We start from the raw sequence: 115,343 nt of genomic DNA on the forward strand, positions 1-115,343 counted from the left end.
CCACGGCAGCGCGCCTGTCCGTCTCCGTCATCCTGAGGAGCGCGCTCTTGCGCGCGTCTCGAAGGATGGACGGCCCGGCTGGTGGCCGTCGATCCTTCGAGGCTCGCAAGAGCTCGCACCTCAGGATGACGGGGATAGGGTCGATATGCGCCGCTACTTCACCTCGGTCCGAACCGGCGAGTCCTTCAGCCCGTTATTGTCATAGGCCTTGCGCAGCGTGCCGTTGGCGATTGCCTCCGTCATGAACTTGGTGGCGAACGCCGCGGCGAGCGGATGGTTGAGCGGCACCGCGACCGCGGTGACGGTCTGCTTGAAGGTTTCGTCCAGCACGCACGTGCCCGGAATCTTCTTCGCCATCGCGATCAGCTGATCGCGCGATAGCGCGAAGGCGTCGACGTCACCATTCTCCAGGAGATGGAAGATCTCGTCATAGGTCTGATAACCCGTGACCCTGGCGTGCTTGAGATGCGCGATCGCACCACGCATGGTCGTGGTGTTGTTGACGGCGGCGACCTTGACGCCGTCCTGGTCGAGCGTTGCGAAATTCGTGATCTTGGAACCCGGCCTGACGATATAGGTGGCGTCGGCGACCTCGTAGATCGGCCCGAACGTCATCTTGGTTTCGCGATCGGGATCCTTGGGCAGGAAGGTGACGTCCCAGCTGTTGTTCGACGCCGCGTCGGTGATCTGGCCGGAATTCTGATGCACGACGTATTCGACTGATACCCCGAGCTGTGCCGCCATCTCCTTGCCGAGATCGACGGGAACGCCGGCATAGCCGTTCTCGGTCTTGGTCGACCAGAACGCGCCGCCGGCCGGGCTGATCGCAATCGCGACCCGGAGCTTTCCGCTCGGCGCGATCTGATCCTTCAAGGCGTCGGCATTGGCAGATGTGGCCATCATCATCGCTCCCAGAACGAGGCCAGCCAGACGCTGCAATCGAGACGACATCGGTGCCCTCCACGCCGAATCTTGCTTGTCCGGCAGGCGCGCAACAAACCGCACGGCATGGCCCGGCGCAAGCGCCGGTCCCGCAGGGGAGCTATCCGTATCGGCCTATCTGACCCGGATGGTGATTTTCTCGGAAACGACGGGCGGGCTGAATGGATAGTGCTTGGCGTCGCCCAGCACCAGCTGCAAGGTATGCTTGCCCCGCGGCAGGTCGAGCTGCGTCTCGGTCTGTCCTGCACCGAAGTGCAGATGAGACTTGTCCGACGGGATCGGCTCATTCGGATTCAACGGCTCGTTCACGTCGATCAGAAGATGGTGGTGGCCGCTGTTCGGATAGTCGTCGCCGGCATGGGTGACGCCCATATTGCGCAGCCCGAAGCGACACCAGAATGGGCTCTTCACCGTCACCCCGTTGTGCGGCCAGAGGAAATACAGCTTGGTGTCCTTCCCTGCCGGCTTGTTCTGCGCATTGGCCGGAGCCGCGAACAACGTCAGTGCTGCAGCGAGCATGATCAAGCCTGTACTTTTCATATCCCCTCCATGAAACCCCGCGATTGCAGACGATCGCTCAGGGAGACAGCGCGACCCGGAAACCGTGGGTCGGGTAACGGACATTGGCGTCGTAATTGTCGCGATTGGCCGGACGCACATAGCGGGCGTCGTTCTTCCAGGAGCCGGAGCGAAGGACATGGGAGGCGCAGTCGCCGCCGGACCAGACCGCACCGTCGGCCGACGCGCCCTGGTAGTTCCTGTGCCAGCAATCCTCCACCCATTGATCGACCCCGCCGCCCATGTCGTAGAGACCGAACGGATTCGGCTTGAAGCTGCCGACCTTGACCGGTTGTTCGGTCGCAGCACTACCGCCGCAATCCTTGCAACCTGCGTTGCCCGATTGCATCTGGTCGCCCCACCAGTATTTCGACTGCGTTCCACCACGCGCCGCATACTCCCATTCGGCCTCGCTCGGCAGCCGATAGGCCTTTTTGGTGCGCTCGGCGAGCCACGCCACATATTGCTTCGCGTCATTCCAGCTCACATTGGTAACCGGAACGTCGTCCTTGCCGGTGACCGTGAAGCCGCAAGCCTTGGCCTCCGCGCAGGCATTCCATTCGCGCACGGTGACCGGATATTTTCCCATGGCGAACGGCTTGACCGTCACCTTGCGGACCGGCCGCTCCGAAGGGTCGTCATTGCTTCCCATCGAGAAGCTGCCGCCCTGCAGCGAGACCATTTCGGGCTCCGGCACCGACACGGCGGGACTGGCGGACGGTGCAGCCTGAGGCAACGCCTGCTGTGTTGGCGCTGCGCTTGGGATCTGACTTGGGCTCTGACTTGGGCTCTGGCTTGGGAGCGGACTTGCAGATTGAGTTGGAGCCGGGCTCGGTGCCGGCTGCTGAACGGTCGGCGAAGCCGGCGATACCGGCGGCGCCTGCGCCACCTCAGCCTGCTTGCCGCGCGGTTGCGCGAGCATGTACCAGAGCACACCGCCGGCGATGATTGCGACCGCCAATCCGAGCAGCGTGAGCAGGATGGACTCACGGCGCCGGCGCGTCCTTTGGTACGCGGCGGCGTCCGGCAACACGCGATAAACCCGGACCGGATCGGTGATGTTCTTGACCTTGCGGTCGCCGAGCGATTCGTATCCGCAGACCATCTTGTGCTTGATCTGCTCGTAGATGCCACCGGAGATGAAGACGTCACCCGGCGCCGCAATCCCTTCCAGACGCGAGGCGACGTTGACGCCGTCGCCATAGATATCGTCGGGTTCGATGATGACGTCGCCGAGGTTGACGCCGATCCGGTACTCGATCCAGTGATCTCTCGCGATCGCCGCGTTGCGGCCGATCATGTTCTGCTGGATCACGATGCTGCAACGGACGGCCTCGACCGGGCTGTCGAATATCGCGATAAAGCCATCGCCGGTGGTCTTAACCAGCTTGCCGTGGTGCTCGGCAATGGTCGGCTCGACGAGATCGCGCTCGATCCGCTTGACGCGGGTATGCGTGCCCTCTTCGTCAAGTTGCATCAACCGGCTGTAGCCGGCGATATCGCCGGCAACGATCGCTGCGAGGCGCCGCGGCATCGAATTGCCGGGAGTCTCGCCGGGAGGCTGAGACCGGCCTGACTTGAAGTCGCGAATTTCTCCCATGGGGCTCCGGCTGCTCCAAAAAATTTGTGCTCGAGGCGCAACCGGCGCCTTCGTCCCCGAGGCTCGGTTAAACCTACCACACCTTCGGATTGGAACAAAGTTTCGCGAAGCGTGACCAAGCTCACGGATTGCCGCCCGCGCATGAGCCGCGCACCCGCCGGGCGAGCGGGCGGGTACTATCTCAACGGCAAACCGGGTGGCAAGACACTATTGCGTCAGCCCGCCTGGGCGGCCGGCGCCCGGATCTCGCGCGGCAGGATGATCGCGGCCGCAATCGCCAGCAGGCAGAGTGCCGCGAAGGCGCGCAGCATCATGGCGAAGCCGCCCTGGTCGTACAGCCAGGCCACCAGGCCGACCGAGGCGCCGGCCGCGGTGAAGCCGACGAAATAGCGCACCGCATAGGCGCGCGAGCGCCATTCCTCGGTGGTGTACTTGCCGACCATGGCATCGTTCACCGTCACCTGGCCGAACGCACCCATCACGATGCCGATCGAGACCACGATCAGCGGCAGGTTGGACAGGTTCGCGGCGAGATAAAGGAACGGCGCCAGCATGAACGACAGCGGCAGCGCCACCGTCTTCAGCGAATGCCTGTCGAGCAGCTTGCCGATCGTGTACTGCGTCATCGCGCCGAACACATAGACCCCGGCCGCGATCACGCCGAGCAGCGCCGGGCTCCCGGTCAAGTCGGCGAGCCGTTCGGCGAACAGTTTTGGCAGCGCCACCGTCACCGCGTTGAAGGTGGTCGAGATCGCAATCACCACGATCAGAGCGACAGCACCACGCGCCACATGTCCTGCTTGGCGACGCGCGCCTGGGCTGCGGCCTGTTTGGAGCCCTTGCGGTCCTCATGCACCACCGTCATCGCAAAGGCGATGCCGATCAGCACGGTGACGGTGCCGGGCACGATGAACGCCCAGCGCCAGCCGAGATACTGGCCGATCACGCCGGTGACCAGCGCCGACGAGGCGACGCCGAGATTGCCCCAGACGCCATTGATTCCCATCTCGGCGCCGAGCTTCTCGGCATAGGACACGATCATCGCGGTGCCGACCGGATGGTAGATCGAGGCGAAGATGCCGATCGCCAGCAACGCCGCGCCGAGCTGCAGCGGGCTCGAGACGAAGCCGACCGAGATCATCGACAGGCCGATGCCGACGAAGAAGATCAGCATCATGTGGCGGCGGCTCCAGCGGTCGCCGAGCCAGCCCGTGATCAGCGAGCCGGCACCGAAGGCGATGAAGCCCGGCGTCGCATAGGGCAGCAGTTCCGAATAGGCCATGCCGAGCGCCGGGCCCATGATGATGACGGCGGCGGCGAAGATCAGCATCGCGTAGTGATCGATGAAATGGGCGGCGTTGACGAAGGTGATCACCCGGCTCGGACTGTTGCTTGGGCTATTCATGGGCACGTCTCTCACGCGATTCTTCAATTGCTCGAAAAATAGGTTATAGGTGCTTGTCCTGACGGGATGTCGCCAATGACTATCGCTGAACCGCCAATCAGAGCGCTCCACAAGGACCGGCGCATCACCGGCGATGGCGTGCATCTGGTCGCGCGCAACTATCCCAAGGGCGTCCGGCTCGACCCGCACATGCACCGCGAGGCCCAGCTGGTCTATGCCGCCTCGGGCACCATGCAGGTGACCACGCCGAAGGGCCGCTGGCTGGTGCCGCCGGACCGCGCGGTGTGGGTCCCTGCCCTGCTGCCGCATGCGATCGATGTGCTCGCCGACATCGAGATGCGCACGCTGTATTTCGACCAGGCCTGGCTCGCACGCGAGGAGCGCAGCGACAGCCTCGACCACGAATTCGTGGTGCGGGTCTCGCCCCTTGTGCACCAGGCGATCCTTGCGCTGTTCGACACATCATGCGGACGCGAGCGCACCGACCTCTTGATCCGCCTCGTGATGCTGGAGCTGCACCAGGCCGAGGATTCCGCGACCTTCATCCCGCTGCCGCAGGAGCCGCGCTGCCGCCGCGCCGCCGATATCGTGCTCGCCGATCCGACGGGGGATCACGAGATCGACGCGTTGGCGCGCATGGTCGGCACCTCGGCGCGGACGCTATCGCGGTTGTTCTCGGTGGAGACGCAGCTCTCCTTCAAGAGCTGGTGCCAGCGCGCCCGCATCGCGGCCGCGATCGAGCGGCTGTCGACCAACGCGAATGTTTCGGTCAAGCAGGTCGCCGCCGACCTCGGCTATGCCAGCGTGCCGGCATTCTCCCACGCGTTCCGCCAGGTCACCGGCAAGACACCGACCGCGTTCGCGGAGAAAACGTGCGAGAAAACGTGAACGGGATTCGTCATCGGGAGTAGTCATGACGAATTATACCGCTGTCGGGCTGCGACATATTTCCGTACGATCCCTGCGCTTGATTGCAGTCCTCCCGACCTTAAATCCCGTGTAAGGTCCGGCTTCACTGGATGCGACCCGCTGGATACGACCTGCTCATGGCCAACGCCTTTTTCTCCGACCTGCTCTCCACGATCTCCGAACGCGGCCGCGTGCTGCTCGGCCGCGCCAGCCCGGCCGACGACAAGCAGGATCCGTCCGAGCTGCTGGAATTGTGCGAGGCGCTATTGTCCGGCCGCGGCGAAGCCTCCGGTACCGCGATGGCGCGCGAAGTGCTCGACCGCTACCACCATCTCGATACCCCCGGGCAGCTGTCGTTCTTCCAGACGCTGGCGCGCGACTTCGGGCCCGATCACGCCAGGCTGGCGCAGGCGATCGAAAGCTGGCGCGCCAAGGTGAACGACAAGGCCAATGGCGACGACGCCAGCGACTTGCATTTCGCCTCCGAACCGCGCCGCCAGGAATTGATCCGCCGGCTCAATCGCGCGCCGGGCGGCACCGGCGAGCTGGTGTCGATGCGATCCGATCTGCTTTCATTGATGAAGGGCAACAAGGACCTCGCCGCGCTCGATCGCGACGTGGTGCATCTGCTCTCATCCTGGTTCAACAGGGGATTTCTGGTGCTGCGCAGGATAGACTGGTCATCGCCGGCCAATATTCTGGAGAAGATCATCCGCTATGAGGCCGTGCACGAGATCCGCGACTGGGACGATCTGCGCCGCCGCATCGATCCGGTGGATCGCCGCTGCTACGCGTTCTTCCACCCGGCGCTGACCGATGAGCCGCTGATCTTCGTCGAGGTCGCGCTGACCGAAACCATCCCGGGCGCGATCGCGCCGCTGCTCGCCGAAGAGCGCGAGCCGGTGGCGGTCGAGCGGGCCCGCACCGCGGTGTTCTATTCGATCTCCAACACCCAGCGCGGACTTGGCGGCATCTCCTTCGGCAGCTTCCTGATCAAGCAGGTGGTCGAGGAGCTGCGCCGCGAATTGCCGAAACTCGACACCTTCGTGACGCTGTCGCCGGTGCCGGGCTTCATGCAGTGGGTCAAGCAGGCCGACGACGTGCCGCTCACCGATGAGGACCGCCAGCTCTTGGAAAGCCTCGGCAAGCCCGGCTGGTCCGAGAACCCCGAGTTCGCCGCGCAGCTGCGTACCGTGCTGGAGCCGCTCGCCGCCTACTACTTCCTGAAGGCGCGCACGCCGAAGGGACGGCTGATCGATTCGGTCGCGCGCTTCCATCTCGGCAACGGCGCACGGCTGGAGCGGATCAACTGGCTCGGCGACCTCTCGCCCAAGGGCCTGCGCGAATCCGCCGGCGTCATGGTCAACTACCTCTACCGCCTCGACGACATCGAGAAGAACCACGAGGCCTACGCCAACAATGGCGAGGTGATCGCCTCGAGCGCGGTGAAGAAGCTGTTGAAGGGCGAAGGCCGGCGGCTGCTGGACATGCGGTTGGGGTAATGAGACCCAGCTCCATCCGCGTCATGGCAACGACGACAGAGAGCGCATTCCAACACCGTCATCCTGAGGTGCGAGCGGAGCGAGCCTCGAAGGATGCACGGCCCGGCCGGTGGCCGTCGATCCTTCGAGACGCCGCTTCGCGGCTCCTCCAGCGACAAAGGCGAAGCCGCCTTTGCGCGGGGATGACGGGGCCGTGAACATCGACAGCAATGACGGCACGTAGTCGAGGCCCTCGCCGCCTAAAACCTCGCCCGCGCCATCAGCCGCACCGTGCGGCCCTGTCCCGGCGAGATGTTGTTGTTGCCGTCGGCGGAGGCCCAATAGCCCTTGTCGAAAATGTTCTCGACATTGAGCTGGGCGCTCCAGGTCTCGTCGATCTTGGCATAGACCGCCGCGTCGAAGCGGACGAAGCTCGGCAGCCGCACGGTGTCGTCGGACGAGGCGAAGGAATCGCCGAAATAGATCACGCCGAGCGCGGCCGCCCACATCGGCGTGAACTGATATTTGTTCCACCAGGCGAACTGATTATACGGCACGAGCTGGACGCGGTTGCCGGGCACGACGGTCGCCGACGTCGCGCCGGTGATCTTCGCATCGGTATAGGCATAGGCCAGCGACGACTGCCACTGCTCGGTGACGTAACCGGTCAGGCTCGCCTCGACGCCGCGGGTCAGCGTGCTGCCGGAGGGGAAGAAGAAGCCGGGATTGTTGCCGTCGGCGATCGGCTGGTTGGTGCGGTTCAGATTGTAGACCGCGGTCGAGAACAGCAGCTTCGGATTGATGTTCCATTTCATGCCGAGCTCGACATTCTCGAAGCGCTGCGGCTGCAGGATCAGCGTGCCGTCGGTCAGCGCGCTGAACTGGTCGCCCGAGGCCGGCAGATAGGAGATGCTGTAGGCGGTGTAGACCGACATCTGCTCGATCGGCTTGATGATCAGGGCGCCCTGCGGCGACACCAGATTGTCGACGCGGCCGCGGTTGATGTTGGTGTTCATGTCGGTGGCCGACATGTCGAAGCGGTCGAACCGCGCGCCGGCGATGATCTGCACGGCGCGCGAGATCTCGATGGTGTCCCTGACATAGCCGGACTGGATGTTCAGCGCGTAGCGGCTGTTCGAGTCGGGCGTGGTGACGCCGTCGGTGTTGGTGCCGGTGAAATGGTGGATGAAGGTCACCGGGCCGAAATAGGTCGGCGCGAACGGGTTCTGCACGATGGTGTTGGTGCCGTTCGGAAACACGCCGGTGTTGCGGATGTCGACGCCGGTCTGGCGGCCGAATTCGGTGCCGAAGCCCACGGTGTGGAACAGCGGTCCGGTCCAGGTCTTGTAGGTGAAATCGGTCTGGTTGAAGACGTTGTCGCGGTTGGTGGTGTGCTGATAGGCGCCGAGATTGACCGCGGTGTCGGCCGGATTGACCGCTCCGGCGAGCGCACCGCCCGTCGGATAGACGTTCTGGTAGAACTTCTGATAGTCGGCGGCGATGGTGCCGTTGCGCACCGTCAGCCCGTTCTCGAAATCGTGCTCCATGATTGCCATGCCGGTCTGCACCGTCGCCTGCGCGGTGTTCAGCGCTGGACTGCCGAAGAAGGTCGAGAAATCGCCGTTCGGCGCAAACGGCGTGGTCGGATTGAAGCGGGTCGCGCCGCCCGGCAGTCCCTGCGAGGGATTGCCGCGATCGGCGGTACGCTCGTCGTGGAAATACTCGTAGCTCAGCTTGATCTTGGTGTTGTCGTCGGGCTTCAGCGTCACGGTCGGATTGATGCCGTAGCGTTCCAGATGATTGAAATCGCGGAACGCGTCGGCGCCCTCGTAGAACACGTTGAGCCGCGCCGCCACGTTCTCGTTGATCGCCTGCCCGGCATCGAGGGTGACGCGGCGATCGCCCCATGAGCCGGTCTGCGCGGTTGCCTCGTAGACGCGGTTGCCGTCGGCCTCCTTGAGCGTGCGGTTGAGCAGGCCGCCGCCGGCGCCGCGGCCGAAGGTCAGCGCGCTCGGCCCCTTCAGCACCTCGATGCTCTGGGCGTTGTACATGTCGCGGAAATACTGGACGTCGTCGCGGAAGCCGTTGACGAAGAAATTGGCGCTGGAATCGACGCCGCGGATCACCAGCTCGTCGCGATTGCCCTCGCCCTGATGCACGGCGACGCTGGGGACGTAGCGGGTGACGTCGGTGAGGCCCTGGTAGTTCTGGTCGCGGATCTGCTCCCGCGTGATGACGTTGAGCGATTGCGGGATGTTGACGATCGCGGTGTTGGTCCTGGTCGCAACGGAGGTGCTGTTGGCGAAATAGCCTGACGTGCCGGTGCGCGCGTCCTGCGATTCCGCAAACGGCTTTGCCGTAGCCGCGGGCTCGATCCGCCGCGCGGTCTGGGTGCGGCGGCCGCGCGTGGCGGCGGTGTTGCGCGCAGTCTTCGGCGCGCTGCGGCGGCGTTGCGCCGCCGACAGGGTGACGGTGACCGGCGGCAACGTCGAGACGCCTTGCGCCGGCGCCGACTGCGCCCGCGCAACTGAGGTTGCGAGCGGTACGCTCAGCGCGAGATAGCTCGCCGTAAGCAGCGAAAGCTTCGCCAGCAACACAGTGCGGCGGTTGGTTTGTGATCTCGATGCCATGACGTCGTCCCCAAGCAATTCTCGAAGCAACTCTCGCCTTGCACGAAGGCGATGCGCCGTCCTCTAGAGACGTGGGGCGCTGTGCGTCCAGACGACGGACTTAAGAAAATTTTTGCGCGAGAACGGAATAAAATCGCGACGAAAGCGCGCAAGTACGCCTCGCGGCGCGCACAGCGTTGGAAAAGTCAAGGATGCAAATGGTTTCTGTCGGCTTCCGGATTTGCGCCGGGAAACGAAGAACGGCGCTTGCGCGCCGCCCTTCTTGTAGGGATTCCAGATTGTATCGGTTCTAAAGCGACGAAGAGCGGCCTCACGCGATCGCGGATCGCGGCCGCAGCCCCGCCGGCAGATGCGCATCGATCCAGCCGGCGATCGCGCGCTCATTGCGATGGTAGAGCAGGCCGGCGGCGATCACGGCAATTCCGATCAGCGACAGCGCGAACGGAAACCACAGCGAGTCCTTGAACACGACGTCGGCCAGATGTCCGAGATAGATGCAGATGCCGAACGCGCCGAACACCGCATAGGCGCGCCGCATCAGGATCACGGCGAGCGCGATCAGGCCGACATTGAGCAGGCAGTAGACCGCCTTGCCCAGTTCGGTCGAGCCTTCGGACGCGGTAATTCCGCCCCAGAACGCCATCAGGCCGAACAGATGCAGCCAGAACGCAAAGTCGCCGTTGCGGCTGCGATAGTCGACGATCCACGCCACCGCGAGCACGGCCAATCCGAACCAGATCGACACGCGGCGCCGCGTCTCGAAGTCGGCATAATCCATGCCGCTGAACCACGGCGCCAGATCCATCGACATGAACCACAGCGCGAACGCGATGATCGCGACGATGAAGGCGAAGCGGAAGTAGCGCAGCGCGACGATGCCGGCCGCAACAGTTGCGATCTCCATGAAGATCCAACTGCCCTTCACCCAGACGTAGAAGTCGTGCACGGTTCCGGGCTTGCCGAACTTGCCCCACCAGCCAAGCTCATCCTGGACGCCATAGACCGCGAGCGGCGCCATCGAGACCGCGATCGCGATCAACAGGCCGCCGGGAACCCGCAGATTCTTGCCGTACCAGAGGTGGTGACCGGCGACAGTGAAAGCGGTGGCGTAGGCGATCGCGCAGGCCGTCAGCGCCCGGCCGCCCATCTGGGTGAACGCCAGGGTCGAGAACAGGCCCATGGCACCGATCACGATCAGCGCGCCGGCGTACCAGAGCACATGCGCGGCATCGAATTTCGCCGCCGGGCTGGCGCCACTGTCTGCGCCCTGCCCGTCGCTGCTCGCCAGGAAGGTGAGCAAGCGTTCCAGATCAGCCGTGCTGATCACCCCGGCATCGGCGGCGTCCCGGAGATTCTTCGCTGAATATGGCATGCGGCTATCCTCACGGCCGGTTCCGCGCCTCACCCGGTGACCCGGAAAGAGGCGTCTCTCCTGCATGAGTATACCGGAACGTGAGCAACGTTCAACATTTTCTTGAGCGCCGCTCACATTATTTTGCAAGCAGACTCAAGGATGCCTGGCCGGCCGGATTGGGCACGGACTACGCGGCCAGCGCCTTCATCTCCTTGTAGAGATCAGACTTGCCCTCAAAACCGATGCCCGGAAGGTCGGGCATCACGATGTGGCCACCCTCGACGCGCACGCCGTCGGCGAAACCGCCATAGGGCTGGAACAGGTCGGGATAGCTCTCATTGCCGCCGAGGCCGAGGCCGGCCGCGATGTTGAGCGACATCTGGTGGCCGCCATGCGGGATGCAGCGGCTCGGCGACCAGCCGTGGGTCTTCAGCACCGCAAGCGTGCGCTGATATTCGCAGAGACCGTAGGACAGCGCGCAGTCGAACTGCAGCCAGTCGCGATCCGGCCGCATGCCGCCGTAGCGGATCAGGTTGCGCGCATCCTGGTGGCTGAACAGGTTCTCGCCGGTCGCCATCGGGCCGGGATAGAACTCGGCCAGTGCTGCCTGCAGCGCGTAGTCGAGCGGATCGCCGGCCTCCTCGTACCAGAACAGCGGATACTCGCGCAGCATCTTGGCGTAGGCGATCGCGGTCTCCAGATCGAAGCGGCCATTGGCGTCGACCGCAAGCTGCGCGTTACTGCCGATCTCCTTCAGCACCGCCTCGATCCGCTCGCGGTCCTCGGCGAGCGGCGCGCCGCCGATCTTCATCTTCACGACGTTGTAGCCGCGGTCGAGATAGCCGCGCATTTCCTTGCGCAGCGCGCCGAGGTCCTTGCCCGGATAGTAGTAGCCGCCGGCGGCATAGACGAAGACGCGCGGATTGGCGGTCACGCCGTGGCGCTCGGCGAGCAGCCGGAACAGCGGCTTGCCGGCAATCTTCGCCACCGCGTCCCACACCGCCATATCGATGGTGCCGACCGCGACCGAGCGCTCGCCATGGCCGCCCGGCTTCTCGTTCGACATCAGCGTCGACCAGACCTTGTCCGGATCGAGATTGCTGCCGTCGGCATCGAGCAGTGATTTCGGATCGGCCTCAAGCAGGCGGGGCGCAAAGCGCTCGCGGATCAGACCGCCCTGCCCGTAGCGGCCGTTGGAATTGAAGCCATAGCCGACCACCCGCTTGCCGTCGCGCATCACATCGGTGACCACGGCGACCAGGCTCGAGGTCATCTTGCTGAAATCGATATAGGCGTTGCGGATCGGCGAGGAGATCGGTTTGGTGACCTCGCGGACGTCGACGATGCGGACGGACATGGTGTTGCCTTCGGAGTTGTTAGGCATGTCATTCCGGGATGGTGCGCAAGCACCAGACCCGGAATCTCGAGATTCCGGGGTCGATGCTTTGCATCGCCCCGGAATGACGGCGGCTACTTCTTGTCCCGGAAATACGGCTCGACCGGCCCGTGCACCTTGATGGTCAGCGGATTGCCGTAACGGTCCTTGGCGTTGCCGGCGGTGACCCGCACCCAGCCTTCGCTGATGCAGTACTCCTCGACATTGGTCTTCTCGGCACCCTTGAAGCGGATGCCGACGTCACGCGACAGGATCGCCTCGTTGTAATAGGGGCTCTTCGGATCGATCGAGAGACGGTCCGGAAATTGCTCGTTGGTGGTATCGTCGTTGTTGTCGCTCATAGCAGCGCCTCGATCTCCCTCTTCAATCCTTCGGGCCGGGCGGTCGGCGCGTGCCGCGCCACGACCTTGCCGGAGCGATCGACCAGGAACTTGGTGAAGTTCCACTTGATCGAGGGTCCGAGCAGGCCCGACTTCTCACGTTTCAGGTGCTCATACAATGGATGCGCACCGGCGCCATTGACGTCGATCTTGGCGAACATCGGAAACGTCACGGAATAGTTGGTCTCGCAGAACGAGGCGATCTGCGCTGCGTCGCCCGGCTCCTGCGCGCCGAACTGGTTGCACGGAAAGCCGAGCACGGCAAAGCCGCGCGGCGACAGGTCGGCGTGCAGCTCCTGCAGGCCCTTGTATTGTGGCGTGAACCCGCAGGCGCTCGCGGTGTTGACGATCAGCAACACCTGCCCCTCGAAGCGCTGCAGCGGCACGTCGTCGCCGGACAGCGACTTGGCGGTGAAATCATAGACGCGTGACATCGTCATTGCCGTTACCCCGCTGGATCGATCGGCGACGACGGCGTGCCGCCCGCCTCGACCGCCTCGCCCGCGGCAAGGCAGAGGTCCTCGCGGTAGCGGCCGGCCACCAGCTGCACGCCGACCGGAATCCGCCCCACGAGGCCGGTGGAGACGACGAGCCCGGGAAGCCCCATGAACGGGATCGCGATCTGCGGCAGCTGCGCGTGCCACACCCGCGCGAACGAGGCCTCGTCCTTGCGGTCGAGATGATCGGGGAACGGCAGCTCACCGGACACCGGCATCAACAGCACCGGATATTTGTCGAAGAAGGCAAACCATTCGCGGGTCAAGGTCGCGCGGCGGGTCAGCGCCTGCGACAGGTCGAACGGATGCACCCTGGCGCGGACGCCGCGCAGGCAGGCCAGCGCACCGGGATCGCCCTCGCGTTCGGCGAATGCGAGCTGGGCCTCGTAACCGTCGCCGAGCCAGAGCCGGGTCTGGATCTCGGCCGCCTCACGCAGGGACGGTGTGTCGGCGATCTCCTCGACGATCCAACCGGCCTTCTGCAGTCGCCTGCCGGCATCGGCCACCGCGGCGACCACTTCCGGCACCGGATTGAGACCATCGGGATTGAGGCACATCGCAACGCGTTTTTCCCGCGGCGGGCCCTCGAGCGGCACCGGCGCGTACCAGGGATCGCGATAGTCAGGCGCCGACATCGCGGCAAGCGAGATGCGCAGATCGTTGACGGTGCGCGCCAGCGGACCCGACACCGCGCTGATCTGCGGGCCGATCGGCCGCTCCGGCAGCGCCGAATTGAAGGCCGGGATACGGCCCATGCTCGGCCGCAGGCCGTGCACGCCGCAGGCATAGGCCGGATAGCGGACCGAGCCAGCGATATCGGTGCCGTGCGCGATATGGCCGATGCCGGCCGCAACCGCCGAGCCCGCGCCGCCCGACGAGCCACCCGGGGTGATGCCGGGATCGCGCGGGTTCTTGGTGTCGCCGTGAATGAGATTGGTGGTGAACCAGCGATAGGAGACCGCGGGACAATTGGTGCGGCCGAGCAGCACCGCGCCGGCCTTGCGCAGATTGGCGACCACCGGGTTGTCGACCTTGGCGATGAGGTCGCGCTGCGCCTTCAGCCCGTTGGTGGTGGCATAGCCTTCCTGGTCGACATTGACCTTGATGGTGATGGGCACGCCGGCGAGCGGACCGACCGCCTCGCCGCGCGCAATTGCCGCATCGATCGAAGCGGCCTGCGCCAGCACGTCGTCCGGCCGGTGATCGACCACCGCGTTGATCTTCGGGTTGACCGCGTCGAGCCGGGCAAGCCCGGCCTCGGCGGCCTCTTTCGCCGATACCTTCTTTGATTTGATGAGGCCGGCGAGTTCAGCCGCCGACAGACGCCAAAGATCCTGCATGTGCAACTCCGTGTGACGCAGGCGTTTTAGCGCCGCACGGAGAACAAGGCCAGCGGCCCGCCGCCCGTTGTTTCAGCGGACATGCGCGATGTAATAGGCAAGGTCGGCGATCTGCTCCTTGGCGACCGGCTGCATCACGTCGGCCATGGTCGCGTCGTAGCCGTGGCGGCTATTGTCCTTGTATTCGGCCATGGTCTTGGCGAGGTAGTCCTCGCGCTGGTTGGCGATGCGGGGGACGTTCTCCTTGCCGGAGAAATCGGTGTTATGGCAGGCGTTGCAGCGGTTCTGCTGCACCAGCGCCTGGCCGCGCGCCATCCGCGCCGGATCGCCGGCCTCCGTGGGCGGCGTGGGCTTCGGCAGGGTGGCGATGAAATCGGAGAAGGCGCGCAAATCGTCGTCGGTCATCGACTTCGCCATCTCGTTCATCGGCTCGAAGGTGCGCAGCTTCTCGCGGAACATGAAGAGCTGGATCAGCGCATAGGGCGCCTGCTGGCCCCCGAGCGAGGGCGTGTTCTCGGTTTCCGAGGTGCCATGCTCGCCGTGGCAGGCAAAGCACGCAGCAGTGCGCTCCTGGATGGTCTCGGCATTTGCGGAGAAGCTGAGAGTGGCGAGCGCCGCAGCGATTGCGAGCTTACGCATCGGTCCATCCTTGCATGCACTTCAAAAAAGAAAATCGGGGGCAGCGGACGCTGCCCCCGATCCCTGGTTTCAACTTACTGGTTGGCGACCTTCGCCTTGCCGTAGCTGATGCGATAGACCGCGCCGTTCCAGTCGTCGGAGACCAGCAGCGAACCGTCCTTCAACAGCATCACGTCGACCGGGCGGCCGACATACTTGTTGTCCTCGAGGAAGCCGGTCAGGAACGGCTCGACCGACTTCACGGTGCCGTCCTTGTTCAGCTTGACGACGACGATGTCACCGCCCTGCTTCTGCGACTTGTTCCAGGAGCCGTGGCGCGCGACGAAGATCGCGTCCTTGTAGGCCTTCGGGAACATGCTGCCGGTGTAGAAGCGCATGCCGAGTGAAGCGGTATGCGGGCCCATCAGGCCGACCGGCGCCGTGTAGTCCTTGCAGTTCTTGCCCCAGCCGAGCTCCTGGTCGATGATGTTGCCCTGCCAGCAATACGGCGCGCCGAAATCCTCGCCGGCCTTGGTGACGCGGTTGAGCTCGTCTTCCGGCACCGTCTCCGACAGCCAGTCGCGGCCGTTGTCGGTGAAGTACATCTGCTTGTTCTCGGGATTCCAGTCGAAGCCGACCGAGTTGCGCACGCCGAGCGCGTAGACCTCGGCGCCGGAGCCGTCGAGATTCATGCGGCGGATCTGGCCGTGGTCGGCGTCATGCAGCACGTTGTTGCCGGGCTGCCCGACCGGGACATAGAGCTTGTTGTCGGGACCGATCGCAATGAACTTCCAGCCATGCGCCTCGTCCTTCGGCAGCTTGTCGTAGATGACGGTCGGCTTCGGCGGGTTGTCCAGATTGTCCTCGATCTTGTCGATCTTGGAGACCTTCGAGAGCTCGGCGATGTAGAGCGTGCCGTCCTTGAAGGCGACGCCGTTCGGACGATAGAGGCCGGAGGCGACCACCTTGACCGAGCGTTTGCCGTCCTTGTTGACGATCGCATAGACCTTGTCGACGAGCCGGCTGCCGACGAACACGGTGCCCTTGTCGCCGAGCGCCAGCGAACGCGCATTGGCCATGCCCGCAGCATAGACCTCGACATTGAAGCCGGCCGGCACTTTGAGCTTGGCGAGCGGCAGCTTGTCGGGCGCGGACGGCAGCGGCGGCGGCGCCACCGGCGCGAGCTTGGCGGCGGCCTCATTGTCCGGACGCCCGATCATCGGTGAGCCGGGCGGAAGCGGCTGCGCGGCAGGGGCCGCGCCTGCCGCCGGCGGGGTCGCCGGCTGCTGCGCCGCAGCAGAGAGCGTGAATGCCCCCAACATCGCCCCGGCAAGCAGCAGGCTGCGCGGTGCGAACGAGTGTTTTTTCATGATTGTTCTCCCCTGGGTGGAAGCCGTTGTTGATTGCGCCATTAAGGTCGATCGGCGCGGTTCGGCTTTCCGTTCATAGCCTTGCGAGTTTGTCCGGACAATTGCAATCGGATACATGCTGGCATCGGCCAACGCATGGTTGTGACCACGCGGCCCCGTCGGCGTGCGTCAATGCCTTATCTCAGTGCCTTGTCAGGGAGCGGTCCGGGCGATCGAGAATCGCCTCGGTGAAGGGAAACTCCAGCACGATCTCGCCCTCGTCGTCGGTCACCTCGATCACCGCGCTGAGCAGTGCGCCGTCGGCGCCCTCGGTCTTGAGCAATTCGCGAATCATCGCCCGCGCCATTTCCCATGCGCGATCCGGGTCGCGCAGGATTTCGCCGTCGGGGTCGGAGATCAGCTCGTCGCCGATACGGGTATTGAAGAAATAGCGTGGCATCGGCTGAACTCGGCTCGTTAGTCGCTCCCGTCGCCGGAAGCTGTAGAATCGTCATCAGGACCTTCGGAGGACCGCGCGGCCCTGTTTGTTAGCCCAACATCACCATTCACCGTGTGGCGAACAACAGGAAAAAGGTCTGATGGCACGGGCTTTTGACGGGAAATGCGCGCACAAATTTGTGACCGGGCCAGTTCCGTTTGCCGCAGTGCAGCATGCCTTTGAGCAGGGCACGTTGCAAAAAATTTAAGTGGCGAACTTTTCCAACCGCAGTAGTTTAACTGCAGGGCGGAAAGTTCGTCCGGTTGCAACATGGAGAGCCAAATGGCCTGGAAAGCACCGAAGATCGTGGAAGTGTCGGTCGGCATGGAAATCAACATGTATATGTGCGCCACCCGCAAGTAAGCGGCAGCGCCCTATACACGTTTAGCGTTTTAGCGCAGGTGGACATCCGGGCGTAACACGCTCCCGAACATGGGGGTGTGTTTCAAATCCGGGGTCCACCTCGTAACGTTTCTGGCCCAAATCAAGCCTCGTTAGGGCCAAACTTCTCCAGGGGACGGATCATGCTTCGTGTCGTCGTCCTGGGTGCCGCGGCAGGTGGCGGCGTTCCGCAGTGGAACTGCGGCTGTGCCGTCTGCAGGACGGCGCGAAGCGATCATCCGGAATTGCAGAGCACGCAAGCCTCGATTGCCGTCAGCGGCGACGGCGCGCACTGGTTCCTGGTCAACGCTTCCCCCGATCTCCGTCAGCAGCTGATCGCCACGCCGCAGCTGCATCCGAAACCCGGCGCCTTGCGCCACAGCCCGATCGCCGGCGTCATCCTCACCAATGGCGAGATCGATGCGGTCGCGGGGCTGCTGTCGATGCGCGAGGGTTCGCCATTTGCGATCTACGCCCATGAGCGGGTGCTCGCGATCCTGCGCTCGAACAGCATCTTCAACGTGCTCAGTGAAAAGAACGTCGCGCGCCGGCCGATCGCGGTCGATCAGGGCTTCGAACCGGCTTTGCCCGACGGATCGCCGTCGGGGCTCGAGGTGCTGCCGTTCGAGGTTCCCGGCAAGGGCGCCTGGTATCTCGAGGGCAAGGCGCACCCTGCGGGCGCCGACGGCGTCGGCGATACGCTCGGCCTGCGCATTGCGGACAAGCGCAGCGGCCAATATCTCTACTTCCTGGCCGCCTGCGCGCGGGTCACGGACGACCTGAAATCGCGGCTCAGGGGCGCGCCCCTCGTGTTCTTCGACGGCACGGTGTGGCGCGACGACGAACTGATCGCGGCGGGGCTTGGCAACAAGACCGGCCAGGGCATGGGACATATCGCGATGTCGGGCGATCAGGGTGCGATCGCGAGCCTCGCCGGGCTCGACATCGGACGAAAAGTGTTTTTGCATATCAACAACTCCAACCCGGCGCTGCTTGGGACCTCGGCCGAGCGCAAGGCGGCCGAACAGGCGGGCTGGCAGATTCCTTCCGACGGAACGGAGATCGTGCTGTGAATGTCGTGCTGACCTCTGGAATGACCGCGCTCTCGATCGGCAAGGGCATCACGCTCGACAGCGCCGAGGCGATGGAGGCGACGCTGCGCCAGATCGGCGCGACGCGCTATCACAGCCTGCACCCGTTCCACCGCCTGCTGCACGGCGGCAAGCTCAACAAGGGCCAGGTCCAGGCCTGGGCGCTCAACCGCTATTATTACCAGAGCACTATCCCGCTGAAGGACGCGATGGTGATCTCGCGCTTCCGCGACCGCAACACACGGGTCGAGTGGCGTCACCGCATCGAGGATCATGACGGCGATCTCGGCACTGAGGGCGGCATCGAGCGCTGGCTGAAGCTGACCGAAGGCCTCGGCCTCGCCACGGCTTACGTGGAGTCCACCGAAGGCATTCTGCCGGCGACGCGTTTTGCCGTCGAAGCCTATGTGCATTTCTGCCGCGACCGCACGCCGCTGGAGGCGATCGCCTCCTCGCTCACCGAATTGTTCGCGCCAAACCTGCACGAGGAGCGCATCTCGGGGATGCTGAAGCATTACGACTTCGTCAACCCCGATATCATGAGCTATTTCAGCCGCCGCCTGACCCAGGCGCCGCGCGACGCAGGCTTTGCGCTCGAATACGTCAAGCAGCATGCGAAGACGCCGGCCGAGCGCGAAGCGGCGTGCAACGCGCTGATCTTCAAGACCAACGTGCTGTGGGTGCAGCTCGACGCGCTGTATCACGCCTATGTCGACGGCCACATTCCGCCCGGCGCCTTCGTGCCGAAGACGAGCTAGGGGCACATAATGGCCAGCCGCAACATCAGTGTCAGCGAGACCAGCCGGCCGAAACTGCCGCGCCACACCAAGCTGAAATTCGACGAGACGCGGCAGGTCTGGGTGATCCTGGCGCCGGAGCGCGTGCTGGCGCCGGACGAGATCGCGGTCGAGGTGCTGCATCTCTGCGACGGCGTGCGCAATGTCGCCGAGATGGTGGACCAGCTCGCGGAAAAATACGCAGCGCCGCGCGAGGCGATCGCGACCGACGTGATCGCGATGCTGCAGGATCTGGCCGACAAGGGCTTTCTCACCGAAGCGCGCGAGAGCACAGCATGAGTGACACGCTCGCCGACAACAAGACGACACCATCAGGCCCGAGCGACGGGCTCGCGGTGCTGGAAGGCGCCCGCTCGGCGGCCGAAACCTACGGCATCCCGCTTGCGGTGCTGCTCGAGGTCACCCACCGCTGCCCGCTGCAATGCCCCTATTGCTCGAATCCGGTCGAGCTCGACCGCGGCTCTACCGAGCTCACCACCGACGAATGGAAGAAGGTGCTGAGCGAGCTTGCCGAACTCGGCGTGCTGCAGATCCATTTCTCCGGCGGCGAGCCGACCGCGCGCAAGGACATCGTCGAGCTGGTGCAGCATGCGACCGATGTCGGGCTCTATTCCAACCTGATCACCTCGGCCGTGCTGCTGACCAGGGACAAGCTCGCGGCGCTGGCCGATGCCGGCCTCAGCCATGTGCAGATCAGTTTCCAAGGCAACGAGCCCATCGTCGCCGATCGCGTGGCCGGGCTGAAGGACGCGCACAAAAAGAAGCTCGAGGTCGCGAAATGGACGCGCGAGCTCGAACTGCCGCTCACGGTGAATGCCGTGATGCACCGGCAGAACCTGCATCAGCTCCCCGACATCATCCAGATGGCCGTCGACCTCGACGCCGACCGGCTCGAAGTCGCCAACGTGCAGTATTACGGCTGGGCGCTGAAGAACCGCGCCGCGCTGATGCCGACGCTACAGCAGATCGAGGAGACCAGCCGCATCGTCGAGGAAGCCCAGGCGCGCCTGAAGGGCACGCTCGCGATCGACTATGTGGTGCCGGATTACTACGCGCTGCGGCCGAAGAAATGCATGGGTGGCTGGGGCCGCCAGTTCTTCAACATCTCGCCGGCCGGCAAGGTGCTGCCGTGCCACGCCGCCGAAAGCATCACCGGGCTCGAATTCGAATCGGTGCGCTCGAACCATTCAATCGCCTGGATCTGGCAGAACTCGGAGGCCTTCAACCGCTATCGCGGCACCGGCTGGATGCCGGAGCCGTGCAAGTCTTGCGAATTCCGCGAGGTCGACTACGGCGGCTGCCGCTGCCAGGCCTTTGCCCTGACCGGCGACGCGGGCAACACCGATCCGGCCTGTGCGCTGTCGCCGCGGCACGAGGAGATCTTCAAGCAGGCCGAGCAGGAATCCGCCGGCAGGCAGAACCGTTTCCTCTATCGCAACTTCGCCGGCGGCACGCTGGAGGCGGATGAACGCCAGGACAAACGTGATGGCGCCTGACGCCGACGCCGGCAAGGCCGCGAGGCGCGCCGATCCGTTTGCGCCCCTGACATCGGAATGGCTCGATGTCGGCAGTGGCCACAACCTCCATGTCGAGAGCGTCGGGCGCGAAGGCGGCGTTCCCGCGGTCTACCTGCATGGTGGTCCCGGCAGCGGTTGCCAGCCCGATCATCGCCGGCTGTTCGATCCCGAGCGCTTTCACGCCGTGCTGTTCGACCAGCGCGGCTGCGGCCGTAGCCGGCCGAAGGGCAGCCGCGACCACAACACGACGCAGCATTTGATTGCGGACATGGAGAAGATCCGCGAGCGGTTCGGCTTCGCGCGCTGGATGGTGGTCGGCGGCTCCTGGGGCGCGACGCTGGCGCTGGCCTATGCTCAAGCCCATCCCGAGCGCGTCAGCGGCCTGGTGCTGCGCGCGACTTTTCTCGGCACCGCCGAGGAGCTGGAGGATGTCTTCCTGCGGACCTTGCCGCGCTTCTATCCTTCGCTCTCCGAGGATTTCCTCAACTTCCTGCCCGAGGAGGAGCGTGCCGCGCCGCTTGCGGCCTATTACCGCCGCATCCTCGGTCCCGACGCCGCCGTGCATGCGCCGGCCGCGCGCGCCTGGCACGACACCGAACGCACGCTGTCGGAGCATACGCCGAAGCAGACGCGGCTCGATCTCAAGTCATCGGGCACCCTGCCCTCGACGCCGTTCATGGAGGCGCACTACTTCGCCAATGATTGCTTCATGCGGCCGAACCAGCTGATGGACGACGCCGGCAAGCTCGCCGGCATTCCCGGCATCCTGGTGCAGGGCCGCTACGATCTGCTGTGCCCGCCTGCAACCTCGCACGCGCTCGCCGCGCGCTGGCCGGGCAGCGAGGTCCGCATCATCGATGGCGCCGGCCACATCCTCTACGACCCCGGCATCCGCAACGCCGTGATGAAGGCGATCGCCGATCTGGCGTCAAAAGTGTGATCGACGCCTGGAGCCGTAGCTTGGAACCGCAATGACCGGTCAAAATCTTCACAGTCTGAGAAAGCCTGTTGCAGTGTTTGACGCGGGCATCGGCAGTTATGCGGCCGTGGCCGCGTTGCAGCGCGCTTTGCCCAAGCAGGACATCCTCTATTTCGCTGACAGAGCGAGCTTTCCTTACGGCAGCAAGAGCAGAGAACAGCTTCTGGGGATTCTGAACCGAACCCTTCGTTTCCTTTGCGGCTTCGATCCCGCCGCCATCCTCGTCGCGTCCAATGCCCCGTAGATAACCGTCCTGGACGACCTGAAGGATATGGTTTCGGTGCCGGTGTTCGGGGTGCACCCACCGGTGCGGGAAGCCTTGCAGCGCGCGAAGGAGCGAGACGTCGCGGTCCTCGGCGTTCAATCCCTTGTCGAAAGTGCGGAAATGCGGACGTTCGCTGCCGCCGAGGCCGGCGAACAGGTTGACCGCGTTCATCTCGTCAACGCTTCGCCGCTCGTGGAGCTGGTGGAGAGCGGAGCGTTCCTGTTCGACCACATCGGGGTGCAGGAGAAGGTCGACGCATTTGTCTCGGCGCTGGACGCACGACATCCGGGCATCGGAGCGATGACGCTGTCCAGCACGCATCTGCCCTGGCTGCGGAGCTTTCTGGAGATTTCAGCACCGGAACGGCCCCTCCTCGATCCGTTGGACAGCGTGCTCGGCGCCGTTGTGCCTTTGGCAGTTGAAGGCCAAGGGCAGATCCTGGGCCTGGTTACCGAGAACGACCGCTACACGGCAAACGACTTCCAGCGCATGCTCGAAAAGCTCGGGATCACTCTCCCGCTGCATGTCGTCTCGCGCCTGACCGAGGATTGATCGGGCCCGCCTCCGCCACCCGCACTATTTCTGAATAATAGAAGAATACCGTTGATTTGCCCGACGTGTCAAGTTGCCGTGTCGAACACCGGCAACCGACGGCTACTTTGCATGGGGTTGTTTTCGATATTTTGGCAGCGCGCCCCTTCAAACCAAATTCAGATCCTTCGGCTTGATGCCGGAGAAGATGCGCTCGAGGCTCGGCTGCTGCAGGCCGTAGACGCGCTGGAGCAGGCCGGCGAAGAACGCCCTGTAATCGGTCAGCACCGGATAGTCGCGGTTCTGGAACAGCGTCGCCTCCGCGACCTTGACCTGCTCGCCGGCCATGCGCCCGCCATTGATGCCGCCGCCCATCACCCAATAGACGCTGCCATGGCCGTGATCGGTGCCGTGATTGCCGTTCTCGCGGAAGGCGCGGCCGAACTCGGAGATCACGACCACGACGGTGTCGCGCCACATCGCCGGCCCGATCTCCTCGGCGAAACCGGCAAGGCCGCGGCCGAGCTCACCGAGGCGGCTGGCGAGATAGCCGGTCGCCGCTCCCTGGTTGACATGGGTGTCCCAGCCGCCGACATCGACAAAGCCGAGGTTGAACTGCTCGCGCATCAAATGCCCGATCCGCCGCGCCGACAGCTCGAAGCCGCGTGGCGAGACCGCGCCGCGGTTCGCCGTCGTCATCTCCTCGGAGACGGATTTGTAAACGTCGTCGCGGACGCGAAAGCCTTCCGACACCGAGTTTGCCAAGCTGCCCTGCGTGTACATCTGCTTGATCAATTGCGCCTGGCGGTCGTCGACCCCGGGCTTGCTGACGCTCGCGATGCTGGTGTTCGGGACCTGGGCGCGGCCGCGGAAGATCAGCGGCAGTTGATCGGTGAAGGAGATCGGCTTCACCCGCGTCAGTTCGCTCGCCAGCCGGCTCATGAAGCCGGAGCGGTAGTCACGGCTGCCGCCGGCCGTCTGGCCGAGCTCGATCGTGTCCTGGGTCTCGAAATGACTGCGCGAGAGGTCGTCGGTACAGCCGGCGAACGGGACGAAAGCGATCTCGCGTTTGGCCCAGAGTGGATAGATCGAGTCGCGGAGCGCGGGATGCAGACCCCATCCGGCATCGAGCGCCAGCGCCGCATTCGGATTGCCGGCATCCGGCCGCGCGATCGCAAGCGTCGGGCGCGTGGCGTAGTAGAACTCGCTGCCGACCGGCACGATCACATTGGCGGCGTCATAGGCGCCGCGCAGGAACACGACGAGCAGCCGCGCGTCGGTCGCGGGCGCCGCCCAGACCCGGCCGGCGACGGTGAGAGACGCGGAAGCAGCGAAGGCCTTGATCAGTTCGCGGCGGTTCATTGGCGAACCTCCCTTTCAGTGCATGAACTCCGGTGACGACAGGAACAGCGTGTTCCAGTCCTGCGGCGAGACCGCCTGGTCGAGGGCTGCGAGCGTGGTCGGGCTCAGCGTCTGCCTGATGGTGCTGAAGTAGAGTGCGTTCATGACCTGCGGAAACGCCGGCTGGTCGACGGCATTGGGCTCGTTCGGCTTGAACAGCCCGGCCGAGCCCGAGCCGATCGCGCGTGCAATCTCGAAGCGCAGCATCATCTGCCCCGGCCCGTTCCAGGCCGTCGACAGCATCGAATAACCGTCGGGCGTCTCGTGATTGAACAGGCCTTCCGACAGCCGATTGAGCCGGCCCTGGATCGGCATCGTGTTGAGGATGATCTTGGTGTCGTAGGCGAGCCGCACGGCCGAGAGCACATAGAGCACCGGGTCCTTGAACTTGGCGCCGTCCTTCAGCGTCGCGCTGAACTCGGGCGCATGCACCAGCGTCGACATCACGGCCGCGATGTCGCCGTCGGTCTTCTGGAAGGTCTGCGCCATGCGCTGCACCAGCGCGTCGGGCGGATTGTCCGAGACGAAATAGGTCGCGAGCTGCCTTGCGATATACGTGGCGGTGGCCGGGTGACGGCAGAGGATGTCGAGGGCTTCGTCGACCTCGGCAAGGCCGCGGCCCTTGATCTGATGGCCGAGGAAGGTCTTGTCGCCATAGTCGTGGCGCGCCGGATTGAACTCGAAACCGCCTTCACGGACCAGCTGTGACTGCAGCTCCGGCTTCAGCTTCGGATCCTCCGACGCGAAGTCGACGCCGACGCCGGTGAGGATGCGCGCCAGCGCCTCGACGTCGGCCTGGGTATAGCCGGAGCCGACGCCCATGGTGTGCAGTTCCATGATCTCGCGGGCGTAGTTCTCGTTGAGGTGGCCGGCCACGTTGTCGGCATTGTCGAGATAGCGCAGCATCACCGGATGATGCAGCGTCGCGGCGAGCAGGTCGCGGAATTTGCCGAGCGCATGGTCGCGGATCGCGTGATCCTCGTAGTCGCCCAGCAGCACGCGGATCATGGCCTTGTACTGGAACACGTTGAAGTGGTTGAACCAGAACCAGGTCATGCGCTCGCGCAGCTGATCCGGCGCATAGAGCGCGCGCAGGATGGTGCGGGCCGCGGCCTGCTTGACGCGATCGTTCATGCCCTGCTGGAACACCGTCTGCGCCGCCCGGCGCTGGTCGGGGTCGGCGACCTGGTTGGCCGATTTGGCCTGCAGGTCGAAAGCGACCGCGATATCGAACGGAAAGCGATGCACGTCGGGCATCGCCTCGATCTGCGCACGAACGGCGGCCGGCAACACGGCGTTGGACGGATGCAGCTGTTCCTGCAGCCAGCGTTCGACGCCGACCTCGCGCAGATGCGCCGCGCTCGAGGCGTTGACGCCCCAGCTCAGGCGATCGAGCAGCGCGACGTCCTGCGCTGCGAGTTCGGCCGCCTGTGCGGGCTGGCGGCACGCCACCAGCCCGACGATTGCACCGATCAGGAATTTCGCGACGCTCCGCGACCCCAGCGAGGCCGTGATGTTCATGGATACTGACCTGCTCCGCGCATGACGTCACGCCCTCAGTGTTTGCACTTGCCGGGAGGACATGCCGGCGCTGCCGCACGTGGTGCGGGCGCGGGCCTCGGCGGCGGCGCCATCCGCGGCGGCGGCGCTGCGCGTTGCGCCTGCACCGCAGGCCGCGGCGGCGGCGGTGCAGCGCGCGGAGCCGGTGCCGGCGCCGGACGCGGCGCAACGGCTGCGGCGCGAGGCGGCGGAGCTGCGGCACGCTGCGGCGCGGGCCGCGAGACCGGTGGCGGCGACACCGCGGCACGCGCGGGTGCCGTCCGCGCGGCCGGCGTCGGCCGTGCCGGTGTCGCGCGGCTCGCCGGCGACGACGCCGTCGCGGGCTTCACATTGCCGGTTGGCGCCGTCGCGGCATGCGAGAGCGGCTGCCTGCCCGGTTTGCCAGCGGTCGCAGGCGACGCCGGCGCGTTTGCCGCCGGGGCAGCCGTGGGCTTGGCCGGAGGCGCAGGTTGCGCATTGGCAGGCGCCATCGCGGTCGCCGGCTTGCCCGGTGTGAGCGCATTCGGCTTTGCGCCCGGTTGCGATGTGCCAGGTTGCGCGGCGCCCGGTTGCACGGCGCCATGCGGCGTGGCGTTGGCCGGCGCGGTCGCCGACTGCGGCAGCGGCGGGCCGTTCTTCGCGCCCGGCAGAGTGTGCGCACCCTGCGCGCCCGGTGCGGTTGGCGCACCCATCGCATTCGGCGCAGCCGCCGCGTTCGGCGCAGCCGCCGCGTTCGGCGCGGCGCCAGGGGCTCCCATCGCCGCGCCCTGTGCCGGCGTCACGCCTTGCGGCGCGCCCGGCCGCGTCAGATTGGCGCGCTGCATCGCCGCCGCCGGCAGTTGCGGCGCCGCCGTCACCGGCGCGCTGCCCATCGCCGCGGTCACCCCGGCCGCATGGAGCTGCGCCGGCGTGGGGTTGGGATTGTTGATCACCGTGTTGATGACGGTCGTGTTGTGGATGTTGTTGAACACGATGTTGTTCTGCGGCGGCGCGACATAGGCCGGCGCAGCGACATAGGCCGGGATCGCCACGAAGAACGGCGTCGGCAGCACGAACAGGCCGATCGGCGGCGGTGGTGGCGGCAGCACGACGAAGTCCGGCGGCGGCGGCGGCAGGAAGAACACTGGCGGCGGCGGTGGCGGCGCGAAGGCGAACACCGGATCGCTGTAATAGAGCACCGGGCGGTCGACATAGACGATCTCGTCGGGCGGCGGCGGCGGCACGTCATAGTCCAGCACCGTGAACTGCGGCGGTGGCTCCAGCGCGGCCGACAGATAGGCGAGCCGGCGCCGGGCGTCGTAGGCATGCGGCCCGCGCGGATAACGCCGCAGGTACGACCAATAGGCATCCGGCGTATCGGCGTTGTAGGTGCGCCGCCACGTGATGGCCTCGCGCCGCGCCGCCACGATCACACGCACCCGCTTGGCCAGCGGATCGGTCGGATAGGCCTGCAGATAATCCTCGTAGCCCTGCAGCGTGTCGCGCTCCAGCGCCGCGGCATAGGCATCCTGCGCCGGGAAATCGCGGATCGGCTTGGTACGCAGACCGGCATCGACCTGCTGCGGCGGCGCATCCGGCTTGCGCTCGAAGAACATGAAGGGCGCGTCGACCTTCTGTGCATTCCAGGGGATCTCGGCGCCCTTGGTCATCTCGTTGACGCGCAGGCGAACGCGGTCGAACACCTCGGGCAGGGTCAGGCCGCCGGCGCGGATCATTTCCGCCAACGCTTGCGCGTAGGGCCCGTAAGGCGGCGCCCCGTCAGGCGCGACGGTGCCTGGCGCCGAGTTGAAGGCGATCAGCATCTTCGGATCGGGATCGACCAGCGCAAGGCCACCGGCCAGCGGCTGGCCTTCCTTGGCGAACGGATTGCTGCGCGCGGCATCGAGCACGATCACGCCCGCCTTGATCGGCAGCGCCGACAGCTGATGGCTGTAATCCGAGATGCGGATCGCCTCGACCGGCACGTCGGTGTCGCGGGCGATCTTGGCATCAACAGGCACGAAGTAATTCTCGCCGGTCAGTTGCACGCCGTAGCCGGCGAGATAGACGAAGGCGACGGTGTTCGGTCCGGCGTCCTGCACTTTCTGGATGAAATCGCGGAACGATTTGCGCAGCGTCTCGCCGTCGAGATCGCGGGCCCCGATGACATCGAAGCCGGCAGCCTGCAAGGTCTGCGCAATCAGGCCGGCACCGTTGGCGGCGGTCTGCAGCGCGCCGGCCTCATAGGCGCCGTTGCCGACCACGAGCGCGAGGCGTTTCTCCTGATCCTGCGCGTGCACGGGAAGCGAGGCGAGCGACACCAGGCCGACGATCAATGCCCATAAAATTCGCGCCATAGCGGTCGTCCCTTTGCTTCTCGAGAGTTGGCGAAACGAATGGAAATGCTACCTCTGTGAACCCGCGCTGAACAGGATTGCAGCAATTGTGGCAATCCTTGGTATGCACGCTCTCGGGCACTGGGGAACCTGCTTCCCCGGCCCGCGCTATCAGGCGATATTGCGCAGATAAAACAGGCAAAAAAGGAGCACTCGATGCCGATCGCCGGACAAGGCATGCTGCTGACGTCGATGGATATCGACAGCTTACACGAGGCTGAATTCAATCGCTGGTACGATCGCGAGCATCTCGAAGAACGCGTCGCCATCGACGGATTCGTGGAAGCACGCCGCTACGTCGCCCACGACGGCAAGCCGAAATATCTCAGCCTCTATTCGACCACGACCTTCGAGGTGCTCGAGAGCCCGGCATACCGCACGGCGCTCGCCAACCAGACCGACTGGTCGAAGGCCAATATCGCGCGCTTTCAGAACATGATCCGCGGCGTTGCGCGCATCACGATCAGCCGCGGCGTCGGCAGGGGCGCTGCGCTCGGCATCATCCGGCTGCGCCCGCCGGCGGAGGGCGCGGACAAACTCCGCGCTGCATTGCGGGAGCGACTCGATCCAGCATCGCGCGACGGCATCATCTCGATGCACCTCTTGGAGAACGACCCTGTGCTGTCGAAGCCGCTCACGCCGGATGCGGCGAAGGCCGATCCCGGTGCCGCCGACTGGTTCGTGCTGATCGACGCCACCGATGTCGGCGCGGTCCCTGCGGCCGCTGCAGCTATTACCGGCAACGCAGCCTTGAAACCGCTGGTGGTCACCAGCGGCGTCTACCGGCTGTTGTGGGATATCGCGAAGAGCGACCTTCCGCGCGCCTAAAGCATGATCCGGAAAAGTGCGAAGCGGTTTTCCTCGCGACAAACGCGCAGCGTTTGCGCGGAGATCATGCTCGAATCAGGGCGATGTGGCGGTGCACGCATGCTGCACCGCCACATAACGCAATCGAGATTAACGCCAAACGCACATCAGCCGCGCGAAAGCGGATGATCGGACAATTTAGCCTTTGCCTTCACTGGAACGGCTCTAATAAGATAAACCTATGATCCAATTCAAAAACCAGAACAACGCCACGTGAGCGTTCGTCGTCAACGATAAGGCCGCGCGGTCAGGCTTTTCGCGCGGGTCAAAGGTAGGAATGAAACCGACTGATATCTCGGCGCCGGATTACTTTCACAAAGTAGTCGATTGCCAATGGGCCTGTCCCGCACACACCCCCGTTCCCGAGTACATCCGGTTGATTGCTGAGGGGCGTTACAGCGACGCCTATATGATCAATTGGCAGTCCAACGTGTTCCCCGGGATCCTGGGACGCACCTGTGACCGTCCATGCGAGCCGGCGTGCCGCCGCGGCCGGGTCGAGGAAACTCCGGTCGCGATCTGCCGCCTGAAGCGCGTCGCCGCCGACTTCAAGGACGACATCAAGCATCGGCTGCCGAAGCCGGGACCGAAGAACGGCAAGCGCATTGCGCTGGTCGGCGGCGGCCCCGCCTCGCTCGCGGTGGCGCGCGATCTGGCGCCGCTCGGCTATCACTGCACCGTGTTCGACGGCGACCCCAAGGCCGGCGGCATGATGCGGAGCCAGATTCCAAAGTTCCGCCTGCCTGACAGCGTGATCGACGAGGAGACCGACTACGTCCTCAACATCGGTGTCGAGTTCAAGGGCGGCCAGCGCGTCGACAGCCTGAAGCAGCTTCTAGCCGACAACTACGACGCGATCTTTGTCGGCTCGGGCGCGCCGCGCGGCCGCGAGCTCGACATTCCGGGCCGCAAGGAGGCTGCCGCCAATATCCATATCGGGATCGACTGGCTGGCCAACGTGTCGTTCGGCCATGTCGACAAGATCGGCCGCCGCGTCATCGTGCTCGGCGGCGGCAACACCGCGATGGATTGCTGCCGCACCGCGCGCCGCCTCGGCGGCGAGGACGTCAAGGTGATCGTGCGCTCGGGCTTCGAGGAAATGAAGGCCTCGCCCTGGGAAAAGGAAGACGCGATCCACGAGGACATCCCGATCCTCAATTTCATGGTGCCGGTGGCATTCAAGCACGTGGCCGGCAAGCTCATCGGTGTCACCTTCCAGAAGGTGCGGGCCGAATACGACGCCAAGGGCCGCCGCAATCTGGTGCCGGCGGGCGAGCCTGACCAGACCATTCCCTGCGACGACGTGCTCGTTGCGGTCGGCCAGGAAAATGCGTTCCCCTGGATCGAAGCCGATTGCGGCATCGAATTCGACAAGTGGCACATGCCGAAGGTCGACCCCAAGACGTTCGTCTCGACCAATCCGAAGGTGTTCTTCGGCGGCGATGCGGCGTTCGGGCCGAAGAACATCATCTGGGCGGTGGCGCACGGCCACGACGCCGCGCTGTCCATTCACAAGATGTTGTCCGGCGAGGACATCAACGAACGCCCACTGCCCGAGGTGCACATCTCCTCGCAGAAGATGGGCATCCACGAGTGGAGCTACGACAACGACATTTCCGCCGACAAGCGCTTCAAGGTGCCGCATCGCGATAAGGTGATCGCGCTGAAGGACATCCGCGCCGAAGTCGAGCTCGGTTACGACCTCAAGCTCGCGCTTGGCGAGGCCCAGCGCTGCCTGAATTGCGACGTGCAGACGGTGTTTTCCGCGCCGCTCTGCATCGAATGCGACGCCTGCGTCGACATCTGTCCGATGGACTGCATCACCTTCACCGAGAACGGTGAGGAGGATGATCTGCGGCAGCGGCTGAAAGCCCCCTCGCCGCATCACGACCAGGCGCTTTACATCGCAGAAGGCCTGAAGACCGGGCGGGTGATGGCAAAGGACGAAGACGTCTGCCTGCATTGCGGGCTGTGTGCCGAGCGCTGCCCGACCGGCGCCTGGGACATGCAGAAGTACCTCATCGATATGGTTCAAGCGGGATCAACATGTCAGTCCAAAGCCCGATCAGCAGCGTAAACGACTTCGTCGTCCGTTTCGCCAACGTCAACGGTTCGGGCTCGGCGTCGGCCAACGAGCTGTTCGCGCGCTCGATCCTGCGCCACGGCGTGCCGGTGTCCCCGCGCAACATCTTCCCCTCCAACATCCAGGGCCTGCCGACCTGGTATGAGGTGCGCGTCACCGAGGAAGGCCATCTCGGCGCCCGCGGCGGCGTCGACATGATGGTGGCGATGAACCCGCAGACCTGGGACAAGGACGTCGCCTCGATCGAGCCCGGCGGCTATCTGTTCTACGATTCGACCAAGCCGATGCCGACGTCGAAATTCCGCGAGGACATCACCGTCATCGGCGTGCCGCTGACCGCGATCACCAACTCGACCTACACCGATCCGCGGCAGCGCCAGCTGTTCAAGAACATCATCTATCTCGGCGCGCTCTGTGCGCTGCTCGACCTCGACCCCAAGCTGGTCGAGCAGCTGATCGGCGAGCAGTACAAGGGCAAGGAGAAGCTGCTCTCCTCCAACGTCCATGCGCTGCATCTCGGCCGCGACTGGGCGCTGCAGAACCTGAAATGCCCGACCGGGCTCCGGGTGAAGAAGTCCGACAAGGTCGGCGACCGTATCTTCATCGAAGGCAACAGCGCGGCCGCGCTCGGTGCCGTCTATGGCGGCGCCACCGTGTGCGCCTGGTATCCGATCACGCCGTCATCGTCGGTGGCGGAAGCCTTCACCAGCCACTGCAAGAAGTATCGTCACGATCCCGAGACCGGCAAGGCGAAGTACGCCATCGTGCAGGGCGAGGACGAGCTCGCCTCGATCGGCATCGTGATCGGCGCCTCCTGGAACGGCGCGCGGGCCTTCACCGCAACCTCGGGCCCAGGCATCTCGCTGATGACCGAGTTCATCGGCCTGTCCTATTTCGCCGAGATCCCGGCCGTGATCATGAACATCCAGCGCGCCGGCCCCTCGACGGGCATGCCGACCCGCACGCAGCAATGCGACGTGATCGCCTGCGCCTATGCCTCGCACGGCGACACCAAGCACGTGCTGCTGTTCCCGGAAGATCCGGCGGAGGCGTTCGAGTTCGCCGCCGCCGCGTTCGATCTCGCCGAGCGGCTGCAGACCACGATCTTCCTGATGCTCGATCTCGACATCGGCATGAACCACCGGCTGTGCCGCCCGCTGAAGTGGGATGACGCAAGGCAATATGACCGCGGCAAGGTGATGACCGCGGAGATGCTCGAGGAAGGCCGCGACTTCGGCCGCTATCTCGACGTCGACGGCGACGGCATCCCCTATCGGACCTATCCGGGCACGCATCCGACCAAGGGCTCCTACTTCACCCGCGGCACCTCGCGCGACCGCTACGCGCGCTATTCCGAGGAAGGCGCCGTCTACGCCGACAACATGCAGCGCCTGGTGCGCAAATTCGAGACCGCGCAGGACATGGTGCCGCGGCCGCTGCAGGCCAATGCGGCGAAGCCGACCAAGTACGGCGTGATCTATTTCGGCTCGACCTCGCCCGCGATGGACGAGGCGATCGGGATCCTGGAGGCACGCGGCCATCAGCTCGACCGCATGCGCATCCGCGCCTTCCCGTTCCACTCCAGCGTCGCGAGCTTCATCGCCGATCACGACTTCGTCTATGTGGTCGAGCAGAACCGCGACGCGCAGCTCCGCCAGCTGATCGTCAACGAGAACGGCATCGACCCTGTGCGGCTGGTGCCGATCCTGCACTATGACGGCACGCCGATCACCGCGCGCTTCATCGCCAATTCGATCGGCGACCACCAGGATCATCTCAAGGTGACCCCTCTCCGCAAGGCCGTGACATGACCTACATTGCAAAGCCGAAGTTTCATCATCCCGGCCTGAAGAAGAACGAGCTGGGCTATACCCATCGCGATTACGAGGGGAAGATCTCGACCCTGTGCGCCGGCTGCGGCCACGATTCGATCACCGCCTCGATCATCGAAGCCTGCTACGAGCTCTCGATCGAGCCGCACCGGGTGGCGAAGATTTCCGGCATCGGCTGCTCGTCGAAGACGCCGGACTATTTCCTCGGCAATTCGCACGGCTTCAACTCGGTGCATGGCCGCATGCCGTCGGTCCTGACCGGCGCCAACCTCGCCAACCGCGACCTGATCTATCTCGGCGTCTCCGGCGACGGCGATTCCGCCTCGATCGGCTTCGGCCAGTTCGCGCATTCGATCCGGCGCGCCGTCAACATGACCTATATCGTCGAGAACAACGGCGTATACGGCCTGACCAAGGGCCAATTTTCCGCGACCGCCGACCGCGGGTCGAAGTCCAAGAAGGGCGTCACCAACACCGACAACGCGATCGACCTGGTTGCGATCGCGCTGCAGCTTGGCGCCACCTTCGTGGCGCGCAGCTTCTCCGGCGACAAGACCCAGCTGGTGCCGCTGATCGCCGCCGCCATTCGCCACAAGGGCGCCTCCTTCATCGACGTGATCAGCCCCTGCATCGCCTTCAACAACCACGCCGGCTCGACCAAGAGTTTTGACTATGTCCGCGAGCACAATGACGCGGTGAACCGCCTCGACGTGCTGGTCGGCCGCGAGCCGATCAGCGTCGACTACGCGCCCGGCACGGTGCAGGTGGTCGAGCAGCATGACGGCACGCGGCTCGCACTGCGCAAGCTCGACGCCGACTACGATCCGCACGATCGGCTCGGAGCACAGACCTTCCTGCAGAAGCATGCGGCCAAGGGCCAGATCGTCACCGGCCTGCTTTATGTCGATCCGGACGCCGAGGATCTGCACACCCATCTCGACACCGTCGAGACGCCGCTCAACACCATGGACGAACAGGCGCTTTGCCCCGGTTCGGCCGTGCTGGACAAGATCAACGCCAGCCTGCGCTGAGCTTGAATCTGGTTTCAAACCGGGCCCTCCGGACTTTGCCGGAAGGCCCGGTTTGCGTTCATGCCGCTACTTGTCGCTCAGCACATCGCCGAACAGTGCCCAGGACTTGCCGTCGAACCGCGCCATCTGGATCTGGCGGATCGGCGTCACATTGTCGGGCTCGGTCTGCACCTTGATGCCCGGCAGCAGCATCGGCAGTTCGAGCGCCTTCAGATTGGTGGCCTGCTTGATGATGTTGTCGCGGCTGTAATCGCCGTTGCAGTTCTTCAGCACCGCCGTCATCACCTGGGCGACCGTGTAGCCCTGCACGTTGAAGAGATCGCCCGGGCTCGCATTCGGCTGGTACTTCTTCATCCAGGCCGAAAACTCCTTCTGCGCGGGATCGTCGGCCCAGCGCGGATCGGTCGGGTCCTTCAGATAAAGGCCGGTCACGACGCCGATGACGTTCTCGAGCCCGGCCGGCTCCAGCACGGCGGAGACGGAGTTGGAGACGGTCGGCAGGATGGTCAGCGGCTTCCAGCCCATGCTCGCCGCCTTGCGCAGCGCCTGGGCTGCGAATTTCGGCGTCGCTTCGGCGAAGAACACGTCCGCACCGGACTCGCGCATCGTCACCATCTGGGAATCAATGGTCGGGTCGGTCGTGAGGTAAGTGGTCTCCGCGACGATCTGGCCGACATGCTCGCCAAGCCCATCCTTGAAACCCCTGAGATAATCCTTGCCGGCGTCCTCGTTCGGCGTGATGACGGCGATCTTGGCGTCCGGCTTGGTCTTCAGGATGTATTTTGCGTAGAGCCGTCCTTCCAGTTCGTAGGTCGGATTGAAGCCGACCGTCCACGGGAACTGCTTCGGGTCGTTCCAGCGCGTCGCGCCGGAGGACACGAACAGCTGCGGCACGTGCTTGATGTTCAGATATTTCTGCACGGAGATGTTGGGCGCGGTGCCGACCGCGCTGAAGATCGCGAGCACCTCGTCCTGCTCGACGAGCTTTCGGGTCTGCTCGACGGTCTTCGACGGCGAATAGGCATCGTCGAGACTCTCGAAGTCGATCTTGCGGCCGTTGATGCCGCCCTGATCGTTGAGCATCTGGAAATAGGCGGCTTCGGCGCGTGCGATCGTGCCGTAGGCCGATGCCGGGCCGCTATAGGGCGCGGTGTTTCCGATCCTGATCGCGGTGTCGGCGGCAACGGACGGTGAGATCGACGCGACCGTGAGCGCGGTGAAGGCGAGAAAGGCCGCCAGGCGGGAGCGAGTTGACAAGGGCATATCCTTTTCTTGGTTTTCTTGACGCGGCGCACATTATCAATCGCGCCCGCGCAGGCAATCGCCAAGAAGCTCCAAGAGGATCGCTGCGCAATTTCCGCATGCCGGCAATCACGTTCGCGCGCGGAACGCTTGCGCTTTCAACTCCGGAATGTTGCCGGGATGTTCATGATGTGAGCCTTCGATAGAAATGAAGGTTCACCAAGCAAGACAGTCATTCCGCGCGGCGGTCGGCGCCGCGCTATCCGTTCGCTCGTGTTGTCCTCAAGCCGCAACCGCAGCCGCGCGCGGGCTGACGACGTACTCCTTCAGCACCTTGTCGGTGCCGTCGACTTCGGTCAGCGCGACGTCGTAGGACCAGAGATCGGCGAGATGCTGCAGCACGCGCCGCGTGTCGATCTCGTTGAGCTGGGCGCCCTTCACGGTTGAGTGACGCAGCATCAGACGGCGATCACCGTCCAGATCGACATCCACGACCTCGATATTGGCGTCGACAAAGCCGACGTCGTATTGCCGCGCCAGCTCGCGCCTGACCCGGCGGTAGCCACGCTCGTCATGGATCGCATCGACCTTGATCCCCTGGCTTTCCGCGGGGTCGTCGTGCAAATGGAACATGCGGAAGCGCCGGATCAGCGCCGGGCTGAGGAACTGGCTGATGAAGCTCTCGTCGCGGTAGTTGCTCCAGATCTCGCGCAGCACACCTTCGACGTCGCCCTTGCCGGCAATGTCGGGGAACCATTCGCGGTCCTCGTCCTCCGGCGTCTTCACGATCCGCTCGATGTCCTGCATCATGGCGAAGCCGAGCGCATAGGGATTGAAGCCGGAATAGCGACGGTCGTCGAACTCGGGCTGGAACACCACATTGGTGTGCGACTGCAGGAATTCGAGGAAATTGCCGTCGGTGAGCCGGCCCTGCTGATGCAGCCGGCTCATGATGCGGTAATGGACGTAGGTCGCGGTGCCCTCGTTCATCACCTTGGTCTGGCCCTGCGGATAGAAGTACTGCGCGATGTGGCGCACGATGCGAATGAGTTCGCGCTGCCAGGGTGCGAGACGCGGCGCGGTCTTCTCGAGGAAGTAGAGGATGTTCTCCTGCGGCAAACCGAGCAGCGCGTGGCGGCGCTCGGCGGTGAGCGCGGCCTTGCTCTTGGCCTTGGTGTTCGGCACCGTCCGCCACAAATCGTTGAACACGCTTTCCTCGTGCTGCCGGCGCTCGCCGGCGCGCTTCTCCTCGGCACGCAGGTCGAGCGTCTTCTTGCCGGGGTAGCGGTCGACACCATGCGACATCAGCGCATGCGCGGCATCGATCGTCCGCTCCACCGTCTCGCGGCCATGGCGGTCCTCGCAGACCGCGATGTAGCCCTTGGCGAATTCGAGATAGTCGAGGATGCCGTCGGCGTCGGTCCACTGCTTGAACAGATAGTTGTTCTTGAAGAAGTGATTGTGCCCGAACGCCGCGTGCGCGATCACCAGCGTCTGCATCGTCGCCGTGTTCTCCTCCATCAGATAGGAAATGCACGGCGAGGAATTGATGACGATCTCATAGGCGAGGCCCATCAGGCCCTTGCGATAGGATGCTTCCTGGAAGGCGAACTGCTTGCCGAACGACCAGTGCTTGTAGAACAGCGGCATGCCGACCGACGAGTAGGCGTCGAGCATCTGCTCGGCGGTGATCACCTCGATCTGGTTGGGATAAACGTCGAGCCCGAGCTCGGTGCGTGCGACTTTCTCGCAGGCGTCGTGAATCCGCTGCAGCGTCTGGAAATCCCAGTCGGCGCCCTCGAACAGCCGTTCGCCGGAAGAACCCATTACGCTACCCTTTCCTGCTTGCTGCGGCGCTTGAACAGGTCCTGGAACACCGGGAAGATCTCGCCGCGCTCGCTCACCTTGCGCATCGACAGCGGCGCGCCCTCGTTGCGGAGCCGCTCATAGAGCGTCCAGAGCGAGGAGTCCGGCATGTCGAAGGTGTAGTTGGCGGCTTCGCCGACCTCGAGATAGGCGAAGAACTGGCAGACCGGCAGGATCTTGTCGGTCAGGAGATGGCCGGTCAGCCCGCTGTCGGACGTCATGTTGTCGCCGTCGGAGGCCTGGGCGGCATAGATATTCCAGTCGGCCGGGCGGAAGCGGGTGCGGACGATGTCGTTCATCGCAACCAGCGCGCTCGACACCAGCGTGCCGCCGGACGCCGGTCCATGGAAGAACGTATCCTCGTCGACCTCCTCGGCGCGGTCGGTGTGGCGGATGAAGACGATCTCGACGTGCTTGTAGCGCCGCTTCAGGAACACGTAGAGCAGCATGTAGAACCGCTTTGCCAGGTCCTTCATGTGCTCGGACATCGAGCCGGAGACGTCCATCAGGCAGAACATCACGGCCTGCGCCACCGGTTTCGGCACCGTCTCAAAGCGGCGGTAGCGGATGTCGATCGGATCGATGAACGGAATGCGCTTGACCTTGGCCTTCAGCGCTTCGAGCTGCGCCACGAGCTCACGGCGCCGCGTCTCGTCATCGCATTCCGCAAGCTCGGCCTCGAGCGCCTCGACCTCGTCCTTGCGCGGCCGGCGCAGCGCCACACGCCGCGCCAGCGCCCGGCTCACCGTGCGGCTGATCGAGATGTTGGCGGGCGAGCCCGATGTCGCATAACCCGCGCGCCGGAGGCCCTCGCTCTCGGTTTCCGCGAGCTTGCGCTTTTCAAGGTCGGGCAATTCGAGGTCGTCGAGGAAAAGGTCGACGAACTCCTCGCGGCTGAGCACGAAGCGGAAGGCGTCCTCGCTGTCGCCCTCGCCGGCGCCGGAGCCCTTGGCACCGCTCTGGTTCGGGCGCTGCAGCCAGTCGCCCTCGACGAACTTCTTGTTGCCGGGCAGCACCATGTCGCGCGTGCCGCCCTCGCGCCGGAACCGCGGCTCGTCCATGCCGTCCAGCGGGATCGTCACCTCGCCGCCCTCCAGGACATCCTTGATGTCCCGGTCCTGCGACGACTTCTTGACAGCCCCCTGCACCAGCGCCTTGGCGCGCCGCAGGAAACGCTGACGGTTCTCCAGGCTCTTGCTACCCGGATTCAGCCGCCGATCGACGATATGCATGACCACTTTGCATCTGCCTCGCGCCGGATGCGATCATCACCAGTCGCATCGCATTCTTTTTGGACGGGACGGAACGGAGAGCCGGTGCCGGCTCTCCGGATCGTGCACTAGCCGGCCTGCTTGACCCGCATGTACCACTCGACGAGCCGGCGGACCTGGCGCTCGGTATAGCCGCGCTCCACCATCCGCTCGACGAACTCGCCGTGCTTCTTCTCGGTCTCGCCGTCCTTCTTCGAACCGAACGAGATGACCGGAAGCAGATCCTCGACCTGAGAGAATATCCGCTTCTCGATCACGTCGCGAACCTTTTCGTACGAGGTCCAGCTCGGGTTCTTGCCATTGTTGTGCGCCCGCGAGCGCAGCGAGAACTTGACGACCTCGTTGCGGAAGTCCTTCGGGTTGGCTATGCCAGCCGGCTTCTCGATCTTGGTCAGCTCCTGGTTCAGGAGCTCGCGGTTCATCAGCTGGCCGGTGTCGGGATCCTTGAAGTCCTGATCCTCGATCCAGGCATCGGCGTAGTCGACATAACGATCGAACAGGTTCTGGCCGTAGTCGGCGTAGGATTCCAGATAGGCCTTCTGGATCTCGTTGCCGATGAACTCGGCGTAGCGCGGCGCGAGATCGGCCTTGATGAATTCGAGATAGCGCTTCTCGGTCTCGTCAGGCAGCTGCTCGCGGCGGATCGCCTGCTCCAGCACATACATCAGGTGCACCGCATCGGCGCCGACTTCGGTGGTGTCATGGTTGAAGGTCGAGGCCAGCACCTTGAAGGCAAAGCGGGTGGAGACGCCGTCCATGCCCTCGTCGACGCCGGCCGCGTCCTTGTACTCCTGCACGCTGCGCGCCTTCGGATCGGATTCCTTGAGGCTCTCGCCGTCGTAGACCCGCATCTTGCCGAACAGCGTCGAGTTCTCGTGCTTGCGCAGCCGCGACATCACCGAGAAGCGCGCCATCGTCTCCAGCGTCGCCGGAGCGCATGGCGCGGCGGCAAGCTCGGAGCCCTGGATCAGCTTCTCGTAGATCTTCTGCTCTTCGGTCACCCGCAGGACGTACGGGACCTTGATGACGCAGATGCGGTCGATGAAGGCCTCGTTGTTCTTGTTGGTCTTGAAGCTCTGCCACTCCGCCTCGTTGGAGTGCGCGAGGATGATGCCGGTGAACGGGATCGCGCCGATGTTCTCGGTGCCGATGTAGTTGCCCTCCTGCGTCGCGGTCAGCAGCGGGTGCAGCATCTTGATCGGCGCCTTGAACATTTCGACGAACTCGAGCACACCCTGGTTGGCGCGGTTGAGGCCGCCGGAATAGCTGTAGGCGTCGGGATCGTTCTGGGCGTAGGTCTCGAGCTTGCGGATGTCGACCTTGCCGACCAGCGAGGAGATGTCCTGGTTGTTCTCGTCACCGGGCTCCGTCTTGGCAACCGCGATCTGGCGCAGCCGGGAGGGCTGGATGCGCGCGACGCGGAATTGCGAGATGTCGCCGCCGAAGGCTTCGAGCCGCTTGTAGGCCCAGGGCGACATCAGCCCGCTCAGCCGGCGGCGCGGAATGCCGTACTTCTCCTCGATCATCGGGCCAAGCGTCTCGGGATCAAACAGCCCGAGCGGGCTCTCGAACACCGGTGACAGCTCGTCACCCGCCTTCAGCACGTAGATCGGATGAATTTCCATCAGCGCCTTGATGCGCTCGGCAAGCGACGACTTGCCGCCGCCGACCGGCCCGAGCAGATAGAGGATCTGCTTGCGCTCCTCGAGGCCCTGCGCGGCGTGGCGGAAGAAGCCGACGAGGCGCTCGATCGTGTCCTCCATGCCGTAGAAGCCGGCGAAGGCTGGATACGATCTGATCGTACGGTTCAAAAAGATACGGCCAAGGCGTGGGTCCTTGGCCGTGTCGATCATCTGAGGCTCACCGATCGCCGCTAATAACCGCTCGGCCGCATTGGCATATCGCATCGGATCGCTTCGACACGACTCCAGATACTCGGCCATCGACATGTCGGTCTGGCTTCGCGCTTCAAACGACCTTGCGAAGGCGTTGAACAAAGAATCGTTGTACATGATCCCTCTCTCCACGATATGTATCGCCGCACGACTGACACGAGTCGCAACCAGAGTATCCAAGGATCGAATCAGCGTCGGCACGCTGGGTCCATTGGACACTCGACCGACTCACTTCGGCAATGCACGGCGCGTGCAGCCTCTGCCTTATCAACAGGCAGGAAGCTTAATGGTTCATCAATATCCCCCGACAGTAGCCTGTTTTTGACGGTTGTAGCGCCTCCGCAACATCCGTGGTTTACCGGGGCCCAGGCCTCCGAGGCGGACATCCGAGCGGGGCAACTTCCCCGTCCGGCGATGAACGTTAGCCTCCCTGAAAAGGTGTGACCGTCCAGCCTTGGCGTCAAGATGCATGCCTCACAAGCTGCATGAACAATCTGTCAGACAGCGTTGAACGTGCCTCCTTGTCGCCGCGACTAAGGCAACGAGCCCGCGCAGTTCCGCGCGGCACCATTGCCGCGCCTAGATGTGACACCTTGGAGGCACGGCATATTCCCGAGACGGTCATGCAGCGGACGTTCCTTGTTGTCGCAGCCGCGGCCTGCGCCGGCGCGGCGTTAACCGCCCAGACGAAGGAAGCCGTCGACAAGGCGACGGCGGCCGCCTTCGACAACAGGATGTTCGCCGGCCCGCCCGGCGCGAAAGCCTATGCCTGCTTTGCGAGGCGCTACGATGCAAATCATCTGGCGCAGCACCCGAAGCAGAAGGTCAGCGCGATGAAGCTTCTGGTGTCAGCCGAAGACGCGCCGGAGGACAAGACCACCAATTACTCGTTCCGCCTCGGCGTCACCTACCGCCACCGCCCCGGCAATTTCGACTCCAGCGGCTACTGCAATCACGCGATCGAGTCCGGCCACGAGGTGCGCTTCGAATGCGGCGTGGATTGTGAGGGCGGCGGCATCACCGTGGCGCTGTCGAAGGACAACAAATCCGCGACCGCGCGCCTTGGCCGCATCCTTGGCCGCATCATGGTGTGGAATCGCGACAAGCCCGACGACGACGCGCGCGAAGCGCTGTTCGCCGGCGCCGACGACAAGATCTTTCGCGTCGACCGCGCGAACTCGAGCGAATGCGCCGAACTTGTGACCGACCGCCAGGAACTCGCTGCGCTCCGCCACAAATGATGGGCTTGCCCAAGCGGAAAACACCAAGTCGAAAACACCAAATCAACAACATCAGCGCGGGGGGACGCCATGCACCGACGCAGCATCCTGTGGGGCACGCTCTCGGGGATCGGCGCCGCCTTCGCGGCGTCACGGGCGAACGCCGCCACCGCGGCACCGCCGCAGAAGCTGAAGGTGGTCTGTCACCTCGATGACCTCGACAAGGTCAATTTCGTGATCGGCAACATCCAGAACCATCTCGACGGCGTCGGCGGCCCGGACAATGTGACGATCGCGCTCGTGGTGCACGGCCAGGCGCTGAAGGCGTTTCATTCGGCCGCAGCCAACCCCGACCTGGCAAAGCGTGTCGGACAGTTCACGGGGTCCGGAATTGAACTCGCCGCCTGCCGCAACACCATGAAATCACAGAACATCGGCCTGAAGGACCTGCTCCCGGGCTTCGTTGCCGCCGAGCGCGGCGGCGTGGTCCGCCTCGCCGAGCTGCACTCCCAGAGCTACCTCTACCTGGGGCCCTGACGTGCAGCCGTGCGCCGCGATGCGTCATAAAAATGTGCCGAGATCAGGGTCTGCTCGGACCGCCTCCCAAGGGATCGAGAAGGGATCGAACTGTTGTGAATGGCGTTATCCCTTGGGAATGCTGATATTCCGCCCGGGCTCCACCCTATGTTGACAATCCGCCTCCGCCCCCGAAAGCTGCCCGGGAACCCAAAAATCGACCCTCGATCGAACGAGAACAGGCACCCATGAACCCCGTCAAAGCACTCGAAAATCACCGCCAGGCCGTCTGGCTGGACTTCCTCGCCCGCGGCTTCATCGCCAAGGGCGACCTGAAGCGGCTGATCGAGACCGACGGCGTCAAAGGCGTGACGTCCAACCCCTCGATCTTCGAGAAGGCGATCGGCAGCTCGGACGAGTATGACGGCGCGATCGGCCAGGCCCTCAAGAAGGGCGATCGCTCGATCGCCGACCTGTTCGAGCATCTCGCGGTCGGGGACATCCAGCACGCCGCCGACGTGCTGCGCCCGGTCTACGACAAAAGCCACGGCGGCGACGGCTTCGTCAGCCTCGAAGTGTCGCCCTATCTCGCGATGGACACCAAGGGCACGATCGCGGAGGCCGAGCGGCTCTGGAAGGACGTCCACCGCAAGAACCTGATGGTCAAGGTACCGGCGACGTCGGAGGGATTGCCTGCGATCGAGCATCTAATCGGCGAAGGCATCAGCATCAACATCACGCTGCTGTTTTCGCAGGAGGTCTATCGCCAGGTCGCGGAGGCCTATCTCAAGGGCCTGGAAAAATACGTCGCCAAGGGCGGCGACCCCTCCCATATCGCAAGCGTCGCGAGCTTCTTCGTCAGCCGCATCGACAGCGCTGTCGACAAGCAGCTCGACGAGAAGATAGCGAAGGCCAACGATCCGCACGAAAAGGAGCGGCTCGCGGCGTTGAAGGGCAAGGTCGCGATCGCAAACGCAAAGCTGGCCTACCAGGACTACAAGCGCCTGTTCTGGGGCGCGCGCTGGGACAAGCTCAAGGCCAAGGGCGCCAAGCCGCAGCGGCTGTTGTGGGCGTCCACCGGCACCAAGAACAAGGACTACAGCGACGTGCTCTATGTCGAGGAGCTGATCGGCCCCGACACCGTCAACACCGTGCCGCCGGCAACGCTCGACGCGTTCCGCGATCACGGCAAGGTGCGCGACAGCCTCGAGGAGAATGTCGACGACGCCCGTCACGTGCTGGAGGAGCTGGAGAAGTCCGGCATCTCGCTCGATGCGATCACCGAGGAACTGGTCAAGGACGGCGTCAAGCTGTTCGCCGACGCGGCCGACAAGCTTTACGGCGCGGTTGCCCACAAGCGCGCGACCTCGCTCGGCGGCGGCATCGACCACCAGAAGCTCGCGCTCGGTGCCACCATCGAGAAGGCGGTCGAGAAGAGCGCGGAGGAATGGCGCGTCTCGGCCAAGATCCGACGGCTGTGGCAGAAGGACAAGTCGGTCTGGACCGGCGACGACGAGAACAAATGGCTGGGCTGGCTGACCAGTGCGGCCTCTGCCGACGTGGCCGACTACGAGGATTTCGCGCAGCGCGTGAAATGGCAGAACTTCACCGACGCCGTCGTGCTCGGCATGGGCGGATCGAGCCTTGGGCCGGAGGTGCTGGCGCAAACCTTCCCGCACCGCACAGGCTTCCCGCGGCTGCACGTGCTCGACTCCACCGACCCGGCGCAGGTGCGCGCGATGGAGGAGTATGTCGACATCTCCAGGACGCTGTTCATCGTCTCCTCCAAATCCGGCGGCACCACCGAGCCGAACGTGATGAAGGACTATTTCTTCGATCGGGTGGCCAAGGCGATCGGCAAGGACCTGGCCGGCCACCGTTTCATCGCGGTGACCGATCCGGGCTCATCGCTGCAGAAGGTCGCGATCAAGCAGGGTTTCGCCCGCATCTTCTACGGGGATCCTGCGATCGGCGGCCGCTATTCCGTGCTGTCGCCGTTCGGCCTGGTGCCGGCGGCCGCCGCAGGCATCGACGTCCGCAGCCTGCTCGGCCATACCCTCGCCATGGCGCGCTCCTGCGGGGCCGACGTGCCGCCGCAGGAAAACCCGGGCGTGCAGCTCGGGCTTGCGATGGGCATCGCCGGGCTCGACGGCCGCGACAAGGTGACGATCTTCTCCTCGCCAGACGTCGCCGATTTCGGCGCCTGGGCCGAGCAGCTGATCGCGGAATCGACCGGCAAGGACGGCAAGGGCCTGATCCCGATCGAGGGCGAGACGATCGGCGACGCCGCGGTCTACGGCAACGACCGCTTCTTCATCGACCTGCGCACCGAGGGCGAGCACGATGCTGCCCATGAGGCAAAACTCGCCGCGCTGGAGGCTGCGGGCCATCCCGTCGTGCGCATCGTGATGAAGTCGATCGACCATATCGGCCAGGAATTCTTCCGGTTCGAGATCGCGACCGCGGTGGCAGGCTCCATCCTCGGCATCAACCCGTTCAACCAGCCCGACGTCGAGGCCGCCAAGATCAAGACGCGCGAGCTGACCGCAGCCTTCGAGAAGACCGGATCGCTGCCGGCCGAGCAGCCGGTGGTGTCCGCCGACGGGGTCGATCTCTACACCGATGCGCAGAACGCCGAGGACCTGCGCAAGGCCGGCGCCAATGGCGACCTCAATTCCTGGATCAAGGCCCATCTCTCGCGCTCCGGCCGCGGCGACTATGTCGCGCTGCTCGCCTATATCGAGCGTGACGGCGACACCATCGACGCCATGCAGGCGATGCGGCTGAAAGTGCGTGATACCAAGCGCCTTGCGACCTGCGCCGAGTTCGGCCCGCGCTTCCTGCATTCGACCGGGCAGGCCTACAAGGGCGGCCCCGACAGCGGCGTGTTCCTGCAGGTCACGACCGACGATGCCCAGGACCTGGCGGTGCCCGGCCAGAAAGCGAGCTTCGGCGTGATCAAGGCGGCGCAGGCGCGCGGCGATTTCGACGTGCTCACCGAGCGCGGCCGGCGGGCACTGCGCGTGCATCTCAAGGGTGACCTCGCCTCCGGGCTCGCGGCGCTCGACGCCGCGATCTCGGCTGCGTTGAACTGACGGAGGCGAGGATGCAACTCGGCATGATCGGCCTCGGGCGGATGGGCGGCAACATCGTCCGCCGCCTGATGACCCAGGGCCATACCACTGTGGTCTATGACAAGGATCCTAAGGCGGTCGCGGCGCTGGTGGCGGACAATGCCACCGGCGCCTCGTCGCTGGAGGATTTCGTCCTCAAGCTGGAACCGCCGCGCACCGCCTGGGTGATGCTGCCGGCCGGCAAGATCACCGAAACCACCATCGACGCGCTCGCAAAGCTGATGCAGCCCGGCGACGTCATCATCGACGGCGGCAACACCTTCTGGCAGGACGACGTCCGCCGCGGCAAGGCGCTCAGGGAGCGCGGGCTGCACTATGTCGATGTCGGCACCAGCGGCGGCATCTGGGGCATCGAGCGCGGCTATTGCATGATGATCGGCGGCGACAAGGGAGTGGTCGATCGACTCGACCCGATCTTCAAGACGCTGGCGCCCGGCATCGGCGACATCCCACGCACCCCCGGCCGCGAGGGCCGCGATGCCAGGATCGAGCAGGGCTACATCCACGCCGGCCCTGTCGGCGCCGGGCATTTCGTCAAGATGATCCACAACGGCATCGAGTACGGCCTGATGCAGGCCTATGCCGAAGGCTTCGACATCCTGAAGAACGCCAGTATCGAGGCGTTGCCGCCGGAGCATCGGTTCGATCTCGATATCGCCGACATCGCGGAAGTCTGGCGGCGCGGCAGCGTGATCCCGTCCTGGCTGCTCGACCTCACCGCCTCGGCGCTGGCGCAGAACCATACGCTCGACAATTATTCCGGCTTTGTCGAGGATTCCGGCGAAGGCCGCTGGACCGTCAATGCCGCGGTCGATGAGGCGGTGCCGGCCGAGGTGCTGACGGCTGCGCTCTACACCCGCTTCCGCTCGCGCAAGGATCACACCTTCGCGGAGAAGATCCTCTCGGCGATGCGCGCAGGTTTCGGCGGCCACAAGGAGCCGCCGAAGAAGGCCTAGATTTCGAGCGAAGCCTGTCCTGCACTTGATGCGGGATGGGCACCGGTTCGCGTGAAGAAAGCGCGTCAAAACCAGAATCTCGAGCCCCCGTTCCGATTCAATCGGAACGGGGGCTCCAGAAGACAACCGCGGAAGGTCACGTGCAGAAGAAACCCGATCCCTGCTCTTTCATCATCTTCGGCGCTACCGGTGATCTGACACACCGGCTGGTGGTCCCGGCGCTCTACAATCTTGCCGCAGGCAATCTGTTGCCGGACAAATTCTGTGTCGTCGGCATTGTCCGCAAGGGGATGTCGAGCGAGCAGCTGACCGACAGCCTGATGCAGGGGCTTCGCAAATTCGCCACCCGCCCGGTGGATGAGGCGATCGCGAAGCGGCTGTTCGAATGTGTCACCTCGGTCGAGGCCGATCCGCGCGATCCTGCGTCGTTCGATGCCATGAACGAACGGCTCGACAGGCTCGAGACGGCGCGCGACACCGGCGGCAACCGGCTGTTCTATCTCGCGACCCCGCCGAGCGCCTTCCTGCCGATCAGCGAGCAGCTCGGACGCACCGGCATGCTGGAGGAGAACGGCGCCTGGCGGCGGCTGATCATCGAGAAGCCGTTCGGCACCGATCTGGCATCGGCCAGGGCGCTGAATGCCGCGCTGTTGAAGCTGATGGACGAGCACCAGATCTACCGGATCGACCATTACCTCGGCAAGGAAACCGTCCAGAACATCCTGGTGCTGCGCTTCGCCAACGGCATGTTCGAGCCGATCTGGAATCGCAACCACATCGACCACATCCAGATCACCGTCGACGAGAAGCTCGGCGTCGGCCATCGCGGCAGCTTCTACGACGCCACCGGCGCGCTGCGCGACATGGTGCCGAACCATTTGTTCCAGCTGTTGTCGCTGGTGACGATGGAGCCGCCGGCGCGCTTCGATGCCCACGCCGTACGCTCCGAGAAGGCCGAGGTGCTGAGCGCGATCCAGACCCAGAGCGAGCAGGAGGCGCTGTCCAATTCGGTACGCGGCCAGTACCGCGCAGGCCGGATCGGCGACACCGAGATCGAGGACTATCTCAAGACACCGGACGTCAAGCCCGACAGCTCGACAGAGACCTATGCCGCACTGAAGCTGACCATCGACAATTGGCGCTGGGCCGGCGTGCCGTTCTACCTGCGCACCGGCAAGGCGCTGACCAGCAAGCGCACCGAGATCGCGATCAAGTTCAAGCAGGCGCCGTTCGCAATGTTCCGCGATACGGCGGTCGACCGCCTGTCGCAGAATTACCTGGTCATCTCCACCGAGCCGACCGAAGGCATCGAGCTGCAGTTCAACACCAAAGTGCCGGGCCCGACCATCAATATCGACGGCGTCGAGATGAAGTTCCGCTACAAGGACTACTTCAAGGCCGAACCGTCGACCGGCTACGAGACGCTGATCTATGACTGCATGATCGGCGACAATCTGCTGTTCCAGCGCGCCGACAGCGTCGAGGCCGGATGGCAGGCAGTGCAGCCCTTCCTCGACGCCTGGAAGAGTGCCGGCGGGCGCGGCCTGCAGCCCTACAAGGCCGGCAGCGAAGGCCCGGAGGCCGCCAACGCGCTGCTGACGCGCGACGGCCGCAGCTGGCGGAAGCTCGGCTGATCATGACCGCGAGCGGCCAGCGCAAGATCATCACGGTCGTCGATCCGGCGGCACTGGCGAAAGTCGCCGCCGAACGGGTGATCGCGAGGCTTGCCGAGAACAGCGGCCGGATTGCGGTGTGTCTCACCGGCGGCTCCAGCCCCAAGGCGCTCTACCAGCTGCTGGCAACGCCGGATTATCGTGAGAGGATTCCATGGGACCGCGTCGACTGGTTCATCGGCGACGAGCGCCTGGTGCCGCGCAAGGACAAGCTGCACAATATGAGCATGGCGCGCCAGGCCTTCCTCGACAGCTGTGCGCCTGCCGCCAATGTGCACCCGATCGCAACCGACACTGCCGATCTCAGGGATCCCGACGTCAGCGCGGCGCTGTATGAGAACGAGCTGATGGCGTTCTACGGCGCCGAGCAGCTCGACCCGGCGCGGCCGCTGTTCGACCTGGTGCTGATGGGCATCGGGCCCGATGGCCACACCGCCTCGCTGTTTCCCGGCTACCCCGCAGTCGAGGAAACCCGGCGCTGGGTGGTCGGCGTGCCCAAGGCCAATGTCGAGCCGTTCGTGCCGCGCGTGTCGCTGACCTTGCCCGCCCTCGCCTCCTGCCGCGAGATGCTGTTCGAGGTAGCAGGCGAAAGCAAGCGCGCGATCTTGACGCGCCTGTTCGCAGGCGAGAACCTGCCGGCAAACCGCGCGCGATCGCTGGGCGAGACCGTCTGGCTGATCGATCAGGCCGCGCTGCCGGAGGATTTTCCTGGGTGACTTTCTTGGCTGACGGGCAAAACCCCTGCGCACTGGTCGTGATGGGCGTCTCCGGCTCGGGCAAGAGCACCATCGCCGACCGCCTCGCGACCAGGATCGGCTGGCGCTTCGAGGACGGCGACAGTTTTCACCCGCCAAGCAATGTCGCGAAGATGCATTCCGGCCAGCCGCTCACCGACGAGGACCGCTGGCCCTGGCTGCGCGCGATCGCCGATGAGATCGACCGCAGCTGCGGCGTCCGCGAACCTGCCGTCATCGCCTGCTCGGCGCTGAAGCGCGCCTATCGCGACATCCTGGTGCATGGCCGCGACGATATCCGCATCGTCTTTCTCGACGGCACGCAGGAGCTGATCGCCGCGCGGCTCGCCGCACGCAAGGACCATTTCATGCCGCCGGGGCTTCTCGCCAGCCAATTCCGCACGCTGGAGCCACCGACGCCGGACGAGCGCCCGATCACGGTTGCGATCGACCGCTCGGTCGAAGCCATCATCGAAGACATTGTCAGTCAACTGAAGCTGGATCGCCCATGACCCGCATCGCCCTTGTCGTATCCGATGTCGACGGCACGCTGCTCACCAAGAACAAGACCCTGACCGACGGCGCCCGGACGGCGGTGCGCAGGCTGCATGAGGCCGGCATCGGCTTCACCATCGTCTCCAGCCGCCCGACCATCGGGATGAGCTTTCTGGTCGCGCCGCTCGCGATCACGCAGCCGATCGGCGCCTTCAACGGATCTTCGATCGTCGATCCGCAAATGAAGCCGCTTGAGCAGCATTTGATCCCCGCGGCGACGGCAAGAGGCTGCGTCGACCTGCTGCGCAACTACGGCGTCGACATCTGGCTGTTCACCAATGAGCGCTGGCTGACGCGAAATCCCAACGGCGAATACACCGCCCACGAGCAGCACACCATCAAGCACGATCCGACCATCGTCGACGACTTCACGCCCTATCTCGGCCAGGCCTGCAAGATCGTCGGCGCCAGTTCGGATGCGCCCTTGCTGCAACGCTGCGAGGCGGAGATGCAGCGGATGGTCGGCAATGATGCGACCGCCGTCCGCTCGCAGACCTATTATCTCGACGTCACCCCGCCCGGTCATGACAAGGGCACCTTCGTCGAGGGCATCGCGAAACGCCTTGGCGTGTCGCTCGAGAATGTCGCCACGATCGGCGACATGCAGAACGATCTGCCGATGTTCGCGAGAAGCGGTGTCTCCTTTGCGATGGGCAATGCCAGCGATGACGTGAAGGCACGCGCCACGCATGTCACCGAAACCAACGAGCATGACGGTTTCGCCCGCGCGATGGATGTGGTGCTGCAGCTTCGCTGAAGCTTTCAGGCGATCGTACCCCGCGCGATCGAACGCGGGCCGCAGCGTGATACGCCACTTCCACTTCGCTCGAAATCGCTCTAGGTCGACCGCTGCACCGCCGGCTTCTCGGCGGCGGCCCGGGCGTCGCTGAGATTGTGCGCGGTGTTGATCAGCGCGATATGGGTCAGCGCCTGCGGGAAATTGCCGGTCTGCCGGCCGGCGCCAGAGTCGAACTCCTCCGCCAGGAGCCCGAGATCGTTGGCGACCGCCGCCACGCGGTCGAACATGGTCTGTGCCTTGTCTACATCGCCCGCCAGCACATGGGCGTCGGCGAGCCACAGGCTGCAGGCCAGGAACGCACCCTCGATCGGCTGGATCTCATCGGATACTTCGCGGGGATCGTGGCGCAGCACGAAGCCGTCACGCATCAGGTGCCGCTCGATCGCATCGATCGTGCTGCGGATGCGCGGATCGGCTGGCGGCAGGAAGCCGACCGACGGCAACAGCAGCAGGCTGGCGTCGAGCAGCTTCGAGCCATAGCTCTCGACAAAGCTGTTGAGGCCGGCATCGAAGCCGCGCTGGCAGACATCTCGGTGGATGGCCTCGCGCAGCACCCGCCATTTCAGCAGCGGCGCCTTGAAGCCGAAGCGCTCGGCGCTCTTGATGGCGCGGTCGAAGGCGACCCAGCACATCACCTTGGAGAACACGTAATGTCTTGGCTGGTCGCGGCGCTCCCAGATGCCGTGATCCGGCTGGTCCCAGACCTCGGCGAGATGATTGACGACCGTACACTCCAGCGACCAGTTTTCCTCGTCGAGCTTCAGCTTGGCCATGCGGGACTGGTGGAACGCGTCGATCAGTTCGCCATAGACATCGAGCTGCAGCTGCGCGTGCGCGGCGTTGCCGACGCGGACCGGCTGCGCGCCTTCATAGCCGGACAGCCATCCGGCCTCCCATTCCAGCAGGCGCCGCTGCCCCAGGATGCCGTACATGATCTGCATGTTGGCCGGCGCGCCGGCCGCGGCCCGCAGCAGCCAATTGTGCCAGGCCGCCGCCTCCTCGGTGTAGCCCGAATTCATCAGCGCCAGCAGCGTGAAGGTGGCGTCGCGCAGCCAGCAGAACCGGTAGTCCCAGTTGCGCGCGCCGCCGAGCTTTTCCGGCAATGAGGTGGTCGGCGCCGCGACGATGCCGCCGGTCGGCCTGAAGGTCAGCGCCTTCAGCGTGATCAGCGAGCGCATCACGAGGCCGCGTTGATCGCCGCCGTCATAGGTCGAGCGGCCGCACCATTCCTTCCAGTAGTCTTCGGTATCCCTGAGCGCCGCCTCGGGATCGATCGGCTCGGGCACCGGCTGATAGGACGCTCCATAGGTCAGCACGAACGGCACGGTGTCACCCGCGCCGACCTCGAAATCGGCGATCGTGGTCAGATCCTTGCCCGATGTCGCAACCGGCGTACGCAACACCGTCATGTCCTGGCCACTGATTGCGAGCAGCCCCTCGCCGTCGGGGTTCTTCTTCACCCAGGGGACATCGACCCCGAAGCCGAAGCGGATTACGAGCTCCATGTGCATCCTGACGCGGCCGCTGATACCGCGAACCAGACGCACCACGTCGGAGGCATTGCCGCGCGGCGGCATGAAGTCGATCAGGTCGACCACGCCGCCTTCGGTCTCGAACCGCGTCTCCAGGATCAGCGTATCGTCCCGATAGCGGCGCGAGGTCCGCCTGATCTCCCCGGCGGGCGCCAGCAGCCAGCGGCCGTTCCTCGGCGTACCGAGCAGCGCCGCGAAGCAGGCGTCGGAATCGAATGCCGGCCAGCACAGCCAGTCGATCGCGCCGTCGCGGCCGACCAGCGCCGCGGTCTCGCAATCGCCGATCAGTCCGTAGTCTTCGATACGGGAAGCCACGCGCCGTGCTCCGCGTTGTCAGGCGTGCGACCGTTCCCGGGTTGCGCGCTTGAGTGCGTCGATATCGATCGCCGACGCGAGATGCTCGAGCGAGACCGACAGCCGCCGTTTCCAGTTCGGATGCTCGTAGACGGTGCCCGGGATGTTCGGCTGATCGACGATGCCGAGCAGATCCTCCATCGACACCGCCATCATCCGCGATCGCGTCCGCGCCAGGAAGCTCGCCACCGAATAGAAATCGTGGCTGTGGATGTCGTGCCGGCGCAGCACCTCGTCGAGCCGGCCGAGCGCGTGCCAGCGCCCTTCGTCGGTCTCGCCGGGATCGATCCCGAGCGCGCGCTTGGTCTTGAGGTCGCTGAACGAGCGCCAGCCGGCATAGGTCGAGAGGTCGTGGGTGTTGAAGGTGACGAGCGCGTTCGGCAGATAATAGTCGGCATTGCGGAAAACGCTATGGTCGTCCGTCTCGAACATCATCACCAGATATGACCAGATGCCCCAACCGTTCATCTGCTCGCGGAAGCCTTCGGGCACGGTGCCGAGGTCCTCGCCGATCACGACGCAGCGGTTGGCTGTGCTCTCCTGCGCGGTCGCCGCCAGCAGCGCCTCGAACGGCATCAGCACATAGGCGCCATTGGCCGGGCCGAAGCCGCGCGGCACCAGGTAAAGCCGCTTCAATCCGAAGGCATGGTCGAGCCTGATCGCGCCGGCATGGTGCATCGAGGCGCGCAGCATCTGCCTGAACGGCTCGAAGGCACGCTGTTCGAGGCCCGCGGCGTTGAAGCCGGCAAGTCCCCAGTCCTGACCCGCGGTGTTGAGCGGGTCCGGCGGCGCGCCGACGCCGAGATGGCGCGAGATCGCGGTCTGCTCGTTCCAGGCGTCGAAGCCGTCCGACTGCACGCCGACCGCGACATCGAGATAAAGCCCGACCCGCATGCCGAGCTTGTGCGCAAGCGCCTGGCAGGCGCCGAGCTGGCGGTCCGCGGTCCATTGCACGAATTCGACGAACTCGACCTCGGCGGCCGAGTCGCGCGCGCGGCGCAATTTGGCGCAGGCCGCGTCGTTGGGCTGCCGCCATTCATCCGGCCATTCCCACCACGGCGTGTTGAGCTTGTGCCTGATCACCTCGAAGCAGGCGAAGCGCGTCAGCAGCGCGCCTTGCTCCTTGCGATAATTCTCAAAATCCTGCCAGCGGCCGAGCCCGGGATTGGCCTTGAAGGCGGCAAAGGCCGCCCGCAGCGCCCGCCATTTCAGCGCCGCGACGCCGACATAGTCGACCATGTCGTGGGAGCGCAGGTGCGCCAGCGCGGCTTGCGTCTCCGCATCGATGCGGAATTCGGCAATCTTCTCGACGTCGATATAGAGCGCGTTGAGGAACAGCCGGCTGTTCGGCGAATATGGGCTGCAATCGCCGGGCCGATCGTCGAACAGCGCATGCAGTGGATTGAGCCCGATGCCGTCGGCGCCGAGCCGGCGGGCGAATGCGAGCAGGCCTTCGAGATCGGTGAAGTCGCCGATGCCCCAGTTGCGCGATGAACGCACGCCGTAGAGCTGGACCGCGATCACCCAGCAGCGATCGAACTCGCCGCCGAACGCGCCTTCCGGCGCCACGAGGAGCGGCAGCTCCTCGCTGCCCGATGCATCCGATAGCTGCAACCGGTGCACGCCTTCGCCCAGACCGGACGGCCACGTCACATTCCGCTCATGCGTCTCGCCTTGCGCGAGGACGCCGGTGCCGTTCATGATCTTCCATCGCACCGGTAGCTGGGCCGCCTCCGAGAGCTGTGTTCGCCCGCCATGACCGGGCCTGACGACCACGGGATCGGCGACGATCCGCCGCGGCGTCTGGGGCGGCAGCGCGTCGAGGATCGCGGTGAGCGCCTCGGGGGTTGTCACACGGCGGTGACCGCTACCATCGATATACTCGGTCTGGATTCCCAGGGTCTGGGCTTTGGCGTAAAGGTCCATTCGGCACGCTACTTGCTCGCAACGGTATTGGGATCGTTGCTAAATTGTACAGATACGGGAAAGGGATAGTTGATGTTCAACGCTCTACCCTATCAGGCGTTCCCGCCGGGAACCATTGTCCGACGAGCGGCTTTCTATATGGATCTGGCGCGCCTCCTTCCCGGCGCGGGGACTTCATTTGCCTATTCAATGGCGGCATCACCGTGAACAAAACCGCCCGGCCTGTCGAGAGTGCCCACGGCACTTTTCATATCACCGATGTCTATCCGTCGGTTGATGGTGGCCGCTTTCCGGTCAAGCGCATCGCGGGTGAAGCCGTCGCGGTGTGGGCCGACATCTACCGTGACGGACATGACGTGATATCAGCAGCTCTGGTGTGGCGGCGCGAGGGCGACGGCGAGTGGCAGGTCGCCCCGATGACGCCGCATAGCGACGACCGCTGGGGCGGCGCCTTCGTGCCCGAGCGGCCCGGCCGCTACTCGTTCGCGATCGAAGCCTGGACCGACCAATTCGCCAGCTGGCGGCATCGCTTCGAGCAGAAGCAGCGCGACGGCAGCGACCACACGCTCGACGCGCTCGAGGGTGCGGGCATGCTGACCCAGGCGCAGGCAGGGGGACCTGCGGCAGCCGCCGTCATCATCAGGCAGTGCGAGATCTTTCTGCAGACCGGCGAGCCCGGCGCGCTGCTGGCGCCGGAATTGCGGGAGGCGATGGCGGGCAGCCAGTTTCGCCGCGACCTGGTGCGATCGCAGCTCTACCCCCTGACCGCGGACCGGCCGCGGGCCCGCAGCGGCGCGTGGTACCAGATGTTTCCGCGCAGCCAGGGCAAGACATCAGGCACGACGCCGGGCGCGCATGCGACCTTCAACGATTGCGCCGCGCGGCTTCCCGACATCGCCGCGATGGGCTTTGACGTCGTGCTGCTGGCGCCGATCCATCCGATTGGGCAGCAACACCGCAAAGGCCGCAACAATGCCGCCATCGCGCAAGCAAATGATCCCGGCAGTCCCTATGCGATCGGCGCGGCCGAGGGCGGCCACGACGCCGTGCATCCAGAGCTCGGTACGCTCGACGATTTCCGCGCTTTCGTGGCGGTATGCGAGATGCACGGCCTCGAGGTCGCGCTCGATTTTGCCGTGCAATGCTCGCCCGATCATCCCTGGCTGACCGAGCATCCAGAATGGTTCAAGCGGCGCCCGGACGGATCGATGCGCACGGCCGAACATCCGCCGCAGCGCTGGGACGACGTCGTCAACCCCGATTTGGGCTGCGAGGATGCCGGCGCGTTGTGGCGCGCATTGCGTGACGTCGTGCTGTTCTGGGTCGAGCAGGGCGTCAAGATCTTCCGGGTCGACAATCCGCACACCAAGCTGCTGGCATTCTGGGAATGGCTGATCCGCGAGGTGCAGGACCGCGATGCGGATGTGCTCTTTCTTGCGGAGGCCTTCGCGCGGCCGAAACTGATGAAAGGTCTCGCCAAGCTCGGCTTCACGCAGTCCTACAGCTACTTCACCTGGCGCACGCAACGCGTCGAGCTCGAGCAATATCTCGGCGAGTTGATCGGCTACCCCGAGCGTGACTTCTTTCGGCCGAATTTCTTCGTCAACACACCAGACATACTGCCTTTCCACCTGCAAAGCGGCGAATCCTGGATGTTCAAGTCGCGTGTCGCGCTGGCCGCGACGCTCTCAAGCAGCTGCGGCATCTACAGCGGCTTCGAGCTTCTCGAACACACGGCGGTCCCCGGCCGCGAGGAGTATCTCAACTCCGAGAAATACGAGATCAGGGTTCGCGATTGGGATCAGCTGGGGAACATCAAGCCCTACATCGCCGCCCTCAATCGGATCAGGCGTGCCAATCCGGCCTTGCAACAATTCGCGGATCTGCGCTTTATCAATGTCGATGACGGCGGCGTGATCGGCTTCGTCAAGCAGGCGACCGACCAGAGCAATGTGATCGCGGCCGCGATTGCGTTGTCGCCAGAGCCGCGTGAGGTCTGGCTTCCGCTCGGCGACGTCATGGTCGGCCGTGGCGAAGCTCGCCGCCCCGTCACGGAAGTGGAAGACCTCGTCACTGGCGAGCGCCACGCGCTCGAATGGGGAGGCGTCCGTCTACGCATCGATCCTGCGCGCGATCCCGCGTTGCTGTTGCGCTGTGTCGCCTGAAGGAGCCGACATGAACGTATTCTCCTCCGTCAATACCCAGGAGAAGGTCGCGACCGAGACCGCGGACCAGCTGTGGTACAAGGACGCGATCATCTACCAGCTGCACGTCAAGGCGTTCGCCGACAGCAACAATGACGGCATCGGCGATTTCACGGGGCTGACGGAGAAGCTCGGGTACCTGCAGGAGCTCGGCGTCACCGCGCTGTGGCTGTTGCCGTTCTATCCCTCGCCCGGCCGCGACGACGGCTACGACATCGGCGACTATGGCGACATCAATCCCGATTTCGGGACGATGAAGGACTTCAAGCGCTTCATCCAGGAAGCCAAGAAGCGCGGCCTGCGCGTCATCACCGAGCTCGTCGTCAACCACACCTCAGACCAGCACGCCTGGTTCAAGCGCGCACGCCGCAGCCCGCCGAATTCGAGCGCGCGAAGCTGGTACGTCTGGAGCGACACCGATCAGAAATACCTCGATACAAGGATCATTTTTACGGACACGGAAAAGTCGAACTGGACCTGGGATCCGGAAGCCGGCCAGTTCTACTGGCACCGCTTCTTCTCGCACCAGCCGGATTTGAACTTCGACAATCCGCGCGTGGTGCGCGCCATCGTGCAGGTGATGAAGCGCTGGCTCGACACCGGCGTCGACGGCTTCCGGCTCGACGCCATTCCCTATCTGTGCGAGCGCGACGGCACCAACAACGAGAACCTGCCGGAGACGCATGCCATCATCAAGCGGCTGCGCCAGGAGCTCGACGCCTATGCCAAGGGCAAGATCCTGCTGGCCGAGGCCAATCAATGGCCGGAGGACGTCCAGGAATATTTCGGCCATGGCGACGAGTGCCACATGGCCTATCACTTCCCGCTGATGCCGCGCATCTACATGGCGATCGCCCAGGAAGACCGTTTTCCGATCACCGACATCCTGCGGCAGACGCCCGACATTCCGGCCGCTGCCCAGTGGGCGCTGTTCCTGCGCAATCACGACGAGCTGACCTTGGAAATGGTCACCGACGTCGAGCGCGACTATCTGTGGTCGACCTACGCCAACGACCCGCGCGCCCGCATCAATGTCGGCATCCGCCGCCGGCTTGCGCCGCTGATGGACAATGACCGGCGCAAGATCGAGCTGATGAACTCGCTGCTGCTGTCGTTCCCGGGCACGCCGATCATCTATTACGGCGACGAGATCGGCATGGGCGACAACATCTATCTCGGCGACCGCAACGGCGTGCGGACGCCGATGCAATGGTCGCCGGACCGCAACGGCGGTTTCTCGCGCGCCGATCCGGCACGGCTCTACGCGCCGATGATCATGGACCCGGTCTACGGCTACGAATCCGTCAATGTCGAGGCGCAGTCGCGCAGCCTGTCGTCGCTGCTGTCGGCGACCAAGCGGCTGATCGCGGTGCGCAAGTCGACGCTCGCCTTCGGGCGCGGCACCATGACCTTCATCCGCCCGGAGAACCGCTCGGTGCTGGCCTATGTGCGCCAGTACCAGGGCGAAACGATCCTGTGCGTCGCCAATCTGTCGCGCTCGGCGCAGGCCACCGAGCTCGACCTCTCCGCCTTCAAGGACCGCATCCCGCTCGAGATGCTCGGGCGCACGCGCTTCCCGGCGATCGGCGAGCTGCCCTACATGATCACGCTCGCGCCCTACGGCTTCTACTGGTTCCAGCTGCAGGAGCGCGACAAGTCCGAGCCGGTGACGCCGCGGGCGGTGCCGGAATTCGAGACGCTGGTGGTGCCGCTCGGTTCGACCTGGACCTCGCTGGCGCGAGAGCGCGGCGTGTTCGAGCACGATGTGCTGCCTGGCCATCTCGCCCGGACGCGATGGTACCCGGAGCATTCGGCCAAGGCGATCCAGGCGGCGCTGGTCTCCGCGATCCCGTTCTGCGACATCGGCGACAACCGGCCCTGGCTCATCTGCTTCGAAACGACGCAGCGCGGTACCACCAGCCGCTACGTGCTGCCGATGCAGATCGAGTGGGTGCGCTTCGACCGCGAGCGCTACAATCCGCGCGCCTTCGCCGCCGTGCGCCAGGGCGCGCGCGAGGGCACGCTGCTTGATGTCGCCACCGACCAGATTTTCACCGGCCTGTTCCTGCGCAATCTCCGGGAAAACCTCACGGTCGACGAAAGCGAGCAGGGCCTGAAGCTCGAATTCCGGCCGACCAGCCGCTTCTCCGACCGGCCGGTGCGGCAGCCGGAGCGGATCCGTGTGTTCGAGAACGATCAGCCGCACTCGACCGCGCTGGTCGACAACGAATATGTCACCAAGATTTACCGGAAGCTCGAGGTCGGCATCAATCCGGAGATCGAGATGGGCCGCTTCCTCACCGAAGTGGTCGGCTTTCCGAACAGCCCTGCCCTGCTCGGCACCGCCGAGCTGATCGAGGCCGACAAGCGCAGCGCCATCGCCGTGCTGCATGCGATGGTTGTCAACCAGGGCGAGCTCTGGGCGGTCGCCGCCGCGCACCTCGACCGTCTGGTCGAAAGGCAGCGCCTGCTCGCCGTGAGCGAGGACCCGGCGGAGAACGGCGACCATGCCGCCTATCTGCGCCACATGTCGCACAGTGGGAAGCGTCTCGCGGAGCTGCATCTGGCGCTTGCCAGCAACCGTGACTTGCCGGACTTCGCGCCCGAGCCAACCCGGCCCGAGGACCTGCTGCGCTGGAGCGACGAGATCATGGCGCGCGCCGAGCGCGTGTTCGACACGCTGAGGCAGCGGCGTGGCTCGCTGAAAGAATCCGACCGTCTGCTGGCCGATCAGTTGCAGGCCCAGCACGACATGCTGCCGGAACGGCTCAAGGCGCTGCTGCCACGCGAGACCGATGGATTCAGCATCCGCCATCATGGCGACCTGCATCTCGGCCAGTTGCTGGTCGTCAAGGACGACGTCTTCATCATCGATTTCGACGGCGGCCCCGGCCGGACCATCGCCGAGCGCCGCCGCAAGGCGCCGCCGGCGCGCGATGTCGCCGGCCTGATCCGCTCGATCGACTATGCGGCGACCGCCGCGCTAGAGCGGGCGCTCAAGGTCGCCCCTGACGAGAGCGGCAGGCTGAGCCTTGCTCTGGCCGAATGGCGCGACCAGGCTGGGGATGCCCTGCTGGCGGCCTATCGCGAGACCATGGCCGGCCAGCGACTGTGGCCTACAGATGCCAGGGCGGCCGATCGCCTGCTCAACTTTTTCCTGCTTGAGAAAGCCTTCTACGAGATCGAGTATGAGCTGGCCAACCGGCCAGATTGGCTCCGCGTCCCACTGACTGGCCTGTTGAGACTCCTGGCCCAACAGCCGCATGAGGTTGCATGACCAAATTGCCCGCCGAGGCCTATGCCATCATCGAGGGCCGCCACTCCGATCCCTTCCACTATCTCGGGCTGCACACCGAGGGGGATCGCAGCGTCGTGCGCGCGTTCCTGCCTGATGCCAGCAATGTCGAGGCGATCGGCGAGCATGGCGAGGCGGCGCCGCTGGCCAAAATCCATGATTCCGGCCTGTTCGCGGGTCCCCTGCCGAACGGTTCGACGCGCTACCAGCTCCGCGCCCGCTTCGGCGACAATGTGGTCGAGCTCGAGGATGCCTACCGCTTTCCGCCGATCCTGAGCGATTTCGATCTCTACCTGCTCGGCGAGGGCACCCATCAGCGCGTCTACGACACGCTCGGCGCGCATCCGATGACGCTCGACGGCGTGGACGGCATCGGCTTCGTGGTGCTGGCACCGAATGCGCGGCGGGTCAGCGTGGTCGGCGACTTTAATTTCTGGGACGGACGGCGTCATCCGATGCGGGTGCGCGGCCCTGGCTATTGGGAGCTGTTCATCCCGCGTGCGCGCGTCGGCGACCACTACAAGTTCGAGATCGTCGCGCGGAACGGCCAACATCTGCCGCTGAAGTCCGATCCCTTGGCGTTCGCCGCCGAGGTGCGTCCGAAGACCGCCTCGATCGTGATCGATGAGCGCAAGATCCCGCACCCGCGCCCGGCGCCCGATCGCGTCAATGCGCTGAGCTCGCCGATGTCGATCTACGAGGTCCATCTCGGGTCGTGGCGGCGCAAGGGCCGCAATGAGTGGCTGACCTATCGCGAGATGGCAGAGCAGCTTCCGGCTTACGCCAGCGACATGGGCTTTACCCATATCGAATTCCTGCCGATATCAGAGCATCCGTTCGACGGCTCCTGGGGCTACCAGCCGACCGGCATGTTCGCGCCGACCAGCCGCTTCGGCTCACCCGATGATTTCGCCGCGCTGATCGATGCCTGCCATGGTGCAGGCCTCGCCGTGCTGCTCGACTGGGTCCCCGGGCATTTCCCCGACGATCCGCACGGCCTCGGCCATTTCGACGGCACCGCGCTCTACGAGCACGCCAACCCGTTGCAGGGCCGTCATCTCGATTGGGGCACGCTGATCTACAATTACGGGCGCACCGAGGTCACCAACTTCCTGGTGTCGAACGCGCTGTTCTGGCTCGAGCGCTATGGCATCGACGGGCTGCGCGTCGATGCCGTCGCCTCCATGCTCTATCTCGACTACAGCCGTCCCGCGGGCGGCTGGATCCCGAACAAATATGGCGGCCGGGAGAACATCGAGGCGATCGACTTCCTGCGCCGCTTCAACACCGAGCTGTTCGCGCATTTTCCGCAGGCGACGACGGCGGCGGAGGAATCCACCGCGTGGCCGCAGGTGTCGCGTCCCGTCGAATATGGCGGGCTCGGCTTCGGCTACAAGTGGAACATGGGCTGGATGCATGACACGCTGAAATACATCGGCAAGGATCCCATCCACCGCAAATTCCATCACGGCGACATCCTGTTCGGCCTGCACTACGCCTTCTCGGAGAACTTCATCCTGCCGCTGTCGCATGACGAGGTCGTGCACGGCAAGCGTTCGATCCTCGGCCGCATGCCCGGCGACGACTGGCAGCGCTTTGCCAATCTGCGCGCCTATTACAGCTTCATGTTCGGCCACCCCGGCAAGAAGCTGATGTTCATGGGCTGCGAATTCGGCCAGGAGCGCGAGTGGAATCACGATCACTCGATCGATTGGCACCTGCTCAACCAGCCGAAACACCGGGGCGTTCAAAACCTGATCCGCGACCTCAACCGGCTCTATCGCGCGCTGCCGGCACTGCATGAGCTGGACTGCGACCAGGCCGGCTTCGAATGGGTCATCACCGACGACGCCAACAACAATGTGTTCGCCTGGATCCGCAGGGGCAATGATGCGCGCGCACGCTGCCTCGTGGTCGCAAACTTCTCGCCCAACGTCTATCGCAACTATCGGGTCCGCGTGCCGTTCGCGGGCAAGTGGCACGAGGTGCTCAACTCGGATTCCGCACATTACGGCGGCACCAATGTCGGCAACATCGGCGAGGTGCGTACCTCGGAGGGCGCCACGCCGGAATTGAACCTGACCATTCCGCCGCTGGCTGCGATCTTCCTCGTACCGGAAAGCTGATTCATGCGACTGAGCGGGGGAACGTCCGCGCGGCTTGGTGCAAGCTGGGACGGCAGAGGCACCAATTTTGCGCTGTTCTCGGCTAATGCGGAGAAGGTGGAGCTGTGCCTGTTCGACGGCCAGGGCCGCCGCGAGCTCGAGCGGATCGAGCTGCCGGAGCGCACCGAGGACGTCTGGCACTGCTACCTCAACGATGTCTCGCCCGGCCAGCTCTACGGCTATCGCGTCTACGGGCCGTATGCGCCGGAGCGCGGCCACCGCTTCAACGCCAACAAGCTGCTGCTCGATCCCTACGCCAAGCGGCTCGCCGGCCGGCTGGTGTGGAGCGATGCGCATTTCGCCTACCGCACCGGCAGCGCGCGCGAGGATCTCTCGTTCGACCGGCGCGACAATGCCCGCGGCATGCCAAAGGCGATCGTGGTCGACGAGACCTTCAACTGGGGCCGCCGCGAGATCCGGCCGCACATTCCCTGGGAAGACACCATCATCTACGAGGCCCACGTCAAGGGCCTGACGCAGAAGCGCGAGGACGTGCCGCCGAATTTGCGCGGCACCTATGGCGGCTTGTCGTCGCCTGCGATGATCAATCACCTCAAGCGGCTCGGCGTCACCACCATCGAGCTGTTGCCGATCCACGGCCTGATCGACGACCGCGTCCTGGTCGAGAAGAAACTGTCGAACTACTGGGGCTACAACACCATCGCGTTCTTCGCGCCCGAGGCGCGCTACGCCCAGGACAATGCGCTGGATTCCTTCCGCACCACGGTGGCGCGGCTGCACGATGCCGGCATCGAGGTGCTGCTCGACGTCGTCTACAACCACACCGCCGAGGGCAACCATATGGGCCCGACGCTGTGCTTCCGCGGTATCGACAACGCCTCCTATTACTGGCTGAACCGCGAGAACCCGCGCTTCTATGACGACTTCACCGGCTGCGGCAGCTCGGTCAACCTCACCCATCCGCGCGTGCTGCAGATGGTGATGGATTCGCTGCGCTACTGGGTCGAGGTCTGCCACGTCGACGGCTTCCGCTTCGATCTCGCCACGACGCTGGCGCGCGGGCCGAACGGGTTCGATCGCAACCATCCCTTCCTCGCCGCGATCCGCCAGGACCCGGTGCTGGCGACCGTGAAGATGGTCGCCGAGCCCTGGGATCTCGGTCTCGGCGGCTACCAGGTCGGCGCGTTTCCGTCGCAATGGTCGGAATGGAATGACCGCTATCGCAGCGCGATGCGGCGCTACTGGAGCGGCGAAGGCAGTTTGATCGGCGACATCTCGGGCCGCATGACCGCTTCGTCAGACCTGTTTCACCACGACAACCGCGCGACCCGCGCCAGCGTCAACCACATCACGGTGCATGACGGCTTCACGCTCGCCGACCTCTTCAGCTACAACGAGAAGCACAACGAGGCCAATGGCGAGGACAATCGCGACGGCTCCAACGACAATCACAGCAACAATTGCGGGCACGAAGGGCCGACCGACGATCCCGCGATCATCGCGCTGCGGCGCCAGCTCCGGAAGAACGCGCTGGCCTGCCTGCTGCTCGCACAGGGCACGCCATTGGTGCTCGCCGGCGACGAGGTCGCCAACACGCAAGGGGGCAACAACAACGCCTATTGCCAGGACAATGAGACCGGCTGGATCGGCTGGGAGAACCTCGGCACCGACGACGACGCCATCGGTTTCATCGGCCATCTCACCGCGCTGCGCCGCCGCTTCGGCCAGATCCGCTGCCAGCGCTGGCTCGACGGCCGCCGCACCGACGGCAGCTATGGCGTATTGTGGTTGACGCCCGCGGCCGAGGAGATGAAGGAATCCGACTGGAAATTCCCGGAGAGCCGGTTCCTCGCCTACGTGCTGGGGCCGATCGAACCAGGGCAGGAGCCGATCTTTATCGTGCTGAATGCCGCGCCGCAGGAGATCGTGTTCAGGATGCCGAGGATAGCGGAATACAGCAGCTGGCAGCAGGTCTTGAGCACGACCAGGGCGGAGCAAACGGCGGAGCAATTCGCATCCGGCGCCGATGCCACGGCACCGCCGCGCTCGGTGCTGGCATTTGCAGGCTCCGCATGAGCACACAGCATTTCGGCGCTGAGCTGACACCCGATGGCACCCGCTTCCGGCTGTGGGCGCCCGCGGCCAAGCGCGTCGATCTGCTGCTCGACAAGCCGGATACGCGGAGCCGCGATGAGCACGCGCTGACGCGTGACGCCGCCGGCTGGTATGTCGCCGAAATCCCGGGTGCGCGCGCCGGCACGCGCTATAAATTCCGCGTCGATGACGAGGTCGATGTGCCCGATCCGGCCTCCGCCTTCCAGCCGGACGACGTGTTCGGCCCGAGCGAGGTGATCGATCACTCCGCCTTCAAATGGCGCGCGACCGAGTGGCGCGGACGTCCCTGGCACGAGGCCGTGATTCTCGAAGCTCACGTCGGCACCTTCACCCCGGAGGGCACCTACCGCGCCATGATCGACAAGCTCGATCACCTGGTCGCGACCGGCATCACCGCGCTCGAACTGATGCCGCTCGCGGATTTCGCAGGCAAGCGCAACTGGGGCTATGACGGCGTGCTGTGGTACGCACCCGACAGCGCCTATGGCCGCCCCGACGACCTCAAGACGCTGATCGACGAAGCGCATCTGCGCGGGCTGATGGTGATGCTCGACGTGGTCTATAACCATTTCGGCCCGGAGGGGAATTACCTCGGCCGCTATGCGCCCACCTTCTTCAGTGACGCACATACGCCGTGGGGCAATGCGATCGATTACCGGATGCCAGAAGTGCGCGCGTTTGCGATCGGCAGCGTGGTGAGCTGGCTGCGCGACTATCGCTTCGACGGGCTGCGCTTCGACGCGGTCAACACCATCGTCGAAGCCGGCGAAATCTTCGTCATCCATGACTTCAGCAAGGCCGCCGGCAAGCTCGCCGCCGAGACCGGGCGGCAGATCAATCTCGTGCTCGAGAATGGCGACAACATCGCAAGCCTGCTGGATGCCACCGAAGACCCGCCGCACGGCAAATTCCGCGGACAGTGGAACGACGACTATCATCACGCCTGGCACGTGCTGCTGACCGGCGAAACGCAGGGCTACTATGGCGACTACCGGGCGCCGAAGCAGGATCTCGCCCGCGCGCTGTCGTCCGGCTACATCTACCAGGGCGAAGTCTCGGAGTTCTGGGGCGGCAAGGCCCGCGGCGAGCCGAGCGGCGCGCTGTCGCCGACCTGCTTCATCAACTTCCTGCAAAACCACGACCAGATCGGCAACCGGCCACTCGGCGATCGCCTTGTCAGCATTGCGAAACCGGAAGCGGTCGAGGCGGCCTTGGCGGTCACGCTGATCGCGCCGACCACGCCGATGCTCTTCATGGGCGAGGAATGGGGCGCGACGACGCCCTTCCCGTTCTTCTGCGATTTCAAGGGCGACCTCGCCAACGCCGTCCGCGCCGGGCGGCGCAAGGAGTTCGCCTGGGCCTATGCCAAATATGGCGACGACATTCCCGATCCGCTCGCCGACGAGACGGTGCGATCGGCGGTGCTCGACTGGGCGGCGCTCGGCCACGATCCGGCGCGCGCGCGGCTTGCGCTGGTGCGCGACCTGCTCGCCGTCCGCCGGCGCGAGATCACGCCGCGGCTTGCAGGAGCCCATTTCGGCGACGCCAGCGTGGCGGGCGACCTCTTGACCACCCATTGGCGGATGGGAGACGGCCGCACGCTGTGGCTGATGGCCAATCTATCGGATCGCGCCATCACCGGCGAAGTGGAGCCAAAGGGAACTGCGATCTGGGGCGGCGCGTTGTCGAGCGACCTCCCCGGCTGGGCGGTGCGCTGGCACATCGGATAGCATAATGCCTTCGGCGATCCCGATCGCGACATACCGACTGCAACTCACCGCCGATTTCGACTTCGATGCCGCCGCCGGCGTCGTGCCGTATCTGAAGGCGCTCGGCATCAGCCATCTCTATGCCTCGCCCTTCACGAAGGCGCGCAAGGGCTCGACCCATGGCTATGACGTCGTCGACCACACCAAATTCAACCCGGAACTCGGCGGCGAAGAAGGCTTTGCGCGGCTCAGCGATGCGCTGAAGCAGAACGACCTCGGCCTGATCCTTGATTTCGTGCCGAACCATGTCGGCGTGCATTTTGCCGACAATCCGTGGTGGCTCGACGTGCTGGAATGGGGACCGCTGTCGCCGCATGCGGCCTCCTTCGATATCGACTGGGACCTGCTGCCCTATCGCGCGCGCGGCGGCGTGCTGCTGCCGATCCTCGGCTCGTCCTATGGCCAGGCGCTGGAGCGCGGCGAGATCGCGCTGCGCTACGACGCAAGCGAAGGCAGCTTCTCGGCCTGGTATTTCGAGCACCGGCTGCCGATCGCGCCGGAGCGCTATGGCGAGGTGTTGCGGACCATTGTCCGCGAGGCCGCCGCCGAAGACAGTCCGGCCGGACGCGCGATGCTCGAACTCGCCGCCCGGTATCGCGGACTGCGTCACCCCAACCGCGTCGAGGCCCCGGCACTGAAGGAGGGGATCAAGGCGATCGCGGGCAGCGCAGAGATCATCGCGCGCGGGCTCGATGCTTACAGCTCCGGCGAGGACCGCCCTGCCCAGACGCTGGCGTTGCATCACCTGCTGGAGCGGCAGCACTACAAGCTCGGCCACTGGCGGCTCGCCTCCAGCGACATCAACTATCGCCGCTTCTTCGACGTCAACACGCTGGCCGGCCTCCGGGTCGAGGACGCCGCCACCTTCGAGGCGAGCCACAGCCTGGTGAAGCGCCTGATCGCCGAGGACCGGCTGCAGGGCCTGCGGCTCGACCATATCGACGGCCTGCGCGATCCCGCGCAGTATTTCCATCGCCTGCGCCGCCTGATCCGCTCCGCGCAGGGCGCCAAGGCCAGGCCGTTCTACATGGTGATCGAGAAGATCCTCGGCGAGGACGAGAAGCTGACGAAGTTCAGCGGCGTCCACGGCACCACAGGCTATGAATGGATGAACACGATCAGTCAGGTGCTGGTCGATGCCAAAGGCCTCGAGCCGCTCAGCGAGATCTGGCGCCAGATCAGCAACCAGTCGCCGAACCTGACGCCGGTGCTGCGCGCGGCCAAGCGGCGCGTGCTGGAGACCTTGCTGACCAGCGAATTCACCGTGCTGGCGCGGCTTTTGGCGCGCATCGCCGGCGGCCATTATTCCTCGCGCGACTTCTCCGCCGACAGTCTGCGGCAGGCACTCGAGCTCTACGTGCTGCACTTTCCGGTCTATCGCACCTATCTCACCGCCTCCGGCCCGACCGCACATGACCGCGCCCTGATCGACGAGACCATCGCGCGCGCCCGCGCCAACTGGTTCGCCGCCGACGAAGGCATTTTCGATTTCCTGCGCGACGCGCTGACCATGGACCTGCTGAAGCCCGGCCGTCCCCCGCACAGCGCGCCGCGGGTGCGCCGCTTCGCGCTGAAGGTGCAGCAATTCACCGGGCCAATGATGGCGAAGTCGCTGGAGGACACTACCTTCTATCGCTACCACCGCCTGCTGGCGCTCAACGAGGTCGGCGGCGATCCCGCGGCTAGCGCGATCGCGCCCGAGCGCTTCCACGCCATGATGACGGCCCGTATCAGCGAATGGCCGCACGGCATGACGTCGACCGCAACCCACGATACCAAGCGCGGCGAGGACGCCCGTGCGCGGATCATGGCGCTTGCGGAAATCCCCGGCGAATGGACCAGTGCGGTGGCGCGCTGGAAGGTCCTGAATGCGCCGCATCTGGTGCTCGACGGCGAGACGCGTGCGCCATCGGCGACATTCGAATACATGCTGTATCAAGCCCTGATCGGCGCCTGGGATCCGGACGATGACTCCCTCGTTGCGCGCATCCAGGCCTATGCGCTGAAGGCCGCACGCGAGGGCAAGCAGGAGACCAGCTGGCTCAATCCGCACGAACCTTATGAGGCCGGCGTCAAGACCTTCATCGAGCGGATCCTCGATCGCAAAACCTCGCCCGAATTCCTCGACGCGCTGGAGACACTGGCGCTACGCACCGCGCTGATCGGCGCGCTCAACTCGCTCAGCCAGATCACGCTGAAGGCGACGATGCCGGGCGTGCCGGATTTCTACCAGGGCACCGAAGGCTGGGATCTTTCGCTTGTCGACCCCGACAACCGCCGTCCGGTTGATTTTGCCGAACGCGCAGGAACGCTGGCGGCGCTGGAGATGCCGGATTGGGGCGCACTGGCGCAGAGCTGGCGCGACGGCCGCCTGAAATTCGCGTGGACGCGGCATCTCTTGCGGCTGCGCAACGAGCTGCCCGACGTCTTCACCAGCGGCAACTACCAGCCGCTCGCCGTCAACGGCCCGCACCGCGACCACGTCATTGCCTTCGCGCGGCGCCATGGCCGCGCGGCGGTCATCGTCGCGGTGGCGAAATCATTTGCGCCGTTTACCCAGGGCGGACGGAGCTGGCCGCGTCCCGAGGCCTTCGAAGGCGAGATCGACGTGGCTGGATACGCGCTCCCGGGCGGCGAAAACAGGATTCAGCTTTCAGCGCTGTTCGCCAATCTGCCGGTCGCGGTACTGAAGGCGAAGGTCGCGGCGGGCGCGAAGCAAGCCTCGAGGCGTGCGCGCTCGCACGGCTAGCCCCGCGGATCAGCGCTTGGTCAGCAGCAACTGTCCGCGCTTCCGAATCGCAATCTGCGCGACTTCGGCGAAGCGCTGCAGCAGCCAGGGCAGCGTCACCTCGAGGCGCACATGGCTATCCTCGACATCGAGATGCCCGGCCGCGACCTGCCCCAGCGCGCGGACGCGAAAGCTCATGCGGTTGTCGTCCCAGCGCTCCTCATCGACGCTCAGCGCCGGCACGTTAACTGCCGCTCGCGACAGGCCCGTCTTCAAGCGGCGCATGGCCTCGTCGCGGCCAAGGCTGTGGGGAATCGAAACGATCAGCGGCGCCGACATCGCGGTACACTCCTCCATGGATTCCGATCATGTAGTTCTGTTCCTCACAAATGGAAGATATGTGGACTTTATCGCGCCGCGAGTGCTGGAACCTTCACAGTTCCGGTTTGTTTCCTCACGCGAAGGGCAGAGACCACAGGCCCACGGAGCTGAGGAGAGCTTGAGATGTCACTTGGAACGATCATCCTTATTATTCTGGTCATTGCGCTGCTTGGCGGCTTCAGCGGCATCGGCGGCGGACCGTTCTACGGCACCGGCTATTATGGCGGCGGCGGTCTCGGCCTCGTGATCGTGATCCTGCTGATCCTGCTGCTGCTCGGAAGGCTGTAGCGCGTGGCAGTGCTGTGCCCGATCCACATCCACATCAACAACTGTCACCCGCGAAAGCGGGTGATCCAGTATTCCAGAGCCGTAGACGATTAAGCCGATAAGCCGCGGCGTACCGGACCCGCTTTCGCGGGGTACGACGACCTAAGCCAGCGACACAGACTTGCCCAACATTTGCTACTGTGCCGCGAGCTTCTTCATCGCCGCCTTGATCGACGATGCCGCATCCTCGTAGCCGTCCCACGCCTTGGTCTTCGCCAGCAGCGCCGGCACCGTCCGCACCGTATACTTCTTCGGATCGAGATCGCCGCGCAGCTGCGGCCAGGTCAGCGGCATCGACACCGTCGCGCCCGGACGCGCCCGCGGCGACAGCACCGCGACCGCCGTCGAGAGCCGGTCGTTGCGCAGATAGTCGAGGAAGATCTTTCCGGTTCGCTTGGCTTTGGACATGTTGATCAGATAGCGCTCGGGGTCGTCCTGCGCCATCCACTGACAGATGCCTTGCGCGAATGCCTTGGCTTCCTTCCACGTCACCTTGTCCCTGGCGCCTGCGAGCAGCGGTGTCACGACGTGAAGGCCCTTGCCGCCGGTGGTCTTGCAGAAGCTTTCGAGGCCAACGGCCGACAGCCGCTGGCGCATGTCCTTGGCAGCATCGATCACGTCGCTGAACGCGACGTCGGGCGCGGGATCGAGATCGAACACCAGCCGGCCCGGCGTGTCATAGGCATCGGGCGCGCAATTCCAGGGATGCAGTTCGAGCCCGCCAAGCTGCGCCACCGCCGCCAGCCCCTCGACCTGGTCGATCTGCAGATAGGGTTTGCGGTCGCCGGACACCTTGGCGAGCTTCAGGAGCTTCGATGTGCCGGCCATCGCGTGACGCTGGAAGAAGGTCTCACCCTTGATGCCATCAGGGGCGCGCACGATCGAGCATGGCCGGCCCTTGAGATAGCCGATCATCCATGCGCCGACCGCCTCGAAATAGTTGGCGAGGTCGAGCTTTGTCACCGGCGTGCCGTCGCCGGCATCGGGCCACAATGCCTTGTCCGGATGGGAAATGGCGACGCCCATCACCTCGCCGGAGGATTTCCCGGATGATCTTCCTTTGGCCATCGGCTTCACCACTTTGGTCACGATCGGCCGCTCGGCCTCGACCTCATGCGCCGGCTTGTCCTGGCGCAGGCCCTTGAATGCGGCCTGGCGGATGTTGCCGGCATCGGTCCAGCCGGCGAACTCGATCTCGGCGACCAGCTCCGGCTTCAGCCAGTGCACGTCGCGGGTTTTCTTCGGCGCGTCCTTGCCGCCGAACGGGCTCTTGTCGGATGCCGCCGCCTTCAGCGCCGGCATGATGCGGCGAACCGTGTCCTGGCCGAAGCCGGTGCCGACGATGCCGACAAAGGCCAGATGCTCGTCGCGATAGACGCCGGCCATCAGCGAGCGGAACTTGCCGTTGGTGGTCTTCCAGCCGCCGATCACCACCTCATGGCCGGCGCGGATTTTTGCCTTGGTCCAGTCATCGGACCGGCCGGAGCGGTAGGCGCCGCCGAGCCGCTTGGAGACGATGCCTTCCAGCCCGAGCTTGCGCGCGGAATCCAGCACGGCCTCGCCGCTCTCCTCGAAATGTTCGACATAGCGGATCAAGGGGTTCTTGCCCTTGCGTGCCGCAAGCAATTCCTTCAGCCGCGCCTTGCGCTCGGTGAGCGGCAGCGGGCGGAGATCCTCATTGCCCGCAAACAGCAGGTCGAAGGCGTAGAAGATCAAGTGATCCGTCTTGCCGTCGGACAATGCCGCCTGCAGCGTCGAGAAATGCGGCATGCCGCCCTCGTCGAGCGCGACGATCTCACCGTCGATCAGGACGTCAGGCAGCTTGGCGGCTTCCTTTGCGATCGCGCCGAACTTGTCGGTCCAGTCGAGCGCCTTGCGGGTCTTAAGCACGGCCTCGCCGTTCTCGACGCGAAGCTGCACGCGGTAACCGTCGAACTTGATCTCGTGGCACCAGCCCGCTCCGTTAGGCGGACTCTCGACCGCGGCACAGAGCTGCGGCGGAACGAAATCCGCCATCTCCGCCACCCGCTTCGGCTGCGCCTTTGACGGCGCCTTCAATTGTGCATTCAGTTGCACCTTTAGTTTTTCCTTGGGCGGCGGCGCCTTGGTTTTCGCGCGCGCGTCCGCGGCCATACCATGATTGGAGTGCCAGACCGCGTCCGCTTTGGCCTTGCCGTTGCCCTTGGCCAGCATGAACGGCTTCGGCGCCCGCCCCTTGCCGGCGGCGATTTGCGCCATCGAGCGGCCGGAGGCCACCGAGCGGTCCTCCTCGAGGATCGCCTCGCCGTTGCCGTCCACGGCATATTCGTCGCGGTGCTTGATCAGGAGCCAGTTGGTGCGCTTGCCGCCAAAGCGGTCGTTCTTCATCCGCACCAGCACCCAGCTGCCGTGCAGCTTGTCGCCATGAAGTGTGAACTTCAGGTCGCCCTTCCTGAAGCCGCGCTCGGGATCAACAGATTCCCAGGTGCCGCGGTCCCAGAGCTGCACCGTGCCGCCGCCGTACTGGTCTTCGGGAACCGTCCCTTCGAAATCGCCATAGTCGAGCGGATGATCCTCGACCTCGACCGCGAGCCGCTTGTCATGCGGATCGAGCGAGGGCCCGCGCGTCACCGCCCAGGACTTGAAGACGCCGTCGAACTCGAGCCGAAAATCATAATGCAGCCGCGTCGCGTCATGCTTCTGGATCACGAAGCGCCGCTGAGTCGCGGGCGCGACCTTGACATCGCCCGACGGCTCATTGGTCTTCTCGAAGTCGCGTTTCTTGCGATAAGTGGTGAGGTTTCTCAGCGACACGTACAGGCCTCGGCGCAAACGGCGGCCGCCGCGAGCCTGCGGCCATCAGGAACCAAAACCTACGGTATCCGTTCAAGTTCCAAACTCAAGCTGTTTGGAGGCGATCATGGCCGCTCCCCGCGCCTACTGGAAAGGCACGCTCAAACTGTCGCTGGTGTCGTGCTCGGTGGCGCTCTACCCGGCCTCGACGGCGGTCGAGAAGACCCGCTTCCATATGATCAACCGGGAGACCGGCAACCGGCTGAAGCAGCAGATGGTCGATGCCGAGACCGGCGACGTCGTCGAGGGCGACCAGAAGGGCCGCGGCTACGAGGTCCGCAAGGGCAAATATGTCGAGATCGAGAAGGACGAGCTCGAGGCGGTCCAGATCGAGAGCAACCACACCATCGATATCGATTCCTTTGTGCCCGAGGGCGAGATCGACAAGCGTTATCTCGACCACCCCTACTACATCAGGCCGGACGGCAAGGCCGGCGCCGACGCGTTCGCGGTGATCCGCGACGCCATGAAGGACCAGGACCGCGTCGCGCTGGCGCGCATCGTGCTGACCAACCGCGAGCACGTGATCGCGATCGGGCCGCTCGACAAGGGCATGCTCGGCACCACGCTGCGCTACCCGTACGAAGTCCGTGATGCCGACGATTATTTCGACGACATCAAGAGCCCGAAGGTCACCAAGGACATGATCGAACTCGCCGGCCACATCCTCGACAGCAAGGCCGCGCATTTCGACCCATCGAAATTCAAGGACGAGTACGAGACCGCGTTGAAAGCGCTGGTACGCCGCAAGGCCGCCGGCAAGCCGATCAAGGCCGTCGAGCGTGAGGAGAAGCCCAGCAATGTGGTGAACCTGCTGGACGCGCTGAAGCAGAGCCTGAAAGACCGGAAAGGCGGCGCAAAGCGCGCGCACTCCAGTGCGCGCCGCCCGACCTCGCACCGCCATGCGGCGAAGAGGGCGCACCAGTCGAGCGCGCGGTCGCGGAAGGCGGGGTGAATTGAATTTCACGCGTCGTGCCCGGGCTTGACCCGGGCATCCATCCTCTTGGCCAGAAAGACGTGGATGGCTGGGTCAAGCCCGGCCATGACGAAGGTAGACGGACGGCGCCCTACCGCTTCTTCGCAGCCTTGCGCTTCTTCGCCGTCTTCTTGGCCGTCTTCCTGGTGGCCTTCTTCGGCACCTTCCGCCCCTTGGCGCGGGCCTCGGATAGTCCGATCGCGATCGCCTGCTTGCGGCTCGTCACCTTCTTCTTCGAGCGGCCGCTGCGCAGCGTCCCGGCCTTGCGTTTCTTCATCACACGCTCGACATCATCAGATGCCTTCCGCGAATATTTCCTTGCCATGGCTTCTCTCCCGCTAAGCGAAACCAAGCCTCGATAGGAGCGAAAGTTCCGCTCGGTGTCGTCGCCCGGCTTGCCGCCTTCGCAAAAGCTTCGGCGCGCCCGGGGAGCATGGCCTCGTCGAAGCCTTGGCGTAGACGGGACCGGGCGACCCAGTATTCCAGAGACGTCAGCGGTTGAACGGAGAAGCCGCGGCGTACTGGATGCCCCGCCTTCGCGGGGCATGACAGCTCAGTCCGCCGCGCGCAGGCGGTAGCCGATGCCGGTCTCGGTCAGCACGAATTGCGGGCGCTCGGGATCGGCCTCGATCTTCTGGCGGAGCTGGCGGACATAGACGCGCAGATATTGCGCGTCGGTCAGTTCGTCCCACAATTCCTTCAGCAGGAAGCGATGAGTCAGCACCTTACCGGCGTGCTGCACCAGCACGCGCAGCAGGTCGTATTCCTTCGGCGACAACTTGATCTCCTTGTCGCCGACCTTGACGATCCGGCGCACCAGATCGACCGAGAGATCGCCGGAGCGGAACACCGGACGCTCGCCCTGCACCTGCAGCTGGTGCCGCAGCGCCGCGCGCAGCCGCGCCAGCAATTCGTCCATGCCGAACGGCTTGGTCAGGTAATCGTCAGCACCGAGGTCGAGCGCCTGCACCTTGCCGGCCTCGTCGCCGCGGCTCGACAGCACCACGATCGGGACGCTCTCGTTGCGGCCGCGGATCATGCGCAGGAGATCGTGGCCCTGGATATCGGGCAGACCGAGATCGAGGATGATCAGCGCCGGGCCCTCGCCCAGCATCTCCAGCGCCAGCTTGCCGTTGGACGCCTCGAGGATGTCGTAGCCCTGCGTGCTCAGCCCCATCCGCAGCAATTTGCGGATCGGTGGCTCGTCATCGATGACCAGGACCTTGATGGGGATAGCATTCATGCAGCAGTGTCCAGCGCGTTGGTGTCGGCCGTAACAGGCAGGCGGATGGTGATGACGGCGCCGGTCCGGTCGGCGCGGTTGGCCGCCGCGATCGTGCCGCGCATCGCCTCGACGAAGCCGCGCGAGATCGCAAGGCCGAGGCCGGTGCCGGGGCGGACATGGTCGCCCTTCTCGGCGCGATAGAACTTGTCGAACACGCTTTCGAGCTCGGCGGCCGGAATGCCGTTGCCTTCATCGAGGATCTGCAGCGTCACCGCGTCACGGTCGCGGCCGCCGCGGATCGAGATCGTGGTGTCCGACGGGGCATATTTGGCGGCGTTGTCGAGCAGGTTGAACAGCACCTGCTCGAACAGCACGGCGTCGAGCTCCAGCATCGGCAGGTCGGCCGCGAGCTCCAGCGACACCCTGTGGTGGACCAGGATCTTGCCCGCCCGGCGCAATGCGCTGCCGACGATTTCGCCGACATCGTGCCGCGCCGTGTTCGGCACGATCGCGCCCGATTCCAGCTTGGTCATGTCGAGCAAATTGGCGATGAAGCGGTTCAGCCGCTCGGACTCGTCGATCACGGTGGCAAGCAGATCATGCTTCTGGGCGTCGCTCAGGCTGGCGCCGAGATCGCGCAGCGCCGAGGCCGAGCCGAGCACCGAGGCGAGCGGCGTCTTTAGATCATGCGAGATCGAGGTCAAGAGCGCGCCGCGCAACCGGTCGGATTCGACCGTGCGCTTGACCCGGTCCATGTCCTCGACCAGCAGCACGCGCTCGATCGCCAGCGCGCCCTGGTCGACCAACGCATCGAGCAGCCGGCGCTGGTCCGGCGTCAGCAGCGGCCCGGTGCGGTCGTCGTCGATGCCGATCACGCCGATCGGGCCGCGGCCGGTGCGCATCGGCAGGAACAGCCGTTTTCCGCCCGGCAGCGTGTCGGAACCGCGGCCGGCCGGGCGATCGTTGCCCCAGGCCCAGTTGGCGGCGGCAAGATCAGCCTGGTCGAGCTGGTCTTCCGGCGGATAGCCGGTCTTGACCGCCAACAATCCGTCCTCCGGCAGCAGCAGCACCACCCGTACCTTCAGCATCAGGGCGATCTGATAGGCGGTCGCCCACAGCACGTCGTCCAGCGTCGCGGTGCCGGCGAGCTTCCGGCTGAAAGCGTAGAGCGATTCAGTGGTACGGACGCGGCCGATCGCGGTGTCGGCCTGGACGCGCACCCGCGCCGCGACGTTGGAGACGATCAGCGCGATCAGCATGAAGAAGAAGAACGCCGCGACATTGGTCGGGTCGGTGATGGTGAAAGTATAGACCGGCGGCAGGAAGAAGAAATTGTAGCACAGCGAGGCGGCGACGCTCGCGAGCAGCGACGGCCACAGGCCGTAACGCGCCGCGGCGCCGACCACGGCGGTGAGGAAGACGAGGTCGACATTCTCGATGCCGAAGAACGGCTGGATCAGCTTGGCGGCGCCGAGGCCGATTGCCACCAGCAGCAGCGACATCAGATAGGGCCGCGGATTGAACGGCTCCTGCCGCTGCGCGGTCTGCACCGCCGCCTTGCCGACCGGCAGTTCGTCGCCGGCGATCACGTTGACGCTGATATTGCCGGCGCGGCGCACCAGATCGTGCACCACGGAGCCGTGCGTCAGCTCGAACCAGCGCGAGCGCGTCGACTTGCCGATGATGATCTGGGTGACGTTGTTGGCCTGGGCAAAATTGATGACGTCGTCGGCGATGCGGCGGCCGACGCCGGGAAGCGTCAGCGCCTCGCCGCCGAGCGATTCGGCAAGCCGCATGGTGTCGGAGAGCCGGTCGCGCTGCTCGTCGGTCAATTGCAGGCTGCGCCGCGTCTCGATGCTGACGGCAGTCCATTGCGCATGCAGCCGGTCGGCCAGACGTTTCGTGTAGCGGACGAGGCCGGCCGCGCGCGGGTCCTCGCTGAGGCAGACCAGGATGCGCTCACCCGCCGCCCAGGGACCCTGGATGGCATTGGCCTGCATGTGGGTGAGCAGCTGCTCGTCGACCCGCTCGGCGGTGCGGCGCAGCGCCAGCTCGCGCAGCGCGGTCAGATTGCCGGGCGAGAAATAGTGCTCCAGCGCCCGCTCGGCCTGCTTGGGCACATAGACCTTGCCCTCCTTCAGCCGCTGGATCAGATCGTCCGGCGTGAGGTCGATCAGCTCGATAGCGTCGGCGCGATCGACCACCGAGTCCGGCACGGTCTCGCGCACCCGCACATGGGTGATCTGCGCGACGACGTCGTTGAGGCTCTCGATGTGCTGGATGTTGATCGCGGTGTAGACGTCGATGCCGTGCGACAGCAACTCCTCGACGTCGAGATAGCGCTTGGGATGCCGGCTGCCCGGCGCATTGGTATGGGCAAGCTCGTCGACCAGCGCGAGCTGCGGCCGCCGCGCGATCAAGGCGTCGAGGTCCATTTCCTCGAGCGTCTGGTCGCGATAGGCCAGCCGCTTGCGCGGCAGCACTTCGAGGCCCTTCAGCAGAGCCTCGGTCTCCACCCGTCCGTGGGTTTCGACCACACCGACCACGACGTCGACGCCCGCCTTGAGGCGGGCGTGGGCGCTCGTGAGCATCTCGTAGGTCTTGCCGACGCCGGGGGCTGCGCCGATGAAGATCTTCAGCCGTCCCGAACGATCGGCCTCGCGGCGCGCCGCCTCCAGCAGCGCATCCGGCGAGGGTCGTTTTTCAGGGTCGCGCTGATTGGCCATACCGCAATATAGTCATCCTGCGAGTGGCGGCCTACTCCCCTATTTCGCGTTTGCCGCGTCCAGCGCCAGGTTGAGCGCAAGAACGTTAACGCGGGGCTCACCGATCACGCCGGCGAAGCGGCCCTGGGTGTTCTGCGCCACCAGCTGACGCACCGCGTCCTCGGACATGCTGCGCGCCTTGGCGACCCGCGGCACCTGGAACAGCGCGGCATCCGGCGAGATGTCCGGATCGAGGCCGCTGGCCGAGGTGGTGACGAGATCGACCGGCACGCTGGCGGACGGATTCTCCGCCTTCAGCTTCTCGACATCGTCCTTGATGCGGTCGTTCAGCGCCTTGCTGGTCGGGCCGAGGTTGGAGCCGCCGGAATTGGCTGCGTTGTACGGCGCCGGCACGGTCTTGGAGGAGTCGTTCGGATCGGGCGCCACCGTCGCCGACGGCCGGCCGTGGAAGTATTTGTCCTCCTTGAACTCCTGCCCGATCAGGGCGGAGCCGATCACCTTACCGTCCTTCTCGATCAGGCTGCCTTGCGCCTGCCTCGGAAAGATGACGCCGGCGATCCCGGTAATGGCGAGCGGATAGGCAAGGCCCGTGATCGCGGTCAGCAGGACCAGCACGAGGATGGCGGGACGAATTTCTCTCAACATGATTGCGGCTCCTTAAGCCAGGCCCAGGGCGGCGACGATGAGGTCGATCGCCTTGATGCCGATGAACGGGATGATGATGCCGCCGAGGCCGTAGATCATCAGGTTGCGGCCGAGCAGCGCACCGGCACCGACGGCGCGATACTTGACGCCCTTCAGCGCCAGCGGGATCAGCGCGATGATGATCAGCGCGTTGAAGATGATCGCCGACAGGATCGCACTCTGCGGGCTTGCCAGCCGCATCACGTTCAGCACCTCGAGCTGCGGATAGAACGCGAGGAACATCGCCGGGATGATCGCAAAATACTTTGCGACGTCGTTGGCGATCGAGAACGTGGTGAGCGCGCCGCGGGTCATCAACAGCTGCTTTCCGATCTCGACCACCTCGATCAGCTTGGTCGGGTTGGAGTCGAGGTCGACCATGTTGCCGGCCTCGCGGGCGGCCTGCGTGCCGGTGTTCATGGCGACGCCGACATCGGCCTGCGCGAGCGCCGGCGCGTCGTTGGTGCCGTCGCCGCACATCGCGACCAGCTTGCCCTTGGACTGCTCGTCGCGGATCAGCTTGAGCTTGTCCTCGGGCGTTGCCTGCGCCAGGAAGTCGTCGACGCCGGCCTCGGCCGCGATCGCGGCCGCGGTCATCGGATTGTCGCCGGTGATCATCACGGTGCGGATGCCCATGCGGCGCAATTCCGCAAAGCGCTCGCGGATACCGCCCTTCACGATGTCCTTCAGGTGCACGACGCCGAGCAGCTTGCCGTCCTTGGCGACGGCCAGCGGCGTGCCGCCGGCCTTGGCGATCTCGTCGGCGATCGACTGGATCTCGCGCGCTTCCGCGCTCATCGTCGCCGCAACCGCACGGACGGTGTTACCCGATGCGACGGTGCGGGGCGAGCCGCCGTCGACATAGCTGAGGATCGCGTCGACCGCGCCTTTGCGGACCGACGAGGAGCCGGCATCGATGCCGCTCATGCGGGTCTGCGCGGTGAACGGCACGAAGGTCGCGGCAAGCTCATGCATGTCGCGGCCGCGGATGCCGTACTTCTCCTTGGCGAGCACCACGATCGAGCGGCCCTCCGGCGTTTCGTCGGCCAGCGAGGCGAGCTGCGCCGCGTCCGCAAGGTCCTGCTCGGAGACGCCGCGGATCGGGCGGAACGCGGTGGCCTGGCGGTTGCCGAGCGTGATGGTGCCGGTCTTGTCCAGCAGCAGCGTGTCGACGTCGCCGGCGGCTTCCACCGCGCGGCCGGACATCGCCAGCACGTTGAAGCGCACCAGGCGGTCCATGCCGGCGATACCGATCGCCGACAATAGCGCGCCGATCGTGGTCGGGATCAGCGTGACGAACAGCGCCACCAGCACCACGACCGAGATCGAGCCGCCGGCATAGGCCGCATAGCTCGGGATCGTCACCGTCGCGAACACGAAGATGATGGTGAGGCCCGCGAGCAGGATGTTGAGCGCGATCTCGTTCGGCGTCTTCTGCCGCTCGGCGCCCTCCACCAGCTTGATCATGCGGTCGATGAAGGTCGAGCCCTGCGCCGCGGTGATGCGGACGCGGATCCAGTCCGACAGCACCTGGGTGCCACCGGTGACCGCCGAACGGTCGCCGCCGGATTCGCGGATGACCGGCGCGGATTCGCCCGTGATCGCCGCTTCATTGACCGAGGCGACGCCTTCGATCACCTCGCCGTCCGACGGGATGTTGTCGCCGGCCTCGACCAGCACGACGTCGCCGACCTTCAGCGAGGTGCCCGGCACCATGCGATAGGTCCGGTCGGTGCCGGTCAGCAGCTTGGCCTGGCTCTCGGTGCGGGTCTTCTTCAGCGATTCCGCCTGCGCCTTGCCGCGGCCTTCAGCGACCGCTTCGGCGAAATTGGCGAACAACACCGTGAACCAGAGCCAGAGGATGATCTGGAAGGTGAAGCCGAGGTTGGCGCCACCGGTGACGAGGTCGCGCACGAAGATCACGGTGGTCAGCGCGGCCACGACCTCGACGACGAACATCACGGGGTTCTTCGCCATCAGGCGAGGATCGAGCTTGACGAAGGCCGACCAGATCGCCGGCACCAGGATCTTCGGGTCGAGCATGGTCGACGCCGTCACCTGCTTCTGCAGTTTCATGGTTTCCATGGATGTTACTCCGAACGTATTCGATCAGAACAGGGTGTTGGCGTTCATGGCGAGGTGCTCGACGATCGGCCCGAGCGCCAGCGCCGGGAAGAAGGTCAGGCCGCCGATGATCAGGATCACGCCGATGACGAGGCCGACGAACAAGCCGCCGGTGGTCGGGAAGGTGCCCGCCGAGGCCGGGATCGACTTCTTCTCGACCAGCGATCCCGCGATCGCCATCGCCGGCACGATCATGAAGAAGCGGCCGACGAACATCGCAGACGCGAGCGTCAGGTTATAGAACAGGGTGTTGCCGGTCAGGCCCCCGAACGCCGAGCCGTTATTGCCGGTCGCCGACGTGAAGGCATAGAGCACCTCGGTGAAGCCGTGCGGGCCGGCATTGGCCATCGAGGCCACTGCTGACGGCAGCACCACGCCGACCGCGGTCCAGCCGAGATACATCAGCGGCAGCACCAGGATCGCGAGCATCGCCATCTTGACTTCGCGCGCCTCGATCTTCTTGCCGACATACTCAGGCGTGCGGCCGACCATCAGGCCGGCGACGAAGATCGCCAGCACGACGAACAGCAGCATGCCGTAGAAGCCGGCGCCGACGCCGCCGATGATGACTTCGCCGAGTTGCATGTTGATCAGCGGGATCATGCCGCCGAGCGCGGTGAAGCTGTCATGCATGGCGTTGACCGCGCCGCAGGACGCGGCGGTGGTGACGACGGCGAACAGCGAGGACGCGACGATGCCGAAGCGGACCTCCTTGCCCTCCATGTTGCCGCCGGTGAGCCCGAGCGCCTGCAGCGCGGAGGTGCCGTTGGCTTCCGCCCAGTAGGTGACGATGACGCCGGCGAGGAACAGGATGCCCATCACGCTGAAGATCGCCCAGCCTTGGCGCTCGTTACCGACCATGCGGCCGAACACGTTGGTCATCGCCGCGCCAAGCGCGAAGATCGAGATCATCTGCACGAGGTTCGACAATGCGGTCGGGTTCTCGAACGGATGCGCGGCGTTGGCATTGAAGAAGCCGCCGCCATTGGTGCCGAGCATCTTGATCGCGACCTGCGAGGCCACCGGTCCGAGCGCGATAGTCTGCTTGCCGCCTTCCAGCGTGGTGGCGTCGACATAGGCGCCGAGCGTCTGCGGCATGCCCTGCCAGACCAGGAACAGCGCATAGACGATGCAGATCGGCAGCAGCACATAGAGCGTGCAGCGCGTGACGTCGACCCAGAAATTGCCGACCGTGCGCATCGACGAGCGGGTAAAGCCGCGGATCAGCGCCATCGCGAGTGCGATGCCGGTCGCCGCCGACAGGAAGTTCTGGTGGGTCAGGCCGAGCATCTGGACCAGATAGGACAGCGTGCTCTCGCCGCCGTAGTTCTGCCAGTTGGTGTTGGTGATGAACGAGATCGCGGTGTTGAACGAGAGATCCTCGGCCACGGCCGACTGTCCGGCCGGGTTGAACGGCAGCACCGCCTGCAGCCGCATCAGGCCGTAGATCAGAGCGAAGCCGCCGACATGGAACAGCAGCATGGCGACCGTATAGGTCAGCCAGTGCTGCTCGCGCCGCTCGTCGACGCCGCCGACCCAGTAGATCGCGCGCTCGACCGGGCGCAGCACAGGCGAGAGGAAGGTGTGCTCGCCGTTGAACACGCGGGTCATGTACCAGCCGAGCGGTTTGACCAGCGCGATCACGATCGCGCAAAACAGAATAATTTGAATCCAGCCGATGACGGTCATTGCGTCAAGCCTTTCGAATGGGTGCGAAGCGCAGCAGCGACGCGAACAGGCCGAGCAACAGCCCGGTCAGCACCGCGTCGGCTAGCAGAATTGTGCAAAGCGCGAGCATCGCGATCGCCTAGAAGCGTTCGGGCCGCAGCAAAGCGTAGGTGAGGTAGAACAACAGGCCGAGCGAGACGAGGCCGGCGAGCGAGTAATCGAAGATCATCGCCGCCTCCCTTACAGTCGTTCGCAGGCGTAGGCGTAGCCGATGCCGGCCGCGAAGAAGCCGATCCCGAGCGCCGCCATGAGAATGTCCATCATGTGAGACTCCTATGCGTCACAGGGCGCGGGCAACCGCATAAGCGCTCCGCGCCGGATGGTGGTGAGGTGCCATCCGGGGCATAGGTTTTCGAGATGTGGCGCATAAGGACGTTATAGGAATCCTATAAGTGCCGCGGGCTCTCCGGCGTCGTCCTGGCGCAAGCCAGGACCCATTACCCCAAATCTCAATCGTTGCGCGACGCTGGGGCCACGATCCCGCTCATCACCGAATGCGGTGGTTATGGGTCCTGGCTTTCGCCAGGACGACAGGACCCGTTCCATCTTTATGGAATCCCTATATCTCCGCCCCTCGCTTCATCTCGTTTTCAAATGGCTATCCGGCCATTTTGGGCCTGCGGCCAATGCCTCGAGCCACTCCTTCTTGGGCCGCGCGTAGAACGAGATGACGTCATGTCCGTGCTATCCCAAAACTCCTCGACCGACCTCGGCGACCGGCTGCGCGACGCGTATGCGGTCACTGCCGAGTTCATGGCCGACATCATCAGCCAGACCTGCCGGCGCTTTCCCTCGGTCGGGCAGAACGGCAAGAGCGCCCGGGTCGAGCGCCTGATCCAGTCCGGCGCCTGGACCGATGCAGCGATCGCGCTGCTCGATCTCGAACTGCCGCAATGGCAGGTCCGCCGCCTGGTCTATGACGAGGGCGAATGGCATTGCGCATTGTCGCGCGAACGCGAACTTCCGGACTGGCTCGACCAGTCGATCGAAACCCACCATACCGATCTTGCGCTGGCGATCCTCAGCGCCTTCGTCGAGGCACAGCGGATCTCTGCGCCCGACAGCCGGACCAGCGTACCCGCCGTCCGTCGCGACACGCGCTCGCTCTACGAGCCGCTGTTCGTTGACAATATCGGCTGATGGCGGCGCCGTCGTGAACACCAAGCAACTGCCGCGGCAGCTGCAATCGGCCCAGGTCCTGGTCCGGTTCGGCTTCCGGCTCGCCATCATGATCGGCTTTGCCGTCTTTGCCGGCGCAGGCTTCGGCAAGGGCCTCGTCACGCTATTGTGGATGTCGGCGCTGATCTGCGCGCTGGCCGGGCTCGTCAGGCGCGAGATGCCGTTTGCCAAAAACCTCAATCACTGGGACGAGATGACCGCCTATGTCGCGCTGTGCGCGCTCGGCACCGGCATCGTCCAGCGCCTCTGAAATCACCCTCAAATCCTATGCCGCTCCTATGAAGTCGCTGGTCGCACGCGCTCGATTTCATATCCGGCAAATCAGACATTTGATCGCGTGACTGTGACCAAAGTGTTTTCGAGCGAAGTGGATACCGGTTCGCGTGAAGAAAACGCGTCAAAAACTAAAGAGCAAGGACTACCACCGTGAAACTCGTCGAGCCTCCCTCGTGTAGCGCAGGGTCCACCATCGTCTTCATCGGCCGCAACCACCGCGGCCAGTGGGTCGCCCAGCAACAGAACGGCCTCTATGGCGGCCTGTTCGTCAACCGCGCCCAGGCCGTCAAATACGCGCTGTTCGAGAACGGCCAGCACCCTGAAATGATCGTCGAGCTGTCGCGCGAGATCGAGCTCGATATGCGCGGCGAGACCGCGAACCTCCCCGCAAGCCGCGTGGCCTGAGCCACCCCCATGACTGCGAAAGTGGTGACTGCGAAAGCGGCTTCGAAAGCGGACACGGCCGAATGGCTGTCGGGCTTCATCCCCGATCTTCCGACCCCCTTCAACCATCAGGGCGAGATCGACGCCGAGGCGTTCGGCCGGCTGTGCGAGCGCCAGATCGCGGCCGGCGCGACCGCGCTGGTGGTCGGCGAGACCGCGGGCGAAAGCTCGACGCTGGAGCCTGCGGAGCGCGTGCAGCTGGTTCGCATCGCAGCCGGCGTCGCGCGCAAGCGGGTCCGCATCATCGCCGGCGCCGGGTCGAACGCAACCGATCGCGCGGTCATGTTCACGCGGGCCGCGGCGGCGGCCGGCGCCGACGCCATCATGTCGGTCGTGCCCTATTACAACAGGCCGATGCCGCAGGGCATGGCGGCGCATTTCCGCGCCATCACCGCGGCCACCACGCTGCCGGTGATCCTGCACGACATCCCGTCGCGGACGGTGAAGGGCCTCATCGACGAGACGCTGCTCGAGCTCGCCGCAGCGCCACGCATCGTGGGATTGCGTGACGGCGGCGGCGACGTCGCCCGCCTGGCGCGCCTGCGCTCACGCCTGCCGGCAACGTTCCGGATGCTGACGGGCGACGACAATTCGTCGCTCGCCTATATCGCGGCCGGCGGCGATGGCTGCATCTCAGCTGTGGCGAACGTCGCGCCCGATCTGTATGTGGCGGTTCACAGGCATTTCCGCGCGGGACGGTTGTATCAGGCGCGGGAGTTGCACCAGCGGCTGGTGCCGCTTGCGACCCTGCTGGAGCGCGAGCATCCCGCCGCATTGAAATTCGCGCTGGCGCTGCTCGGGTTCATGCAGCCGTCGACGCGGCTGCCGATCGTCCAACTCAACGGATCGGCGAAAGCCGAGCTCGCGCAGGCGATGGCCGAGCTTGCCGACGAGTACCTCGCCGCCGCGCAGTGAGATTGGCGGCCCCGGCGCTAGTCATCGCAATGCACAATGGCCCGCGCCGGCATCGCCCGTGACAGCACGCCCCATATTGAGGTTCCGAAGCGGCGCCCCATATTTTCGGCAAGGGAGTGCTTGCCGTGCAGACCTTAAGGGCAGCCCTCGTTGCGGCGGCCGCGCTCATCGCCCTCTTTGTCTCCATCCGTCCCGGTGCCGCGGAGGGCAACAGCCGCCTCGCCGTGACCGTTTCGATCGATGGAGCCATCGGGCCGGCGTCGGCCAGCTATGTGAAGGGCGCACTGGCCAAGGCCGCCGAACGGCGCGCCGAGCTTGTCGTGCTGCGGCTGAATACGCCGGGTGGTCTGAACACCAGCATGCGCGAGATCATCGCCGACGTGCTTGCCTCTCCTGTCCCCGTGGTCGGTTATGTCGCCCCCTCCGGCGCCCATGCGGCAAGCGCCGGGACCTACATCCTCTATGCGACGCACATCGCGGCGATGGCGCCAGGCACCAATATCGGGGCCGCAACGCCGGTGCAGATCGGCGGCGTACCGGGCCTGCCCGGTCCCGACAAGGACGCCAAGGATGGTGACCGCCAGCAGCAACCGAAGGATACCATGACGGCGAAGGCGACCAATGACGCCGTCGCTTTCATCCGTAGCCTCGCCGAGCTGCGCGGCCGCAACGCCGACTGGGCCGAGAAGGCGGTGCGCGAGGCCGCCACCCTGTCCACCAACGCTGCGCTGCAGGCCAATGTCATCGAGATCATCGCACGTGATCCGGCCGATCTGCTCAGACAGGTCGACGGTCGGACGGTGGAGGTCGCAGCCGGCAAGACGCAACGGCTTGCGACGAAGGACATCGCGATCGAAGCGATCGAGCCGGGCTGGATCTCGCGCCTGCTTGCGGTCATCACCGATCCCAACGTCGCGTTCATCCTGCTGATGGTCGGCATCTACGGGCTGATCTTCGAATTCATGTCGCCCGGCATGGTCGCCCCGGGGGTCGTCGGCACGATCTGCCTGCTGCTCGGCCTCTACGCCCTCAATCTGCTGCCGACCAACTACGCGAGCTTCGCCCTGATGCTGGTCGGGATCGCGCTGCTCGCCATCGAGGCCTTCAACCCGACGGTCGTGATCGGCGCCGGAGGGCTTGTCGCCTTCGTGCTGGGCGCGCTGATGCTGTTCCGGGACGAGACGCCGGGCTACGGCCTGTCATGGTGGGTCATCGGCATCACCGCGGCGGCGCTTGCCGCTTTCCTGGTTGCCGTGCTCGGCGCGCTGCGCCGCGCCGCGAAAGAGCAGCTGCGCCTCGGTGCCCAGGCCATGCAGGGCCTGTCGGCCGAGGTGCTCGACTGGTCCGGGACATCAGGTCACGTCTTCACCAATGGCGAGCGCTGGCAAGCGCGTGGCACCGAGACGTTCCAGTCCGGAGAGACGGTCGAGGTCGCCAAACTGATCGATTTGACGCTGGTGGTGCGGCGCGCGCCGATCGCCACCGGCAGGGAGGTACAGCATGATGCTTGATTATTTCGGCTATGCGGCACTGGCGCTGGTTGTCGTGGTATTCCTGACGCAGGCGGTTCGTGTCCTGCGCGAATATGAGCGCGGCGTCGTCTTCACGCTGGGCCGCTTCACGGGTGTGAAGGGCCCCGGGCTCTTCCTGTTGATTCCGATCGTGCAGCAGCTGGTGAAGGTCGACCTCAGGGTGGTGGTGCAGGTGGTGCCACCCCAGGACGTGATTTCGCGCGACAACGTCTCGGTCAAGGTCAACGCCGTTCTCTACTTCCGCATCGTCGATCCCGAACGCGCCATCATCAAGGTCAGCGATTACATGGCTGCGACCAGTCAGCTTGCACAGACCACGCTGCGCTCGGTGCTCGGCAAGCACGAGCTCGACGAGATGCTCGCGGAACGCGACCGGCTCAACGCCGATATCCAGGAAATCCTCGACAAGCAGACCGACGCCTGGGGCATCAAGGTGACCGGAATCGAGATCAAGGATATCGATCTCAACGAAACCATGGTGCGGGCGATCGCCAAGCAGGCCGAGGCGGAACGGTTGCGGCGCGCCAAGGTGATCAACGCGATGGGCGAGCAGCAGGCCGCCGAGAAGCTGGTCGAAGCCGGGCGGATCCTCGCCCAGGAGCCGCAGGCGATGCAGCTCCGCTATTTCGCGGCACTGCTTGACATCGCCGGCGAGCGCTCCTCAACCGTGGTGTTTCCGGTGCCGATGAATCTGCTCGATCACCTGACGCGCCGCAGCGAGGCAACCTGACCCGGCTGATGCTTGGCCCGCCAGGCCGGTCCGGGACCGAGCATGTAGTGCGCCTCGGGCCGGTAAACGCTGATCGGCTCCTCGCCGATCCAGGCGAGGAATTTGAACAGTCCCTCTGCCGCGCTGCGCTGCAGGACACGGATCGATGAAACGACACGCATCTCAGTAGTCCCATTTCTCGCCGAGCACGACCGGCGGGCGCGGATATTTCTCGGCATCGTCGCCGCGCGTGTTCAGGTTCATCCGCACCCAGTCCTCCAGGCCGCGATGCAGCAAGAGCTCGTTGCGCAGACGATGGATCTTCGCGGCGGCGATCGAGCGGTGGATCGCCCTGAAGCCAAGGACGATCCGCCGGATCGTCCGCTTCAGTACGGGGTGGATGGCAGCGGCCGAACGGTGCGGCCGGACATCGTGGAGTTGGAGCAAGGTCATGTCCCACCTTCCTGTTGGCGGCGCGCGAGCGCACCGCGTCAGCCCAAAAGATGCCGACAACACCGTAGGAATTCGAGAGGACCCGCCGCGATGCGGCATAGGAGCCGTATAAAGACCAGCCAATCCGCAATGGGATGCGCCCCATGCCGCCCCCACAAGCCGGGACGCAACGTCTCGGCGTGTTGACCGGCGCCCATTCAGTGCTAGCCTTTTGGCAACGAATAGCGTCAAGCGGGTTCGATAACCGAGGGTGGAGACCATGGACCTCGTATCGCCAACCGTCGCAACCGCAGGGCCCGTCAATTCCGATGGCGTGATCGCGGCAGGCGTCTACGTCGAAGGACGACGCATCGCCAATATCGCGATCGACGAAGCCGCGAACTGGCGCAGCAAGCCGGACCATGTGGTGTGGATCGGCCTGCACGAGCCGGACATGACGCTGCTCAGAAGCCTGCAGCGGCAGTTCCAGCTGCACGACCTCGCGATCGAGGATGCGAATCATGCACATCAGCGGCCTAAGATCGAGCAATACGGCGACGCGCTGTTCATCGTGGCACGCACCGCGCAGCTCGACGGCGAGAGCATCGCCTTCGGCGAGACGCATCTGTTCGTCGGCGAGGGATACATCGTCTCGGTGCGCCACGGCGCCTCGACGTCCTACACGCCGGTCCGCGAACGTTGCGAGAGCTGCCCGCGCGCGCTCGCCCGCGGCGAGGACTACATCCTCTATGCGATCCTCGATTTCATCGTCGACAACTACTCACCGGTGCTCGAGACGATCCAGGAGGAGGTCGAGGCGATGGAGGCGGAGGTGCTTGCAAGCGCGATGACGCGGGCGCAGATCGAGCGGCTGTATCTGCTGCGACGTGACCTGCTGCGTCTGCGCAACGCGGTCGGGCCGCTGGTGGAGGTCTGCCGCAGACTGGAGCGCGACGACCTGCCGATGGTGCGCGAGACCATGCGCCCGCTGTTCCGGGATGTCACGGATCACGTCCGCACCATCCAGGAACGGATCGATGCCCTGCGCGAGGTGCTCGCCTTTGCATTTGAAGCAAGCCTGCTGGTCGGTCAGGCGCAGGAAACGGCGATCTCCAAGAAGCTCGCCTCATGGCTAGCGATTGTTGCCGTGCCGACAGCCGTCGCCGGCATCTACGGCATGAATTTCAAGTACATTCCGGAGCTGCAATGGGAGTACGGCTATTTCGTCGTGATGGGCCTGATGCTGGTCGCATGCGGCGGGCTGTTCTGGCGATTCAGGCGTTCCGGCTGGCTGTAGGCAGCGATCCGAACATCGAGCCATTCTGGTCCGGGCAGAGTGCAGCGGGGCATCGCACACGTGCCGCAAATCGCGAGATTTCGGACAATTTTACCCCCGAACGGCGACGCGAGGGGCCGGTTTACGGTCGGCGGCAAGACCGGTAACCTCGCCTCCCAATGCGACGTGGAGACTGCCCATGGGCCCCAAGGATCCGATCAACTGGATGCTGACTGACGCGATCGAGGCGCTCGCCCGGGCCGAACGGTTGCACCAGAGTTTCCTGAACCTGCGCCCGCAGGCGGGCAGCGAGCCGAGCTGGGAACCGCCGATGGACGTGATCGAGACGGACGAGGAAATCCTCATCCTGGTCGCGCTGCCGGGGGTCGACCCCGATGAGGTCGAGGCCGCGCTCGACGGCGGCACGCTCGTGATCTCCGGCCGACGCATCCTGCCCGCGGAGCTCCGCGACGCCCGCATCCTGCGCCTCGAGCTGCCGCAGGGCCGGTTCGAGCGCCGGATCGCGCTGCCGACCGGTCGCTACACCATCAGTCGCTTTGCCGCGCATGGCTGCGTCGGCCTGCGGCTTGGCAAATCGAGCTGAGGATTTCGACATGGCTGCTTCAGACGTTTCAGGCTCGACCACGGCATCGGCGCCGATCCCCAGCGACGCGCTGGTCATCATCGCGGTGCGCACCACCGTGCTGTTTCCCGACGTCATCATCCCGATCTCGATCAACCGCGCCAAATCCATCGCCGCGGCCCAGCAGGCGGTGCGCGAGCAGCGCCAGATCGGTATCCTGCTGCAGCGCGACCCCGAGGCTGACGATCCCGGCCCGGACGGGCTGTACCGTGTCGGCACCGTCGCCAACATCGTGCGCTACATCACCGGCGCCGACGACACCCATCATCTGGTCTGCCAGGGCGTGCAGCGCATGCGCGTGCTCGACTATCTGCCCGGCACGCCGTTCCTTGCGGCCCGCGTGTTGCAGATCCCCGAGCCCACCACCACCTCGCCCGAGATCGAGGCGCGTTTCCTCAACCTGCAGCGCCAGGCGCTCGAGGCCGCACAATTGCTGCCGCAGACGCCGCCCGAATTGATCGCCGCGCTGCAGAGCGCGACCTCGCCGGCGACGCTCGCCGACCTTGCAACCTCCTACATGGACATCAAGCCGCCGGAGAAACAGGACATCCTGGAAACCATCGATCTCGCGGCGCGGATGGACAAGGTGTCGCGGCATCTCGCCGAGCGCATCGAGGTGCTGAGGCTGAGCCAGGAGATCGGGCAGAAGACCAAGGCGGTGTTCGACGAACGGCAACGCGAGGCGATCCTGCGCGAGCAGATGGCGACGATCCAGCGCCAGCTCGGTGAAGGCGACGGCAAGGCCGCGGAAGTCGCGGAACTGACCAAGGCGATCGCCGAGGCCAAGATGCCGCCAGAAGCCGAGAGCCAGGCCCAGAAAGAGCTGCGCCGCTACGAGCGGATGCCGGAGGCAGCCGCCGAGTCCGGCATGGTGCGCAGCTATCTCGACTGGCTGATCGACCTGCCCTGGAGCCTTCCCGAGGAAAAGCCGATCGACATTGCCGAGGCGCGCAAGATCCTCGACCAGGATCATTATGGGCTGGAGAAAATCAAGAGCCGCATCATCGAATATCTCGCGGTGCGCAAGCTCGCGCCCGGCGGCAAGGCGCCGATCCTCTGCTTCCTCGGACCGCCCGGCGTCGGCAAGACCTCGCTCGGGCAATCGATCGCGCGCGCGATGTCGCGGCCGTTCGTCCGCGTCTCGCTCGGCGGCGTGCATGACGAGGCCGAGATCCGCGGCCATCGCCGCACCTATATCGGCGCGCTGCCTGGCAACATCATCCAGGCGATCAAGAAGGCCGGCGCGCGCAATTGCGTGATGATGCTGGATGAGATCGACAAGATGGGCCGCGGCATCCAGGGCGATCCGTCGGCCGCGATGCTCGAAGTGCTCGACCCCGAGCAGAACGGCACCTTCCGCGACAATTATCTCGGCGTGCCGTTCGACCTGTCGCGCGTCGTGTTCATCGCCACCGCCAACATGCTCGACGGCGTCCCGGGCCCGCTGCTCGACCGCATGGAGCTGATCAGCCTTCCCGGCTACACCGAGGACGAGAAGCTCGAGATCGCCAAGCGCTATCTGGTGCGCCGCCAGCTCGAAGCCAATGGGATCAAGGCCGAACAGGTCGAGATCGATCCGGACGCGCTGCGGCTGATCATCAAGAGCTACACCCGCGAGGCCGGCGTTCGCAATCTCGAGCGCGAGATCGGCAAGGTGCTGCGCAACGTCGCGGTGCAGATCGCCGAAGGCAGCACGAGCCACGTCACCATCGCGCCAAAGGACATCGTGACGCTGCTCGGCCAGCCGCGTTTCGAGAACGAGATCGCGATGCGCACCAGCATTCCCGGCGTTGCCACTGGCCTCGCTTGGACCCCGGTCGGCGGCGACATCCTGTTCATCGAGGCCTCACGCACGCCGGGCCGCGGCGCGCTGATGATCACCGGACAGCTCGGCGACGTCATGCGGGAGAGCGTGCAGGCCGCGCTGACGCTGGTGAAGAGCCGCGCCGCCCAGCTCGGCATCGATCCCGGCGCGTTCGAGAAGAGCGACATCCATGTCCACGTTCCCGCTGGTGCTACGCCAAAGGACGGCCCGAGCGCGGGCGTTGCGATGTTCACCGCCCTCACCTCGCTCTTGACCGACCGCACCGTGCGCAGCGACACCGCGATGACCGGCGAGATCTCGCTGCGCGGTCTCGTGCTGCCGGTCGGCGGCATCAAGGAGAAGGTGGTCGCGGCCGCAGCCGCGGGCCTGACCCGGGTGATGCTGCCGGCGCGCAACAAGCGCGACTACGACGACATCCCCGCCGGCGCCCGCGCCAAGCTGGAGTTCATCTGGTTGGAGCGCGTCGACGACGCAATCGCTGCGGCCCTGGAGGCCGCGAAGACCACGCCTGCCGCCGCGGAATGAAAGCGAGCAGCACCTGGCTGGAGCATTTCCGGTTCTGATTGAATCAGAACCGAAGCTCTAGCTTTTTGTTTTGACGCGTTTTCTTCACGCGAACCGCGGTCCATCCCGCATCAAGTGCGGGACAGGCTTCGCTCGAAAACGCTCTGGCTAGCCCGCACGACGCCCCTTGAAATATCCGGCGTTCGTCGTGTTCTGCTTGATGTTGGCCGTGTCGCCCTGCTCTGCAGGGTTGCCCACCGCCTTGGTGGATGACGTGTCCTTCTTGACCTCCACTCCGCCACCCGTGCCCTTGGGGCTGCGGTTGGCCGGCGGGATCGGCGGCATCTTGTGGTGACGTGACATGGTTACGCCTCCAACGCTGTCTGTCTCTGACTCGCTTTGACCTGCGCGATGGGTCGTCCCCGGCGCGATCCGAGCGAGCAACACAGCCTTAGCGCCTTCCCGATATCAGGCGCCCCAACATTTTTTCAGCGATGCGACAGGCCCGCTTACTTGATTTTCGCAGGTGGCCTTCTGTGGACCGTCCGTGAGGGCTGGCCTCGAAGACGGCGACCCCGGCCTCGTGCTGCCGGTCGGCGGCATCAAGGAGAAGTTGGTCGCCGCCGCCGCCGCGGGTCTGATCGTGTGATGCTGCCGGCGCGCAACAAGCGCGACTACGACGACATCCCCGCCGGCGCCCACGCCAAGCTGGAGTTCATCTGGCTGGCGCGCGTCGACGAAGCGATCGCACGCCGCGGCAAGCGGTGATTGACCATCCCTCCATCCGTTTCGCATTTGCGAGAAAAGCAACGGCGCCTCGCGCAAATACTACAGACGATTTTCCACTATGCAGGTATCGCGAAGTTGATAGTGTTCAACGATGACCGGCGATGGACAACAGGAGCGGCAACGAGCGCTGCTCGACAATATTCCTGACATGGCATGGCTCAAGGATCGCAAGTCGCGCTATCTTGCAGTCAACTCGGCCTATCTGAAAGTCGTCGGCCTGCCTGAACAAGAGGTGATCGGGAAAGCCCCATCGGAAGTATGGCCGCCGGAGATCGCCAATGTCTATCTGCGCACCGACCGCGCCGTCCTGAAGAGCGGCAGGCGTCGACGGTACGAGGAATCCCGTCCCGACAACAACGGCGAACCGCGTTGGTTCGAGACCATCAAAGCCCCCATTCGCAATGAAGCCGGGCGCATTGTCGGGACTGTGGGCATATCCCGCGATATCACCGAGCGAAGGGCGGCAGAAGACGAGCTTCGCCGCTCCAGATCGCAGTTGCGCGAGCTCTCCTCATACCTTCAGTCGGTCCGGGAGGAGGAGCGCACGAGAATCTCAAGGGAGCTCCACGACGAGCTGGGTCAAGCACTCACAGCGATGAAGATCCAGTTGACCTGGATCCGGGACCATCTGTTCTCGTCGCCAGACGTCCTGCGCCTCCATATCGACCGACTCGTTTCTGTCGCAGATCGTTCGGTGACGGACCTTCGACGCATCGCGGCCGACTTGAGGCCGATCATGCTGGACGAGCTCGGTCTCGTCTCTGCGATCAAGTGGCTGACACAGAACTCCACCGAGATGAGCGGGCTCGACGTCTCCTTGTCCTTTGATCGGGAGGATATTGCCTACAGCAAGGATGTGAGCACGGGCGTGTTCCGTATCGTCCAGGAGTCACTCACGAATGCGCTCCGCCACGGACATGCCAGGCAGGTCGACATCAGCGCACGGCACGTCGCGGACGAGCTGCAGCTCGAGATCGTCGATGATGGCTACGGTATCGACAACGTGATATTGCCGCGCGATGGCTTGGGCCTCGTGGGTATGCGTGAGCGCGCCTTTTCCCTCGGAGGATCGATCGACGTTTCCGGCGCTACGCATAGCGGAACGCGCGTGTCGGTGCGCATTCCGCTCCACGTCTCCGAGGAAGTCCGGACCGGGCGATGACACGTCTCATCATCACCGACGACCACACGATCTTCCGCGAGGGATTGAAGCAGATTCTCGCGGATCAGGCAGATATTGACATCGTCGGCGAGGCGCGAAGCGGCGAGGAACTGCTGGGGCTGCTGGAAACGACGCCGTGCGAAATAGTGCTGCTCGATCTCTCCATGCCTGGAATCAGCGGGATTCCGCTGCTCCAGCTCCTCAAGGCCAAGCATCCAGGGATTCGCATCGTCGTCCTCAGCATGCATGAGGAGCATCAGTACGTCATCGAATCGCTGAAGGCGGGCGCTGCGGGATACGTCACCAAGAATAGCGCAAGTCATCAGCTGATCCAGGCAATCAGGACCGCTGCGCGAGATGAAATGTTTGTCAGCGCGGCGACGCGAGAAGCCGCCCGGCGGCCGCCGGTGACGGAATTCCCGCATATCCGATTGACGAAACGCGAACGCGAAGTCTTCGATATGCTGGTTCTTGGACGCAAGATCACCGACATCGCCCGCAGGCTCAATCTGAGCATCAAGACCGTGAGCACCCACAAGGCGAACCTGATGGAAAAGATGGGGGCTGCAACGGTCGTCGACCTGGTTCATTACGCGCTCCGAAATCAGCTCGTCGAGTGATCCGCCCGGCATCCGACCGGTTTTACGCGGCACTCCTGCAAACCCGGGGACGCGCCGGCAAGGACTTCACGCCGGCATTTCTAGGATTATTCCTAGCCGCCTCCTAGGAACCCACCGATTATCTCGCGGCAGGTTCTGCCCTAGGCTTCTCAACGCGTCGGAGAAACAAAAAACAAAGCTCCGACGAAGCCAGGGAGGAATCATCGATGGAAATGGTCGTTCGCCAGGTTCGGCTTAGCGACGAGCAGCCCCTCATGGATATCGGAATTCGCGGAGGACGAATTGCGGCGATTGAGGAGAGCCTCGACAGGGTGGGTGAAGAGGAGATCGATGCGGAGGGCCGCGTCGCCATGCCGGGCTTCATCGAACCGCACCTGCATCTCGAAAAGGCATTTGTGCATCGCCGACTGCCCGCTCGTTCCGGAACCCTCGAAGAAGCCATCCGGGTCACCGGAATCCTCAAGGCGAAGCAGGAGCGAAGCGATGTGCTGGAGCGATCGCGCAGGGTTCTGGACATGGCGGTCCGCAACGGCACGGTCTTCGTTCGCGCCCATCCGGATGTCGACCCGATCCAGGGACTGATCGGAGTCGAGACCGCCCTGGAGCTGAAGGACGAGTACAAGGATCTGCTCGATCTGCAAATCGTTGCCTTTCCGCAGGAAGGCCTGCTGAAGACCGCGGGTGTGATCGACCTCATGGAGCAGGCAATAGCGATGGGCGCCGACGTGGTCGGCGGCTGTCCCTATAACGAGTTGAGCTGGGACGATACGTGCAAACATGTCGACAAGGTGTTCGATCTGGCTTTGAAGCACGATCTCGACATCGACATGCACGCCGACTTTGCCGACGACACCGACGACAGGCGCTTCGCCGCGGCGGAATACATCGCGCGAAAAACCATCGATACGAATTATCGAGGCAGGGTCGCCCTGGGCCACATGACGAGCCTTGGTGCTCTGACGTCCGAACAGGCGAAGCCGGTCATTGATCTGCTGCGGGAAGCAGACATCACCATTGTCACCCTGCCCGCCACGGACACCTATCTCGGCGGACGGAAGGACGATGCGCGGCCACGTCGTGGCCTGGCACCGGTGCGCGCGTTGCATGCGGCGGGCGTCAATGTTGCCTACTCCTCGAACAACATCCGCAACGCCTTCACCCCGTTCGGGAAAGCCGACCCGCTTCAGATCGGCAGTCTGCTGGCCCACCTCATCCAGTTTGGCACGCCCGAACATCAGCTCGAGGTTCTCAGGATGGGCACCTCCAACGCCGCGCGTGCGGTGGGGTTGTCCGATCAGTACGGTCTGGCGGTGGGCAAGCCGGCGGACATCGTGATCTTCGACACGTTCGCCTTCGCGGATGTGTTGCTGGACATTCCGCCGCGCTCCTGGGTTCTCAAGCGCGGACGCGTGACGGTTATTACCCGGCACGAAAGTCGAATCTGCAGGGGATGCGGCCACGCTCATTCGTGATGGCGAGCCGTAGCGGAAGCCGAACAAACAAGCAAAAGCACCAAGCGAGGAAACCACACATGACAAAGCTGCCAGCCGAAGTTGTCGCGTCACTTCTAGCCGTCACCACGATCTTCATCAGCATGACCTCATTCCACTTCCCGCCGTGGGCGATCTTCATCACCTGGGCGGGCACATTCGCGGCCGGCGGGCCTTCCATCGGCTTGTTGAAGAAGTTCTGGCCCACCATGATCATCGGCGGCATTTTCGCCTACATCATCGTGGTTTGCTTCAAGTTCTCGGCGCAGCATCTGACGGGGACTGCCCAGATCCTCGCCGAGTGCGTCATCCTGTTCGTCTTCAACGGCGCAATGATGCTGCTGGGACGCATTCCTGCCCTCAGCTTCGTCCCGGGAATGTTCTTCGGCTTCGCATCGTACTTCGCAACCGTGTTCGGAGGATTTGGGCCGGTACCAGGCGATCCGCTCGCCGCACTGGCGGCCTCGCTCCTGATGAATCTGCTGGGACCGATCTACGCCTGGCTGACCGCGCACTTCGGAGCTCACCACCATCATGCCGAAACCGCAGATCAACGCCTGCCTGAGGTTGTTCCCTCCCGACAGGCGTGAAGTTGTGTGCGGAAATCATGCAGGCAAAGCGGGCAGGATCGTGATGCGATTTTATTGGATCGCATCACGATCCGGAAAGTGCCGGCCGCTCCTTGTCTGCAAGTGAATTGAAAGAACGCGATGAATCTCCATGTCGATAGAACCTCCGGTCGATCTGACGGCGTTGCCGAGGCAGCACCTGAATCGCTGACACAAGCCCGCTCGACCCACGGCATGGTGGCGAGCCCGCACGGGCTGGCCACCGAAGCAGGTCTGAAGGTGCTGCGTGACGGCGGCAACGCCATGGAGGCGGCGATCGCCGTCGGAGCCGTGATCACCGTCACCTGCCCGCACTTCTGCGGAATTGGCGGCGATGCCATCTGGATCATCGCCGACCGCAGCGGGCGCAAGAATGTCCTTATGGGGCTCGGCCAGGCGGTGGAGCATCTGCCGAACTTCCAGGATGCGATCCCCTTCCGCGGTCCCGGCTCGACGATCGTCACGGCAGGTGCGGTCGACAGCTGGGAGCAGGCTCACGCCTATTCGAGGGCACATTGGCGTGGGCAATTCAGCTTCCCGTCGCTGCTGGATGCAGCGATTGGTTACGCCGAAAACGGCTTTCCGATCACTGCTTCACAGCTGTATTGGCTGGACTTCAGAAAGACCGAGGTGGACCGCTGGCCCAACTTCTGCGCGACGTTCATGCCGAACGGGCATCGTCCCAAAGAGGGTGAAAGCTTTGCTCAGCCGAACCTGGCGCACAGTCTCAAGGCGATTGCCCGGCACGGCGCGCGGGAGTTCTACGAGGGAGAGCTTGCCGCAAGGATTGCCAAGGGACTGGAAGCTGTCGGCTCTCCGGTGACCGCGAACGATCTTCGCAAGACACGATCTTCCCTCGAGCAACCGGTCAGCCTCGATTACCGGGGCTTCACGTTACTCGCGCCGCCGCCGCCGACGCAGGGCATTTCGACCCTCGCGATCATGGGGGTCTTGCGCGAATTCGACCTCGGCAAAATTCCTGAAGGCAGTGCGGACTACTACCATCTGTGTGTGGAAGCGGTGAAGCAGGCGTTCCTGGACCGCCCCCGCATTGCGGACCCGAATTTTACTGCGCAACCGCCTGACCAATGGCTGGTTCCCGGCCACCTCAAGCGCAAGGCGCAATCGATCAAGATGGACCGCGCGCTCGACTGGCCGCATCCGTTCAAGACCGGCGACACGGTCTACTTTGCGGTCACCGACCGGTTCGGGCACAGCGTCAGCGTCCTGCAAAGCACTTATTACGACTGGGGCAGCGGCATCGTTGTCGGGGATACCGGCATTCTCTGGCAGAACCGGGGAGCCGCCTTCAGCCTTGATCCGCGCAGCCCGAACGTTGTTCGCGCCGGGAAGCGTCCGTTCTATACGCTTAATCCAAGCATGGTCCTCAAGGAGGACACGCCATACGCTCTGTGCGGCACGCAAGGAGCCGACGGGCAACCGCAAACGTTGGCGGTGCTGCTCACACGTCTCCTGGACTATCGCCTCGACCCACAGGAAGCGCTGGCGCGCCCGCGTTTCCTGCTTGGCAAGACATTCTCGGACCAACGCGACAGCCTCAAGCTCGAGGCCAGCGTCAGCGGCGCCGCGCTCGATGATTTGGCCAGGCGCGGCCACAGCATCGCGACGATTCCCGCGCTTAGCCCGCTGGCCGGACAGGCCGGAGCCATCGTGATACAGGACGATGGCACGATCAAAGGCGCACACGATCCGCGTGGCGACGGATGCGCCATGGGACTCTAGGATGGGATATTAGGCGCTCGCTCTACTCCGCCGCCGAACGGAACTCGGCCTTCTCGGCGCGCACCGCGCAGAACTTGAATTCCGGGATCTTGCCGAACGGGTCGAGCGCCGGATTGGTCAACAGGTTCGCCGCCGCCTCCGCGTAGCAGAACGGCATGAACACCATGTTCTCCGGCACGTCGCGGTCGGCGCGCACCTTGACCTCGACGGCGCCGCGGCGCGTCTCGAGGCGGATGAAGTCGCCGGCTGCGAGCCCCTTCTTCCGCATGTCCTTCGGCGTCATGAACGCGACTGCTTCGGGCTCGATCTGGTCGAGCACCTGGGCGCGACGCGTCATCGAGCCGGTGTGCCAATGTTCGAGCACGCGGCCGGTCGACAGCACCATCGGATACTCGGCGTCGGGCAGCTCGTCCGGCGGGATCACCTTGGCCGGCACGATCTTGCCGCGGCCGCTCTCGGTCGGGAAACCGGTCGTGAAGATGATCTCATTGCCCGGCTTGTCCGGATCGTCGACCGGATAGGTCACCGCGCCCTCGCGGACCAGGCGCTCCCACGTGATGTTCTTCAGGGACGGCATGAGCTGAGCCATCTCGGTGAAGACCTCGCCGGGCCCCGCATAATTCCACGGCAATCCCATCCGCTTGGCGATCTCCTGGATGATCCAGAGATCCTGCCTTGCATCGCCCGGCGGCCTGATCACCTCGCGCGCCAGCTGTACGCGGCGATCGGTGTTGGTGAAGGAGCCGGACTTTTCGGCGAACGCCGAGGCCGGCAGGATGACGTCGGCGTGGAACGCCGTCTCGGTGACGAACAGGTCCTGCACCACGAGGTGATCGAGCATGGCCAGCGCGCCGCGCGCGTGCTGCAGGTCCGGATCCGACATCGCCGGATTCTCGCCCTCGACATACATGCCGTGGATTTCGCCGGCGTGGATCGCGTTCATGATCTCGACGACGGTCAGTCCGCGCACCGGATCGAGCTCCTGCCCCCACAGCTTCTCGAAGGCGCCGCGCATGTCGTCACGGCCGACCGGCTGATAGTCCGGCAGGAACATCGGGATCAGGCCGGCGTCGGAGGCGCCCTGCACGTTGTTCTGCCCGCGCAGCGGATGCAGCCCGGTGCCGGGGCGGCCGACCTGGCCGGTGATCAAGGCCAGCGCGATCAGGCAGCGTGCATTGTCGGTGCCGTGGACGTGCTGGCTGATTCCCATGCCCCAGAAGATGATCGACGACTTGGCACGCGCATAGGCACGCGCCACCTCGCGCAGCGTCTCCGCGGGAATGCCGCAGATCGCCGACATCTTCTCGGGCGTGAAGTCGACGATCTTGGCCTTGAGCTCTTCGTAGCCCTCGGTATAGCCGGCGATGTACTGCTCGTCAGTCAGGCCTTCGGTGATGATCGTGTGGATCATCGCGTTCAGCATCGCGACGTCGCTGCCCGGTTTGAATGCGAGGTGCTGCGTGGCGTGGCGCGACAGCGTCTGCCGGCGCGGATCCATCACATACAGCTTCGCGCCGCGCTTGGCGGCGTTCTTGATGAAGGTCGCAGCGACCGGATGGTTCACGGTCGGATTGGCGCCAATCACCCAGATCACTTCCGCATCGGCCGCGGCCGCGAACGGCGCCGACACCGCGCCGGAGCTCAATCCCTCGAACAGCGCCGCCACCGACGAGGCGTGACACAGACGCGTGCAGTGATCGACATTGTTGGAGCCGAAGCCGGTGCGGACCAGCTTCTGGAACAGATAGGCTTCCTCGTTCGAGCCCTTGGCCGAGCCGAACCCGGCGAGCGCCTTCGCACCCTTTTCGTCGCGGATTTTCCGTAAGCCCGCCGCAGCAAGATCGAGCGCCTCTTCCCACGTCGCCTCGCGGAAATGGGTGTAGGGGTTGGCCGGATCGACCTGATCGTTGGCGTCCTTCTTGACACCCGGCAGCCGCACCAGCGGCCTGGTCAGGCGATTGGGGTGATGGATGTAGTCGAAGCCGAAGCGGCCCTTGACGCAGAGCCGGTTGTGGTTGGCCGGGCCGTCGCGGCCTTCCGCATAGATCACCTTCTCGTCCTTGACCTGGTAGGTGACCTGGCAGCCGACGCCGCAATACGGGCACAGTGAATCCACCTCGCGATCCGGATAGGTGACGCGGGTCTGCTTGTCGTCGAGCATCACGGAGGGCATCAGCGCGCCGGTCGGGCAGGCCTGCACGCATTCGCCGCAGGCCACGCAGGTCGACTCGCCCATCGGGTCGTCGAAGTCGAATACGATTTTCGAGCCGTGATTACGATAAGCCATGCCGATGACGTCGTTGACCTGGACCTCGCGGCAGGCACGCACGCACAGGCCGCACTGGATGCAGGCGTCGAGATTGACCCGCATCGCCGGATGGCTGGCATCGGCGGTCCAGCGCTCCGCCGCCGGAAAGCGGCTTTCGGTGACGCCGGTCTTCTCCGCCCAGTGCCAGAACTTGGAATCCGGATCGTGCGAGGTCTCGCGCGCCGGCTGGTCGGCGACCAGAAGCTCCATCACCATCTTCTGCGCCGCGACGGCGCGCGCGCTCGCGGTCTTGACCTTCATGCCGACCGACGGCGTGCGCTTGCAGGACGCTGCCAGCACGCGCTCGCCCTCGATCTCGACCATGCAGGCGCGGCAATTGCCGTCGGGCCGGTAGTCCGGCGCCGGCGAGTAGCAGAGATGCGGAATCTCCTGCCCGCCGCGCTTGGCGACCTGCCAGATGGTTTCGCCCGGATTGGCCTCGACCTGCTTGCCGTCGAGCTCGAACGTGATCTTGGTCATTCGGCAGCTTCCTTGAACTCGTCGGGGAAGTATTTGATCACCGATGTCAGCGGATTGGAGGCGGCCTGGCCAAGGCCGCAGATCGACGCATCGCGCATCGCCTGGCTCAATTCGTCGAGCAGGGCCCGGTTCCAGACCGGCCGCTCCATCAGCTGCGCCGCCTTCTGGGTGCCGGCGCGGCACGGCGTGCACTGGCCGCAGCTCTCGTCCTCGAAGAAGCGCATCAGGTTCAACGCAGCCAGGCGGACGCTGTCCTGCTGCGACAGGATCACGATCGCCGCCGAGCCGATGAAGCAGCCGTATTTCTCCAGCGTGCCGAAATCGAGCGGGATGTCGTCCATCGAAGCGGGCAGGATGCCGCCCGATGCGCCGCCCGGCAGATAGGCGTGGAAGACGTGGCCGTCGGCCATGCCGCCGCAATATTCGTCGATCAGTTCGCGCACCGTGATGCCGGCAGGTGCGAGCTTCATGCCGGGATTCCTCACCCGGCCGGAGACCGAGAAGCTGCGCAGCCCGTGCCGCTCATGACGACCATGGCTCTTCCACCATTCGGCGCCCTTCTCCACGATGTCGCGCACCCACCACAGCGTTTCGACATTGTTGATCAGCGTCGGCAGGCCGAACAGGCCGACCTGGAACGGGTAAGGCGGCTTGTGACGCGGCAGGCCGCGCTTGCCTTCGATGCTCTCCAGCAGCGAGGATTCCTCACCGCAGATATAGGCGCCGGCGCCGCGGCGCATGTGCAGCTTCGGGCCGCCGGCGGGAAGCTTTGCGATCTCGCGTTCGAGGATTTCGCGCGACGCCGGGTACTCGTCGCGGATGTAGATGTAGACGTCAGACGCCTCCACCACATGCGCGCCGATCAGCATGCCCTCGAGGAAGCGATGCGGATCGGTCTCGAGATAATAGCGATCCTTGAACGTGCCGGGCTCGCCCTCGTCGCCGTTGACCGCCATCAGCCGCGGGCCGGGCTCGCCCAGCACCGCGCGCCATTTGCGCCCGGTCGGAAAGCCGGCGCCGCCGAGCCCGCGCAGGCTGGCGTCATCGAGCGATTTGAGCAGGTCTTCCCTTGCGAGCTCACCTGAGCGCAGCTGGTTGAGCAGTTTGTAGCCGCCGTCCGCGACATAGGCATCATAGCCGATCGTGGCCGGCAGATGCGCATGGGTGTCGCCGGCCTTCGCTGCCGCCAGCACATTGTCGACGGTGGCATGGTCGATGAAATTGTGACCGACCTCGGCGGCGGGCGCGGTGTCGCAACGCCCGACGCAGGGCGCGCGCACGACTCGGATGCCGGGGCCCGCTTTGTCCTTGAGTTCTTCGAGCAATCGCTCCGCGCCCAGCATCGCGCAGGTGAGCGAATCGCAGACCCGGATCGTCAGCGGCGCGATATCGGGCTCGCCCTCCTTCACGATGTCGAAATGCGCGTAGAAGGTCGCGGTCTCGAACACCTCGGCGAACGACAGCTTCATCTCGTCGGCAAGGGCGGCAAGATGCGCCGCCGAGATCTGGTGATAAGTGTCCTGGATCAAATGCAGGTACTCGATCAGCATGTCGCGCTGCCGCGGACGGTCGCCGAGCAGTTGCTCGACCTCGTGGGCTGCGGTCGGATCGACCTGGCGGCCCTTGGGCGTGGCCTTGGCGCGCTTCCGCCCGGCACCGGGGTGCTCGAAATTGCGGACCTTGTGAACGTCATCCGTCGTCATCAGGGCGTCTCGTTTCCTGCTGCCAGATCAATAGTCTAGCCGTTGGCATGCCAGATGCCAACTAAATTCGAAGCATTCCAAACAGCATTAAGGGCATGCAGCCGGCGCTGTCACGCCCTTTGAAACCAACCCATTGCGGAGCGGGCGGTTCTCACGTCTTGCCCATGCACTCCTCGATGTAGAACCAGCGGTCGTCACCGGTCAGTCCCTTCGACTTCACCTCGCCGCGGCAGGCCTTGAGCTTGGGCTTGTTGGCGCGCCACTGCGCCTTCATGGCCTTCAGCTTCTCCATGGTCAGCTTGATCTTCGACGGCTTGGCCGTGGTGGCGGCCGGTGCCGGGGCGGCCGGCGCCGCGGTCTGGGCCGAGGCAGCATGAAGCCCTATCGCGAGCAGCGCGGCGGCAAGGCAAATCCGGGTGCGAAACATCAAAATCCCCCAATCCTTTTTCTGTTCATTGAATAAAGCGAACGCCGCAGGCGCCGGGAACCGGCAACCCGCGGCGATGATGATCGCGGTCAGAGGATTTTGACTGCACTGAGCAGCGTCATGTAGATGCCCCAGGCCAGCGGAATGCCGACGAACAGCCAGAACAGCGCCGCCCTGCCGTCCAGACCGCCCTTGCCGATGCCGAACGATCCGGTCGCACCATTGCCGCCGGTCGCCGTCGCCGCCTGCAGCTTCGCCACCTCGGCGTCGCTCATGTGCCACTTCGGATCGACCGGCTTGATCAAATAGTTGCAGATGAAGCCCGCGATCAGCATGGCGCACAGGATGTACATCGTGGTGTTGTAGAGCTGGTCGCGCGGCACGCCGGCGGCGAGCTGGAATTCGCGGATGTAGTTCACCACGACAGGGCCAATGATGCCCGCGGTCGACCACGCCGTCAGGAGCCGGCCATGGATCGCGCCGACGAACTGGGTGCCGAACATGTCGGCGAGATAGGCCGGCACGGTGGCGAAGCCGCCGCCATACATCGACAGGATGATGCCGAAGCCGAGCACGAACAACAGCTTCGAGCCCATCGCGGCGAAGGTCGGCGCTAGGGCATAGAGCACGATGCCGAGCACGAAGAACGTGTAATAGGTGTTCTTGCGGCCGATCTTGTCCGACAGCGAGGCCCAGAAGAACCGGCCGCCGATGTTGAACAGCGACAGCAGGCCGGCGAAGCCCGCGGCGATCGCCGCGATCTGCGCCTTCTGCGGGGCGTCGAGCGCGTTGAAGCCGATATTGGGCAGCCCGATCAGCTTGCCGGCGAAGATCTCCTGCAGCATCGGCGAGGCCATGCCGATCACGCCGATACCGGCCGACACGTTCAAGCACAGCACCCACCAGATCAGCCAGAACTGCGGCGTCTTGTGCGCGTTATCGAGGTGCACGTTCTTGGTCGAGATCATGGCGTTCGCCTTGGCCGGCGGCGTCCAGCCCTCCGGCTGCCAGCCAGACGGCGGCAGGCGGTAGCGGAACGCGCCGATCATCATGAACACCAGATAGATCACGCCCATGGTCAGGAAGGTTTCCCAGACACCGACCGAGGTCGGCGTCTTGAAATAGTTCATCAGCAGATTGGCGAGCGGTGCGCCGATCATGGCGCCGCCGCCAAAGCCCATGATGGCCATGCCGGTCGCCATGCCGCGGCGGTCGGGGAACCATTTCACCAGCGTCGACACCGGCGAGATGTAGCCGAGGCCGAGACCAATGCCGCCGATCACGCCGGAGCCGAGCCACATCAGCCACAATTGATGGGTGATGATGCCGATCGCGCCCAGCACGAGACCTCCGCACCAGCACAGCGCAGAAACGAAGCCAGCCTTGCGCGGGCCGACGCGCTCCAGCCAGCCGCCCCACATTGCGGCGGATAGACCGAGCACGACGAAGAACAGCGTGTACATCCAGCCCATGCTCGCGACCTTCCAGTCGCAAGTGGTCGTGAACAATTCCTGGAACAGCGAGATGTCCGGGCAGGCCTTCGGCGCGGTCAGGCCGATCGCGCGCGACAGCGGCAACCAGAACACCGAGAAGCCGTAGGCCATGCCGATGCACAGATGGATGCACAGCGCGGCCGGCGGCACCAGCCAGCGATTGAAGCCGGCGGCCGCGATCGTGTGTTCCTTGTCGAGGAAACCTGCGCCTGCAGCCGATACGCGTCCGGCGCTGCTCATCGTCGTCATTGAAACCTCCCTGCAGCCGCCGTTGCATCAGGCGTTCTGCCGTGTTCGATCCCGTCCCATCCCATTGCGGCGCAATCATCACATTGCTCCGCGCATTTCCTGCATGCGCCGGGATCAGCCACGCGCATTCCCGAAATGCCAACCCCCGACACGGCCGGATGTGCCCCGGTCGCGCGGCCCGCTCTGAACGTTAGGCCTGCCCTGTATTGCCCCACGCGCCCTGATCCGGGCACGACTTGATCTCCACAACCCGGTGGAGATTATCAATTCGCGCAGAATGGAAAATAGGTGTCGATTGGCAAAAGGTAGATATCAAGCTGCATCTAGCGCGCACGCGGCGATGCAGCATTTGAATTATCTATCGTGCCATTTGCTTTCTCGATCAAAAAAACGATGCGAACGTCGCTTCGTTCGGTGATCTCGACCTTGTCGCCGGTCTCCCGAATGAGATTCGGGATGTCGATCACCGAAAGCGGATCGGTGCAGTGCACTTCGAGGAAATCGCCCGCCGTCACGCTCTTCAGCGCCTTGCGCGTCTTCAGCGCGGGCAGCGGGCATTTCAGGCCGGTGAGATCGAGCTTTGTCGTGGTCATGATTCGACCATGGCGGAGCCGCCTTGCATCGTCAACGCGCCCTGCGTCGTCAACGCCGGCGCTCACATCAGGCTTGCATAGGACAGGAAGCCGACCGTCTGGCCGGGCTCGACGCGCGTCAGCTGCTCGCCCAATTCGACCAGTCCGTCGGTGTCGACCAGCGACGACAGCAGGCCGGCGCCTTCGCGCGGAAACTTGACCGCCTCGCGCGCGCCGTCCGCCGCCTGACGAAGGCTGACGCGGACATATTCGCGCCGCGCGATCTTCTTCTTGTAGGCAAAGGCCGCGCGCACCGGCAACGGCACCAGCGGCTCCTGCCGCGCGCCCATCAGCGCCAGCACGGTCGGCCGCACCACATGAACGAAGGTCACGAAGCTCGCCACCGGATTTCCCGGCAATCCGATCAGCGGTGTGCCGTCGATGATGCCCATCGCCACCGGCCGCCCCGGCTTGATCGCCATCCGCCACAGCACGAGCTTGCCGACCGCCTCGACTCCGGCCTTGACGTGATCCTCCTCGCCGGTCGAGACCCCGCCGGTGGTCAGGATCAGGTCGTGCGCGCCGGCAACGTCGCGCAGCGCGGAGGCAAGTGCTGTGCGCTCGTCGCGCAGGATCCCGAGATCGCTGACCTCGCAGCCGAGCCGGCGCAGCATCGCCATCAGCATGAAGCGGTTGGAGTCGAACAGCTGCGGCGGCGCGCGGTGATCGCCGGGTGAGACCAGTTCGTCGCCGGTGGAGAACACCGCAACCCGCAGCCGCCTGACCACGGTGAGATCGGTCAGTCCCAGCGCCGCTGCGAGCGCGACATGCTGCGGCCGCAGCCGTTGCCCTTCCTGCAGCGCAACATGCCCGAGCGGAATGTCCTCGCCGGCCGGGCGGACATTGGCGCCCGGCTTCAGCCCCGCCGGCAGCACGACATTGCCGTGCTCGAGCCGGACATCCTCCTGCATGAACACGGTGTCGGCGCCCTCGGGCATCGGCGCGCCGGTGAAGATGCGCATCGCCTCGCCGCGCTTCACGGAGGCCTGCGCCGACGCGCCGGCCTGTACGCGGCCGGACAGCGGAAACGCCTGCGCCTCGGTGGTCGGCAGGTCGGCGCTCGCCACCGCATAGCCGTCTACCGCGGAGTTGGTGAAGGGCGGCAGCGGCAGCGGCGCTGCGATGTCGCCGGCGAGCACACGGCCGTCGGCTGCCGCAAGCCGCACGTTCTCGACATCGGACACCCTGCTGACGCGTGCGGCAATCAGGCTCACCGCCTCGTCCACCGACATCATCGGCCCGCCAAAGGCAAAGCAATCGTCGGACAGTTGCGCCATTCCGCCTCGTCAAAGTGAAATGAGATGAGCTCGCGTTACAACCGCAGCGGGATTGTGCTCCCTCTCCCGCCTGCGGGGGAGGGCTGGGGTGGGGGTGCCACCACGGGTACAGACCGGATAGATACCCGACAGTTTAGACCGGCATGATTGCCGACAGGTTTCTAGAAGCATCGGCGGGAGGGCCCGACGATGCCGTTCAGAGAGACCAGTCGGATGGAAGAGCGTATCCGGATGCTTATGGAGTACGAGAGCGGGAACTGGAGCGTGTCGGAGTTGTGCCGCCGTCACGGTATCTGCCGCGACACGTTTTACGCATGGCGCCAGCGGAAGCAGAGCGGCGATCCGGAGTGGTTCAGGGACCGTTCGCACGCGCCGCAGCAATGCCGACAAACGACCGATGCGGCGATTGCAGAGAAGGTGATCGCGGCTCGGCAGCGCTTTCCCTATCTGGGACCGCGCAAGCTGCTCGCCCTGCTTGACCGCCAGGCGCCGGAGATCGATTGGCCGGCGGCGTCGACGATTGGGAGCATTCTCAAGCGCGCGGGGCTGATCTCGCCGGTGAAGCGCCGCCGCCGTCCGCTCGACCAGCGGCGTCCCTGCACGCCGGTGCAGGAGCCGAACGACGAGTGGAGCGTGGACTTCAAGGGTTGGTTCCGCACCCGCGACCAGTGCCGGATTGATCCGTTGACGGTGGCTGACAGCCACAGTCGCTTCCTGATCGAACTGCAGATCGTCGCACCGACGACCGAGGGCGTCCGCCCCCGCTTCGAGAGGGCTTTCCGCGAGCATGGCCTGCCGCGGGCAATCCGCTGCGACAATGGTTCGCCGTTCGGCTCGCGCGGCGCCGGCGGTCTCACCACATTGTCGGTCTGGTGGCTGAAGCTCGGCATTACGCCGCACTTCATCCGTCCGGCCTCGCCGCAGGAGAACGGTCGCCATGAGCGCATGCATCGCACCTTGAAGGCGCAAACATCGAGCCCACCGGCAGATAATGCGTCCGAGCAACAGGCCCGCTTTGACGCCTTCCGAGAGCATTACAATAAGGAACGTCCTCACGAAGCGCTGGGCCAACGGCCGCCGGAGGACGCCTATCGAGCATCTCAACGCACCATGCCGGATCGCGAGCAAGACCCCTGGTATGACGCCGATCACCAGGCCCGCCGTGTTCGCGGCAATGGGGAGATTAAATGGAAAGGCAAGTTCGTCTTTATCGGTCAGGCGCTGGTGAACGAACTTGTCGGCATCGCCGAACTCGATACCGGTGACCACGTCGTCCGCTTCTGCGACCTCGACGTCGGTCTCATCGACCGCCGCGGCCTGTTCACCCGGTTCGCTCCGCCTCGTGAGGGGCTGCGCGAACCGGGCGAACAGACCGCTTAACCCAAACTGTCGGGGATCATGCCGGTCCAAAATGTCGGGAATCATGCCGGTTGAACAACGAGTCACATTGTGGAAAGAGCCCCCACCCGCATCGCATCTCGCGATGCGATGCGAGCTCCCCCGCAAGCGGGAGAGGTGATGCGAATTCGTGGACAGGGCGATCCGACCAAAGGTCATACTTCAGCTCCCGGCCGAAGCCACAGCCAGCACGTCGTCGACCGCGATCGCGGATCGCAGCATCAAGGCCGCGACCTCCTCGATATCGTCGAGATGGGCGATCGGCAGCGACGTTTCAACCGCAACATCGCTGGCGATGCCGACCACGCTCGCATCGTCGGGAAACAGCAGCGGCTTGCCGTTGGCCGCGCGATGCACCTCGATCTTGTTGACCGGCTCGCGCTTGAACCCCTCGACCACGACCAGATCGACCGGCGCCAGCTTGGCGAGCAGCTCCGGCAGGCGCGGCTCGGATGCCCCGCGCAGCTCATGCATCAGCGCCCAGCGCCGCGTCGAGGACACCAGCACCTCGGTCGCGCCGGACTGCCGGTGCACCCAGGAATCCTTGCCCGGCACATCGACATCGAATTCGTGATGGGCGTGCTTGATCACGGAGACGCGAAGGCCGCGGCCAAGCAGATACGGGATCACCCGCGACAGCAAGGTGGTCTTGCCGGCACCGCTCCATCCCGCGAGGCCAATCACTTTCATTGCAGTCTCCCTACCGGCCGGAACCGGGGACTAGGCATCAGCTCTTGACGCTTTATATCGGCTGTGAGCCGTTGTCATGCTAGCCTGACCAACATGATGAAAATCGAGAAAGCGCCTGTTCCCCTGATCGTCCCCAATCCGGACGATCCGCGCCTGACCGAGCGCGTCACGGGCACCGACCAGACCGGCGCGGCGGTCGAGATCAGGGTGCCGGTGGAGCGGCCACTGACGCTGTATCTCAACGCGCAGGAGATCGTCACCATGATGACGATCGGTGACTATCCGGAATATCTGGCGCTCGGCTATCTCCTGAACCAGAACATGCTGAAATACGACGACGTCGTCACCGAGGTTGAGTATCACGACGACCTCGACGTCGTGGTCGTCCGCACCGAGCACAACACCAATTTCGAGGCGAAGCTGAAGAAGCGTACCCAGACCTCGGGCTGCGCGCAGGGCACCGCGTTCGGCGACCTGCTCGAGGCGGTCGAGAGCGTCGCGCTGCCCAAGGCCGAGCTGCGCACCTCCTGGCTCTACCAGATGACGCACACCATCAACACCATGCCCTCGCTCTATCTGGAGGCGGGCGCCATACACGGCTGCGTGCTGTGCAAGGAAGGCACGCCGGTCTGCTACACTGAGGACGTCGGCCGTCACAACGCGGTCGACAAGATCGCGGGCTGGATCTATCGCCATGGCGTCGATCCCGCCGACAAGATCCTCTACACCACGGGACGGCTGACCTCGGAGATGGTGATCAAGACGGTGCGGATGGGAATCCCGATCCTGGTGTCGCGCTCGGGCTTCACCGCATGGGGCGTCGAGCTGGCGCGGCAGGTCGGGCTGACGCTGGTCGGGCGCACCCGCGGCAAGCGCTTCATTGCACTGTCCGGACAGGAGCGCATCGTGTTCGACCAGAATCTCGACTATGTCGAGGATGAATCCGCGCGCCACAAACGCAAGGGCGAAGCGCGTGACGACTGACGTTACGACGCGCCTTGACCCGGCGCAGTTTCCCGGCGTCCTGCTGGCGGGCGGCCTGGCGCGGCGCATGGGCGGCGGCGACAAGCCGATGCGTACGATCGGCGGCCGCACCATTCTGGAGCGCGTGATCGCCCGGCTTAAGCCGCAGTGCAGCGAGCTGATCCTCAATGCCAACGGCGATCCCGCGCGATTCGCGGCGTTCGGCCTGCCCGTGATCGCCGACACCGTGAAGGATTTTCCGGGCCCGCTCGCCGGCATTCTCGCGGCGCTCGATTGGTTCGCGGCGAATCGGCCTGAAGTGGCGCTGGTGCTGAGCGCCGCCGCCGATTGCCCGTTCCTGCCGCGCGACCTGGTGGCGCGGCTGCATCGGGCGCTCACCGAGGAAAACGCGCAGCTTGCGGTCGCGGCCTCCGACGGCCAGTCGCATCCGGTGATCGGACTGTGGCGCGTCGACCTGCGCGACGAGCTCCGCCACGCACTGGTCGTGGATGACATGCGCAAGATCGACCGCTGGACCGCACGGTACAGGCTCGCCACCGTGGCCTGGCCGACCGCGCCGCTCGACCCGTTCTTCAACGCCAACACGATGGACGACATCGCGGAGGCCGAGCGGCTGGCTGCGCTGGACGCGGCCGGCGCTCAATAGAACCGGGTCTCAATAGAACTGGGTCTTCGGGAATTCCTGCAGCAGCTGCGTCCAGATCACCGCGAACGCGATTAGGCCGCCGACGCCGAGCGCCGCCGTGAACCGCGGTAGCCGGCCGATCGCCACCAACAGCCACGCCGGCAGGAAGAACAGGCCGAAGATCATGCCGAGCGGAATCACGGCAAGCCACTGGAAACCGGTGCCGTCGCTCGGCGCCACATGGGCGATGGCATAGAAGGTATAGAGCCAGAACAGCGTGCCGGCCGCGGCAAGGACGGCGGCGATCCGGCGGAAATTGAGGGGCTGGGATGGCGTCATGGAATTGCTCATTCCCCTTGGTCGCAACCCTTGCCTGGCGAGTTCACTGACTGCCGGCCCGCCCCGGCTTGAACTGGTACGCGACCGGCCGCGACAAACCGGCATCGCAAGACCAAGCGGCCGGTGAGATGATCGACTTCCTCTGGGGTATCGTGGTTTTCATCGCACGGGCGATCAATTTCGCCCTCGACATTGCGATCGGCTATGATCAGGTGAAGCGCCTCGCCGGCCAGACGACCGGCGCCGACAGGATCGTCGCCGTGCCGGACGACCCCCAAGCCAAGGTCCCCAAGGCCAAGGTCGCAAACGACGCACGGCGGCCGGATTGACCCGCGCCGGCTCGCTATCCCGCAGGATCAGTCGGTCCGCTGACTGACAGGCTGCCCAGGCTTGGCAACCCTTGCCGATCGGCTCTCTCTCGGGGGCTGGCTACGCACCCGCAACCTCTTCCGCGGGCGCTGCGCGTCGACCGCCAGCACTTCTTCCAGTGTTGTGTTCCTAAATCGAAGCCTTCTTAACATCGCACCGCTCCCTGAGCGGGTGGGAGCCCCATCGGTCGCTCAGCCACCGACGCCTACGACAGGCCGATGTCGGTGATGGAGGATAACCAGCGACGGGACGCTTTGATCCAAAGCAACCATTGCACCTTCGTCTCACGTCACGCGCCATCCCACTACCCAGCGGATATACCTCCAAGTTTCCAATGCACGGGGTGACCGGAAAACGATAACGTACATCGCAGGAGTAGAACCTATGCCTCGCGCGCCTTCGATCGTGCCGCATCAAATCGACCACGACACCTATCTGGTGCTGAACGATTTTGGCCGGCTTGGCCGTGCCTGGTGCGAGACCGACGAAGGCACTGACCGGAAAACGCTGATCCGCCGACTGCTGGAGGACCAGTACAGCCATCCGGTCCGCATCGTGGCCTTCAACACCAACGAAGGATGGTCCCGCGACGTGACGACCGATATTGCCGACGAGCTTCGGCGCCGTTTCGTCGAATACGATGAAGTCCCGCGCTCGGTGCTGGAGTTCGTCGAGATGGCCATGCGGCACTGAGCCGGATCGGCAACCGCAACGCCGATACCCGTTGACGTCGCGACGGCCCGGCGCGCGTGCGCCAAAACAGCATTTTTCCTAGAAATTTCAAAGCGATATACCCTGTCCAGCCCGCAGCGCGAAAATAATTCTGTTTTCACGAACAATGAATCGGGTGTAGAGTGCGCCCGTCTCACCCGATCGAGGGGCGCTTCGTGATCGTCACCGGTGTTGTGGTGAGATGCGGTGGACGCTGAATGGGCAACTGACGAGTGCCCATGATGCGGACGGTGAAGTCGTGTGGTCCTGACGCCCTAGCGGCAGGTGTCTCGTCGCAACACGCGAACGCGTTTTGCGAAGGCGGTGACAAACAAGCCCAGTCTCGCCGGGGAGAGCACGAAGTAAGCCGTAACCCATCGCGCAGGGAAAGCCGGATTGTTCGATTTCACCTGTGGTCCTACCCCCGAGCTTTCACCCTTTGCTCGGGGCCCATGGGTGCAATCGGCACCCGGCTTTCCCTGCGCCCTCTGATCGAGAGAGGGTGAAACGAAGAGCAAAGCTCGGACAATCATGTCGCGAGAATGCGAAGCTGCGTCCCCTCCCACACTGTCATCGCCCGGCTCGACCGGGCGATCCAGTACGCCGCGGCCTCTCGGTTCAAGCACCCCTGCCTCTGGAATACTGGATCACCCGCATGCGCGGGTGATGACACCGAACTAGCTGTTTGACTGGTGAATCAGAACGCACGCAGGGACGACAGCGGTGGAGCTGTCGCGGATCGTGGCTACGCCGGCCTGAACCCCGCCTCGATCAAAGCAGCGCGACCCTCATCCGACGCCAGCGCCTCGAGAAACGCCTGCACCGCGGGCCGCTGCTTGCGCGCCGTGACCAGCGCGAAGTCGTAATGCTCTTCGGCCAGTGGAATGAAACCGAGCCCGGATGCTGCCGCGACCGGCGCGATGGTCATCCCCCAATCGGCGCGATGCTGCGCCACTGCGGCCGCAACCGCATTGTGCGAGCGCGGCTGATTCCAGTAGCCGTCGGGCCGGCTGCCGCCCAGCAGGCGATCGATCAGGATGCGGGTGCCGGCGCCCTGGTTGCGGTTGACCATGATGCAGGCGGGATCGGCGAGCGCTGCGCGCACCGCCTGCTGCGCGCTCAAGCCGGCAAAACGCTTGTCGTCCTTGCGGAACACGATGCCCTGCATGCGCCGCCAGCCCGGCACCAGCTCGAGGCCGTCGGCAAGATACGGCGTGTTGTAGCTCTCAGTCTTGTCGTCGAACAGATGGATCGGCGCGAGATCGCATTCGCCGCGCTTGGCGGCCGCGAGCCCGCCGAGACTGCCGACCGCGATCGAACGCACCACAAGGCCGGCATGCGCCAGCGGTGCGGTGACAAGATCGAGCCCGGTGCAATGGCTGCCGACGATGACGAGATCAGGCACCCGGACATGCGGCGTGAACAGCGTCACCTCGGTCTCGCTGCCCGCCGGCAACTGGTCGGCAAGCGCCTCGATCTTCAGGAAGCCATCGGCCTGCGCAAAGGAGGTGATCGCGCCCGAGCCCTTGCCGCTCGGATAGGCGATCAGGCCGTCGGCGCCTTCGACCAGCGACACCATCACGAACTCGGTCCGCCCGAGCTCGGAGGCGATGCGCACCGGCACCTTCGCCGCCACCTTGGCGTCCGGGCGCGGTGGCAGCCCGGCCATCCGCCGCAGCACCGGCACGATCATGTCGTGGAAGGTGAACATCGCCGAGGTCGGAAAGCCCGGCAGGATGACCACCGGCTCGCCGTCGCAAACCGCAAGGCACAGCGGCTTGCCCGGCTTCAGCGCCACGCCATGCGCGATGATGCCGGGCTTGCCGAGGCGGGCGATGATCCGGTGCGAGACGTCACCTGCGCCCTTGGAGGTGCCGCCCGACAGCACCAGCATGTCGCTCTCCGCCAGCGCCTTGCGCATCGCGGCTTCGAGCAAGGCCTCGTCGTCGGCGATCGCGCCGAGAAAATGCGCGTCACCGCCATTCTCGGCAATCGCGGCGGTGACGATCGCGCCATTGGTGTCGTAGATCGCGGCCGGCCGCAGCACCTTGCCCGGCTGCACCAGTTCGTCGCCGGTCGAGAGGATCGCAACACGCGGACGGCGCACCACCACCACCTCGGCGATGCCGCAGGCCGCGAGCATGCCGATCTCGCGCGACCCGATGATGGTTCCCGCGCGCAACAGCGCCTCGCCGCGTGCGATGTCGGAGCCGGCATAGGACACGAACTGCCCGGGCGATGCCGCGCGCCGGACCTCGATGGCGCCATTGCCGGCGGGTTGGGTGTGCTCGACCATCACGATCGCGTCGGCGCCGCGCGGCACCGGACCGCCGGTCGCAATCGCAGTCGCGGTGCCCGGCAGCACCGGTCGGGTCGGCGCGGTCCCGCAGGAAATGGTCTCGTCGTTCAGCGCAAGTTGCACCGGCGCGGCTTCGCCTGCGCGGACCAGATCGGCCGAGCGCACGGCAAAGCCATCGACATTGGAGCGATCGAACGGCGGCACATCGATCGGCGCCACCACGTCCTCCGCCAGCGCGCGGCCGAGGGCGTCGGCGAGCCGTCGTGTCTCGGACGGCAATTGGCGCGGGAACAGCGCCGTCTCGAAGCGCGCGAGCGCCTCCTCGCGCGACAGGATGGTGAGGAACTGGTCCTGCTCGACAGACGGGTTGGGTTTCGGCGTGGACATATCGGTCATCTCGGGAACTCACTCCCGCAACATATAGGCATCGACGACCGTGCCCGCAGCAAAGCCCTCCGCGGATCCAGCCACGATCAACACGGCTTCGGCGCGCGCGATGGCATCGAGCGAGAGCTCCCCGATCGCAAGCACAGCCCAGCAACCCTGCTGGCGCGTCAGCAGCACGACCTCGGCGAGGCCGACGCCGGAAGCGATCTTGCGCGCCAGCGGCAGCGCCAGCGTCTCGCGCGGGCGCCGGCCCGACAGGCGATCGAGCACGGCAAGCGCAATGGCCCACCAGGCCGCGAACGCCTGATCCGGCGCGCCCGGCAAGGCGACGACCGGCGTCGTATCGATCCGTCCCACCGCCGTGGTGCGCCCGGGTTGCAGGGCAATGCCGTGCGCGATCAATTCGTCACGCCTTGCGAGCGCATTCACCGCAGCATCCGTGCGACCAACGCCGGTGCCACCGATCGTGATGATCAGATCACAGGCAGCTGTATCGAGCGCGTTGGCAATCGCCGCCACATCCGACGGCGCCTCGGTGCAGACGACCTCGGCACCCGCCAGGCGCGCGGTGTCGGCGATCAGTTGCGCAGTCAGCTGACCGTTGGCGACGTTGACGATGCGAAGCCTTGGTCGTCGCACGCGCAACAGCTGCAGTCCGGCCGCCCGCGCGAGCAGGAGATCGCGCGGCAGCAGCGGCTCTCCCGCCGCGATCACGGCGTGCCCTCCCGCAATGTCGCTGCCGGCGCGCCGGACGCCCTGCCCCGGAACTGCTTCGGCAAGCACCTGCGGAAGTGGACCAGAGGTGTCGACGGCGTCGGCATCGACCACGCAATCAGTGCCCTCAGGCATCGTCGCACCGGCCTCGACCCAGACCGGAGGCTCGGCGAGTGGCAACGGCGCATAGGACGACGCCCCGACCAGGTCATTGGCACGCATCGCCCAGCCGTCGCTGACGGCGACATCCTGCGGCGGATAGGCGCACAAGGCCGAGATCTCGGCGGCGATACAATGCAAGGCATCGGCAGGCGGCAACATGATCGGCTCGACCGGCGCGAGGTCGCGCAGCACGGCGGCGAGCGCCGCATCGAGCGGGGCGAGCGAAGCCGGCAAGCGCTGGGTGGTGGCCATGGCCCGCTATGGACTGAATCGGCGGCGAAAGAAACTGTCTCGGACCGGTCCGGACCACCGTCATTAGACCGAAGGCGCGTTGACGAAGCCCCCGAAATAGTTGCAAAAGAAACCAATATGACCGGGTCGCGGAGATCCGGCACAACCAATAATGGCCAATGCGCCAATTCAGGAGGGAGACAGAATGATCGCCACCAGACGAGCCATGTTCGGGACGCTCGCAGCCGCGCTGCTGGCCTCCTCGACCGTATCGGCGCAGGTGTCCGACGACGTCGTCAAGATCGGCGTGCTGACCGACATGAATGGTCCGGCCTCGACACCGACCGGACAGGGCTCGGTCACCGCCGCGCAGATGGCGGTCGACGATTTCGGCGGCAAGGTGCTCGGCAAGCCCATCACTGTGATCGTGGGCGATCACCAGCTCAAGCCCGACATCGGCGCGACCATCGCGCGGCGCTGGTATGACGTCGATCAGGTCGACCTCATTGTCGACGTGCCGGTGTCGGCGGTCGGGCTCGCGGTGCAGAACATCGCCAACGAAAAGAAGAAGCTGTTCATCACGCACTCGACCGGCGCGACCGATTTCCATGGCAAATTCTGCTCGCCCTATACGATGCAGTGGGTGTTCGACACCAGAGCACTCGCGGTCGGCACCGCGCAGGAGGTGGTGAAGCGCGGCGGGGACAGCTGGTTCTTCATCACCGACGATTATGCATTCGGCCACTCGCTGGAAAAGGACGCCTCCGCCATCGTGACCAAGAACGGCGGCAAGGTGCTCGGCGCCGTGCGGCCGCCGTTTGCCACGCCCGATCTGTCGTCCTTCATCCTGCAGGCGCAGGCCTCGAAGGCCAAGATCATCGGCATTGCCGGCGGTCCGCCGAACAACACCAACGAGATCAAGACCGCCGCCGAGTTCGACGTCTTCGCCGGCGGACAGAAGATGGCCGCGCTGCTGGCTTTGATCACCGACATCCACTCGATCGGCCTGAACGCCGCGCAGGGCCTGCTGCTGACCACCTCGTTTTACTGGGACATGGACGACAAGACCCGGGAATGGTCGAAGCGCTATTTCGCCAAGATGAACCGGATGCCGACGATGTGGCAGGCCGGCGTCTATTCCTCGGTGACCGCCTATCT

Annotated in this window: 93 protein-coding genes and 2 pseudogenes (1 of these 95 only partly in view); 51 read left to right on the top strand and 44 right to left on the bottom strand. The window is 64.9% G+C overall.

Translation table 11 applies throughout. The features are described 5' to 3' along the window. Nucleotides 1-153: 153 nt before the first annotated feature. The 4 genes and pseudogenes from V5279_RS33660 to V5279_RS33675 all read right to left on the bottom strand — a co-directional run bounded on the left by V5279_RS33660 (nt 154) and on the right by V5279_RS33675 (nt 4,505). A complete protein-coding gene (locus V5279_RS33660; RefSeq protein WP_338691374.1) occupies nt 154-951 on the bottom strand; it encodes a transporter substrate-binding domain-containing protein in 798 nt (265 codons plus the stop codon). 105 nt (nt 952-1,056) lie between these two features. Beyond that, entirely contained in the window at nt 1,057-1,482 is a 426-nt protein-coding gene (locus tag V5279_RS33665; protein ID WP_338691375.1) for a DUF4399 domain-containing protein, read from the bottom strand. Nucleotides 1,483-1,519: 37 nt separating this feature from the next. Next, nucleotides 1,520-3,100 carry an SUMF1/EgtB/PvdO family nonheme iron enzyme gene (locus V5279_RS33670; protein ID WP_338691376.1) on the bottom strand — a complete coding sequence of 527 codons (1,581 nt, stop codon included), beginning with the start codon at nt 3,098-3,100 and terminating at the stop codon, nt 1,520-1,522. 215 nt (nt 3,101-3,315) lie between these two features. Further along, nucleotides 3,316-4,505 (bottom strand): annotated as a pseudogene (locus tag V5279_RS33675) (MFS transporter). 75 nt (nt 4,506-4,580) lie between these two features. Between V5279_RS33675 and V5279_RS33680 the strand changes: the two are divergent. Both V5279_RS33680 and V5279_RS33685 read left to right on the top strand, forming a co-directional pair. Next, entirely contained in the window at nt 4,581-5,393 is an 813-nt protein-coding gene (locus tag V5279_RS33680; RefSeq protein ID WP_338691377.1) for a helix-turn-helix transcriptional regulator, read from the top strand. Nucleotides 5,394-5,551: 158 nt separating this feature from the next. Continuing rightward, nucleotides 5,552-6,916, top strand: a complete 1,365-nt coding sequence (locus V5279_RS33685) for a malonyl-CoA decarboxylase (protein WP_166304172.1) — start codon at nt 5,552-5,554, stop codon at nt 6,914-6,916. Between the two features lie 239 nt (nt 6,917-7,155). On the opposite strand, the gene V5279_RS33690 is transcribed toward V5279_RS33685, so the two are convergent. The 9 genes from V5279_RS33690 to V5279_RS33730 form a co-directional block, all read right to left on the bottom strand. Next, nucleotides 7,156-9,525, bottom strand: a complete 2,370-nt coding sequence (locus V5279_RS33690; protein ID WP_338691378.1) for a TonB-dependent siderophore receptor — start codon at nt 9,523-9,525, stop codon at nt 7,156-7,158. A 310-nt stretch (nt 9,526-9,835) separates the two neighbouring features. Next, nucleotides 9,836-10,897: a hypothetical protein gene (locus V5279_RS33695; protein ID WP_338691379.1), complete on the bottom strand. Its 1,062-nt coding sequence runs from the start codon at nt 10,895-10,897 to the stop codon at nt 9,836-9,838. A 169-nt stretch (nt 10,898-11,066) separates the two neighbouring features. Next, nucleotides 11,067-12,236, bottom strand: coding sequence for a mandelate racemase/muconate lactonizing enzyme family protein (locus V5279_RS33700; RefSeq protein WP_338701521.1), 1,170 nt, complete (start codon nt 12,234-12,236; stop codon nt 11,067-11,069). A gap of 113 nt (nt 12,237-12,349) precedes the next feature. Further along, nucleotides 12,350-12,616: a DUF3297 family protein gene (locus V5279_RS33705; protein ID WP_338691380.1), complete on the bottom strand. Its 267-nt coding sequence runs from the start codon at nt 12,614-12,616 to the stop codon at nt 12,350-12,352. Next, nucleotides 12,613-13,089: a glutathione peroxidase gene (locus tag V5279_RS33710; RefSeq protein ID WP_338701523.1), complete on the bottom strand. Its 477-nt coding sequence runs from the start codon at nt 13,087-13,089 to the stop codon at nt 12,613-12,615. The genes V5279_RS33705 and V5279_RS33710 overlap by 4 nt, the downstream gene beginning before the upstream one ends. 11 nt (nt 13,090-13,100) lie before the next feature. Continuing rightward, nucleotides 13,101-14,492: an amidase family protein gene (locus V5279_RS33715; RefSeq protein WP_338691381.1), complete on the bottom strand. Its 1,392-nt coding sequence runs from the start codon at nt 14,490-14,492 to the stop codon at nt 13,101-13,103. A gap of 72 nt (nt 14,493-14,564) precedes the next feature. Continuing rightward, nucleotides 14,565-15,131 carry a c-type cytochrome gene (locus V5279_RS33720; RefSeq protein ID WP_338691382.1) on the bottom strand — a complete coding sequence of 189 codons (567 nt, stop codon included), beginning with the start codon at nt 15,129-15,131 and terminating at the stop codon, nt 14,565-14,567. Between the two features lie 74 nt (nt 15,132-15,205). Further along, nucleotides 15,206-16,480: a PQQ-dependent sugar dehydrogenase gene (locus V5279_RS33725; RefSeq protein ID WP_338691383.1), complete on the bottom strand. Its 1,275-nt coding sequence runs from the start codon at nt 16,478-16,480 to the stop codon at nt 15,206-15,208. A 181-nt stretch (nt 16,481-16,661) separates the two neighbouring features. After that, nucleotides 16,662-16,919 carry a DUF6894 family protein gene (locus V5279_RS33730; RefSeq protein ID WP_029079044.1) on the bottom strand — a complete coding sequence of 86 codons (258 nt, stop codon included), beginning with the start codon at nt 16,917-16,919 and terminating at the stop codon, nt 16,662-16,664. A 321-nt stretch (nt 16,920-17,240) separates the two neighbouring features. Here V5279_RS33730 and pqqA point away from each other — a divergent pair, with 321 nt between their 5' ends. The 8 genes from pqqA to V5279_RS33770 all read left to right on the top strand — a co-directional run bounded on the left by pqqA (nt 17,241) and on the right by V5279_RS33770 (nt 22,540). Continuing rightward, the gene (pqqA, locus tag V5279_RS33735; protein WP_035635412.1) at nt 17,241-17,321 is read left to right on the top strand and encodes a pyrroloquinoline quinone precursor peptide PqqA; all 81 of its coding nucleotides are present in this window, start codon (nt 17,241-17,243) and stop codon (nt 17,319-17,321) included. A gap of 161 nt (nt 17,322-17,482) precedes the next feature. Beyond that, nucleotides 17,483-18,412, top strand: coding sequence for a pyrroloquinoline quinone biosynthesis protein PqqB (gene pqqB, locus V5279_RS33740; protein WP_338691384.1), 930 nt, complete (start codon nt 17,483-17,485; stop codon nt 18,410-18,412). A gap of 20 nt (nt 18,413-18,432) precedes the next feature. Continuing rightward, nucleotides 18,433-19,188, top strand: a complete 756-nt coding sequence (gene pqqC, locus V5279_RS33745) for a pyrroloquinoline-quinone synthase PqqC (RefSeq protein WP_338701533.1) — start codon at nt 18,433-18,435, stop codon at nt 19,186-19,188. A gap of 9 nt (nt 19,189-19,197) precedes the next feature. Beyond that, nucleotides 19,198-19,506: a pyrroloquinoline quinone biosynthesis peptide chaperone PqqD gene (gene pqqD / locus V5279_RS33750; RefSeq protein WP_029079047.1), complete on the top strand. Its 309-nt coding sequence runs from the start codon at nt 19,198-19,200 to the stop codon at nt 19,504-19,506. Next, nucleotides 19,503-20,723, top strand: coding sequence for a pyrroloquinoline quinone biosynthesis protein PqqE (gene pqqE, locus V5279_RS33755; RefSeq protein WP_338691385.1), 1,221 nt, complete (start codon nt 19,503-19,505; stop codon nt 20,721-20,723). Before pqqD ends, pqqE begins: the two co-directional genes overlap by 4 nt. Beyond that, a complete protein-coding gene (pip, locus tag V5279_RS33760; protein ID WP_338701535.1) occupies nt 20,713-21,684 on the top strand; it encodes a prolyl aminopeptidase in 972 nt (323 codons plus the stop codon). Before pqqE ends, pip begins: the two co-directional genes overlap by 11 nt. A gap of 31 nt (nt 21,685-21,715) precedes the next feature. Beyond that, entirely contained in the window at nt 21,716-21,967 is a 252-nt protein-coding gene (locus V5279_RS33765) for a hypothetical protein (RefSeq protein ID WP_338691386.1), read from the top strand. 27 nt (nt 21,968-21,994) lie between these two features. Continuing rightward, complete coding sequence (locus tag V5279_RS33770; protein ID WP_338691387.1) at nt 21,995-22,540, top strand: hypothetical protein; 546 nt, start codon at nt 21,995-21,997, stop codon at nt 22,538-22,540. 147 nt (nt 22,541-22,687) lie between these two features. On the opposite strand, the gene V5279_RS33775 is transcribed toward V5279_RS33770, so the two are convergent. From V5279_RS33775 to V5279_RS33785, 3 genes are read right to left on the bottom strand one after another with little or no spacing between them, the layout of a single operon-like run. Further along, nucleotides 22,688-23,881 (bottom strand): DUF1501 domain-containing protein, encoded by a 1,194-nt coding sequence (locus V5279_RS33775; RefSeq protein WP_338691388.1) that lies wholly within the window; start codon nt 23,879-23,881, stop codon nt 22,688-22,690. Between the two features lie 15 nt (nt 23,882-23,896). Further along, nucleotides 23,897-25,441: a DUF1800 domain-containing protein gene (locus V5279_RS33780; protein ID WP_338691390.1), complete on the bottom strand. Its 1,545-nt coding sequence runs from the start codon at nt 25,439-25,441 to the stop codon at nt 23,897-23,899. A 35-nt stretch (nt 25,442-25,476) separates the two neighbouring features. Then, complete coding sequence (locus V5279_RS33785; protein ID WP_338691391.1) at nt 25,477-27,795, bottom strand: caspase domain-containing protein; 2,319 nt, start codon at nt 27,793-27,795, stop codon at nt 25,477-25,479. Nucleotides 27,796-27,990: 195 nt separating this feature from the next. On the opposite strand from V5279_RS33785, the gene V5279_RS33790 reads away from it, so the two are divergent. The 4 genes from V5279_RS33790 (at nt 27,991) to V5279_RS33805 (ending at nt 33,647) form a co-directional block, all read left to right on the top strand. Beyond that, nucleotides 27,991-28,662: a hypothetical protein gene (locus V5279_RS33790; protein WP_338691392.1), complete on the top strand. Its 672-nt coding sequence runs from the start codon at nt 27,991-27,993 to the stop codon at nt 28,660-28,662. 316 nt (nt 28,663-28,978) lie between these two features. After that, nucleotides 28,979-30,778: an FAD-dependent oxidoreductase gene (locus tag V5279_RS33795; protein WP_338691393.1), complete on the top strand. Its 1,800-nt coding sequence runs from the start codon at nt 28,979-28,981 to the stop codon at nt 30,776-30,778. Further along, on the top strand, nt 30,748-32,595 hold the full coding sequence (locus V5279_RS33800) for a 2-oxoacid:acceptor oxidoreductase subunit alpha (protein WP_338691394.1): 1,848 nt from the start codon (nt 30,748-30,750) through the stop codon (nt 32,593-32,595). Before V5279_RS33795 ends, V5279_RS33800 begins: the two co-directional genes overlap by 31 nt. Next, entirely contained in the window at nt 32,592-33,647 is a 1,056-nt protein-coding gene (locus tag V5279_RS33805; RefSeq protein ID WP_166214664.1) for a 2-oxoacid:ferredoxin oxidoreductase subunit beta, read from the top strand. Before V5279_RS33800 ends, V5279_RS33805 begins: the two co-directional genes overlap by 4 nt. A gap of 66 nt (nt 33,648-33,713) precedes the next feature. On the opposite strand, the gene V5279_RS33810 is transcribed toward V5279_RS33805, so the two are convergent. The 4 genes from V5279_RS33810 to V5279_RS33825 all read right to left on the bottom strand — a co-directional run bounded on the left by V5279_RS33810 (nt 33,714) and on the right by V5279_RS33825 (nt 40,038). Next, nucleotides 33,714-34,910, bottom strand: coding sequence for an ABC transporter substrate-binding protein (locus V5279_RS33810; RefSeq protein WP_414645865.1), 1,197 nt, complete (start codon nt 34,908-34,910; stop codon nt 33,714-33,716). Between the two features lie 261 nt (nt 34,911-35,171). After that, nucleotides 35,172-36,716: a SpoVR family protein gene (locus tag V5279_RS33815; RefSeq protein WP_338691396.1), complete on the bottom strand. Its 1,545-nt coding sequence runs from the start codon at nt 36,714-36,716 to the stop codon at nt 35,172-35,174. Further along, on the bottom strand, nt 36,716-37,987 hold the full coding sequence (locus V5279_RS33820; RefSeq protein WP_166304123.1) for a YeaH/YhbH family protein: 1,272 nt from the start codon (nt 37,985-37,987) through the stop codon (nt 36,716-36,718). The genes V5279_RS33815 and V5279_RS33820 overlap by 1 nt, the downstream gene beginning before the upstream one ends. Nucleotides 37,988-38,094: 107 nt before the next feature. Then, nucleotides 38,095-40,038, bottom strand: a complete 1,944-nt coding sequence (locus V5279_RS33825) for a PrkA family serine protein kinase (RefSeq protein ID WP_028342433.1) — start codon at nt 40,036-40,038, stop codon at nt 38,095-38,097. 506 nt (nt 40,039-40,544) lie between these two features. Here V5279_RS33825 and V5279_RS33830 point away from each other — a divergent pair. The 8 genes from V5279_RS33830 (at nt 40,545) to V5279_RS33865 (ending at nt 49,466) form a co-directional block, all read left to right on the top strand. Next, entirely contained in the window at nt 40,545-41,162 is a 618-nt protein-coding gene (locus V5279_RS33830; RefSeq protein ID WP_338701537.1) for a hypothetical protein, read from the top strand. Between the two features lie 69 nt (nt 41,163-41,231). After that, nucleotides 41,232-41,678 (top strand): DsrE family protein, encoded by a 447-nt coding sequence (locus V5279_RS33835; RefSeq protein ID WP_338691398.1) that lies wholly within the window; start codon nt 41,232-41,234, stop codon nt 41,676-41,678. Between the two features lie 227 nt (nt 41,679-41,905). Beyond that, entirely contained in the window at nt 41,906-44,752 is a 2,847-nt protein-coding gene (locus tag V5279_RS33840) for a bifunctional transaldolase/phosoglucose isomerase (RefSeq protein ID WP_338691399.1), read from the top strand. Between the two features lie 11 nt (nt 44,753-44,763). Then, a complete protein-coding gene (gene gnd / locus V5279_RS33845; RefSeq protein ID WP_166304111.1) occupies nt 44,764-45,747 on the top strand; it encodes a phosphogluconate dehydrogenase (NAD(+)-dependent, decarboxylating) in 984 nt (327 codons plus the stop codon). Nucleotides 45,748-45,887: 140 nt separating this feature from the next. Continuing rightward, nucleotides 45,888-47,381, top strand: coding sequence for a glucose-6-phosphate dehydrogenase (zwf, locus tag V5279_RS33850; protein ID WP_166304108.1), 1,494 nt, complete (start codon nt 45,888-45,890; stop codon nt 47,379-47,381). A gap of 2 nt (nt 47,382-47,383) precedes the next feature. Next, entirely contained in the window at nt 47,384-48,136 is a 753-nt protein-coding gene (gene pgl / locus V5279_RS33855; protein WP_338691401.1) for a 6-phosphogluconolactonase, read from the top strand. 41 nt (nt 48,137-48,177) lie between these two features. After that, the gene (locus V5279_RS33860) at nt 48,178-48,666 is read left to right on the top strand and encodes a gluconokinase (RefSeq protein ID WP_414645965.1); all 489 of its coding nucleotides are present in this window, start codon (nt 48,178-48,180) and stop codon (nt 48,664-48,666) included. Then, nucleotides 48,663-49,466 carry a Cof-type HAD-IIB family hydrolase gene (locus tag V5279_RS33865; RefSeq protein WP_338691403.1) on the top strand — a complete coding sequence of 268 codons (804 nt, stop codon included), beginning with the start codon at nt 48,663-48,665 and terminating at the stop codon, nt 49,464-49,466. Before V5279_RS33860 ends, V5279_RS33865 begins: the two co-directional genes overlap by 4 nt. An 80-nt stretch (nt 49,467-49,546) precedes the next feature. Here V5279_RS33865 and V5279_RS33870 read toward each other — a convergent pair whose 3' ends face one another. Together V5279_RS33870 and malQ are read right to left on the bottom strand one after the other, a co-directional pair. Beyond that, nucleotides 49,547-51,355: a glycoside hydrolase family 15 protein gene (locus V5279_RS33870; RefSeq protein WP_338691404.1), complete on the bottom strand. Its 1,809-nt coding sequence runs from the start codon at nt 51,353-51,355 to the stop codon at nt 49,547-49,549. Nucleotides 51,356-51,373: 18 nt separating this feature from the next. Then, nucleotides 51,374-53,320, bottom strand: coding sequence for a 4-alpha-glucanotransferase (gene malQ, locus V5279_RS33875; RefSeq protein ID WP_338691405.1), 1,947 nt, complete (start codon nt 53,318-53,320; stop codon nt 51,374-51,376). Nucleotides 53,321-53,523: 203 nt separating this feature from the next. On the opposite strand from malQ, the gene V5279_RS33880 reads away from it, so the two are divergent. Genes V5279_RS33880 through treY form a run of 6 tightly spaced genes read left to right on the top strand, consistent with a single transcriptional unit; the run spans nt 53,524 to nt 67,578 of the window. Next, nucleotides 53,524-55,485: an alpha-1,4-glucan--maltose-1-phosphate maltosyltransferase gene (locus V5279_RS33880; RefSeq protein ID WP_338691406.1), complete on the top strand. Its 1,962-nt coding sequence runs from the start codon at nt 53,524-53,526 to the stop codon at nt 55,483-55,485. Between the two features lie 10 nt (nt 55,486-55,495). Continuing rightward, nucleotides 55,496-58,801: a maltose alpha-D-glucosyltransferase gene (gene treS, locus V5279_RS33885; RefSeq protein ID WP_338691407.1), complete on the top strand. Its 3,306-nt coding sequence runs from the start codon at nt 55,496-55,498 to the stop codon at nt 58,799-58,801. Further along, nucleotides 58,798-60,945: a 1,4-alpha-glucan branching protein GlgB gene (glgB, locus tag V5279_RS33890; protein ID WP_338691408.1), complete on the top strand. Its 2,148-nt coding sequence runs from the start codon at nt 58,798-58,800 to the stop codon at nt 60,943-60,945. The genes treS and glgB overlap by 4 nt, the downstream gene beginning before the upstream one ends. 3 nt (nt 60,946-60,948) lie before the next feature. Continuing rightward, entirely contained in the window at nt 60,949-63,021 is a 2,073-nt protein-coding gene (gene glgX, locus V5279_RS33895; RefSeq protein WP_338691409.1) for a glycogen debranching protein GlgX, read from the top strand. Then, nucleotides 63,018-64,790 (top strand): malto-oligosyltrehalose trehalohydrolase, encoded by a 1,773-nt coding sequence (gene treZ / locus V5279_RS33900; protein WP_338691410.1) that lies wholly within the window; start codon nt 63,018-63,020, stop codon nt 64,788-64,790. The genes glgX and treZ overlap by 4 nt, the downstream gene beginning before the upstream one ends. Before the next feature lie 4 nt (nt 64,791-64,794). Beyond that, nucleotides 64,795-67,578: a malto-oligosyltrehalose synthase gene (gene treY, locus V5279_RS33905; protein WP_338691411.1), complete on the top strand. Its 2,784-nt coding sequence runs from the start codon at nt 64,795-64,797 to the stop codon at nt 67,576-67,578. A gap of 9 nt (nt 67,579-67,587) precedes the next feature. On the opposite strand, the gene V5279_RS33910 is transcribed toward treY, so the two are convergent. Beyond that, on the bottom strand, nt 67,588-67,896 hold the full coding sequence (locus V5279_RS33910) for a polyhydroxyalkanoic acid system family protein (protein ID WP_338691412.1): 309 nt from the start codon (nt 67,894-67,896) through the stop codon (nt 67,588-67,590). 165 nt (nt 67,897-68,061) lie between these two features. Here V5279_RS33910 and V5279_RS33915 point away from each other — a divergent pair, with 165 nt between their 5' ends. Further along, nucleotides 68,062-68,226 (top strand): DUF3309 family protein, encoded by a 165-nt coding sequence (locus tag V5279_RS33915; protein ID WP_076865768.1) that lies wholly within the window; start codon nt 68,062-68,064, stop codon nt 68,224-68,226. Nucleotides 68,227-68,400: 174 nt separating this feature from the next. Here the strand turns inward: V5279_RS33915 and ligD are convergent, their stop codons facing one another. Next, nucleotides 68,401-71,058, bottom strand: a complete 2,658-nt coding sequence (ligD, locus tag V5279_RS33920; protein ID WP_338691413.1) for a DNA ligase D — start codon at nt 71,056-71,058, stop codon at nt 68,401-68,403. Nucleotides 71,059-71,164: 106 nt separating this feature from the next. Here ligD and V5279_RS33925 point away from each other — a divergent pair, with 106 nt between their 5' ends. Further along, nucleotides 71,165-72,052, top strand: a complete 888-nt coding sequence (locus V5279_RS33925; protein WP_338691414.1) for a Ku protein — start codon at nt 71,165-71,167, stop codon at nt 72,050-72,052. Nucleotides 72,053-72,164: 112 nt separating this feature from the next. On the opposite strand, the gene V5279_RS33930 is transcribed toward V5279_RS33925, so the two are convergent. The 7 genes from V5279_RS33930 to V5279_RS33960 form a co-directional block, all read right to left on the bottom strand. Continuing rightward, entirely contained in the window at nt 72,165-72,398 is a 234-nt protein-coding gene (locus tag V5279_RS33930; protein ID WP_338691415.1) for a DUF6496 domain-containing protein, read from the bottom strand. Nucleotides 72,399-72,626: 228 nt separating this feature from the next. Further along, nucleotides 72,627-73,316, bottom strand: coding sequence for a response regulator (locus tag V5279_RS33935; protein ID WP_029079080.1), 690 nt, complete (start codon nt 73,314-73,316; stop codon nt 72,627-72,629). Continuing rightward, nucleotides 73,313-76,024 carry a sensor histidine kinase KdpD gene (locus V5279_RS33940; protein WP_338691416.1) on the bottom strand — a complete coding sequence of 904 codons (2,712 nt, stop codon included), beginning with the start codon at nt 76,022-76,024 and terminating at the stop codon, nt 73,313-73,315. The genes V5279_RS33935 and V5279_RS33940 overlap by 4 nt, the downstream gene beginning before the upstream one ends. 39 nt (nt 76,025-76,063) lie before the next feature. After that, on the bottom strand, nt 76,064-76,669 hold the full coding sequence (locus tag V5279_RS33945) for a K(+)-transporting ATPase subunit C (protein ID WP_338691417.1): 606 nt from the start codon (nt 76,667-76,669) through the stop codon (nt 76,064-76,066). Nucleotides 76,670-76,681: 12 nt separating this feature from the next. Continuing rightward, nucleotides 76,682-78,793, bottom strand: coding sequence for a potassium-transporting ATPase subunit KdpB (gene kdpB, locus V5279_RS33950; RefSeq protein ID WP_166304069.1), 2,112 nt, complete (start codon nt 78,791-78,793; stop codon nt 76,682-76,684). 24 nt (nt 78,794-78,817) lie between these two features. Continuing rightward, nucleotides 78,818-80,521 carry a potassium-transporting ATPase subunit KdpA gene (kdpA, locus tag V5279_RS33955; protein WP_338691418.1) on the bottom strand — a complete coding sequence of 568 codons (1,704 nt, stop codon included), beginning with the start codon at nt 80,519-80,521 and terminating at the stop codon, nt 78,818-78,820. 118 nt (nt 80,522-80,639) lie between these two features. Beyond that, on the bottom strand, nt 80,640-80,729 hold the full coding sequence (locus V5279_RS33960) for a K(+)-transporting ATPase subunit F (RefSeq protein WP_016846764.1): 90 nt from the start codon (nt 80,727-80,729) through the stop codon (nt 80,640-80,642). A gap of 506 nt (nt 80,730-81,235) precedes the next feature. Here V5279_RS33960 and V5279_RS33965 point away from each other — a divergent pair. From V5279_RS33965 to V5279_RS33990, 6 genes are all read left to right on the top strand, one after another. Further along, complete coding sequence (locus V5279_RS33965) at nt 81,236-81,700, top strand: hypothetical protein (protein ID WP_338691422.1); 465 nt, start codon at nt 81,236-81,238, stop codon at nt 81,698-81,700. Nucleotides 81,701-81,713: 13 nt separating this feature from the next. Beyond that, complete coding sequence (locus V5279_RS33970; RefSeq protein WP_338691423.1) at nt 81,714-81,989, top strand: hypothetical protein; 276 nt, start codon at nt 81,714-81,716, stop codon at nt 81,987-81,989. Between the two features lie 176 nt (nt 81,990-82,165). After that, on the top strand, nt 82,166-82,420 hold the full coding sequence (locus V5279_RS33975) for a hypothetical protein (protein ID WP_338691424.1): 255 nt from the start codon (nt 82,166-82,168) through the stop codon (nt 82,418-82,420). A 9-nt stretch (nt 82,421-82,429) separates the two neighbouring features. After that, nucleotides 82,430-83,374 (top strand): 4-hydroxy-tetrahydrodipicolinate synthase, encoded by a 945-nt coding sequence (gene dapA / locus V5279_RS33980; RefSeq protein WP_338691425.1) that lies wholly within the window; start codon nt 82,430-82,432, stop codon nt 83,372-83,374. 125 nt (nt 83,375-83,499) lie between these two features. Beyond that, nucleotides 83,500-84,885, top strand: coding sequence for a nodulation protein NfeD (locus V5279_RS33985; protein ID WP_338691426.1), 1,386 nt, complete (start codon nt 83,500-83,502; stop codon nt 84,883-84,885). Further along, nucleotides 84,875-85,636, top strand: coding sequence for a slipin family protein (locus tag V5279_RS33990; RefSeq protein ID WP_166298348.1), 762 nt, complete (start codon nt 84,875-84,877; stop codon nt 85,634-85,636). The genes V5279_RS33985 and V5279_RS33990 overlap by 11 nt, the downstream gene beginning before the upstream one ends. Here V5279_RS33990 and V5279_RS33995 read toward each other — a convergent pair. Together V5279_RS33995 and V5279_RS34000 are read right to left on the bottom strand one after the other, a co-directional pair. Beyond that, on the bottom strand, nt 85,606-85,797 hold the full coding sequence (locus V5279_RS33995) for a hypothetical protein (RefSeq protein WP_338691427.1): 192 nt from the start codon (nt 85,795-85,797) through the stop codon (nt 85,606-85,608). The two genes, V5279_RS33990 and V5279_RS33995, sit on opposite strands and share 31 nt — an antisense overlap. A 1-nt stretch (nt 85,798) precedes the next feature. Further along, nucleotides 85,799-86,068, bottom strand: a complete 270-nt coding sequence (locus tag V5279_RS34000; RefSeq protein WP_338691428.1) for a hypothetical protein — start codon at nt 86,066-86,068, stop codon at nt 85,799-85,801. Nucleotides 86,069-86,327: 259 nt separating this feature from the next. On the opposite strand from V5279_RS34000, the gene corA reads away from it, so the two are divergent. From corA to lon, 3 genes are all read left to right on the top strand, one after another. Beyond that, nucleotides 86,328-87,344, top strand: coding sequence for a magnesium/cobalt transporter CorA (gene corA, locus V5279_RS34005; RefSeq protein WP_338691429.1), 1,017 nt, complete (start codon nt 86,328-86,330; stop codon nt 87,342-87,344). 178 nt (nt 87,345-87,522) lie between these two features. Next, nucleotides 87,523-87,927 carry an Hsp20/alpha crystallin family protein gene (locus V5279_RS34010; protein ID WP_029079092.1) on the top strand — a complete coding sequence of 135 codons (405 nt, stop codon included), beginning with the start codon at nt 87,523-87,525 and terminating at the stop codon, nt 87,925-87,927. 10 nt (nt 87,928-87,937) lie between these two features. Further along, nucleotides 87,938-90,316, top strand: coding sequence for an endopeptidase La (gene lon / locus V5279_RS34015; protein ID WP_338691430.1), 2,379 nt, complete (start codon nt 87,938-87,940; stop codon nt 90,314-90,316). Between the two features lie 147 nt (nt 90,317-90,463). On the opposite strand, the gene V5279_RS34020 is transcribed toward lon, so the two are convergent. After that, nucleotides 90,464-90,658, bottom strand: a complete 195-nt coding sequence (locus tag V5279_RS34020; protein ID WP_035976334.1) for a hypothetical protein — start codon at nt 90,656-90,658, stop codon at nt 90,464-90,466. A 214-nt stretch (nt 90,659-90,872) separates the two neighbouring features. Between V5279_RS34020 and V5279_RS47120 the strand changes: the two are divergent. The 6 genes and pseudogenes from V5279_RS47120 to V5279_RS34045 all read left to right on the top strand — a co-directional run. After that, nucleotides 90,873-91,063 (top strand): annotated as a pseudogene (locus V5279_RS47120) (S16 family serine protease); the annotation flags it as partial. Between the two features lie 112 nt (nt 91,064-91,175). Next, complete coding sequence (locus tag V5279_RS34025) at nt 91,176-92,246, top strand: PAS domain-containing sensor histidine kinase (protein WP_338691431.1); 1,071 nt, start codon at nt 91,176-91,178, stop codon at nt 92,244-92,246. Then, entirely contained in the window at nt 92,243-92,866 is a 624-nt protein-coding gene (locus V5279_RS34030; RefSeq protein WP_166298353.1) for a response regulator transcription factor, read from the top strand. The genes V5279_RS34025 and V5279_RS34030 overlap by 4 nt, the downstream gene beginning before the upstream one ends. Before the next feature lie 206 nt (nt 92,867-93,072). After that, nucleotides 93,073-94,338, top strand: coding sequence for an amidohydrolase family protein (locus V5279_RS34035; protein ID WP_338691432.1), 1,266 nt, complete (start codon nt 93,073-93,075; stop codon nt 94,336-94,338). Nucleotides 94,339-94,397: 59 nt separating this feature from the next. Next, on the top strand, nt 94,398-94,946 hold the full coding sequence (locus V5279_RS34040) for a DUF1097 domain-containing protein (protein WP_029079096.1): 549 nt from the start codon (nt 94,398-94,400) through the stop codon (nt 94,944-94,946). 213 nt (nt 94,947-95,159) lie between these two features. After that, the gene (locus V5279_RS34045; protein ID WP_338701539.1) at nt 95,160-96,707 is read left to right on the top strand and encodes a gamma-glutamyltransferase family protein; all 1,548 of its coding nucleotides are present in this window, start codon (nt 95,160-95,162) and stop codon (nt 96,705-96,707) included. Between the two features lie 22 nt (nt 96,708-96,729). On the opposite strand, the gene fdhF is transcribed toward V5279_RS34045, so the two are convergent. The 6 genes from fdhF to glp form a co-directional block, all read right to left on the bottom strand. Next, complete coding sequence (gene fdhF / locus V5279_RS34050; RefSeq protein ID WP_338691433.1) at nt 96,730-99,495, bottom strand: formate dehydrogenase subunit alpha; 2,766 nt, start codon at nt 99,493-99,495, stop codon at nt 96,730-96,732. Further along, entirely contained in the window at nt 99,492-101,198 is a 1,707-nt protein-coding gene (locus V5279_RS34055; RefSeq protein WP_338691434.1) for an NADH-ubiquinone oxidoreductase-F iron-sulfur binding region domain-containing protein, read from the bottom strand. Before V5279_RS34055 ends, fdhF begins: the two co-directional genes overlap by 4 nt. 151 nt (nt 101,199-101,349) lie before the next feature. Next, the gene (locus V5279_RS34060; RefSeq protein WP_166298357.1) at nt 101,350-101,625 is read right to left on the bottom strand and encodes a hypothetical protein; all 276 of its coding nucleotides are present in this window, start codon (nt 101,623-101,625) and stop codon (nt 101,350-101,352) included. Between the two features lie 89 nt (nt 101,626-101,714). Further along, entirely contained in the window at nt 101,715-103,367 is a 1,653-nt protein-coding gene (locus V5279_RS34065) for an OFA family MFS transporter (RefSeq protein ID WP_338691435.1), read from the bottom strand. Nucleotides 103,368-103,690: 323 nt separating this feature from the next. Beyond that, complete coding sequence (locus V5279_RS34070) at nt 103,691-103,960, bottom strand: sulfurtransferase TusA family protein (protein ID WP_029079102.1); 270 nt, start codon at nt 103,958-103,960, stop codon at nt 103,691-103,693. Between the two features lie 62 nt (nt 103,961-104,022). Next, nucleotides 104,023-105,276, bottom strand: a complete 1,254-nt coding sequence (gene glp, locus V5279_RS34075; RefSeq protein WP_338691436.1) for a gephyrin-like molybdotransferase Glp — start codon at nt 105,274-105,276, stop codon at nt 104,023-104,025. A gap of 189 nt (nt 105,277-105,465) precedes the next feature. Between glp and V5279_RS34080 the strand changes: the two genes are divergently transcribed. After that, nucleotides 105,466-106,656, top strand: coding sequence for an integrase core domain-containing protein (locus V5279_RS34080; RefSeq protein ID WP_166203831.1), 1,191 nt, complete (start codon nt 105,466-105,468; stop codon nt 106,654-106,656). A 180-nt stretch (nt 106,657-106,836) separates the two neighbouring features. Here the strand turns inward: V5279_RS34080 and mobB are convergent, their stop codons facing one another. Beyond that, complete coding sequence (gene mobB / locus V5279_RS34085) at nt 106,837-107,364, bottom strand: molybdopterin-guanine dinucleotide biosynthesis protein B (RefSeq protein ID WP_029079104.1); 528 nt, start codon at nt 107,362-107,364, stop codon at nt 106,837-106,839. Between the two features lie 93 nt (nt 107,365-107,457). Here mobB and V5279_RS34090 point away from each other — a divergent pair, with 93 nt between their 5' ends. Beyond that, nucleotides 107,458-108,348 carry a formate dehydrogenase accessory sulfurtransferase FdhD gene (locus V5279_RS34090; RefSeq protein WP_029079105.1) on the top strand — a complete coding sequence of 297 codons (891 nt, stop codon included), beginning with the start codon at nt 107,458-107,460 and terminating at the stop codon, nt 108,346-108,348. Further along, complete coding sequence (mobA, locus tag V5279_RS34095) at nt 108,293-108,994, top strand: molybdenum cofactor guanylyltransferase MobA (protein ID WP_338691437.1); 702 nt, start codon at nt 108,293-108,295, stop codon at nt 108,992-108,994. Before V5279_RS34090 ends, mobA begins: the two co-directional genes overlap by 56 nt. A gap of 9 nt (nt 108,995-109,003) precedes the next feature. Here mobA and V5279_RS34100 read toward each other — a convergent pair whose 3' ends face one another. Further along, nucleotides 109,004-109,312: a hypothetical protein gene (locus V5279_RS34100; protein WP_224741450.1), complete on the bottom strand. Its 309-nt coding sequence runs from the start codon at nt 109,310-109,312 to the stop codon at nt 109,004-109,006. A 128-nt stretch (nt 109,313-109,440) separates the two neighbouring features. Between V5279_RS34100 and V5279_RS34105 the strand changes: the two genes are divergently transcribed. After that, nucleotides 109,441-109,641: a hypothetical protein gene (locus V5279_RS34105; RefSeq protein ID WP_338691438.1), complete on the top strand. Its 201-nt coding sequence runs from the start codon at nt 109,441-109,443 to the stop codon at nt 109,639-109,641. Between the two features lie 424 nt (nt 109,642-110,065). After that, a complete protein-coding gene (locus tag V5279_RS34110) occupies nt 110,066-110,374 on the top strand; it encodes a hypothetical protein (RefSeq protein WP_029079108.1) in 309 nt (102 codons plus the stop codon). A gap of 763 nt (nt 110,375-111,137) precedes the next feature. On the opposite strand, the gene V5279_RS34115 is transcribed toward V5279_RS34110, so the two are convergent. Both V5279_RS34115 and V5279_RS34120 read right to left on the bottom strand, forming a co-directional pair. Beyond that, on the bottom strand, nt 111,138-113,087 hold the full coding sequence (locus tag V5279_RS34115; RefSeq protein ID WP_338691439.1) for a molybdopterin biosynthesis protein: 1,950 nt from the start codon (nt 113,085-113,087) through the stop codon (nt 111,138-111,140). 9 nt (nt 113,088-113,096) lie between these two features. Next, on the bottom strand, nt 113,097-114,206 hold the full coding sequence (locus V5279_RS34120) for a molybdopterin-binding protein (protein WP_338691440.1): 1,110 nt from the start codon (nt 114,204-114,206) through the stop codon (nt 113,097-113,099). Nucleotides 114,207-114,390: 184 nt separating this feature from the next. Here V5279_RS34120 and V5279_RS34125 point away from each other — a divergent pair, with 184 nt between their 5' ends. Further along, nucleotides 114,391-115,343, top strand: partial view of an ABC transporter substrate-binding protein gene (locus V5279_RS34125; protein WP_414645866.1) — the 5' portion only. Its footprint extends 259 nt past the window's final position; only the first 953 of its 1,212 coding nucleotides appear in the window; its start codon is at nt 114,391-114,393; its stop codon lies beyond the right edge, outside the window.

It is taken from the genome of Bradyrhizobium sp. 26S5 (assembly GCF_036923295.1).
Lineage (GTDB): Bacteria > Pseudomonadota > Alphaproteobacteria > Rhizobiales > Xanthobacteraceae > Bradyrhizobium > Bradyrhizobium septentrionale.

Coding starts and splice junctions, on each gene's coding strand:
- V5279_RS33660 (WP_338691374.1), bottom strand. CDS start 951: ATGTCGTCTCGATTGCAGCGTCTGGCTGGCCTCGTTCTGGGAGCGATG.
- V5279_RS33665 (WP_338691375.1), bottom strand. CDS start 1,482: ATGAAAAGTACAGGCTTGATCATGCTCGCTGCAGCACTGACGTTGTTC.
- V5279_RS33670 (WP_338691376.1), bottom strand. CDS start 3,100: ATGGGAGAAATTCGCGACTTCAAGTCAGGCCGGTCTCAGCCTCCCGGC.
- V5279_RS33680 (WP_338691377.1), top strand. CDS start 4,581: ATGACTATCGCTGAACCGCCAATCAGAGCGCTCCACAAGGACCGGCGC.
- V5279_RS33685 (WP_166304172.1), top strand. CDS start 5,552: ATGGCCAACGCCTTTTTCTCCGACCTGCTCTCCACGATCTCCGAACGC.
- V5279_RS33690 (WP_338691378.1), bottom strand. CDS start 9,525: ATGGCATCGAGATCACAAACCAACCGCCGCACTGTGTTGCTGGCGAAG.
- V5279_RS33695 (WP_338691379.1), bottom strand. CDS start 10,897: ATGCCATATTCAGCGAAGAATCTCCGGGACGCCGCCGATGCCGGGGTG.
- V5279_RS33700 (WP_338701521.1), bottom strand. CDS start 12,236: ATGTCCGTCCGCATCGTCGACGTCCGCGAGGTCACCAAACCGATCTCC.
- V5279_RS33705 (WP_338691380.1), bottom strand. CDS start 12,616: ATGAGCGACAACAACGACGATACCACCAACGAGCAATTTCCGGACCGT.
- V5279_RS33710 (WP_338701523.1), bottom strand. CDS start 13,089: ATGTCACGCGTCTATGATTTCACCGCCAAGTCGCTGTCCGGCGACGAC.
- V5279_RS33715 (WP_338691381.1), bottom strand. CDS start 14,492: ATGCAGGATCTTTGGCGTCTGTCGGCGGCTGAACTCGCCGGCCTCATC.
- V5279_RS33720 (WP_338691382.1), bottom strand. CDS start 15,131: ATGCGTAAGCTCGCAATCGCTGCGGCGCTCGCCACTCTCAGCTTCTCC.
- V5279_RS33725 (WP_338691383.1), bottom strand. CDS start 16,480: ATGAAAAAACACTCGTTCGCACCGCGCAGCCTGCTGCTTGCCGGGGCG.
- V5279_RS33730 (WP_029079044.1), bottom strand. CDS start 16,919: ATGCCACGCTATTTCTTCAATACCCGTATCGGCGACGAGCTGATCTCC.
- pqqA (WP_035635412.1), top strand. CDS start 17,241: ATGGCCTGGAAAGCACCGAAGATCGTGGAAGTGTCGGTCGGCATGGAA.
- pqqB (WP_338691384.1), top strand. CDS start 17,483: ATGCTTCGTGTCGTCGTCCTGGGTGCCGCGGCAGGTGGCGGCGTTCCG.
- pqqC (WP_338701533.1), top strand. CDS start 18,433: ATGACCGCGCTCTCGATCGGCAAGGGCATCACGCTCGACAGCGCCGAG.
- pqqD (WP_029079047.1), top strand. CDS start 19,198: ATGGCCAGCCGCAACATCAGTGTCAGCGAGACCAGCCGGCCGAAACTG.
- pqqE (WP_338691385.1), top strand. CDS start 19,503: ATGAGTGACACGCTCGCCGACAACAAGACGACACCATCAGGCCCGAGC.
- pip (WP_338701535.1), top strand. CDS start 20,713: ATGGCGCCTGACGCCGACGCCGGCAAGGCCGCGAGGCGCGCCGATCCG.
- V5279_RS33765 (WP_338691386.1), top strand. CDS start 21,716: ATGACCGGTCAAAATCTTCACAGTCTGAGAAAGCCTGTTGCAGTGTTT.
- V5279_RS33770 (WP_338691387.1), top strand. CDS start 21,995: ATGGTTTCGGTGCCGGTGTTCGGGGTGCACCCACCGGTGCGGGAAGCC.
- V5279_RS33775 (WP_338691388.1), bottom strand. CDS start 23,881: ATGAACCGCCGCGAACTGATCAAGGCCTTCGCTGCTTCCGCGTCTCTC.
- V5279_RS33780 (WP_338691390.1), bottom strand. CDS start 25,441: ATGAACATCACGGCCTCGCTGGGGTCGCGGAGCGTCGCGAAATTCCTG.
- V5279_RS33785 (WP_338691391.1), bottom strand. CDS start 27,795: ATGGCGCGAATTTTATGGGCATTGATCGTCGGCCTGGTGTCGCTCGCC.
- V5279_RS33790 (WP_338691392.1), top strand. CDS start 27,991: ATGCCGATCGCCGGACAAGGCATGCTGCTGACGTCGATGGATATCGAC.
- V5279_RS33795 (WP_338691393.1), top strand. CDS start 28,979: ATGAAACCGACTGATATCTCGGCGCCGGATTACTTTCACAAAGTAGTC.
- V5279_RS33800 (WP_338691394.1), top strand. CDS start 30,748: ATGTCAGTCCAAAGCCCGATCAGCAGCGTAAACGACTTCGTCGTCCGT.
- V5279_RS33805 (WP_166214664.1), top strand. CDS start 32,592: ATGACCTACATTGCAAAGCCGAAGTTTCATCATCCCGGCCTGAAGAAG.
- V5279_RS33810 (WP_414645865.1), bottom strand. CDS start 34,910: ATGCCCTTGTCAACTCGCTCCCGCCTGGCGGCCTTTCTCGCCTTCACC.
- V5279_RS33815 (WP_338691396.1), bottom strand. CDS start 36,716: ATGGGTTCTTCCGGCGAACGGCTGTTCGAGGGCGCCGACTGGGATTTC.
- V5279_RS33820 (WP_166304123.1), bottom strand. CDS start 37,987: ATGCATATCGTCGATCGGCGGCTGAATCCGGGTAGCAAGAGCCTGGAG.
- V5279_RS33825 (WP_028342433.1), bottom strand. CDS start 40,038: ATGTACAACGATTCTTTGTTCAACGCCTTCGCAAGGTCGTTTGAAGCG.
- V5279_RS33830 (WP_338701537.1), top strand. CDS start 40,545: ATGCAGCGGACGTTCCTTGTTGTCGCAGCCGCGGCCTGCGCCGGCGCG.
- V5279_RS33835 (WP_338691398.1), top strand. CDS start 41,232: ATGCACCGACGCAGCATCCTGTGGGGCACGCTCTCGGGGATCGGCGCC.
- V5279_RS33840 (WP_338691399.1), top strand. CDS start 41,906: ATGAACCCCGTCAAAGCACTCGAAAATCACCGCCAGGCCGTCTGGCTG.
- gnd (WP_166304111.1), top strand. CDS start 44,764: ATGCAACTCGGCATGATCGGCCTCGGGCGGATGGGCGGCAACATCGTC.
- pgl (WP_338691401.1), top strand. CDS start 47,384: ATGACCGCGAGCGGCCAGCGCAAGATCATCACGGTCGTCGATCCGGCG.
- V5279_RS33860 (WP_414645965.1), top strand. CDS start 48,178: ATGGGCGTCTCCGGCTCGGGCAAGAGCACCATCGCCGACCGCCTCGCG.
- V5279_RS33865 (WP_338691403.1), top strand. CDS start 48,663: ATGACCCGCATCGCCCTTGTCGTATCCGATGTCGACGGCACGCTGCTC.
- malQ (WP_338691405.1), bottom strand. CDS start 53,320: ATGGACCTTTACGCCAAAGCCCAGACCCTGGGAATCCAGACCGAGTAT.
- treS (WP_338691407.1), top strand. CDS start 55,496: ATGAACGTATTCTCCTCCGTCAATACCCAGGAGAAGGTCGCGACCGAG.
- glgB (WP_338691408.1), top strand. CDS start 58,798: ATGACCAAATTGCCCGCCGAGGCCTATGCCATCATCGAGGGCCGCCAC.
- glgX (WP_338691409.1), top strand. CDS start 60,949: ATGCGACTGAGCGGGGGAACGTCCGCGCGGCTTGGTGCAAGCTGGGAC.
- treZ (WP_338691410.1), top strand. CDS start 63,018: ATGAGCACACAGCATTTCGGCGCTGAGCTGACACCCGATGGCACCCGC.
- treY (WP_338691411.1), top strand. CDS start 64,795: ATGCCTTCGGCGATCCCGATCGCGACATACCGACTGCAACTCACCGCC.
- V5279_RS33910 (WP_338691412.1), bottom strand. CDS start 67,896: ATGTCGGCGCCGCTGATCGTTTCGATTCCCCACAGCCTTGGCCGCGAC.
- V5279_RS33915 (WP_076865768.1), top strand. CDS start 68,062: ATGTCACTTGGAACGATCATCCTTATTATTCTGGTCATTGCGCTGCTT.
- V5279_RS33925 (WP_338691414.1), top strand. CDS start 71,165: ATGGCCGCTCCCCGCGCCTACTGGAAAGGCACGCTCAAACTGTCGCTG.
- V5279_RS33930 (WP_338691415.1), bottom strand. CDS start 72,398: ATGGCAAGGAAATATTCGCGGAAGGCATCTGATGATGTCGAGCGTGTG.
- V5279_RS33935 (WP_029079080.1), bottom strand. CDS start 73,316: ATGAATGCTATCCCCATCAAGGTCCTGGTCATCGATGACGAGCCACCG.
- V5279_RS33940 (WP_338691416.1), bottom strand. CDS start 76,024: ATGGCCAATCAGCGCGACCCTGAAAAACGACCCTCGCCGGATGCGCTG.
- V5279_RS33945 (WP_338691417.1), bottom strand. CDS start 76,669: ATGTTGAGAGAAATTCGTCCCGCCATCCTCGTGCTGGTCCTGCTGACC.
- kdpB (WP_166304069.1), bottom strand. CDS start 78,793: ATGGAAACCATGAAACTGCAGAAGCAGGTGACGGCGTCGACCATGCTC.
- kdpA (WP_338691418.1), bottom strand. CDS start 80,521: ATGACCGTCATCGGCTGGATTCAAATTATTCTGTTTTGCGCGATCGTG.
- V5279_RS33960 (WP_016846764.1), bottom strand. CDS start 80,729: ATGATCTTCGATTACTCGCTCGCCGGCCTCGTCTCGCTCGGCCTGTTG.
- V5279_RS33965 (WP_338691422.1), top strand. CDS start 81,236: ATGTCCGTGCTATCCCAAAACTCCTCGACCGACCTCGGCGACCGGCTG.
- dapA (WP_338691425.1), top strand. CDS start 82,430: ATGACTGCGAAAGTGGTGACTGCGAAAGCGGCTTCGAAAGCGGACACG.
- V5279_RS33990 (WP_166298348.1), top strand. CDS start 84,875: ATGATGCTTGATTATTTCGGCTATGCGGCACTGGCGCTGGTTGTCGTG.
- V5279_RS33995 (WP_338691427.1), bottom strand. CDS start 85,797: ATGCGTGTCGTTTCATCGATCCGTGTCCTGCAGCGCAGCGCGGCAGAG.
- V5279_RS34000 (WP_338691428.1), bottom strand. CDS start 86,068: ATGACCTTGCTCCAACTCCACGATGTCCGGCCGCACCGTTCGGCCGCT.
- corA (WP_338691429.1), top strand. CDS start 86,328: ATGGACCTCGTATCGCCAACCGTCGCAACCGCAGGGCCCGTCAATTCC.
- V5279_RS34010 (WP_029079092.1), top strand. CDS start 87,523: ATGGGCCCCAAGGATCCGATCAACTGGATGCTGACTGACGCGATCGAG.
- lon (WP_338691430.1), top strand. CDS start 87,938: ATGGCTGCTTCAGACGTTTCAGGCTCGACCACGGCATCGGCGCCGATC.
- V5279_RS34020 (WP_035976334.1), bottom strand. CDS start 90,658: ATGTCACGTCACCACAAGATGCCGCCGATCCCGCCGGCCAACCGCAGC.
- V5279_RS34025 (WP_338691431.1), top strand. CDS start 91,176: ATGACCGGCGATGGACAACAGGAGCGGCAACGAGCGCTGCTCGACAAT.
- V5279_RS34030 (WP_166298353.1), top strand. CDS start 92,243: ATGACACGTCTCATCATCACCGACGACCACACGATCTTCCGCGAGGGA.
- V5279_RS34035 (WP_338691432.1), top strand. CDS start 93,073: ATGGAAATGGTCGTTCGCCAGGTTCGGCTTAGCGACGAGCAGCCCCTC.
- V5279_RS34040 (WP_029079096.1), top strand. CDS start 94,398: ATGACAAAGCTGCCAGCCGAAGTTGTCGCGTCACTTCTAGCCGTCACC.
- V5279_RS34045 (WP_338701539.1), top strand. CDS start 95,160: ATGGTGGCGAGCCCGCACGGGCTGGCCACCGAAGCAGGTCTGAAGGTG.
- fdhF (WP_338691433.1), bottom strand. CDS start 99,495: ATGACCAAGATCACGTTCGAGCTCGACGGCAAGCAGGTCGAGGCCAAT.
- V5279_RS34055 (WP_338691434.1), bottom strand. CDS start 101,198: ATGACGACGGATGACGTTCACAAGGTCCGCAATTTCGAGCACCCCGGT.
- V5279_RS34060 (WP_166298357.1), bottom strand. CDS start 101,625: ATGTTTCGCACCCGGATTTGCCTTGCCGCCGCGCTGCTCGCGATAGGG.
- V5279_RS34065 (WP_338691435.1), bottom strand. CDS start 103,367: ATGACGACGATGAGCAGCGCCGGACGCGTATCGGCTGCAGGCGCAGGT.
- V5279_RS34070 (WP_029079102.1), bottom strand. CDS start 103,960: ATGACCACGACAAAGCTCGATCTCACCGGCCTGAAATGCCCGCTGCCC.
- glp (WP_338691436.1), bottom strand. CDS start 105,276: ATGGCGCAACTGTCCGACGATTGCTTTGCCTTTGGCGGGCCGATGATG.
- V5279_RS34080 (WP_166203831.1), top strand. CDS start 105,466: ATGCCGTTCAGAGAGACCAGTCGGATGGAAGAGCGTATCCGGATGCTT.
- mobB (WP_029079104.1), bottom strand. CDS start 107,364: ATGAAAGTGATTGGCCTCGCGGGATGGAGCGGTGCCGGCAAGACCACC.
- V5279_RS34090 (WP_029079105.1), top strand. CDS start 107,458: ATGATGAAAATCGAGAAAGCGCCTGTTCCCCTGATCGTCCCCAATCCG.
- mobA (WP_338691437.1), top strand. CDS start 108,293: ATGTCGAGGATGAATCCGCGCGCCACAAACGCAAGGGCGAAGCGCGTG.
- V5279_RS34100 (WP_224741450.1), bottom strand. CDS start 109,312: ATGACGCCATCCCAGCCCCTCAATTTCCGCCGGATCGCCGCCGTCCTT.
- V5279_RS34105 (WP_338691438.1), top strand. CDS start 109,441: ATGATCGACTTCCTCTGGGGTATCGTGGTTTTCATCGCACGGGCGATC.
- V5279_RS34110 (WP_029079108.1), top strand. CDS start 110,066: ATGCCTCGCGCGCCTTCGATCGTGCCGCATCAAATCGACCACGACACC.
- V5279_RS34115 (WP_338691439.1), bottom strand. CDS start 113,087: ATGACCGATATGTCCACGCCGAAACCCAACCCGTCTGTCGAGCAGGAC.
- V5279_RS34120 (WP_338691440.1), bottom strand. CDS start 114,206: ATGGCCACCACCCAGCGCTTGCCGGCTTCGCTCGCCCCGCTCGATGCG.